The following is a 115,343-nucleotide window of genomic DNA, read 5'->3' as shown; positions in this document are numbered from 1 at the left end:
TCTCGTCGAAGCTAAGCTCCGGTGCGAGTGAATCCTTGAACCAGCTTAAGGAGTAACCTGCGGCCAGCGTGACGCCCATAGCATAGAAAGCGCCCGGATGCGCGTGATTGAAGAAATGCACTTTACCTGCAAAATCCTTGTTCTTGTCTTCTTCATAAGTCAGTACAACACCAGAGGTACCAATACTGCACATCGCATCGCCCTCGCGAACGATCCCCGCGCCAACGGCACCGCAAGCGTTATCGGCTCCGCCGCCAAATACACGCGTCTTCTCAGACAATCCGCTCAGCTTGGCGAACTCAGGCAGAATCGTGCCTGTATCCTCCGAGCTGCCAACGATCGGCGGACAGAATCTCTCCGGCAAACTGAATGCCTGAACAATCTCTTCGCTCCATTTGCCTTCTGGAACGTTAAGCATCAGTGTTCCCGCTGCATCGGAAATTTCCATCTGTACATGTCCCGTCATACGGTAGCGTAAATAATCCTTCGGCAGCACAAAGCGGGCCGCTCTTGCGAACAGCTCTGGCTCATGCTTCTGCACCCACAGAACCTTCGGAAGCGTGAAGCCTTCCAATGCTGCATTGCGTGTAATCCTCAACAGTCCATCGCCGAGCTTCTGCTCAATCTCGCGACATTCCTTCGTCGTGCGCGTATCATTCCATAGAATCGCATTGCGCAGCACGTTGTTCTGTTCATCGAGCAGTACAAGGCCGTGCATTTGCCCAGAGAAGGATACTCCTTCAATATCCTCTGGTGATATGCCGGATTCCCGCAGCAATTGCTGCAGACTAGCGATCGTTCCGTTTACCCATTCTTCCGGATTCTGCTCGCTGTAGCCGGGACGTTCGTGAATAAGCGGATAAGAGGCGGTTGCTTCGCCTTTGATTTCTCCGTCCTGATTCACCAGCAAAGTCTTGACGGAGCTCGTGCCAAGATCGACACCGATTACATACTTCATCTCGTATTTCTCCCTTCAATCATCTAGGGTCTAACTATTAAAAAGTTCGGTTTTCAGCACCGAAGCTTATGCTTCCGATGTGCGCTTTTTCAAAATGCTTCAGTTGAATGAAGCTAGGGCCTAAAGGAGCGTACGTTTTCATAAGTAGACGTCCTCGCAAGCATTTGCTTGTAGTGGGTACGTGAGCACCCTGAGATGTTTCCGCAGAAAACATGACTTTCGTAAGAATCCCCTTAGACCTGGCTGAATTCAAGATTCGATGCCGAGGTACTTCTTGATTCACTTCGTCTTAGATATAGAATTTATTCGTTATCAGCTACGCTGATGAAATTCTATATCGCAAGACAAACCTACCATTGTATCGCGGTCGCTCATCCTTGAATGGGCCTCGATTGGTTTTCTTATCAAAAGCGAACTATTAACAAAAAGGGGCGACCCAGCGCCCCTTCTTGTGTTGCTATTACATCATCTATATCACCAGACTGAACATACTTGTCAGATGTCGGCGGCTATTATTTGGTTCCGAAAATATATTCGTTCAGACGAGCCTTCAACAGCTCCAAATGGTTCGATTTGTTCACAATGTGGCTATGTTCAAGAGCATAAGCTTCCAATGTCTTGAAGTTTGCTTTGCCGGATACGATATCGGCACCGATGCCTGTCTTGAAGCTTGCATAACGATCGGCCAGCAGGTTCTCGAAGAATTTGTCGTCGATCATTTTGCCAGCAACTTTCAAGCCTTTAGCAAAGGTATCCATACCAGCGATGTGCGCATAGAACAAATCTTCAGGCTCGAAGGAAGTACGTCTTACCTTCGCGTCGAAGTTCACGCCGCCGGAGCCAATACCGCCATTTTCCAAGATTTCATACATAGCGAGCGTTACAGCATACAAATCTGTAGGGAACTCGTCAGTATCCCAGCCAAGCAGCATGTCGCCTTGGTTCGCATCGATCGAACCGAGCATATTGTTGATGCGAGCTACGCGCAGCTCATGCTCGAATGTATGACCAGCCAATGTAGCGTGGTTCGCTTCAAGGTTCAGTTTGAAGTGTTTATCCAAGCCGTATTTTTGCAAGAAAGAAATCGTTGTTGCCGCATCGAAGTCATATTGATGCTTGGTTGGCTCTTTTGGCTTAGGCTCGATCAGGAATTGACCGGTATATCCGATTTCCTTCGCATAATCAACAGCCATCTGGAAGAATCTTGCCAGGTTATCCAGTTCAAAGCCCATATCCGTGTTGAGCAAGGACTCATAGCCTTCGCGGCCGCCCCAGAATACATAGTTCTCAGCGCCCAGCTCAAGCGCAGTCTCCAGACCTTTCTTCACTTGCGCTGCTGCATAAGCGAATACGTCTGCATTGTTAGTAGTAGCAGCACCATGAACATAACGCGGATTGGAGAACATATTAGCTGTGTTCCAGAGTAATTTAACGCCTGTGGAATTCATGCCTTCTTTAAGTTTAGCGACAATTACGTCAAGATTCTCGTTAGACTCTTTCAGTGTTGCACCTTCAGGAGCCACGTCAACATCATGGAAGCAGAAGTAAGGAGCGCCTAATTTCTCGATGAATTCGAAGTTTACTTCGACGCGGGCTTTCGCCAGATCAAGACCGGATACAGTCTCCCAAGGACGAATCATGTTCGCCTGACCAAATGGATCGCTGCCGTTCATCGTCAATGTATGCCAATAAGCTACTGCAAAACGAAGATGTTCTTTCATGGATTTGCCGAGCACAACTTCATTTTCATTATAGTGTTTGAATGCCAACGGGTTGTCGGAACCTGCGCCTTCATACTGAATTTTGCTAATGTTCTTAAAATAACTCACGCTAAAATCCTCCCTAAACTAGAGTTTTTTGAAAGCATTTACATCCTATCTGCGAAAGGTATGATTGCCTTTACATCTAGATCGTATCACGTTCAACTTAGTTTGTCTAGTAAACTAACTAAGATTGCAAGAAAATATTATTAGTCATGTCTCAGTTATGACTCCACCTCGTCACAGAGGTCTCCTGGAATACTCCGTATGAATACATTCAACTGAAATATAATAGTATGTCTCGTGGGGCACCTATGGTCTGTTTGCCAAAATGTTATTTCACCACATTTTGCGAAGATTGTAGTAGAATGAAAAATGGTTTATTTGCAACTATGCTCTAGCAGAATGTGAATGGCCGTATTCAAAAGAATCCAGATAGTCAGTCGAGTATAGAAAGCCGCTTCTCAGCGGCTTCCAACGGACTCTACTATGATGGGTTGAAGGGGTAAGAAAGATATGACAACATTACGGAAGCTGTTCACCAACTACTGGAGCCCTTATGTCGCGATTGGTATCGCAGGCGTACTCAGCGCTCTGTACTTCGGCATTACCAATACGGTATGGGCCGTTACTGGCGAGTTCACTCGCTTTGGAGGACATATTCTCCAACTCTTCGGCGTCGATATTTCCGACTGGGCTTACTTCGACCTGATACAGATGAAGGGCTCAACCTTTGATCGTACGGACGGATGGATTGTCTGGGGCATGTTCATCGGCGCGCTGATCATGATTCTGTTCAGCAACAACTTCAAGATCCGCATGCCTAAGCAGAAGCGGCGCTTGGTGCAGGGCCTGATTGGCGGAATTATTGCGGGCGTGGGTGCAAGACTGGCGCTGGGCTGCAATCTGGCTGCCTTCTTCACGGGCGTACCGCAATTCTCATTTCATGCCTGGATCTTCATGGCAGCTACAGCCATCGGCACGTATGTCGGTGTGAAGATCGTCAGCACGAGGTGGTGGAAGGGCAAGCCTATTCTGCAAAAAGGAAATGCGGCACCCACCGTACGCAAGCCGAGAAAGGTTCAGCCATATATCGGTGGGCTTGTTGCGCTAGTCTACGCAGGACTCATTGTGTATTTCTTCCTTAATGGCAAGACAATGCTTGGTGTTGCGGCAATCTTCGGGGCTGCCTTCGGCATCCTGATTGAAAGAGGACAAATCTGCTTCACCTCTGCATTTCGCGATCTGTGGATTAGCGGACGCGCCACGATGACGAAGGCTATTATTCTTGGGATGGCGATCAGCTCTGTCTTGACGCTCATCGTTATTCTCGTGAACGGCGTCGATCCGATTACGAAAATAGCTGCGCCAAGCACATTCATCGGCGGCCTTTTGTTCGGCATCGGGATCGTGCTTGCCGGCGGCTGCGAGACAGGCATGATGTACCGCTTAATGGAAGGACAAGTGATCTTCCTGCCCGTATTCATCGGCAACATCATCGGAGCTACCTTCCTTGCCTATGCTTGGGATCATCTTGGCGTATTCGACCTGCTCGTAAAGAGCGGGGCGAAAATCAATCTGATCTCCGTTATGGGACCGGCTTGGGCACTGATCGTCACGCTCGTACTGCTTGCCATCGGTTATATCGTAGCGAGTTACTGGCAAAAAAATTACCGCTTCGGCGTTGGCTTCAAAAAAGGAGGTGCAAACAAATGACCATCGATTTCACATTGGATCTTAGAGGGGAACCTTGTCCATATCCTGTAATCTACTCTTTAGAAACGTTGCAGGACATGAAGAAGGGTCAGGTATTGCAAGTCATTGCAGACTGTCCGGCTGCCTTCAAGAACGTACCGGAAGAGGTCGTCAAGCATGGCTATACCCTTGTGCAAGAGCCTGTAAAGAACGGCCAGGAACTGATCTTCTATATTCAAGCGTAATTCAATACCATAAGGAGCTGACTGAATGAGTGGCTTGTCTACTCGCCTGGTCAGCTCCTTTTTTAGAGGTTGTTCAATAAGTCCGCTTTGATAAGAAAACCGATCGAAGTCATTCAAGGATGAGCTACCGCGATCCAGATGTAGGTTTTCTTGCGATATAGAATTTCATCAGCGTAGCAAGATAACGTATAAATTCTATATCTAAGACGAAGTGAATCAAGAAGTATTTCGACATCGAATCCTGAACACGCAATTTTACTGAGATTATTGTGCATGATCTAAGATTTGCGACACCTTCGTTACGGTAAATCTAAATAAGGTTAATTTGTTTATCAAACTAACTAAGTTGTTTATTTTTATTTCCCGCCTTGTGTTATTATAGTACTATGTTCAATAATTTCTGGAGGATTAATGATGAAAATTACGGGCGACCAGCAGTTAATCAAGAAGATGAACAAGACGATCGTCCTGAATACGATCAGACAGCAGCAGCCGCTATCAAGAGCGGATATCTCATCAGTGATCGGGCTGAATAAAGCTACGGTCTCTTCGCTAGTGTCCGAACTGATCGAGAGCCAGCTTGTCTCTGAGATCGGACCGGGCGAATCTAGCGGAGGCCGCAAACCTACTCTGCTCTTGTTCAATCGCAGCGCAGGTTTTGCTATCGGTGTGGATATCCGCGTTAATGATCTGCTGGCTGTCCTCGTAGATATGGAAGGCAACGTAATCCGGGAGAAGACGGTCCCACTGGAAGACTACTCTCCGGGCAAAGTGCTTGACCAAATTCGCAAGACGATTCGCGGGTTGATGAGAAGACTGCCTGCATCTCCTTACGGGGTTGTTGGCATCGGCATTGGCGTACCTGGCCTAGTCGACGAGAAGAGCCAGGTCATCTCTGCTCCTAATCTCGGCTGGGATAATGTCGATCTATATGAAGCTCTGAGCGCTGAATTCGGGTCTAATATTCATATTGATAATGAAGCAAACGCCGGAGCAATCGGTGAGAAATTGTACGGAGCAGGCCGAGACTCGAAGGACCTGATCTATCTGAGCATCGGAATCGGGATCGGATCGGGCATCATCGTAGGCGGGGATCTATACCGCGGTACCTCCAACTTCTCGGGCGAGGTCGGCCATATGACCGTTGCCGAGAATGGGCCATTATGTCGTTGCGGGAATCGAGGATGCTGGGAGACACTTGCTTCCGAGAAAGCCTTGCTTGATCAAGCAGGGACGCTGTGGAAGGATCATGCTCCGAGTCTGGAGGACATTCTGAAGGAGGCTAAGCAAGGTAATGAGAAAGTGCTTAATCTGCTTGAACAGATTGGTTCGCAGCTCGGTGTTGGCCTTGCTAATCTGGTGAATATACTTAATCCCGAGTTAATTGTGATTGGCAACCGACTCTCACTAGCCGGCGACTATTTGCGGCAAGCGATGTTAAGCACACTGGGCAAGCGCAGCCTGTCCTATCATCGCAAGCAGACCCATGTCGACTTCGCCAAATTAGGTATCCGCTCCACCGCGTTGGGAGCTGCCTCCCTGCCGATCACTGCATTTCTGGCAGACCCGGACGTAAGCATCACGGAGGCCGCATTGAATCCCTAGCAAGTAATATAAGATTCTCCGCTAAGGAATGCTCCCTTGATCTGCTATACTATTTAGAATTCCGGTCCACTGGGGCGTAATCCCCAATGGACCTTTTCGTTTGCTCCCATTATTCATACAATAGAGGCATAGCCCATTGAATACTCAATGGAAATATCTTTACAAGGAGCATGTCCACATGTCTGAACCGCTAAATATTCTGGTCACCTTAAACTCTAACTACTTGAAGCCCCTGCGAGTGATGCTCTACTCTTTATTCCTTAATAATAAGGGTGAGCGGTTTACGGTTTATGTCATGCATTCAAGCTTAAAGCGCAAGGAGATCGAGGGGCTGCGTCGATTATGCGCCGAGCAAGGGAACGGCAGTCTGCTAGAGGAGATTGAAGTCGACGACCAAAGCTTCGCCGAAGCCCCTACCCTGCTTCATTACACCAAGGAGATGTATTACCGCCTGCTCGCCTTCCGCTTCCTGCCGGACCATATGGAGCGAATCCTCTATCTGGATCCTGATATTCTGGTGCTTAACTCCGTCAGGGAGCTCTACGAGACCGATCTGGAGCATTATTTGTATGCCGCTGCTTCTCATGACCTTATCTCTATTAAAGAAATCAACAAGCTGAGGTTGAACCCTTATAAAATCGAGGCTTATTATAATTCTGGAGTACTGCTGATGAATTTGAAGCTGCAAAGAAAGCTTATTAGCGAGGAAGAAATCTACGACTTCGTTGAGAATAATCGCTCCAAACTGATTATGCCGGATCAGGATATTATCAATGCGCTGTATACCAAACGGATCAAGAGCATCGATGAGAAGCTGTACAATTATGATGCGAGATACTACCGCTATTACAAGATTACGAGCAATGGCGAGTGGGATATGGAGCATGTGATAGACCATACTGTATTCTTGCATTTCTGCGGTAAAAGAAAGCCCTGGAAGAAAGACTATAGCGGTAAGTTCCATGCACTGTTCAAATATATGGAGAAGCTATGTAATGCTGCCGACTCATAAACTGTTCCACGTGGATATAAAAAGGCCGGTGACATCACCGTCACCAGCCCTAACTTCCATTTACTACTCATCCTTCCCCTTCTCTACCGCATCCAGAAAAGGCTTGTTCACGAAATAATACATAAAGCCCATCAGCAGTACGCCGCCGATCAAATTGCCGATTGTTACAGGAACGAGGTTGTGAATGACACCATAGTAGGAGATCGTTCCTGGATGGTTCAGCACAAGTGCAATCGCAAAGGTACACATATTCGCAATACTATGCTCGTAACCGGATATGAAGAAGCAGAACACGAACAGCATCATTGCGAACATCTTGGCTCCGTCGCCCTTGAGCGACATCGGAATGAAGAAGGCCAGACAGACGAGCCAGTTACATAGAATAGCCCGGAAGAACAGCTCGATCGCCGAGGTATTCATCTTATGCTCTACCACATTCAGCAGGAAGCTATTCACTGAAGCATCCGTAAATAGACCTGTCAGAAAAATAAGCAGGGCGAACACTGCCGCTCCCATAATATTTCCTACATAACTGAATACCCATAGCTTCCCGACCTCAGACCATTGCAATTTCTTGCGCAGGGCCGCGTAGGTATAGTAGAACGTATTGCCGGTGAATAAATCTCCTCCGCCATAAGCGATCAAAATGATGGCCGCACCGAAAGTAATCGCCGCCATCGGATAAGTGAACGGGGAATTCTCCATATAGAAGAAGTTTCCGGTTTTAAAAGCAACTATTACCCCGAATCCGATGAACATGCTCGCCAGCATAGCCCTCGCAATGTAGCGCAGTTGGCTCTGCCGGAAGATCTTATACTTCTTCAAGGCCAGCTCTTCAACCTTCAATAGCGATTCTGTCTCCATAAACCCTCCAAGTATATTATTTCCCTCATTTTCCATGATTTCTGGACAAAGTCAAGACAAGTATTACGATTCTGTGAACCATTTATTCACTTTCCAGAAACAAAGGCCTCAATTGACAAAATACCCCATTTATGTGTATATTGAACGAAGCTGCAATACGAACAATCTTACGATGGAAGCACCCGTAAGCTTGGCTCTTCACGAGCCTGGCCTGCGGGTGCTTTTTGGCGTGTATGTGTAAAGATGATTATGATTCGTATTGCGGCACAATCTGATTAAGGAGAGATGCTCTATGGTAAATCATCTTAGGACTGGCATAACTGTACTGGCGTTCATCATCCTCATTGCTGCGGGAATCACCGCCTTATCCCCTCCGGGTCAGGCATCCGCTGCCGCCATCGAGTTCACCGATTCGATCAACGCTCAACTCGACGCAACTGCGGATAAGGCTGGCAAGAACGGGGCCAAGCTCCGCAAGCAATACTCAGACTTCAAGAGCAGCCGGACGCAGATATTAAGTCTGGATGACCGGACATCAGCCCTGCATTATGACAATGAGAGCAAGGCATCCGCGGCACGCAAGGCCATCAGCAATATCGATGCAAGCAAGATCAGCAAGCTGGAGGAGCAGGTCAAGACAACCAAATCGAAATACCAGCCTCTATATACCTCGTATACTTCATTCAATAAACAGGTAGCCGCCGCCAATAAATTGAAGGACAAATCTCTTTACAAGGTATTGAAGTCACAAGCCGAAGGAATGAAGTTGGTAGTCGATATCACCAAGCAGGACCTCAAATCGAAGGAGGCCGCTCTGAAGACCGCCAAATCAGAAAGAACGAAGAAACAGAAGCAAATCCGCAGTGTCCTATCGGAAATCGATGCCGTCAAGACGAAGATCAAGGCCGAGAAAAGTGCTATCTCCACCCCCAACAAACAGCTAACCACCGAATGGTCCAACTTCAAAGCTGCAGTGAAGAAGAATGACGCTGATCGGGCGACGGATACTCTGGCCAGACTGCTTACTCTATCCAGCCAAATCAATACAAAGAAGCAAAACATTTATAATCACGAGTTAAAAATATCTTCGATTATCCAGCGAGCCAACAGTATGCTGCCCTAAACCTCCACTTATTACAAAAGAGGCCTCGGAAACTTAAATTCCCGAGGCCTCTTTCCCTATCCAGTATATTTCTTCCCCCGCCTTAAGGCATAGGGTCTCTCCCTGATTCGCTGTACTGTTGTATGTTGTGAGCATGTTACCACCATATCGATTGCCAAAAAAATGAAATATATCACAAATAAAGCGGACCTTTCTTTTCACAACTTTTGTCCCTAACCGAAAAATGAGTACATCAATACGAAATCTGAAGCATTATCCTCGCTCCATTATCCAATTACAATGAAAGTATGTTCAGCGAAAGTGCTTTCAAACAAGATACTGCATAACTTGGAGGTTACTATGGAAATGCAAAAGTCTACACCGCCCACAGCCATGATAGATTCGAATATATCACCACCAACTGCAAGGCAGAAATGGCTGAAGAAACTTGTATCTCAAAGACATATTCAAATTATGGCTTTGCTCGGAATCGCATGGATGATCATTTTCAACTACATCCCTATGTATGGCGTTATTATCGCATTTAAGGACTATGACATTATCAGAACGATCTCCGAAGCCCCCTGGGTCGGACTGGAGCACTTCAAGGAGTTCTTGTCGGATGAGAACTTTGGCTACGTGATGAAGAACACTTTGGGGATCAGCTTGCTCAAATTGCTGACCTTCCCGCTTCCGATTATATTCGCGCTTTTCCTGAATGAGGTTCGGAACCTGCGATTCAAGCGGGCAATCCAGACCATTTCGTATCTTCCCCACTTCCTATCCTGGGTTGTACTCGGTGGAATCCTGGCCACTTGGCTGTCGGATGTTGGAATCATTAACGATATACTTATGGCCTTGCATTTGATAGATCAGCCAATTTCCTACCTGGCTGAACCGAAATATTTCTGGACGATTGTCATTACATCGGATATTTGGAAGGAGCTTGGTTGGTCAGCGATCATTTATCTGGCAGCGATCACAGGGATTTCGCCTGAAATGTATGAAGCGGCAACCATTGACGGTGCCGGACGCTTCCAGAAGATGTGGTATGTCACACTTCCAGCGATCAAAGGCACGATCAGTATCCTGTTTATATTAGCAGTCAGTGGTGTTCTCAACTCCAACTTTGACCAGATTCTCGTATTGCGCAACTCTCTGAATGACAGCGCAAGTAATGTTATCGATTACTATGTCTACTATACAGGGATTTCCCAAGGCCGTTACTCGTTCTCTGCGGCGATCGGATTGTTCAAATCCGTTATTGCGCTCACGCTGCTGCTGATTGCGAACCAAGTATCCAAAAAACTCAACGATACTTCGTTGTTTTAGGCCAAGGAGGAACTGCACATGTCTTTCATAAAACGTAAAACCATAGGCGAAGCCGTTTTTGATATTATTAATAATCTAGGGATGCTGCTAATCTGCTTCGTTACCCTGTATCCGATCTGGTATGTCCTGATCAATGCGTTCAACGACGGCAAGGACGCCATGCTGGGCGGCATCTACTGGTGGCCGCGGGTATTCAGCCTGGAGAACTTCAAGGCAGTATTCGACAATCCTGGTATTACGACGGCCATGCTGCTCACCGTTGCCAAGACTCTCGTAGGTGTGGGAGCTCACGTCTTCTTCACCGCCATGGTAGCTTACGCATTCTCACGCAGAGAGTTGATTTTTGGAAGGTTCTATATCTTTCTAGGAACGATCACGATGATCTTCTCCGGGGGTCTCATTCCAACTTATTTACTGATTCGCGATTTGCATATGCTTGATACATTTGCAGTCTTCATTATTCCGGTGCTGTTCAGCTTCTTTGACCTCATCATCTTTATGACCTTCTTCCGGGAAATTCCCGACGGACTGGATGAGGCAGCCCGGATCGACGGAGCCAACGATTGGACGATTCTACTGAGAATTGTACTTCCAGTATCGATGCCTGTTATCGCCACCATTGCCTTGTTCCACGGGGTATACCAATGGAATGACTATTTTGCCGGGATTATCTACATCAATAAAGAGTCGCTGCAACCGATCCAGACCTTCCTTTACCGGGTAGTCGCTCAGTCCAGCTCGAATATTATGACTACCGCCTTGCAAGGAAGCGCCGTAACCAAGACGGTCACCTCGCAATCGGTGAAGCTGGCAACCATGGTCGTAACTACGCTTCCCATCGTATTCGCTTACCCGTTCCTGCAGCGCTACTTCGTCAAGGGAATGATGATTGGCTCCATCAAGGGATAAGGCCTCACTTACAGTAACTCCTCCAGGCCGCTTAACGGCGGCTTTGGAGTTGTACAATATAGCACTAATCAAATTAAGAAAAGGGGTTAAAAAGCATGGGCATGAAAAGAAAGTCCAAAAAAGTGATAATGCTTCTAATGGCATGTATCATGGTTCTGTCCTTGGCGGCTTGTTCCGGTAAAGGAAATAATACTGCCAAAAAAGAAAACGCTAACAATACTCCAGCGAACACATCTTCAACGTCTGACAAACCAGCTCCATCCGCAGACGAGCCAGGTTGGAAGTCAGACACATCTCCGATTACGTTTGACTGGTATTTGAACTTTGCCTGGTTCCCTAATAAATGGGGGGTTGACCCAACTTCCCAATATGTCACTAAAAAGACGGGCGTTGATATTAACTTCATCGTTCCTGCTGGTAACGAGAACGAAAAGTTGAATACGCTGATCGCTTCCGGCAAGCTGCCTGATTTCATTACGCTTGGCTGGTGGGAAGATGGCGTGAAGAAGATGATCGAAGGCGGGCTCGTACTTCCGCTCAACGAATTGGCAGAACAATACGACCCTTACTTCTTCAAAGTATCCGACCCTGACAAGCTGGGCTGGTACACACAAGAAGATGGCAACGTGTACGGTTATCCGAACTCTTCCTCATCCCCTAAAGACTACCAGCAATTTGGCGATACCTATGTATCCAACCAAACCTTTGTAGTCCGCAAGGATATTTATGAAGCGATCGGCAGCCCAGACATGCGTACTCCGGAAGGGTTCCTAGCAGCTCTGAAGGCTGCTAAGGAGAAGTTCCCGGAAATCGATGGGCAACCGATGATTCCGTTAGGACTGCATGAGTTCGTTCAGACTGGAAATGACTCCCTGGAAGGCTATATTCAGAACTACCTGGCGATTCCAAGGGAAAAAGACGGACAACTCTATGAGCGCGAAAGAGATCCGGAATACATCAAATGGATGAAGGTGCTGCGCCAAGCTAACGAGGACGGCTTGCTCGCAAAAGATATCTTTATCGACAAACGCGCACAAATGGAAGAAAAAATCGCCCAAGGCCGTTACTTCGCGATGCTGTACCAGCGTACAGACTTTGCGGCCCAGCTCGGCACCTTGTTCCAGCAAGATCCTAACAAAATCTATATTGCCGTTGACGGTCCTGCGAATGCTAACCTGGACGCGCCGACTCTGAACGGCCCAAGCATTTCCGGTTGGACTTTGACCCTAATCTCCAAGGATGTAAAGGACAAAGCACGCGCCATTAGATTCCTTAGCTATCTGAACAGTGAGGAAGGCCAGAAAGACCTTTACCTTGGTGAAAAAGGCGTCAGCTATGATACAATTGACGGGAAGGACCAATTCCTGCCTGAAGCATTTGACCTGATGAACAAGGACCGTGCCGCCTTCGATAAGCAATACGGCTCCTCCTTCACCTTCTGGATGCTGCAAAATACGAATATTACCCAGCAATGGACACCTGAATCTGTTGAACCTTACAAACAATTGGAAGACTGGACTCGCGGCAAAGCGAAGAGCTTCTCTGAGTTCGATGAGCTTGACCCGCTTGCCAACTCGGAAGAAGGCATTATCAACACCAAGATTAAGGATCTGCGCGGCAAGACGCTGCCTAAGCTGTTGATGGCCTCTTCCGAAACCGAATTCGATAAAATTTGGGATGATTACATTAAAAAACAAGAAGACCTTGGATATGCCAAACTGCAAGCCTACAAACAGGCAAAATACGAAGAGAATAAGAAGAAACTTGGCATGTAAATATAGCCCTGTCCAAAACGCCCGCTTACTGCGGGCTTTTGGGTCTCTATAAAGGAGTCGCTAGCTATGATAAGGGGGAAGCGCTTGCGAGCGATTTGGGATTCATTGATGTATTGGATCGGGCGCCGCTCGCTGCAGAGCCGCCTGGTCGCCGCTTATATTTTTATCATTTTAGGGCCCTGCCTGTTGGTGTCCTTCTATTCTTATAAAGCGATCAACAACATGTATTTGCGCGATGCTCAAGACAAGAACATTTCCTTGCTGGAAATGGAGCAATTGCATATCGATACGCAAATTGAATCCATGGTTCGGGCTGCTCAGGTTGCTTATGACGATCCGGATGTAAGGGATTATCTGGCTAATACCAGCGATCCGGATCCCGATGAACTGGTCAACTTCAACAACTATAGCTTCAAGAATCTGACACGCATTCAGTATTACAATCCCAACGTGGCACATCTTCGCCTATTCTCCAGTAGTGATATTGTGGAGATTTGGCCGATCTTCTTCCGCGAATACCGTGTAGCCGATGAATTGTGGTATAAGAAGGCCTTGCAGATGAAGGGCTTGGAGTCCTGGTCTTTCCAATACAATGATCCGGATCTGATGGAACGGTACATAGGGCAAACGCCAGCACTTACACCGAAGGTGTCGCTGCTTCGTGAATTAAGCATTCCTGCGGGCCATCATGTCGGTATGGTTCAGGTTGACATGTTGCTGGAGAACTTCAGTCCGAGGACTTATTCGGTCATGCAGGACAGCAAGTCGCAGATGCTGCTTGTGGACAGCGAAGCACAGACATTCACACGGGAGAAGGACTCCTTTCTGAAAGCTAACCCGGAAATGGAAAGTATGATTAAGGAGCGCCTTCAGCGTTATAAGGATACGGGAGAATGGGATATTCGTTATAAGGAGAACGGAAAACAGTTTCTACTATTGCATCTGCGAATTGAACGAATTAATGCCAATCTGATCAATATGGTATCTATGGAGGGAGTGATCCAGGATATATCCCGTACACGCAATCTCCTCATTGGGGCCAATATCGTGTTTATCACGCTGGTCACCCTGATCACTTATATCCTGAATGCCTTTATTCTGAAAAATCTCCGTCTATTAACGGAGGAGATGAAAAAGGTCCGGCGAGGAGAGGCCTACAGTGGAATCTCTATTCGCGGCGGTGGCGAAGTCGGAGAGCTCGCACATCATTTCTCCAAGCTGATGAATACGATTAATACATTGGTGGCTCAAGCGGTATACAAGCAAGCGCTAACGAAGGAAGCGGAGCTGCGCTCGCTTCATAATCAAATTGACGCCCACTTTCTATTTAATACATTGGAAAACATAAAAATGTTAGCCGAAATTGAGAATCAACGAACGATTTCTGACTCGTTAACTTCCCTTGGGGGAATGATGCGATATAACTTTAAATGGTCTGGAGAGTATGCGAAGCTGCGCGATGAAATTCGGCATATCGAGAATTACACGAAAGTGATGAACATCCGATTTGACGAACCGATTCTTCTTAAGCTCGATATTCCTGAAGAGGCCCTGGAGCTGGAAATGCTCAAGATGTCCCTTCAGCCGATTGTCGAAAACGCCGTAAAGCATGCTTGGATCGGAGAAGGGTCCGATAAACAAATTTTGATTCAAGTGCTTGATTGGCAGAATCACGACGTGCAGATCATAGTCACGGACAATGGCATAGGAATGCACGCGGAGGATTTGTCCGTCTTAAATCAGGAATTGCAGTCTATAGGGATGAATGATAAACTTTTCCGCAGTTCCGGACCAGAGGCGAATCGTAATGGAATTGGCCTTCGAAATGTACAGGAGCGTATACGGTTATATTACGGCAACGAATACGGCCTTAGAGTATTCAGTGAACAAGGTCAGTTTACAACGGTTGTGATGTCCTTGCCAAAGGTACTGCTAACAGGGAGGGTAGGCATGAATGACAAATTTGATAATCGTCGATGATGAGAAAAATATCCGTCTGGGCCTGAAAACGATGATTGAGCGCGAATTTCCCGACCAGTTTGCATTGTTTACGGCTACTCAGGGTGCTGAGGCGCTCGAGCTATATCGGGATCATGGCGCCGAGATTATTATTACTGATATCCGGATGCCTGTTATGGATGGAATCTCTTTGATTGAGAAATTATCGAAAGAGCCTCTGCCAGCGAGTCAAGATGAACGGCCGCTAATCATTATTTTGAGCGGGTATGAGGATTTTGAGTATGCCAAAGCAGCGATCAGGTATCAAGCAATCGATTACCTGCTCAAACCGATCCACAGAGATGAATTGTTCACCGCGCTGCGCAAATGTAACGATCAACTGGCAAGACGCTCTCTCATTGCCGAGCAGATGGCCATTACTGAGGGCTATCGGCTGCAGGTTCAATTGGGACGCTTGCAGGATTTGTTGATGCAGCGGGATTTGTCGGAGGATGAGATCCGGTTGTGGAGCAAAGAGATCGACTTTGAACAGTATTCCCTGCCCTTCTCGGTCGCTGTGCTAACCTATAAATACGAAGACGGCAGCCGGATCAAGAAGGAAGGATTGAAGTCCCTCGCCGAGGATCTATTTGGAAGTGTAGAGGGCAAGCTAAACGCCTCTCTACTGGACCGTGAAGGAAGAGTTGTGCTCGTAGGAGGACCGCAGCAGAAATTTGCAGACATGTCGCTTTTGGCCAGCAGCAAAGGGCTTAATGGGTTAATGATCGGTGTCAGTGAAGAGGGAAATCGATTGGAGGATCTCGCCAAATGCTACAGACAAGCAAGCGAGTCTCTGAATTACTCCTTTATATATCCCAAGACTCGTCTGATCTGGTATACAGAGCTGCCGAAGGATCGGCATTTCTACGCTATACCTATGGAAGATATCCGCAAGCTGGGTAATATTCTGGGTACAGGCCGGGAGAAAGAGATCGGCCCCCTCTTGCATCATATTTTTCGGATTGATCAGTTGGCAGGAATTGATACTGATTATCTGGAGGCTGTCAGTAAGCAAATCAATGAACAGGTCCTTGATGAGGTATTCCGAATATACGGTGAAGCATCTGTAGAAGTGATCAAGTTGTATCGCAAGGTTGGCGATCTCTCCAATTTCGACCATTTCCACAATTATTTCAGATCGTTGGAGCAGCTTCTGTCTAGTCTGGACAAATACATCAAGGAGATCCGATCGGCTCATACCGAGCACGGGGATATGAAGGAAGCTGTGGCTTTTATAGAAGAAAATTATCATCGTCCGCTGAATATGGCGATGGTAAGCAATCACGTGTCTCTGAATTATTCCTATTTTAGCGAAGCGTTCAAAACTTTTACCGGGGAAAGCTTCGTAACTTACTTGAAGAAGGTGCGCATTCGCAAGGCGAAGGAATTAATCCGAAAAGGATCGCTGAAGATAGCAGAGATCAGTGAAGCGGTCGGATTTGAAAATACGAGGCACTTTTCACGAGTGTTTAAGGAATTAGAGGGCATATCTCCTTTTGAGTACCGAGGCAAGATGTTTGTAGAGAGTGAGCGGTTCACACCTCAGGAGCATTCGGGTAACGGAGAATAATAAGAGTGGTATGCGATTTCTTGCTGAATGCGCGAAATCGCTTCTTTGTGTTCGCCTGAGAACTAATACTTATCTACTACATTTACAAACTGTTCAGAACAATCGAACTACGTATTGCTCCGAATATGGTAATATCATCTTAGACAATACATAATTTCGCTGGGGAATGATGAGCTTTACCATTGATTCCCTTTCTGTGCAGCATGTATGATGTGGAAGAGAGGTGCTCCCAACCGAACATCGTCCGAAAGAGTCAATTTCAACACAAGCCTGATGATTTGAGCAACGCGCTTCATACTATGAAATTGGTTCTTCATACTTATTTCATTACGGTCTGTTAGGGGGTATTAGTATGGACCAAGCGTCAGATTATATGCATATTGAGTCAATTATCAATTCCTCGGCCCTGCTCCGATCCATCGATATGATGGGTGTTGGGATAGCTATTACGGACCCTAGGCTTAAGGACAATCCCTTAGTATATGTCAACCAGGGATTCGAGAAGATTACTGGATATAAGCGCGAAGAAGTACTCATGCGCAATTCCCGCTTTCTACAGGGGGAAGAGACGGACAAACGTCATCTAGGAGTGATCAGGCAAGCGATCAAGGAAGGCCGGGCGGATACGGTGACGATTAAGAATTACCGCAAAGACGGTTCCACGTTCTGGAATCAGTTCATTATTAGCCCGATCCTGAATCCCGACGGAGAATTGATCTATTTTATCGGCTTACAGTTTGATGTAACGGAAGAAATCGAAGATCGTAACGCCTCCAAACAGAGGATACGTCAACTCACGTATTTTGACTCTGTCACAGATCTGTTGACCATGAGCCGATTCAGTACAGTGATGAAAGCCAGCTTAGAGCAAACGAATGACGAGCAGAAGACAGCGGCCGTGCTTAGAGTAAACCTGAATCGCTTCCGATATATTAATGAGAGCTATGGAGAGCGTGCTGGCAATGAACTGTTGAAGGGAGTCGGAGATCGCATGCGTGCTACCTTCCCGGAAGGAACACCGATTTGCCGCAGCTTCGCCGATGAGTTCATCATTCTGTTATCCAGCCTGTCTGATCCGTTGCAAATACATAAAATGGCCTGCGAATTATGCGAGGCGCTTAGACATTCCTATCTCGTCAATGGGGAGAAAATTCATGTTGGATTCGGCATGGGAATCAGCATTTTTCCGGATGACGGAACCGATGTAACCCAGTTGTTGAAGCATGCGGAATTGGCGATGAAGGAAGCGAAGCTAGCCTCTGTACAGGAACCGCACTACTTTGATTATTACTTAATGGATAAGCTGCTGGAAAGAGTTCAAATCGAGAAGAAATTGCCGCATGCCTTGGAGAATGGTGAATTTGAGTTATATTACCAGCCCAAAGTCGATTCATCCAGCCTGGTCTTGACCGGCTATGAGGCTCTTATTCGTTGGAACGACCCCGATCACGGACGAATATTACCCTCTACCTTCATTCCTGTTGCTGAAGATACTGGATTTATTGTACAGCTTGGAGAATGGGTACTGCGTGAAGCCTGTCGGACGAATAAGGCCTGGCAGGAAGCTGGCTATCCGAAGTTGCCGATCTCTGTTAATGTCTCGGCGATTCAATTTCGGCATCCTAGATTCGTACATATCATAGAGGCGGCGCTAGAGCAGACCGGATTAGACCCGCAGTACCTCGAGCTGGAAGTTACTGAGTCCATTCTGAACGATCCGGTAATTATTAAGAATAAGCTGGACTACCTGAAGGAGCGGGGAATTTCACTATCCATCGATGACTTCGGTACAGGTTATTCTTCGATCTATTACTTAAAAGAACTTCCTCTCCAGGTGCTCAAGATCGATCGGACCTTCATCACACAGACACCAGAAGATCCAAGGGATACAGCTCTGCTCCTATCCATTATTCAGCTTGGCAAGTCACTGGGCTTAACGGTGCTCGCCGAAGGGGTTGAGACGGAAGAACAGCTCAAGTTCCTCCAGGCTCATGGCTGCGACCAAATTCAGGGATATTATTATAGTCCACCATTAAGTAAAGAGAAGATAGAAGCATTGCTATACGAAGAAACGTTGTCGCTGAAGTAGCGTCGCGCTGCACGAAGCGGCCTCTTGAAAGCAAAGTAGAGCTGAAGCTCACCCCTTCAGCTCTCTCTTTATTTATCAGACGGTTATTCACTAGCATTGTTATTGCGGATTCTCATTGCTCATCCAGCTATCTACTTGCAGCGTCTCATAATAATCCTCGCGTTCAGACAATTGATGAAGCATCTCCTCGGCCTCGGCCCGAGATGCAAAGCCACCGATCGCCAGCACAAACTTACCGCTCTTCGTCTTGATGACCGAACTGCCGTCCTGAGCATATTGTTCATCCAGCATACCAAGCGATTCACCCTGCTCCATCTCTTGGCTGCGGACATAGAAGACTTCGTGAGGCTCTGCCTGCTTGGCAGCACCGAACAGCTTCAATTGAATGTAACCAGGCTCCTTGTACTCGGACACTGAGTAATCGATATGATCCTTAAGCTCAACGACGAAGCGGATTGCAGAGTCATCCAGAATAACATTGCTGTACACGTCCTTCACATTCGAGAGAGAACGAATATCCTGCTGCAATTTCTGCAAATCCAGATCGCGTACGCCGTTGAAGCTAAAGATCAACCGGTTCGGTGCTTCCTTGTAGTCCACCGTATATGCAGGTACGCTTGCGATCTGTTCTCCATCAACGGTGAAGTGAATATCCAGCGCATTCTCTTGAACCGACGTACTTACCTTGGCCCCATCCGTACGCTCTCCCCCGCCTCCTACCTGCAGAACCTTGACGATCGATCCAACAACGGGCACATCGGATAACGCCATGGCCACTCCTGGTACATTAACGGCGATCATTAACGCAGCACATGCTGCGACAAGAGTAGAAGTTCCACGAATCATTCTTCGGTTCCGTTGGTGAGCCCGCCCGCGCTGTGTTGCCTTTTCAATAACGTCAGAGAGCTGGGAAGGAATTTCTATATTTTCATAGCGTTCTTTTCCGGTCATAGCGTATCTACCTCTTCCTTGATTAATTGTCTCTTCAGCTTATCCAGTATCCGGTAGAGTCTCGTCTTCACCGTGCTCTCCGGCATCGACAGAACTTCGGCCATATCCTTGAACCGCTGATCTTCGAAATATTTCAAAATAATAAAGGCCTTATCCTCCGGCTTGAGACGATCCAGCGCCTCATAAAGATCCCATCTGTCCTCCAGTGGAACCGGATCCTCCTTGGCGGAGAACTCCACTACACTGTCTTCCATGTAGGTGTATTTCTTGTGTCTTCTCATATGGTCCATGGCGCAGTTAATGACAATTCGGCTGATCCAGGTCTCAAAATACTGTGGATTATCCAATCTTCTGTATGCGAGATAGGCCTTATAGGTCGCCTCCGATACGATCTCCAGCGCCTCCTGCTCATTCTTCACATAACAGTAGGCAAAGCGGTACAGCTTCTCCCTGCACGCTCCGATCCGTTCGCTGAACTGCTGCTCCGTCATTTGTGCTGTTTCTTTATTCAGTTGGTTCACCCCCAATTGGATCGCAACTCCTTTGCTTATTACAAGCTTGGCTTGCTGATGTGCTCGTTAGACTGAGAAGGGACAGAAAAAGTTTCAAAACTTCTTTCATTTTTTTCTGTACCGAGCTGAAAAGATGAAAAAGCCCCCATAGGACCGAAATTACGGTCTCCGGGAGGCTCCTGCTCTTATAAGGATAGCTCTAGTGTCCTTGCTGCGTTTTCTCATATTGCTTCTTTGCTTTATGCGCGAAAGTCATATACACCAGAATGAATATCGGTAAAATCACCCAACTAAAGCCGCGTAAAAAGGCGAATGGTGTCTCGAATAGAAACGCTCTCCAGAAATGCGTCCCGCTCATCTCCCAAAGTCCCGGCGTATAATAGAGAAGCTTAGGCTTAACAAAAGCAGTGATGTTAATCGCACCCGTGGATATCAATACCGCGAACAAAGGGATGAAGCAGGCAGCCAGCGACAGCCACATTTCCGAGAGCCGCTTATAACGCGCCGCTTTGGAGTCTACGTCCGAGAATATATCTTCATCACCTTGATCCATCACTTGCTTGAAATATTGAGCTCCCGAGCTCTTCGTCCCAGCGATATGCTTCCAGCCGCTATCCTCGAATAACATCCGATAATCCTCGAAATCTTGTCTATTCTTGAAGGTCCGATAATCAATCCGATAATTTGCCTCCTCGGGTGATCCTTCAGCGAATTCATAGCTATAGGCTTTATTCACGAGCTGATGTCCTGAACGAGCCATCTCGTTCAGCCACTTCTCTTCACGGTCAAAATCGGTAAAAAATTTATATTTCTTCATATTGCTCCCCCTCTTTCCTGATCCATAAGCATCCCTGTCATCTCAATCATATGGCGCATGCGGGCATAATCCTGAAGCAGAATATCACGCCCCAATTCGGTAATAACATAAACCTTGCGGCGGCTATCCTCGCTGCGTACCGGCTGGATCAGCTTCTGCTTCAGCAGATTGTCCACCGCCCCATATAACGTCCCGGCTGCCATATGTACCTGACCAGCGCTCAGCTCCTCCACCTTCTGAATAATTAAATATCCATGGGCCGGCTCAAGCAAAGCCAGCAGTATATAATAAACCGTCTCTGTCAGCGGTAAATTTTTATCCCTTTTCATATTACGTTGCCCTCCTTTATTCAGTCTCGCTATATATCGCTGTACTGTATAGTTATACTATATACAGTTTAACTGTATAATGCAATAGTTAAATCAAATTCTCTGAAAATCTACTGTGTTCACGAAAAAAAGAGCTATCCCGTGTAGTCTTGACGACTCACAGGACAGCCCCTGCGGCTTCCCGATTTATTTCCCTTGCCTCTGCACCTTCTGCAATGCATGCCATGAGGTCCGAATGATTCCCTGCTCTTCAATCACCTGCTGCACTTCTTGGTCTCGGAACAGCTCATAATCCCATTGCCTCTTCTCCCATTCGTGATGGACCGCTTTAAGCTCCTCGCTCGCAATCGCCGGGTGAATGATAATTTCCGACACCCCAGGCTGCAAATTCTGCAGCACTTCAATCATGCTCTGTTTATAGCTATCATACGTCTCCCCCGGTAGTTTCCCGAAGGGTAGACCTATCAAATGGTCTAGAATAATGACGCCCATACGGTCGGCCAGAGCCGTCACCTGATTCACTACTTCTATTGCCTCGGGAGACACTTTCTCCATTTTGGGCAGCGCTCTTGGCATGCGGAAGGGCAGCCCGTACCAGGCGCAAATCTCAAAGACAACATCCAGGAATTGCTTGCCGGTTGCCAAGCCATATAGGCTGCCCATATGATTATCGAGATGCGTCGGATTGACTCCCATCGCCAGCGCGGCTTCTATCTGATTAACGATCTCCAGGCGCACCTGCTCAGGCTCAGCCTGCTCTTCAAATGTTTTACAGTCCGTCGGGAAGTACCCTTCCTTCGTTACCAGTGATCTTACATCGCCATTCCTTGTTACAGGTCCCCATTTATAACCGCTCCACTCGCTGGTGAAGGTCAAGTGCACGCCAACATCATATTGACTATGACTCGCGCTCCACACTGCAGCTTCCTTCGCCCATCCACAGGGCATCATAATTGTCGATGAAGAGATGATCCCTTCCTGGAACAGCCGCTGAACCGCCAGATTCTCCGAATGACACATACCGTAATCATCCGCATTTACAATTAACAATTTCGCATCATCTTCGTACCCCAAGCTGTGATTCAAACTCATCCTGCATTCTCCTCCCGCCCATAACCTCATCATCCCAAAATTATAAATTGTAGCGCTTACAAAATAAGAATCACTCTTACGGGTGATTCACCCGAGAGTGCCTACTACGTATCTCTACCCATACCCTAAAAACAGGGCTACTCTATACATATGAAATAACCTTTGCCCAATTTCCTCAATTCGGATGATTTCGCTTGTTCTTCAAATGATTTGCATTACTTGCTCAACCACTGATCAAAAAACTTCTCATATCCTTGCTTCATCACTGTAGATGAAAATTTACCAAAAGCGTAATCGCGGTTGTATGTAGATGTCTGTTGCGGTAGAGCCGCCGCCATATTAACCAGCTCAAACCAGTTCTGCTCGTTGCCAGCAAAGGCGTGCCGCGAGCTAATGTGATCGTAGCAAGGGTGCTCAGGTTTGACCACAATCTTCCCCATCGCCAGCGCCTCGGTTAACGGCATCGCAAAAGTATCGAATTTGGAACAGCTCCAGTACACCTTGGCCGAGTTCATCAGCTCAAATACTTCCGCCTGGCTCAGAGCAAATTTCAGCTTCACATTGTGAGGAATATCGTATTTCTTCATACTTTCCTTGTAGCGAATTCCGCCGAACACCATATAAACCTCTTTGTCCGGATTCTGTCTGGCATATTCCAGCACGAGATCCGGGCGACGATTCTCTTCATCACGGCCGATCCATAATATGCGATTAGCCACGACACCATTCGGGTCGTAATACCGCTGGGCTAATTCCTCACTGAAGCCGATGGGGATCACATCCACGTCACTAACGCCAAATACCGTATCCAGCTGGCGCTTCAGAAAGTCTGTCTGTACGACCGCCTTGTCTACGATGCTATAGAAGGGCTTCATCATCTCATAACCCGTTAGGGCTGGGTCAGGAAAGCTATGTGGAAACAGCACGCTATTCTTCAGGAACATCTTCAGGAAGGTGAACCCGGATACCGTATAGATCACATGCTCGATACGCTCTGCGTAAATCTGATCAAGCACAATATCATAATTGACCAGATCCCCCTTCTCATGCTCGTAGCCCGGAATCCAGTCATGGCCACTGACTTGCCGCTCAGGAGAAATAAAGACGATCTCAACTCCCAGCTCTTTGGCGATACTCCGCAGCCGTTCGGCAAATACCCTAGGACCCTGCGCCTCCGCAAATTGAATTTTACGCATCACTAAACCGACTTTCTTCATGAATCCATGTCCACCTTATCCTAAATTTTGGTGCTAAAGCTTGTCCCTATTATTGTACAACTACTTGATTACCCTATGCCAGTCTATGCCGTTCATTCATAGAAACAGCCTGAGGATAAATGCCCCTGTGCTGCGCACAACAAGAAGGGACCCCTTCTTATGGTCCATGAAGCACCATTGAGGAGTCCCTTTTGTGAAGAAATTATTTAGCCCATCTCTTAAGATTGAGGGGCAACTGCATTTGTTGTTAATGGTTGCGATAATGCTGATTTTTTAGCATTGATCCCGTTGGCTTTAGATAACACGTAAACTTTGTATTTTTTATCTGTACTCACCACAAGCTTGGCTTCCATTGAATCTTTAGACACTTTTTGAGAGTAAACAGCAGTGTCTAAGTTGTTCAAAGTCAGTTCTGAGCCATCATTAACGACAAATACTTCATACTCGGAAATATTTGCTTCTATAGCTGGTTTGTTAAACTTAACTGTAATGCCAGTAGCATCAGCATCCGCAGTTGTTATTGTGGCCGCCTCAACCGTGATATCATCTGGATTTGGCGAGATTTTTACTGCGTTAGATTCTTTTGACAACGCATAGGCTCCTGTTTTGGCTACGGTTAGTACTTTAGCAACATACGAAGTTCCAACTTCAATTGGATTCCCAGAGGCATCTTTTGGAGTCATCAAGGTTTGCACAATATCATTATTATTTGGTCTAATTATGGTGTACCAAGTGTTATCATTAATACTTTCGGCACTCTGTTGATTGAAAGTACCGGCCCACCCCTCTGGAATCATAAACACTCTATACTCTTGTACTAGATTTTGATCATCCTTAACTTTCTTAAAACTGACCTCGATATCACTATAGCTATTTTTATTTCCTTTAACATCTAGCTTTACCTGTCCTACTCCATCAACTTTTACATTATTAACCAGTTTAATAACATCGGAAGGAGCAGACAAGTTATACATTCCCTTGGAGCTTCCCGTACCTATAGACAATACGTACACACGATACTCTTTATCGTTTGCAATTAGGTTACCATCCGTATCTCTATCACCATTTCTCAAGTTCAAACTATATTGACCTTTATTTACGTCAGTATAATAAGAAGCTCTAGTGGCAGCATTTACATCAAATCCATTTGCCTTAGAGGCAGGGACAACGAGAATACGATAATTACCTATATTTGATTCATCGGAAGCCTTCGTGAACGAAACCTGTAAATCTCGGCCATCTCCATTATCACCTACATCGCTTGCTCTAACATAGCTCGCCGCTTGAACGGCTTTATTATTCTTACCAAGCGTAATTATGGATGAAGCAGAAGACAACGCATTAGCGTTCGAGGAATTTCCGTTTGCTACCGTCAGTACATAGACACGGTAGCTGGTGCCTTCCGTAATGTAATTGCCGCGTACGTCCCTGGCCTCATCTAGGGTCCGGGTTACCGATCTGTTGCCGCCTCTGCTCTCTGTGACGTAATAAGAGCTGCTATTGGCTTGCGACAGACTGAAGCTGCTGTAGCTTGCTGTAGGTACAACCAGAATCCGATAATGATCGACATTCGATTCATCGGAAGGCTTCGTGAACGTTACCTGTAAATCACGGCCATTTCCATAATCGTTCACATCAGCAACATTCAGATTGGATACGGCTTGCACATTGTAGTTCTTGCCTAGTGTAATCGTGGACGATGGCGAGGACAGCGCATTGCTGCCGGAATAATTGCCATAGCCTACGGAGAGAACATAGACGCGGTAGCTAACACCTTCCCTGATGTAATTGCCGCGCACATCCAGAGTTTTCTGCGAGAGCGCCTGCCCATAAGTGTAATTCCCCGTCTTGTTCACCTGCGTGTAATAAGAGCTGGATACGTTATTAGCATCCGACAGACTGAAGCTGCTGTAATTCGCTGTTGGAACAACCATGATACGATAGTGACTAATATTGGACTCATCTGCCGCTTTATTGAAGGAGACATAGAGATCACGGCCATCCCCATAATCATTCACATCGCTGGCATACAAATTCGATACTGTACCTACATTGTTGCTGTATAGTGTAATCGCATTGGAAGCAGACGATAACACGTTATTCCCTGAGTTCTTAGCTACGGCCATAACGAATATACGATAGCTGACCCCATTTTGAATGTTATTACCATCAGTATCCCGGGCTCCGGATGAGAGAACCTGAGTAATGTTGTAGCCCGTCTTATTCACCTGCGTGTAATAAGAGCTGGACAGACTATTCGCCTTCGTTAATGTGAAGTTTGAATAGTTGCTGGCCCTTACAACAAAGATCCGGTAAGAGCTAATGTTGGACTCGTCAGATACTTTGTTGAAGCTAACCCGCAGGTCGCGTCCATCCCCATAGTCATTGATATCATCCACTTGAGTAACAACTGGCGTAGACACGGTATTCGGACTAAGTGTGACCGACGATGAAGCTGACGACAGCTTATTAACGGCTGAGTTGGTGTTGCTTACAGACAGAACGAACGCTGTATAAGGTACGCCGTTCTTAATGTAATCACCGGAGGTATCACGTGCCGATGAAGACAGAGTTCCTGTCATCGTGCTGCCGTTGCTCCCCGATTTATATACTGTCGTATAGTAGCTGCTGGATAAATTATTCGCCGTAGTAAGACTGAAATTGTTAGCATCCTTGGTCTTGACGATAAACACACGGTAATTCGAAATATTGTTGTCATTCTGCGGACGAGTGAAGCTGACTGAGACGTCGCGTCCATCGCCGAAGTCGCTAATATCGCTAATCTTCACATTTGTTACCGCTGCAACCGAAGATACATCTGTTAGAGTAATCTTCGGAGAAGAGCTCGACAATGCGCTGGAATATGAACCTTTCCCCACAGCAAGTACATAAACCACATAAGGCTGATCATTTCTAATGTAGTCTCCGTCCACATCCCGTGAACTCTGCGATAAGGTTACCGCGCGATCCGAATTTGCAGTCGACACCGTCGTATAATTCGAAGCGGAGACATTCAGAGCTGACGACAGATTGAAGCTTCTTGAAGCCTTCACAACCAGAACCCGGTAATGATCAACGAGTGACTCCGTAGACGATTTGGAGAAGCTGACCTCCAGGTCACGCCCATCCCCTTGATTACCGATGTCTCGAGCTGATACATAGCTCACTGGAGAAATACTGGTGTTGATTGGAGTGTCAGATTTAATAGTTACGATCTGATCTCTCGAATTCCAGCCCACATCCTGACCAAGCGCTTCACTAACGAAGCGGACCGGCACCATTGTTCTGCCTCTCAATGTCTGTGCTGGTACATCAAGCGTAACTGTCTGGTCATTAATCGTTGCTACCTTCGATTTAATCTTAAGAACTACCGTTGTATCTCCCTTAATCCCAGTAACGGTTTGACTCTTTTGATTCCAATACACTCTTGCATCCAATGCCTCAAAAATGGCTCTAAGCGGCAGCATGACACGCCCTTGAACCATCACTGGTGGCACATCGGTCTTCAATTGAACCCCATCTACATAGATTGTGATGGCCTTGGCCGCTTGTGCGGTCGCTGGCTGCAGCAATAACGGTACAACAAGTATCGCTGCAAGAAGCATAGTCCATATTTTCTTCAAAAATTCCACCCTCCCTCATGCCCTTCGATTAATCTGGCATGATAATTATCATCGTCTAATTTAACGCAACAACAGGCATAAAAGTTTCTTCATTTTGCCTTGTAAAGAAAATTTAACCGAGGAGGTACAACATTGAAACCATTTGGCCTTATTTGGCGCGTTAATAGTGTCTTTTTTGCCATATAAAAAATAAATGAAACTTCCCGTCTTCCTCGACGTATTATTCATAGTACAAGAACAACCTCTAATAGTACGATTGGAGAGGATTACATTTCTATGATTATAAGACGAATTGTTATAGTAGGGACGATGGCTTGCTTCATTACATTGGGTTCAGGTCTATCGGGACAGACTGCTGCAGCGGCCAAAGCGCTGGCTCTTATCCCGGCCAAGCAGGCTGATCAGAATAATAGCAATTCCAAACAGAAGAAAAGCGACCCACTTATTGATGCAGTAGGTATAGCAAATAGCGAGGATCATACAGATGGATTATACGAAGCACTGGCAGCAGGCAACTCTCTTGCCGACATCGCCATATCCAATCAGAAGGATATAGATTCGGTCATCAGCCTGCAAGTATCTCAGCTGCAAGAACAGTTGGATCAGAGATTGGCCGATGGACATATCTCCATCGAGGCCTATCAACAGCAATCACAGGAGCTTGTCGCGATTATAAGCGAAAGCGTTGCCAAGAAGTACCATATATTCTAGTTTGATCTGTCTATAAATCAAGCCCCGCAGAAGCCTGCGGGGCTTAATATTTGGAATGTCATGCTTGTTAGAGGAGAGGTTGAACGATTATCCTCTCTTGGGCAGCAGCTTCACATACTGATCGGACAGACCCATCAGCTTCATAATGTATTCGTAGTCGCTGCGATACTTCGAGAAATCAGTGACAGGTTTAAGCGTCTTGATTGAGATAGCGGAGCCATCATCGAAGCCTTGACCCGGGACGAACATGACATCGTCATTGAAGAAAGACCCGGTTGGCAAATAATATCGCATACCGACTACATTGCGGTCGATATTAAGCAGATCTTGGCCCAGAGCTGTAAAGCCTTCATCCTGTGAAGAGATGCCTAGCAAGTTCAATGCCGTCGGCATAATGTCTACCTGACCGCCAACACGCTCTGCACGGATACCCGGCTGCTGTCCGGGAATATGCATAATGAGCGGAATATTGAAGCGGCTCACCCGGTCATCATAAGCGATGCCCAGCTTCTGCTCGATCTCGCTAACGCTCGTATCATTCGGCTGCACTCCAAAGTGGTCCCCATAGATAACGAGCATCGTGTCGTCCCACATGCCAGCCTCTTTTAACTGGTCTATCAACTGTCCTATTGCGTAATCCGTATAATTAATTGCCGTAATATAATTCCCCAGATTCGTTCCTTCGATATCTTCCGGCAGCTGTATCTGTCTCCTGTCTTCAGGGACAATAAAAGGAGAATGGCTGGAAGTCGTTACGAATTGAGCATAGAATGGCTTGCCTTCGCTGTGAATCTCCTTCAGCTTCTCTACGCCAACCCGATACATCTCCTCATCCGAAGCGCCAAAATCGTTAAAGTGGTCATTTTCGTAATAAGGCTTGTCGTAGTACTTGTCAAAATGAAGCGCCGGATATAATTTGTTCCTGTCCCAGAATGTTACGTCATTGATATGGAACGTATTCGCCACATAACCATGCTTCTGCAACAACCGAGGCAGACTTGGCAATTCACGGTTCCCGTACCCTGTAGACATCGCTACGGCTGCTGTTGGGTAAATCGATGTATTTGACATAAACTCCGCATCCGATGTATTTCCCTGTCCGATCTGTTGATAGACATAAGGGAAATAAATCCCTTCCTTAGCAAGGCCGTTCAGTACCGGCGTTACTTCCTGATCACCGATCTTCAGATGAATCGGGAAATTCTGAAAGGACTCCAGCTGAATGACAATCAGATTCTTCCCCTTGGCCGCACCAAAGTATTGGGGTGTCCCCGATGCCTTCTGATCACGATAAGGATACGTGTTCTGTAAAGCGTGAATCTCACCAGCTGTCTCCTCCAGATTCCCCTCCTGGATCATTCTCTCCTCTTTCTGATTACGTAGAGCCGCATCGATCTGATAGTTCAAGAAACCGATCTTCTTCCCACGAACCAATTCGTTATCGATGTCTTTACCGGAACGAACATATAACACCGATGCACCGACACAGAGAATTAATCCGGCAGCTACCCCAATGACCCAGCCGCGGCTTCTGCCGCCTGAATCACGACGCTCCATAGAGAAGCTGAGTCTGCGACTCCGACGATTGGAGACCATCTTGCGAACGGTATATACGATGAATAACACCACAAAATCAACAAAATACAAAAACTGCTCCGGCCGCAGCAGCGCGTTCACACTTCCCCGAATCTGCGGAACTTGATTCAATTCACCCAGTACAGCGTAGGTTGGAATCGTCCCGAAGTGGGCGAAATATAAAGTAGCTGCGAACAGCATAAGGGAAAATATGAAATTAAAACTAGTATATACGATCCCTTTTCTCTTAATAGGGAACAATAAGTCAACAAGGCAGAGAAGAGCCAATGCAGATAGCGCCTCGGCAGGCACTCCCCCCAAATGAACTCCATCGTAGAAGAAATAACGCATCAGGCCGATTTTTAGTAATATGAGCAGGAACGTAGCAGCAAATTTCCATCGGTTCATAATTCGGTAATTTTCCATCCTCATTTCATCTCTTTCTAGTATTGGTCAAGTCAACATTATAACAGCAATGAACAAGATTATCTAACTTGAACAGATTGGCAAATACCGCCTCCAAAGTCGGAGACTAAAAAAGAGGCTGAACTATTCAGCCTCTTAGATAGTTAATCCATTATCCCGCCTCGTAATTCAGAAGCCAAAGATTGAAAACTTCGGATGATACTATTTAACAAAGTCTACCATAGACCTCACTGTAACGTCGCCCGGAGCGCCCTCAACAAATGGCCTCTCTTGATTACTGCGTTGATAGAATCGTACGGTCATCGGCACCCCAGGAATCATATCGAAGAAATTGTCTGAGAATATTCCCTCTTCCTGTGCAGATAGCCATACCTGTCTAGCCAACGAATCGCTCTCCAATGTGAAGGAGGTTCCATTTGTCCCCGGAACTTCACGTATCGTAATGCGTGGCTGGGGCAGTTCAATATCCCTGAATCCGGCAAAATAAAAGATATTACTCGCCAGCAGCTCATGATCTCTCTCCAGACTAATCAACAGGACGACTTGCTGAGGATCACTCGACCGAAGCAGCGATTCTCTTGACACAGTTTTGATCTGAACTGAGGAATCCGGCTCCAATACGACAGTCTCATCCCCTTCATACAATACTTTTCCATGAAAATCGAACAACTGCAGCCGCAATCTGGCAGATACCTGCTCCCTGAGATCATTTACCGCATAGACAGTAATTTCTCCCTCTGGCGATTCCAGCACGGACAGCATAATATCGCGATAGCTTCTCTGTACCGTATATTGCAGCGCCTTCCAGCGCCCATAATAATCCATTCCCGCCCAGGAGGCGACAGGCCAGCAGTCATTCATCTGCCAATACAGCGTACCCATACAGTAAGGCTTGTTCCTGCGATGAGCTTCGATTGCTGTCTTAATCGCTTGAGCCTGTAGAACCTGACTCATGTAGAGAAAAGATTTGAAGTCCTTCGGATCTGGCAGATACTTCTCCATATACTCCTTAATGAGACGATTGCCACTACCATTCTTCTGATGGGCAAGCATAATGTCTGATTCCAGTTCAAGCTGCTCTTCCGGAGCATAACTAAGAACGGACTTAAGCTCGGGAAAAGATTGAAACCCATACTCACTCATAAATCGGCCTATATAACTGTTGTAATTGTCAAATGGTTCTACGGAATGCCACACTCCCCAATAGTGGATATCCCCTTCACCAGATAATGTATTGGCATGCTGACTCTCATCCCGACTCAAGCTGCGGAGCGGAGAGGATGGCCAATAGGCGATGTTGTGGGCTAAGCGGGATACCGTCTCTGGCAATATACGATGGAACAGCGCCTCATAGTCTGTCCAGAGCTTCTCTCGCTGGTTCCTATCGTAGTTCTGCTTCCAACCCCAACCGCTCTCTTCTATATAATGGGCCCAGGCTGAATCGATCTCATTATTACCGCACCATAGGGCAATACAAGGATGGTTGCGCAGACGCAGGATATTATATTCCGCTTCCATAGAGACATTATGCAGGAACGCTTCGTCCCCCGGATACATGCTGCAAGCGAACATGAAATCCTGCCAGACGAGCAAGCCGTATTCATCACATAGCTCATAGAAGATATCCTCTTCATAAATTCCGCCGCCCCAGACGCGCAGCATGTTCATATGGCTGGCTGCGGCAGTAGCAATCTCATGACGATATCGTTCATTCGTCACTTCCGGAATGAAGCTGTCATTGGGAATATGGTTGGCCCCCTTCGCAAACACAGGAACACCATTCAGTTCGAAATAAAAAGAGGCTCCTGCCTGATCACGTTCGCGCACAAGGCGGATCGTCCGCAGGCCCGTCTTAACCTGCTTCTCGGACACAGGATGGTCCTGCTCCAGAAGCTGCGCCTTGAAAATATACATGGATGGTTCACCAAGACCACGGCACCACCACAGCTCAGGCTTGCTGATCTGCATATCCAGCTTAATGATCTGCAAACCGGATGTGAGCTTCACCTCTCTGTCCCATACTTTACCGTCGGAGGTGATTTGCAGCCTCCCTGTCCAGTCAACGGGAGTATGAATCTCTATCTCAGCCGTTAGATCGGCCGCTTGCTCAGATATTTGATTTTGACGGATATAGATCTCGGTGATCTTCGGCGCCGACCAGCCTTCTAGCCTAGCCTCGCGCCAAATTCCACAAGTTACGAAGCGAGGCCCCCAATCCCATCCATAATGATACGGAGCCTTCCTCGCGAACACACTAAGCTTATGATCTTCCAGTCCACCTAGCTCAGATTGATCATTTGGAGCCGGCATTTCCATGCCCAGCTTATGCAATGAACCCAGATCCCTGTTTATAGGAGAATGGAATACAACTCTAATCTTGTTATCGCCCGCATGAACATAATCCTTCACATCAACCCGCCAAGCGCGGAACATATTATCAGCGGCCAATACAGGCTGTTCATTTACAAAAACATCCGCGTAAGTATCCAACCCTTCAAATACAAGCTCCAAGTGTCCCATCCCGGCCCATGACTCGGAAAGTGTTATCGTTGCTTCGTATTCCCAATCCTTCTTGTCGATCCACTGCAATTCGTGTTCATTGACTCCATAGAATGGATCGTTAATGATGCCATGCTGCAGCAAATCTGTATGCACCGATCCTGGCACTTGGGCCTGGAGCCAAACCGCTTCATCGCATGCTTTGAATTTCCAGTTGCTTAGAACAATCTGCTGGTTCATATTTCCCCTCCATGAAGTAAACGCAATTAAACCGTTTTTTAGCTACCCATAAACAATTTGTTATATATTTGTTATTATATTTATACAACAAAACAAACGAAATAACTATAATCAGCGTTCGATATATAACAAAACAGGCAAAGGTATCTACACACCTTATATCGAATATAGAAGAACGCTGATTAACTTTTGTTATTACCTATGGATAGGAGACTGCACCTAGTGAACAAGAAGAGCAGAACTTTGAAAATTGAATCGCCCAGAGTAGCTCCAGACGAACTTTCTCTATTAGAGCTCCCTGGAATCCGGTCCAATGACAATTACGAAATGGCGCTAGTTCAAGACTGTGTAATAGAGGGTCAGGAGGCAAATAAGGTAACCTTTGATAGGGTGAAATTTAAAAACGTACTATTTTCAAACACCTCATTGACCGGAATCGAACTGACGGATGTCATTTTTGAGAAATGCGATTTGTCGAATACAGATTTCAGCGGCGCCATCATCCATCGGACTGAATTCAGGGATTGCAAAATGATGGGCATGAACCTGACGGATGCTACACTGAGAAATGTCGTATTGGACCGTTGCCTGGCGGATTACGCAAATTTCAGATTCTCCAACATGAAACAGGTCATTATACAAGATAGCTTCTTACGCAAAGCTGACTTCGGCTATTCCAAATGGCTGAAAGTAGAATTTTACCAAGCTGATATCGATCAAGCTCAACTATCCGACATAGATTTGAACGGAATCGATCTAAGCGATTGCGCCTTTAACGGACTAGGCGTCAATGTAGAAAATCTGCGAGGCTGTATCATTACCCGTGAACAAGCCTATGTGTTTGCCAATTTGTTCGGACTCATTATTAAGGAGTAATTGTTAATGTAACTTGTAGACGAGCGCTTCATAAGGCCTCATCACAAAGCTATAATTCAGGCGGCTGTCATCCTGCTCATAATTGGATAGTACAATATGGCGCTTATACGCGCCCAGTTCCTGAGGTATATTGAATTCCGGGGTATTTCCGTAGAAATTAAGGACGATCAAATAAACCTCGTCTCCCAGAGAGCGGGCATATGCGAATATATCCGGATGCTTATCCATATAGCTGCCGTATTTGCCGTATAGCAGCGTCCTGCTTGATTTACGCAAAGCGATTAATTTTTTATAGTAATTCAGTATAGAATCAGGATCAGTCAACTGCTGCTCCACATTAATGCAATGGTAGTCAGGATTGACGCGAATCCAAGGTACTACGCCGGAAAATCCGCCATGCGGGGAATCCTTCCACTGCATCGGTGTTCTCGCATTATCACGAGCCCGAAATCGAATCCTGCGCATCGTCTCTTCAATATCCTGACCATCCATCAGTCGTTCTCGATAATAGTTATAAATCTCAACATCCTTATATTCGCTAAGATTATGAAAGTGGACATTGGTCATGCCTATTTCCTGCCCTTGATAAATGAAGGGGGTGCCCTGCATCAACATGTAGAATGTGGCCAGCATCTTGGCAGATTCCTTGTGGTACTTTACGGGATCACCAAACCGAGACACGCTGCGTGGTTGATCATGGTTCTCCAAATAGAGAGCATTCCAGCCGACCCCGTCCAGTCCAATTTGCCACTTCTGCATAATCTGCTTCAGCTTATCTAGGCTCCACGGTCCACAATCCCAGCGCCCCTCTGGTCCAAAATCGAGACTGACATGCTCAAATTGAAAGATCATATTGAACGCGCCATTCTTCTCGCCTATCCACTTATCCGCTTCTGAGATCGGTGTCCCGCTCGCTTCTCCAACCGTCATGATATCGTAATCAGCAAAGGCTTCTCGCTTGAATTGCTGCAGAAATTCATGAATCCCCTCAACATTACGATGACCCGTCATCGCATCAACATAACGCAAATGCTTCGGATTCGGCATGTCCGGCAGTCCCGGCAGCTTCTTGATATGTGTGATAGCATCCACTCGGAAGCCGTCAATCCCCTTATCCAGCCACCAACGAATCATAGAGATTAACTCCTGACGCACCACCGGATTTTCCATATTAAGATCAGGCTGCTTTACAGAATACAGATGCAAATAATATTGCTCCGTATGCCCATCGAATTCCCATGCAGACCCATTGAACATCGATTCCCAGTTATTCGGCTCCGCCCCATCCTTGCCGTCACGCCAAATATAATAATTCCGTTTAGGGTTATCCCGTGAGGAACGGGATTCTATGAACCAGGGATGCTCATCTGAAGTATGATTCAGAACCAGATCCATTATGAGCCTGATGCCTCTGCGATGGCACTCCTCCAGCAGCTCATCGAAATCCTCCATCGTCCCGAAATCATCCGAAATATCGTAATAATCGCTAATATCATAACCATTATCATCATTCGGAGATTTGTAAATGGGGCAGATCCAGATGACATCGATCCCGAGAGCCTCTAAATAATCGAGCTTGGAAATAACCCCTTGCAGATCGCCGATACCATCTTCATTGGAATCCATGAAGCTTCGGGGGTAGATTTGGTATGCCACAGCCTCTTTCCACCATACTTTACGCATTTTGTGCCTCCATAATTGCAAACATTAGCCGATAATATGAATGTCAGATCCTTTAGAGTCAACCTTTTCTGAACACGCACTTTAATATTCTGCCCAATGCGAAATGTATAGAAACTCCTGTAAGTTCGCATTCCTGATAAAACAAAAAAGAAGCCATTTTGCTCATGCAATCGGCTTCTTCTTCTGAGAGTCATAATACCTGACTTTATTATATTTATTTATCAATTCATCGAGCTCTATAGATTGTTCAAGCACGCGCTTGTCCAACAAACCATATTGCGCTGCCAGTCGGTTTAATTCCTCTCGTTCCTGCTCAATAATAGTTCTTATAGTCTCTCTTCTAATCACTGTCAATCACCCTATGTTATATTTTAGGGTGTGTTGCTAAATAATGCATATTGATCGTTTGTGCATACAATAAAAAATTCCATTTATGGTTAAAAAAATAAAGAATCGGCTCAAGTTGAGCCGATTCTTCTTAGGATCTAACATTAATCTTAGTAACCAGCGCCATGAGTGAAAGCTGTGATAACCCCTCCAACAACAACGCTAACGGAGAGAATGTGCATAGTCATCCATACTAAACTCTTCTTCATTGTCCCACGCCTCCTCACATAATTTAATATAAGCTTTTTGTTGCTCTTCAGTTGTATAGTCTCTGTAGAATTCATATAATATCATGCTGTTCGCCATCATGCTCTTACTGTTGATCTGAATAGAGTACTTGAGGCTATCCAGGGTATTCTTGATTCCCTCCGACAGCATCTTCTTCCGAAAACAGTAAATCGCATATTTCTGAAAAAATAAGGAACAGCGGAATGTATGAACTTGTTCTTTGTAAACAAACTCTTGTGAATTATTATCATCCTGACTCTGTTTACTAATGCGGAGATAGAACTTAATCTCATCCGAGAACTGCTGGAGATGCTCGTCCACGAAAAACTTATGCCGATTTGCTGATTCTAGTAAGGTAATCAAGCCTTCCAATACCTCGCTTGGATTCTCCTTCAAGAATTGAATGTATTCAGGAATTCTTGATACCTTCCCTTCCTTCACATCTATGGAGAGCAAATTAGCACGTGCGAACATCCTGTATCTTTCTACATCTACCGCCATATTCTGATCCGAGCTTTCGAACCAACTAAGATCAGCGTATTTAGCAATCCACTTTCTGGACTCAGTAAACATTCTTCGAAACTCATAACAGGCACCCTTATAGAGATAGCCTATACCATAATAATAGACCAATGATCGGGAAGGTTTGAAATCCGGCTTCTCCCAACGACGCTTAGTATAAAGGATCTCCGTCAGGTTACATAATTCATCCGTATACTTCTCGACTTCCTCCCAATCTTTATTCACATAGTACATTTCTACCAGCATTACTAATCCATCAAGAACCAGCGCTTCCGGTAGTCTGTGACGATAAGGGATAAATTGGGCCGCAGCAGTAAAATTCCGATGGTTATCCTTTTGATAGATTTGAAACAACCTGAAATAACTGATAGCTAGACGTTCACTATGACTTGACCTTTCACTCTCGATCACACATTGATACAGAAGAATAGCTGCCTTTTTCAGACCTTGTTCAAACATGATTTCCGCCGTTTCAAAAATGCCTGCTACCTGTTTAATATCTTCAATGAGGAGTTCAAGCACCTTTTGAATACAATCATGTCTCCGAAGCTCCGCGCAACGAAGCAGAAAGGGACGTAATCTACGCCAATGAGGAGCAGCTGATGCAAAGCTCTCATCCACATACATCTCATAAAAGCTGCCCTCCGGAAGACTCATAACATCGGTAATCAGATCCAATTGTCCAATCGATATTGGCCTGTTCCCGTTGATGATGCCGCTTAGGGTACCCACATTAATTCCGGATAGTTCAGCAAATTGATGAAGTGTTATCCCCTCCTTCTTGATGTAACTTTCTAATTCTGCGCGAATCGTGACGGTGGAAATCAAAAAGGATTCACCCCCTTATGGAAGTAATGACTAACCACAAATCCATAATATTGAAAAAAAACTATAATTTAATATTAAGGCTAATTTTGACATTGGTCAATTAAAAAAATCACGTTTTCGTCAATTTTTCCCAAATATTAAAGGTTTTTGTCTGTTTTTTATCGTCGAAGAATGCCTGCTCTCTATTAAAATAACAAAAGAATCGGTGCCACGTCATTACAACGATCACACCGATTCTTATAAATTCATGGTTCAACGAGTCGCGTCCCAGCACAAGCCACTCCTTGATTCAGTTCGGACAAACGCGGAACTATAGGAGCTGGGCTGCCGCAGCGTTGGACTCAACCTGCGCCGGATTCTTGCAGCCCGGAATTACAGCAGATACGATCGGATTCTTAAGACACCATGCCAATGCCCATTGGGCCATATCAACGCCCTGAGGAACCTCATTGCGACGAATTTCTTCTACCTCTTCCAGCTTGCGGCGAGTGTTCTCCGGATCATGGCGATGGCGTACGTCCGTATTATCGAACACAGCACCTGGCTTATACTTACCGCTCAAATATCCGCTAGCCAACGGTACACGTGCAAGCACGCCCAAATTCTGCTTCTCGCAGGACGGGAATACACGCTCTTCTGGCTTGCGATCCAATCGGTTATATACGACCTGAATCACTTGCGAATTCACTTTAGTGGATTGTTCAGTCTGATGCAGATTGTCATTGCTGCCGATCGAGGTGCCCAAATGACGCACTTTACCAGCCTGTACTTGCTTATCCAGCATCGTCCATAGATCATCATTATCGAACACCTGATCCGGACCCGAATGGAACTGATACAAGTCTACATAGTCTGTATTTAATGCTTTTAGAGAAGCATCCAGTTGCTTGAGAACATCGGCAGCATTGAATACATCTGTACGAGTAAAGCGCTCATGGAAATGATGTCCAAACTTCGTAGCAATCACCCAATCCTCGCGCCTACGGCGTCCGATATAATTGCCAATGAAGGATTCCGACAAATGGTCGCCATAGCACTCCGCTGTATCAATCAGATTGATACCGAGCTCCTGGCCTTTATCGAGAATAGCATCCACCTCATCCTGAGTAAATTGAATTCCCCATTCTCCACCGAACTGCCAGGTTCCGATGCCGATCACGGATACGTCCAACCCTGTCTTACCAAGTGTACGATATTTCATATTACCCCTCCTGAGTGAATACTGATTTACAAGAACATATTGACTCTACTGGATCATACTCCAAAAAACCTTATTTTTCTATATCCGTAGTTTAGAAAATCACGTCTTTTTCTATGCATTTAGGCAGGATAACCCACACAAATGAAAAAGGATTGCCTGATGGCAATCCCGCTGTTTATATTGTCCCACTCTAACGAAATTAGGTATCGCTATTGAAGACAAACGATCTGTAGTTTCGTTAGCTGCGACCCGACTGCGTTTCACTCGCTGCGATATGAACTTCAATCTGGCGTTCCCCGCATTCAGGCATGCTCCATCCCTCTGGCAACCGATTTGTAATGATCCCTGTAACTTGGCAGAGCTGAACAATCGTGAACAAAGCCGATTTCTGCAGCTTGCTGTCATCGAACACAGCGAAAACCTGACTGGAGCGTTCAATAAGCTGTTGGGCGATCCGCGACTCCAGCTCGGAATGCATCGTAAATCCATGCTCCTGAGACACCCCGTCCACACCAAGGAACATCTTCGTAATGTTGATCCTGCCAACTACACTCTCAGCCAGCGGCCCGATTAATTCATAGCTCTTCGTACGCATGACTCCGCCTGTCACAACTACTTGAATCTCTTCCGCATCGACCAGTTCGGCAGCGATATTAACCGCATTGGTAACAATCGTAATATTGCGATGCTTCCTCAGCTCCTTGGCGATTAAGAACGTCGTCGTGCCACCAGTAAGACCGATCACATCGCCTTCCTCAACTAATGAAGCCGCCATACGGGCAATCCGTTCCTTATCCTGAAGATGGGAGAAGCGCTTATCAGCAAAGGACACCTCGGAAGTCATCGAACGATCTCCATCATAGATGGCACCGCCAATCGTACGGATAATCTCTCCCGATTTCTCCAGAGAGTCAAGATCGCGTCTGGCCGTCGCTTCCGAGCAGCCTGTGGCTTCGATGATTTCCTGGATCGATATTTTACCGCTCACTTTGATCAGTTCCAGAATCTTCGCTCTGCGAAGTCCGGTCTTAGAAATTTCCATAGCCTTCTCCTCTAATACACTTATGGTCCGTCAACAATTCTAACATAATTTTGGAGGATGAAGGACAAGAATGCAAGCGGCAACTTACAGCGGCACAACCTTCACTTGATGAAGATACTGCTTAAACACATCATCCTCAAAATGCCCTGCTCTCTCCGACATTGCGTTGGCCGCAGCCGCAGTCGTTGCGATACGCAGCCTGTCCACCGGCGCATCCCCACGCGCCTCCGAGAATGCCATGCCAGCTACAAAGGAATCTCCACAGCCTACTGTATTCACCGCCTGAATCGAAGGCGGAGTAATACGGAACACTTGTCCGTCGATAACAGCAATCGTTCCTCGCTCGCCCAATGTGACACATACCTGTGAAATACCTTCGTCGAACAGTTTCTTAGCCGCTTCGATGGATTCATTCTCGGTTAAACTCACTTTACCAAGCCAAACGGCCAATTCATGCTCATTCGGCTTCACAAAATGCGGCTTCGCCTCGATTCCCGCACTGAGTGCAATCCCGCTTGTATCCAGGTATGCCCGTGCTCCTGCTTCCTTCACAATACCGATCAATTCTGCATACAGTTCAGCCGGGGCTCCCGGGAGCAAGCTTCCGGACAAGACGACAATGCTTGAATTCCTCGCCAGTTCAAGCAAATCCTGCTTGAGCTGTACGAGTTGCGCCCGTCCAACTACCGGACCTTGTTCCAGCAGCTCTGTAGACATCCCATTGGCCTCATCCATGATATTTAGACATACGCGTGATTCCCCGGTGGCGGGAATGAATGCCGTATGAATTCCTCGAGCTTGCATCCCAGTCTCAATGAATGCCCCATTGTTGCCAGCGATAAAGCCTGATGCTGTCACCTCACCGCCTAATAACCGTATCACCTTAGCCACATTGTTCCCCTTACCACCCGGTTCAGCAACTTGCCGAGCGACCCGGTGCACTTCACCAGGAATGAACGAGGGAACATAATAGGTTTTATCAATCGCCGCATTCAAGGTGACAGTGGTGATCATTTTAAAGTTCCCGCCTTACCGATGCATCCGCATAATTCCATCTTCTCAATCGCCAGACGTTTCACGGCTTCTTTTGCCGGAACCATATATTTGCGCGGATCGTTCTCTTCAGGGGACTTAGCGAAGACTTCTTTGATCGCATCAGAGAATGCAATTCTCAGTTCTGTCGCTACGTTCATCTTGGACATACCGAGTGAGACCGCCTTGCGTACCTGCTCAGCCGGAATACCCGATCCGCCATGAAGAACGAGAGGTACCTCTACCTTCTCTGCAATCTTGGCAATTCTCTCAAAATCGATGTTAGGCTCCCCTTTGTAAATACCATGCGCTGTACCGATCGCTGGTGCCAATGTCAGTACCTTCGTCCGTTCAATGAATAATTGGCAATCATCCGGATCAGCCAGCATTGCATCGCGTTCATCTACGACGATATCATCTTCTACACCGCCAACCTTGCCGAGCTCAGCCTCCACATTCACACCTGCCGCGGCAGCAACCTCCATGACACTAAGCGTACGCTGTATATTCTCTTCAAAAGGAAGCATCGAAGCATCGATCATGACAGAGGTATAACCCGCCCGGATACATTGAATAATCGTGGCGAAATCTGTGCAGTGATCGAGATGCAGAGCGATAGGCAGGCCAGTCTGGTCCGCTGCAACCTTAGCTGCAGCTGCAATATATTCAGGTCCTAAATGCTTAACAGTCCCCACAGTTGATTGAATAATCAGCGGGGAACTGGTCTCGCTGGCAGCCTCGACAACAGCCTGCAGCATCTCCAAAGTATGAACATTAAAAGCGGTAATCGCATAACCATTCTCTCTTGCTTGCTGAAGCATGGAAGTAGACGAAATAAGTGGCATAATAAGTCCTCCTAAATTTATGATTGAATTGGTTTGTATTGATATGATTAGGTCTAGATGTCACTACGTTTAAGTGCCCATAGAGCACTTCCGATAATGCCGGCATGGTCATTCAGTTCAGCCGGCTTAATGACGAACTGGCCGATATAATCCTGAAGCAGCAGGCGATCGAGCTCCTGTCTTATCGGGGTAAATAGCGCTTCCCCGGCCAGTGCTCCGCCTCCGCCAATCACGATGGCATCCGGCGAGAGCAACGGCACAGCCCAGGCCAGTGCTCTGGCGAATGTCTTTCCTGTCTGGGCCAGAACATCCTGAGCCAGTGCATCACCAGCATCACTGGCTTTGGATACGGCGCTCGCCGAAATATCCGCTGGATCGGGAAGCCAATCCTGAAGCAGGCTCGATTCTCCCTTTGCAATCCGGTCTCGCGCTTGTCTGGCAATGCCAGTTGCCGATACAACCGTCTCCAGGCAGCCTATCCGGCCGCAGTTGCACAGGAAATCCACATGCTCTACAGGAACATGCCCGATCTCCCCGGAGATATAACGATGCCCATAATGCAAGCTGCCGTGCTGTACAAACGCCGAAGCCAATCCTGTACCGATCGTAACGCCGTATACATAGTCATAACCTCTGCCTGCTCCAGCTACCGCTTCTCCATAGACATACATGCGCACATCATTATCGATATAGACCGGCTTGCCGGTAAGCTCGCTTAACTTGGAAGCGACTGGAATGTCGCGCCAGTTCAGATTGACTGCTCTCATACTGACGCCTTGCACCGGGTCTACCAGTCCGGGGATTCCCATCCCCACCGAGATACATTGCTCCTTGGGTATGCCAGTCTCTTCTATTAGTTGTTCAATCGTCTTGCCGATCTTCACCAGAATGGCCTGGGGGCCCTCGTGCGCGGCGGTAGGGTACTTCCGCTGGGCGACGATGCTCCCGTCCTCAGCAACTAATCCACAGACGATATTGGTACCCCCCACATCGACTCCGATGGCATATCTCATAGATGAACTTCGCTCCCTTCAACGATTCATTTGCTAGGTTCTAACGGCTTGTTGCATCGTAGACCCGATGCCCCTGAACATAGGTCTGATATACTTGAAACTCCTCATCGATGATGACGATGTCCGCATCCTTGCCCAGTTCGATCGTTCCCTTCCGATCCTGTACGCCAATCTGGGTAGCTGGATGAATGGTCAGCGCAGGAACAATGTCAGCAATCTCCTTGCCGGTAAATGCTACAGTTCTGGATAAGGCATCAATCATAGTTAGCGAGCTTCCTGCCAAGCTTCCTAAAGATCCGTCAGCCAGCTTCAAATGAACCTGACCGTTATGCATCAGAACCGGGAGCTTGCCGAGCAAGTACTCTCCATTCGGACAGCCGGCAGCGCACATGCTATCCGTAATCATGATCACCTTACCCTCTGGCTTGATGTCAAACACCCATTTGACCAAATCAGGATGAACATGATAGCCATCGCAAATTAGTTCCACCGCTAATTCATCCAGCATAAGCGCTGCGCCGGCAACGCCAGGTTCCCGATGATGCAGCGGACGCATGCCATTGAACAGATGGGTAACCTGCGTTGCTCCCCACTCCACGGCCTTCTTCATCGTCGCGTAATCCGCATCCGTATGAGCCAATGAGACCGTAACCCCTCTACTAACTGCGTGTATGATCACTTCTTCTGCAGAACGAAGCTCAGGGGCAATAGCCATCAGCTTGATCGTCCCTTGGGAAGCGGACCAAAAGCTCTCAAATTCCTCTATGGACGGTTCACGAAGATCGTCAGGATTCTGTGCTCCACACCTTGTCTGATTTAGAAATGGCCCTTCCAAATGGATCCCCAGAAGATGAGCGCCGTCCGGCTCACGATCAGAGTCTTGAACCGTACCGCCCGCCGCCTCCAGTGCAGAGATGATCTCCTCATGCGATGCGGTCAACGTCGTCGCCAATAATGAAGTAGTGCCTCTAGAAGCATGGAAACGACACATCCCATACAGCTCATCAGCGCTCCCCTTCATAACGTCGTATCCTCCGCCGCCATGAACATGCAAGTCGATGAAACCAGGCAGCAGCATCCTTCCTCCCGCATCAAGCTGAATCCACGGCTCTTCGGCGATGACCATTTGTCCGCTGCTCTCTACTCCACTTCCATCACCGCGATCTATGCCGACAATCTCTCCATCCTTGATGAATAGGCTTCCGTTGTTAATCCAGCCGCGGGGCGTAAGGATCCGAGCGTGATGAATTTGAATCGAGCTGGACTTCATAGATGCACCCTCCCCATATCATTGATGTGTATTTTGATTGATTCGATCATTTTATGATTATAATATTCTTGTTTATGGAGTAAATCAATATATTTTTGATTATAAATTGATTTTATATTGAATATTATGATAAAAAATTAACTTTTATGATTTATATTTATATTATTTTGATTGAAATAATCATTCCATTGATATAAACTGTCCTCATAAGCTATGAATGATCATTCGAATTAATTTATAGGAGGTTTAAGCGTCTATGAGCTTGACTTATAGTGAAATCAAGCAGCAATACGCTGCCCTGCAACAAACCTATGATTACATGATGGGCCAAAGACAAAGTATTATTGACTTCATTCAAGCCCAGGCTATCACTTCAATCACCTTCGTCGGTTGTGGTTCAAGCTATTGTCTTAGCCGCTCCGCTGCGATGTCCGTCACCTTGCGGACTGGCTTGCCTGCTTATGCGCTGGCCGGGGGCGATCTCATGCTGAATTATGAGCAATACCGCCCTATGCTGAGAAATACACTTCTCGTCGCCCCTTCACGCTCCGGTAGCACCAGCGAAGTCGTCGAAGCTGTTCGTCTGCTCCGCGAGGGTAATGACAGCAATCTTCCGGTATTATCCCTGTCCTGCGTCAGCGACTCACCGCTCTCGAAGCAGTCCAATTTTGCCTTGGAACTACCTTGGGCATTCGACCATAGTGTCTGCCAGACCCGGACAGTGACTAATCTGTATATGGCCAATCTGCTGCTTGGCGCATTCTTAGGCGAGGATGATAAGCTGATCGCAGATCTTCAGACCGCAATTCATCAGGGAGAAGCCTATATGAATACCGTAGAGAACAGCATACGCAGCGCAGCTGATTTCAACTGGTCCAACGCGGTTCTGTTGGCGGATGGAGAACTGCAAGGTCTCGCTTCTGAAGGGGCTATCGCTTTGACGGAGATCGCCAAGATTCAGGCTCATTCCTTCCATCTGCTCGATGTACGACACGGTCCAATGGTCACTATAGGCGAAGATACTTTGGTGATCGCCGCACTCTCCGAGCATGGAACGGAGCACCAAAGCAAGCTCATGCGCGATATTAAGAACAGAGGGGCACAAATTATCGCCTTCGCGGACCAGGCAGAAGTCATCCCCTCTGAATACGTTGACCTTGCCGTCGTTTCCAAGAACAAGCTCGACCCAGCGGCACGCGGTATTCCATTCATTTTCATTCCGCAGATCGTTGCCCTGAGTAAAGCTGAGCAATTAGGTATCGATCCGGATCAGCCAGATGGACTGGTTGCCTGGGTTAAGCTATAATCCATCGAACTTTGAGAAAAATATGATATGCAAAAAAGCAGGCCGGGAATTGAAACTCCTTGGGCCTGCTTTTTATTTTGTCGGACGAACGATCGCCCTTGGACTATAGTTTATCGCTCACTCTCATTGGCAATAATGATTGCTAATATAACGTAAGAGGGTGAACACCATGCGCATGCGTAAAAGAAAAAGCCTTCATCAAATAAAAGCATCCTCCGATTCTGCCGACCAAAAGTCTGAAAAAACGCCGGAAATGCGGGAGAATGATAGATCTTCTGAGAACCAAGCGGATCAAAGTAATAACCAAACGGCGAATGCGCAAGAAAATAATTCAAACCAGGAAAGCCAAGATAGCCAGAAAAATCAGCTAATTCAGGATAGCCAGAGCAATCAGGAGACACTGGACATTCTTGAACTCGGGAATGCGCAAAATGCACAAGGGGCTCAAACCGATCAAGGTTCACAGAAACGTGAAAATGAGCAGCAAACAACGCAACAAAATGAAAACTATAAAAATAGTCAGAACAACTTAACAAATAATGATAGCAATATTCAAAATAACGATGGTAATAGTGGAAGCAATAACAGCAATAGCGATAGCGATAGTACCGCCGCCAACAACAGCAACAACAACGGTAATAGCAACAGCAGTAATAGTAAAAGCGATAGTTCCACTAACAGCAACAGCAATAGTCACTCCAACAGTAACAATGGTAATAGCAGTAGCAACGGTAATAGCAGTAGCAACGGTAATAAAAGCAACACCACTGAAGGCGGTAAGAGCAACAATAACAACAGCAGTTCTAGCAGTAACGGAACCCTGCAGACAAAGAACCAGCAGAACCAACAGAACCAACAGAACAATCAAAATTCCCAGCAAACACAGCAAATAGAAACAGACCTTGATTCCAAGCTTCCGCCAATCGATAAAAGTCTGGATAAAAATGTTAAGTTCATTGAAAACACACTCGGCAGCAGCACTGATCTGATTATAAGAAAATTTCCTTTCAGCCCGGCAAATGACCAGCTCATCGCAGTGCTATTCATCGATGGGCTGTGCGACGGTTCAGTCGTTAATGATTATATTATGGAACCGATAATGCAGCCTGAAGGGAAGGCTCTGGCTCAGCTCGATAAGGAGAAGATTGACACTTCTAACGTACTCCAACTGATTAAGGATCGTGCTCTCACCTTCGGCGACATTCATGATCTGCATGATTACAACACGCTGTTCCATTCCCTGATGTCCGGCGATGCCATCCTGTTTGTAGATGGGGAGGCTGCTGCTATTGCGGCCAGTGTCCGGGGGTGGAGAGATCGCGGTGTCTCCGAGACCTCATCCGAGAACGTCGTCCGCGGTTCGCGCGAAAGTTTCTCCGAATCTCTCCGCACGAATACGGCATTGGTACGGCGCAGGATTAAGGACCCCACCTTATGGATGGAATCACGGCAGATTGGCCATGTCTCGCGGACAGATGTTGCGATTATGTACATTAAAGGTCTCGTTAACGATCAGATCGTTCAAGAAGTGAATGCCCGACTGGACCAAATCGATATCGATTCGATTTTGGAGACTGGGTATATCGAGGAATTGATTCAGGATGAGACAATGACTCCTTTTCCAACGGTTTATAATTCGGAGAGGCCAGACGTCATCGCCGCCGAATTGTTGGAGGGGAAAATCGCCATTTTCGTCGACGGCACTCCCATTGTGCTGGCCGTACCGGCCCCCTTCGTCTCCTTCATGCATGCGGCGGAGGATTATTACCAGCGTGCCGATATCAGCAGCTTTATCCGAATGCTAAGGTATTTAGGTCTCGTCATCTCTCTGCTAAGCCCCTCCTTCTACATTGCGGTGACGACGTTTCATCAGGAGATGATTCCGACCTCCTTATTGATGAGCCTAGCTTCGCAACGTGAAGCAGTGCCTTTTCCAGCCTTCATCGAAGCGCTTTTGATGGAGCTGACCTTCGAGATCTTGCGCGAGGCCGGCGTACGGATGCCCAAATATATCGGAGCAGCAGTCTCCATTGTAGGCACTCTGGTCATAGGCCAAGCCGCCGTTCAAGCCGGGTTCATCTCAGCTGCTATGGTTATCGTTGTGTCTCTTACGGCGATCTCCAGCTTCGTGCTGCCTTCCTACAATATGTCTATCGCTTTCCGTATGCTACGATTCCCTCTCATGGGATTGGCCGCTTCATTCGGGTTGGTAGGCATTTTTGTCGGATGTACGACGATTATTTTGCACCTTTGCAGTCTACGCACATTCAGTGTTCCGTATATGACTCCGTTCGGTCCGTTCGTTCCAAGCGATAATAAGGATACCCTCCTGCGGCTCCCGCATCGCTTCATGATTACGCGTCCACGGCTTATCAATCAGAAGAATATCCGGCGACAATCTCGAAACTCGGGACAGAAGCCTCCTAAGCCAAGATAGAAAGGTGGCCTACCAAGGCTATGAAGAGATCTACAGCTTGCCTGCTTCTACTTCTTATAGCGTCTACACTCTTGACAGGATGCTGGAATCGCCGCGAATTGAATGAAATTGCCATTGCCGTCGGACTGGGTCTGGATACGGACGGGGATGGATATCTGGTATCTGTTCAAGTTGTCAACCCCGGTGAGGTAGCCAACGGCAAGGGAGGGGGCCAATCCCCAGCCACCTTATATAAGGCCACAGGCCACACGGTCTCCGAGGCTCTCCGTAGAATCAGCAATATCAGTCCGCGTAAAATATATGTCGCCCAATTAAGAATGGTACTGATTGGACAATCCTTAGCTGATAGCGGTGTTAGCGAAGCACTTGATTTCCTGCTGCGGGATCACGAGATGAGGACCGACTTTTATCTGGCGGTTGTAAGAGATGCATCCGCGGAAGACGCACTCAAGATCATGACTCCGCTGCAGAAGATCCCGGCCAATAAATTGTTCGCCTCGCTGGAGACCTCGGAGAAGACCTGGGCCCCCAGCTTGACGGAAACTCTGAATGAGATGGTCAGCGATCTTCTTAGTGACGGTAAACAGCCTGTACTTCCCGGAATTCGTATATTGGGGGACCCTGAGACTGGTGCGAAGAAGAAGAATGTCGAGGGAATCGATACACTAACACAGCTTAAATTTACAGGAATCGCAGCATTTAAGCGAGATAAGGTCGCTGGCTGGCTCAATGAAGACGAGAGCAAAGGTTACAATTTCATCCGCGATAATATTAAAACTACGATGGAACATGCCGAATGCCCAGATGGAGGCAAGCTCTCCTTCGAGGTTATCCGTTCCAAGACCAAATCGCGCGGCAAGGTTATCGAAGGCAAGCCGCAAATAGATATTAACGTTCAAGTTAACGGTAATATCGCTGATGTTGAATGTAAAGATCTGAACCTGTTAAATGTCAAAACGATCGAGATGATCGAAAAACTGCTGAATAAGCGAATCAAATCAATTATGGAAGACTCTATCCGTACCGTTCAACAGAAGTATGGCGTAGATATTTTCGGCTTCGGCGAGGTCATCCACCGCTCTAATCCGCGTGCATGGAAGGAACTAAGACATGATTGGGATGAGCGCTACTTCCGCAATCTGCCTGTAAACATCAGTGTATCTGTCAAGATACAACGACTTGGTACGATTAAGGATTCTTTTCTGAAAAATATGAAGGAGTAGTCTACTATGCTCTACAGTTTGATGATTCTGGGGGTAACCGCGCTGATTATACGTTTCGATGTCCCCTACCTAATCAAGAGCAAATATACCAAAGATCTATGGGTATTCTCTATCCTCTTGCTCATTGGCATCACGATGAACGTGATCGTAAATATATTCCAGAATATCCCTACACCGCTTAATGCGTTGACAACCTTGCTCGCTCCGCTCAATCATCTGTTGGAACATATTGGGCTAATCCAGTCTCAGAGGTGAAATAGATGAACAAATATAGCCAATCCAACATATCGGCACGACAGCTGACGACCTTGACCGTCTTCTTCACCATCGGCAGCGGTATACTCATCGTTCCATCCAGTGTGACTGCGATAGCGAGGCAGGACGCGTGGATCGCTTGTCTTGTAGGGATAGCTATCGGAATTTTGATACTGTGCATGTTCAACCTGCTAACTAAGCTTTATCCCCAGTTAAACCTAGTGCAGATGATGGAGGCGATCTTCGGCAAATGGTTAGGCAAATTGGTCGCTTTATCAGTCGTAGTGAGCCTATTTCTAACCGGTCCAGCCCCGGCGCTCTATTACACCGGTAATTTTATAACGACGCAGATCATGCCAGAGACTCCAACGCAGGCTATCAACATTCTATTTATCGTTGTGATTATCATGGGTGCAAGGCTTGGACTTGAGACCATCGCCCGTTCCTCCGAGCTAATGTTCTTCCCATTTGTTATCCTGTTCATCTCATTTGTCATCCTTATCCTGAACCAGACGCAGACAGAAAATATACTTCCGTTGATGGAGGATGGGATGAGGCCGATTTGGTCCGGCTCGCTGGATTTCATGGCGACCGTCTTGCTGCCGCATATCACCTTGCTTATATTCCATTCCTCCGCGGTAAATAAGCCTAAGGAAGCACGGAGAGCTCTGCTCATAGGGAGTGCTATGGGAGGGCTGGCCATCACTCTGATCGTTGCTCTATCTATATTAGTCTTCGGGCCAGACATTATTACCAGCAGCATGTACCCGAGCTATCTATTAGCACAAAAAATAAATATCGGCAATTTCCTGCAGCGGATTGAAGTCATTATGGGAATTATGTGGTATACCACGTTATTCATCAGAGTCGCGATATATATTTTTTTTACAGCTATCAGCTTAACTTATATATTCAATCTGCGTAACTATCGTCCTTTGGTTATGCCCCTTGGTATGATCCTGGTGAGCCTGTCAGAGATTGCCTACCCTAATGTCTCATTCCAGCAAAGCTGGGATAGCACAACATGGATATCCTATACCATGGTACTGTCTGTATTCTTGCCAATTGTCATGCTGCTCACTTATATGATCCGTAACATGGCAACTAACGGAGCCATTGCATCTAACTCATCGAATTCGTCGAACTCACAAAACTCCTCGAGCTCTTCAGAATCGTCCAGTTCATCAGGGCCATCAGACTCATCGAGTTCGTCGAATTCATCAATGGCATCGAGTTCTTCAAACTCGGCAGGGAAATCCGACTCTTCGGGTTCATCGGGTTCATCAAACTCTGCAGATTCGTCGGACTCTTCGAGTTCATCAGATTCGTCAGGTTCACCCTAGTGGATCGGCTTCTTAATTCGAAAACATTTCTTACACTGTAAACATCAAAATGGCCGCTTGCCTGATCTCATTCAGACAAACGGCCACTGTTGTTACTTCAGAAACCTCTTCACAAGTCCTAATTTCTTGTCATTGTAAGGTGGGAACAGGAAGCTCGGATTAATTCGTGTCGGCCTGTTCAGCACACTCTTCTTATGCGAGAAGGCATCGAAGCTGTGCCGCCCATGATAGGCTCCAATTCCTGAAGAGCCAACTCCACCGAATGGGAGATAGGGACTGACTAAGTGCATAATCGTATCGTTCACACATCCTCCTCCAAAAGATACTGTACTCATTATCTGCTGTTCAATCTGTTTATCATTCGTAAATAAGTACAGCGCCAACGGCTTCGGTCTGGAGTTCACCGCCTCAATCACCTGATCCAGATTATGATATTCCAACACCGGCAGGATTGGACCGAATATCTCATCCTCCATCACCTTGTCGCTCCAACTCACATCATCAAGCAACGTAGGCGCAATATATAGATCCTCCCGGTCTGTCTGCCCTCCTGCTGCTACAACAGCCCCTTCCAATAGTCCGTTTAGACGTTCCCAATGCGCTTGATTGACGATGCGACCATAGTCCGGGCTTAACTGTGGATCCGTTCCGTAGAAGGAAATGATATATTCCTTCATCTTCGCAATTAATGGTGCACGGATGTCCTTATGAACAAGCACATAGTCAGGGGCCACACAGGTTTGCCCTGTATTCAAGTATTTCCCCCATACAATTCTCTGTGCTGCTACATCCAGATTTACGTTCTTATCGACGATACATGGACTCTTGCCTCCAAGCTCCAATACGACCGGGGTGAGATGCTCGGCAGCGGCCTTCATCACAATCTTGCCGACCCGCACGCTCCCCGTGAAGAAGACCATATCAAATGGAGCCTGCAGTAATGTAGAGGTAGTCTCCTGACCTCCCTGAATGACCCGTACATAAGACTCATCGAAGCATTCGCTAATTAATTTGGAGATGACCGTTGAGACATGCGGCGTATATTCTGAAGGCTTGATTACCGCACAATTTCCAGCCGCAATCGCCCCAACCAACGGGTCCATCACGAGCATGAATGGGTAATTGAATGGCCCAATGATTAAGGTCGAGCCGTAAGGCTCCGAATATATATAGCTTCTAGATCCAAAGTGAACGAGCGGGTTACGAACGCGCTGCGGCTTCATCCACTTATGCAGGTTCTTCATCACATAACCAATACTGTCGTACAAATACCCAATCTCTGTCGAATAAGCCTCAAACTCTGACTTGCGTAAATCCTGATGCAAAGCTTGAATAATCTCACGCTCATGCTGCTGGACAGACCGCTTCAATGCTTGCAGCTGCTGCAGCCTGAACTCCAGTGATCCGGTCTTTCCCCTGTTAATGATGCTCTTCTGCTGGTTAAGAAGTTGTATAACCGTCTCAGGATTTAACTCCGCCATTTTACTCACTGCCCTTCTTAGCGTATAATCCACTATCTTCATATTACATTTCCCGATTCAGGAAATCATCAGTCAGCATGATATCTATTTAATTTAACCATACACCGATTGACGCCATAGGAGCAATCCTCGGATGGGAGTTGATTACTGCTAATCACTGAGCCTAACATGGTGATAGATTAATTACCTATCGATTAAATCTGCTTTGGACATACGGACATGCGCTTGTTAGAATGGAGGAAGCATTGATTAGAGGTGCAGGGAGAGAGATGGGAATGAAGGTAATTATCGTAGACGATGAAAGCCTTGCTATATTTAAAATGGAGAAGTTGCTGAAGGAACAGACCGTGGTCAAGGATATAGAAATCATCGGTTCCTATATGAATCCCCAGGAAGCTCTTGAATTGGCCCAACGACAATTTCTACAGTTGGCTTTCCTGGATATTGAGATGCCGGAGATCAATGGCTTTGAATTGGCCAATCAACTGCTGAATATCCAGCCGCATATTCAAATCGTATTCACCACCGCCTTTCAGGAATATGCCTTGAAGGCCTTTGAGATCAACGCGCTCGACTATTTATTGAAGCCCGTAAGTCAGGATAGATTAATCATCACCCTACAACGCATAGCATCTTCCTTACAAGTCTCTGCCGGCACGAAGACCGCCGGGTCGATCCAGCTTAACTGCCTACAGAGTATCCATTACATTGACGCTAATGGAGCAACGCAGTATTTTGCCTGGAGAACACTGAAAGCACCGGAGTTATTCGCTTATTTGCTCTATCACCATGATAAGATCGTGTCCAAGCAAGACTTGATCGACTTGTTATGGCCGGAATACGATATTGAGAAGTCAACCGCGCAATTACATACAGCAATATATCAGATTCGCAAGGTGCTCAAGGAAGCAAAGATTGAGCTCGAGATTAAGTATAAGGATAGCGGGTACAGTCTGTTGTTAGGGGACCAGCGATTAGATGTTGAGGCCTGGGAATCCCAGGTGAATCAAGCTCCGCCAGTCTCAACCGAGACTATAGAACAGCATTTATTAATTCTGGGGCTGTACCAAGGAGATTATCTCGCAGACCATCGCTATGCATGGGCTGAATACGAGCAGGAACGTCTTCGCTTAGTCTGGCTGGCCCATATTAAGCAGATCGCTGAGTTCTATTTACATAGGGCAATGTATACTGAGGCGATATCACTATACCAGAGAATCGTAGATAAATTACCCCATATGGAGGATGGCTATTTCGGATTAATGCAAATCTATTCGACATTAAATCATCAAGTTGAAGTCAGGAAGATGTTTCAGATCCTCACTGACAAGCTGCGGGAGGAATTCGATGTTGCCCCGAGCAAAGAGTTAATAGATTGGTATTCGAAATATAGTAGATCAATATAGTATCTTAACCTTAATTTGAGCGATGTGGTTCCCACCAAGGGGAATGACATCGCTTTTGTTTTTTTATAAGACAAATATTTAGAAAATATTCAGTGACCTATTTTATAGTAATTTAGATAAGCATCGACCTGAATCGACATCGTTTTTGGGGTACCCGCACTTCCTGTAGGCGTAATCCACGAAGTAATATCTGCCGCTTATTAGGATACAGGTCCAGCAAGGGAGGTAGATTGTGAGTTTATCGAGATACTTAGCCTTAGCGTGATTCAGAACCATACAAATTAAGAAGAGGTGAAATCACTTAACTATGAAGAAGTTCAGAAGACCATTATTTTTATTTCTAGCTATAATTCTAATGCTGAATATCGTACTCCCTTCTTCAATCACTCGTGCTGAGGGTGAGACCGAAGATGCTATAGTCACTCAAGAGAGTGTGACAGATGATGTATATGGCAAGACCGCGCTCCTTGGCACTGGAATTGAGATTACAGAGAATCTGATTACAGGTGTTAAAATTTATAACCAGCAGCCCATTGTTGAAGATGACGGAACGATTATTGTACAGGGTAAAGAAATCCAGGATGTTCGGCCTAAACCTTCTGATGAAGTAGCCATTATCTATGACTGGTCTTTACCGGATGATCGGCATGCATACGACGATGGATCAACCTACACTTTTTCTCTTCCCGGGGAGTTCGCCATACCGTATGAACTAAAAGGCGACTTGACTGGCGGCGTTGGAAAATATGTCGTTTCTGAAAACAAACAAGTTATCTTTACATTTAACGATCAAATTCGTGGAAATCAACTACACGGGCAATTCTTCGTATGGCTGTCATTTGATCAATCCAAGCTTGGAGAAAGTCTGCAGCATAAGATTGACTTCAGTTCTGTTGGTCAGCAGGATATCACGGTGAATTTTGCCAACACTGCCGATAATAAGCTTAAGAAATCAGGTGTCGCCAACAAAAATAAATTCAACTCCGATGAAATCGAGTGGACGATCGAGTTCAACCAACGAGAGCAAGAGATCAAAGGTGCCAAGCTCACGGATAAACTTGGAGATGGCTTGGAGATCAAAGGTGACATTACGATCACTGAGATGGAAGTTCTCTTAAATGGAACCTTAAAGGAAACTAATAATGTAAGAACTGAGACTGCATTCCCTATTGATCTAGGGGATATTAATAAAGCCTATAGAGTAACTTACAAGACAAGCGTTGAAGCTCCAACAGTAGAACCGTTTGAAAAAAGACCTTTCACGAACACCGCTACACTCACCGGAGATAACGGATACTCGGAAAGTATACCAAGCAGCATAGAAATAAGTTTCAATGAACCTCTGAACAAAAGGGCTGGGGAACCTGCTCCTATTGGCTCCAAGTGGATCGTCGATTGGTCTATCGAATATAACTATAACCAGCAAAAGATAAGCAAGCCTATTATTGAGGACACGTTTGGACCGTCAAACGGGGTCCATCTCAAACTAGTTAATGACAAAGTGAATGTATACAAAGTTGACATTGATGATAATGGCAACGCTACTCGTGATGCTCTAATCAACGAGAGCGAATACGATTTGAAAATCTTAAAAGATGCCTCTGGATTCGAAACAGGTTTCACTTTAGAGTTTAATAACGAGATCACCGAGGCTTATGTCATCGAATATCAGACGGAAATAACGGAGCGTATTTACAGCGGTCAATATGTTAACAACTCCGTGACTTTCGGAACAATAACAAAATCAGATCATAAATGGCTTAATGAACGGATCTTCAAAAAGAATGTAATACGTGAGGATTTTAATAAAAAGGAGATTGAATGGGAGCTTGTTCTTAATGAAGATAAGTTCGAAATGTCCAAAATTGAAATCCAAGACGATTACGCGGGCAGACATATGGCGCTGCTCGAAGATAGTATCAGAGTTGATGGACAGGAATTAAATCATTCTCCTTTTAAGCTGGTGCAGTCGAATGATTATAGCCAAGGATTCACACTTGAACTCAAGAGTGGAGAAACAATCAAAGATACAGTAACCATCACTTATGTAACATCATTTGATCCTAAAGCGGGCAAACCGGAAGAAGGGCTATATAAAAACATAGCAACAATGACATGGACAGATATAAATGGCCAGAAAAGTCTTGCAAAAGAAGCCACTGTAACACCTCAGGACTATACCAATAACAACGGTAGAAAAACGGGCGAATATCGCGCTAAAGACAAGGCGATTACGTGGACGATTATTGCCAATTACAATCTATTTGATGTGAAGGATGCGATCATCACCGACTCCTTAAAGGGAAATCAGACTTATATAGCAGATTCCTTCGAAATTAATAAGCTTATTCTAAATACTTCGAATAATCAAGTATCTCTAGGCGATTCTGTTACAGATTATCAGCTCGACCTAGCTACTGATGGCAAAAGCTTCGAATTGAAGCTAGGCAACATTGGCGAAGTGGCCTATCAAATCAAATATAAAACGAGCCTTAATGGCGACTTCAAGGTTGAAGGTGAGTATTCCAATAGTGCAGCGCTATTTGATGGAAATACGGAGCGCTTTAGTCAAGAAGCTACAGTGACACCTGAACACGGCGGCAAACTGCTCTATAAAACAGGAGCCCAGGTCAACAAAACCGATAGAGCCTTGTGGACAGTTACTATGAATCCTAGCCAATCTTATATTCCAGCGGGTTCCGAATTAACAGATACCTTATCTGACAATCAGATTTTATTAGCCGATTCTTTGAAGCTGTATGAAACGAATCTTCCTGCCAACAACTCTGGAAATATTCAGAAAGGAGCTCAGCTTAATAAAGATGGCAATAATGACAATGACTTCTTTAAGCTGGAGGCTGAAGGGAATACCATCACTCTCACATTCAAGAAGGAATTAAAGACAGCATATATTCTTGAATATGAATCATTTATTAATACGGATACTGGCCAAAGACTCAAGAATAAAGCCGAATTTTCCGGTATATCAATCTCGTTCATCGGTGAAGGCAATGAGGAAGGCATTAAAGTTTCCCTCGCCGGAGCAGGTGGAGGAGCCTCTACCGGTACAGGAAAACTGAAAGTTCTGAAGGTAGATGATTTGAACCATCCAATTAAAGATGTTGTATTCGAGCTATGGAACGCATCGAGCACTACTTTACTTGAGACACTTATAACTGACGAGAATGGCGAAGCCGAGACAGCTAGAAATTACCGACTCAACAGTACCGATGGCTTGCCCTATATTTTAAAAGAAGTTTCTACCCCTAGCGGTTATATTAAAGACCCTGAATATGCTATCGGAAAAACGATCTACTTCAAAGATTCTGACGAGCCATTTAAGGTTGTTAATGAGATTATTCGCCAAGGGTTCGAATTAACGAAGGTGGACTCTGTCGATTCCACCAAGACCTTAAAAGGGGCAAAATTCGTATTAAATCAAATCACTAGCAGTTTTCCAAATGGTACTCCTATCGATGTTCTAGAAACAGATGATAGCGGCAAAATTGCAAAAGGTGATTTAGAGCCAGGGAAATATCAACTGGTTGAAATCAAGGCTCCGGAATTTTATGAATTAGATTCGACACCTATCACCTTCGACATTGTCGAAAATCAAACCGTAATCGAAGCATTAACTAAATCTAACGTATGGGGTTCCAACGCAAAACTAATCGTAACCAAAGTGAATGCCAAAGATCAGTCGGCTATTGAAGGCGTTGAATTCGAGCTTCGCGACAGCTCCGATACGCTTGTCGGTCAAGGCGTTACCGATAAGGACGGCCTAATCGTGTTTGAGAATCTGAAATACGGCAACTATACGCTGGTTGAGACCAAGGCCGATGGCTTCGTCATTGAGCAGGCTGAGACCGCGGTATCCATTATTCAGCCGGAGACAAACCAGACGATTGAGAATAAGGAGAACGACCGCTCCGTTAAGTTAACCAAATACGACTCTGGTAAAAATCTAAAGCTCCAGGGCGCCGTTTTCGAGTTATGGGAGCAATCGATTCTCTTTGATCAGGAAGGAAACTATCTATATCAAAAAGTTGCGGATATCGATGAGTCCAAACTGACAACAGATAAATATGGAGAGCTTTTCTTAGATAACCTGAAGCCGAACAAATATCAGCTCATCGAAGTCAAAGCACCTGCAGGGTTCTTATTGGATAAGACACCGGTACCATTTGAAATTACGGATAAACAGACAGAAACTGTGTTCGTAGAGAAGATAAACAATAGAATACCAACCACCGGTGGTGGGAATGGCGGCGGCGGTGGCGGGGGTACTCCTCCAGTGGATCCGAATCCGACTCCTAAGCCTCCAGTAGATCCGGACAAGGAAGTTGGTCCTGGTGAGAATCCGGATCCGACTGATCCGACTCAGCCTGTGGATCCAACACCGGGAGTTCCAGATCCTAAGCCTGAACCGGAGAAGACAACTAAGCCAACGGATAAGGTGCCAGCCACAAATAAGACACCGATCAAAGGCAAGGTTGAAGTTCCTAAGAACAGCACGCCGAAAATTAGCGAGAAACCTAAGAACGGCAAAGTTACGGTAGACTCCAAAGGAAATTGGGTATACACGCCGGATAAAGGCTACGTAGGCCCAGATTCTTTTAAGATCAAGGTTACAGATGCGCTAGGGAACGAGGTTGAATATACAGTAGACGTTGATGTCCTGCCAAGTGAAGAGGGCGCGTCAACGAAAGGGAACTCCGGGAAGATGCTCCCTAAGACGGGCGAGTCCAGCCTTCTCCCTATCCAATTGACGGGTCTGGCACTGATTGCCCTTGGTATCTTCCTCTATTTCTTGAGAAGGAAGCAATTGCAGCATAAATAGAAATCTGCATTGAACGTTCTAAATAGCAAAGAACCAGCAGCCTCTGGGCTCTGGTTCTTTGCTATTTTTCTATGATATCGTATCATCCTGGAATGCTACGCGATTGTGACAACTTCGTATTTTTCAGCAAGTTCCATGAAATATCCCATACTCGACACTTTCCCGGCCACTAGCTTATCGTGAATTTTATAGTAGTCAACGCAGGTTCCACAAGCAAGTACAGGAACCCCCTTATCCTCAAGCTCCTTCAAATGCAGGGATGCAAAGGATTGCTCCGTTAATGCCAGCACCCCCCGATTCACGCAAAATACCGCTGCAGGCAGAGCCTCGCGCTGCTTCAACAGATTTACATAAGTCTCTAGCAGCTGCGCTCCAAGCTCCTTATCTCCATCCCCAAGACTATCCGTCGTCAGAAAAATAACTTTATTGTTCATGCTTTTCATCCTTTCATGAATCGGTCATCTATTAGATAATTGTACTATATCTATATAACCACAGTCCGTGCACATTTATACTGCACTACAAATATTGAAGTATACATAATATGAATCCGCTTGTCTCCAACTTGCCACCTATTCAAGCGGATGGTATATTACGACCATATTAATAGAGAGAATTCAGAAGATGGGAGAAACGAATGAATGGACTATAAAATCGCCTTTTTTGATATTGACGGTACGCTAGTGAACGACGAGAAGAAGATCCCGCAGGATACCATCGAGGCGATCGCCGAGGTCAAACGACGTGGGGTTGAACCGGTTATCGCTACAGGCAGAGCGCCATATTTCTTTGAAAAGCTGGCCCAGCAGTTGGCTATCGATTCCTATGTTAGTCTGAACGGTGGATATGTGGTATACCGAGGAAAGCCTATCTTCCAACACCCGATACCACGTACCGATGTAGAAGCACTGGTTAAGCTTTCGGCAGAGAATCGCCATTCCCTTGTATTTGAGGGAAGTTCCGCCTTCTATGCGAATAGTGATATTGATTCTTCTGTTCAGGCTGCTGTTCAGTCGCTCAAAGTGGATCCTCCAGGTTACGACCCAGACTTCTGGACCAAAGAAGACATCTATCAAGTATTCCTCCACTGCGAGGAGTCTGACGAACACTTATATCAAGAGCATATTCCCGGACTGCGTTATATCCGTTGGCATAAATCTGCTATGGACGTCCTGCCCGCCGATTCCTCTAAAGCCAAGGGAATCAACGCAATGCTACGTCTTCTGAATCTTACACTGGAAGAGTCAATCGCCTTCGGCGATGGCCTGAATGATATAGAGATGCTGGCCACAGTAGGTCTTGGCATCGCGATGGGAAATGCCCATCAGGACCTGATCCCATATGCGAACTATGTAACTACCCATGTTGATGATCGTGGTATCCTCAACGGCCTAAAGTACGCACAAATTTTATAACGAAATTACGAGTCAAAAAACTGCATTTTTGCAGGAATTTTGTCTGTCGAGTGAGTATCTCGTAAAAAAGAGGCTGCCTCCCGATGTGAACTGTACGATCTAGGAAAGGCAACCTCTTATATAAATTTTATTTCTTCAAGCTGTCCCAAGTTTGCTGTAGACCTTCAAGCATTTGATCCTTGTTGGACTTGCCAGCAATATACGCCTGAATTTGGCTGCCGAACTCGTTCATCGCACCGTCCGGATACTTGTTGAATTCCCAGCTAAGTGTCTTGCCTGCCTGGCTATAGCTCATAATATCGTTACCGAGTTGACCGAGCGAATCGCCAGCAGGAATGCTCTTGAATGCAGGGATGAATTTGAAATCATCGGTGATATATTTTCTGCCCTTCTCAGAGGTTACGAGCCAGTTCAGGAACTCCTTCGCTTCATCTTTAACAGCAGAGTTCTTGTTCACAACCCAGTTGTTAGGTACGCCGACGGGAAGCTTGTCATTCTTCTCCGCATCATCATTGATTGGCATCGGCAAGAAACCGATGTTCAGATCAGGATTGATGCCGTCAATCTGAACTTGAGTCCAGTTGCCTTGCTGCGTCATAGCTGCTTCGCCGTTGGCAAATGCAGTAACTTCGGTATTATAATCTGTCGTTAACGGATTCTTCATGCCGTATTTCACCGTCAGGTCGAGTAATTTTACCCATTCATCAAACACTTTATTGCCAGGGATTTTAGCTGTACCATCATTCAATCCTGTAATGAATGTGTTAGGATCGTCCTGTTGGGCAAAGGCGATGTTCAGAGCATGGTTGCCAAGCACCCAGCCTTCCATGTAGCCATTCACGAACGGAGTAATGCCGGCTTCCTGCAATTTCTGGCACGCTGCTTCCAATTCAGACAATGTCTTTGGTGTTTCTGTGATTCCAGCTTTAGCGAACAAGTCCTTGTTATAAATGAAACCGTAGCCTTCAACGTTCATCGGTTGACCATAGAGCTTGCCATCCTTGGTCATCGGTTCCTTCGCTACATCAGTAACATCAGATACCCACGGCTGGTCAGACAGATCTTCCAGATTATTGAACCAGGTGTCCAAATCCTGATAGCCGCCAACATTAAAGATATCAGGCTCATCATTTCCTGCAAATTTTGCCTTCAGAGCAGCCCCATAGTCAGAACCCCCGCCTACCGTTTGAATATCCAGCTTGATACCTGGATGATCTGCTTCATAATCCGCTTTCAATTTATTTAGGGCTTCAGCAATCTCTACTTTGAACTGGAATATTTTAATCGTCTTTGTACCACTACCTGCTGCCGTATTGCTTCCCTTATCTGCGGCACTATTCTCTTCTTTCTTACCGCAGCCAGCCATAATGACCGAGAAAGCAAGCAATGTGATTAACGCTAACTTACCGTATCTTTTCATTTTGAATCCTCCCTTTTTATGCTTGTCCTTCATTTATGAAAACTCTTACTTGTTTAGTATAAAAAGTATCTTTAAACAATTATAGGTACTATATTGATGCAACAGGGAGATGAAATTGACCACCTTATTATCCCTTAACCGCACCTGCTGTAATTCCCTCCACGATATATTTCTGCATGGCCAGAAAAAATACAATAATGGGCAAGATGCCTAGAACGAGTGCCGGAAGCGCCAGGTCCCATTGCTTCGTGTACTGTCCAAAGAACGCAAACGTAGCAATCGGGATCGTACGCAGTTGCGGTGATTGGAGAATCAGCGATGGCAAAAGATAGTCATTCCAGATCCAAAGTGTATTCAGAATAATAACGGTTACGAACATCGGCTTCAACAATGGAAGAACTATACGGATGAACACTCCATATACGTTTGAACCGTCCACCGTGGCTGCTTCTTCAATTTCTAACGGAATCGATTTAATAAATCCATGGAATAAGAACACAGACAACGGAATCCCAAAGCCCAGATAACAAACAATTAATCCGGGAATGCTGTCACTAAGGCCAATCGAAGAGGTTACCTTCACCAGCGGAATCATAATCGATTGAAATGGAATAACCATTGCCGCAACATAAAGAGTAAACAGGATACGGTTGAACTTGATATCACGGCGTACCATTTGGTAAGCAGCCATGGCGCTGAATAGAGCCAGGAGCACATTACTGAATACAGTAATGATCAGTGAATTGGTGAAGGCAGCTGGAAATTTCGTAATGTTCCAAGCGCGTGTATAGTTGCTCCACTCAAAGGTAGCAGGCCAGCTCGCCGCATTGGTCAATAGATCACCAAAGGTTTTAAGCGAGTTCACGAACAGGAAATAAAAAGGAACTAGGAAGATCAAGGCGATGATAATCAAGACCAGCTCGAGCAGGTAGTTGCTAAAATGTCTTCTGGCAGCCGTCTTCATTAAGCCTCGACCTCCTTGCTCTTTGTAAATTTAACTTGCAGACTGGTAATAACCGCTACAACAATGAAGAATATAACTGCCTTGGCGGTACCGAGACCAAGTCGGTTATTCGCGAACGCCTCATTATAAATATTCATCGCCACCGATTCTGTTGAGCCAAACGGTCCGCCCTTGGTGAGCGAGAGGTTCAAATCGAACATCTTGAACGACCAGGAAATAGCCAGGAACAGACAGACAGTAATAGCCGGCATAACGAGCGGTATGATGATATTCTTTAGTACCTGTCCCCGGCTGGCGCCATCAATCTCAGCAGCTTCAAGAATATCCTTCGGCACGTTATTGAAGGATGAAATATAAATAACCATCAAATAACCTGCTGTCTGCCAGACAAATACAATAACGATAGCCCAGAAGGCTGTATTCTCTGTACCAAGCCACGGAAGTGTAAAAAGATTGAACTGGGTTGCATCGCCGATCGACGCAAATCCTTTGATGAAGATAAATTGCCAGATAAAGCCAAGCAGCAGCCCGCCAATTACGTTAGGCATGAAAAATATGGTGCGCAGCGCATTGCGTGTCTTGAGTGGCTTGGTCAACAAGTAGCCAAGAAGGAATCCAAGCAGATTGGTTAGCACTACGCCAAGTATGGTGAACTTGGTTGTAAACCAGAAAGCCGCTTTAAATTTCGAGTCATCCATAAATATTTGTCTATAATTATTAAACCCTACGAATTCAATATGGCTTGCTCCGACCCCGTTCCAATTGGTAAAAGAATAATATATTCCGAGGATAAACGGAACAAGCATAATAAGGATGAAGAAGAAAGCCGACGGCCCGACAAAGATGATTTGTTGGAGCAATCGCGAACCCTTGGTGCGATTCATCCTTGTTTCCCCCTTTTCTAGAGATCCTATAGTACGTGTACAAAAAGGCCGGTTTTCAGCACCGAAGCTTATGCTTCCGATGTGCGTTTTTTTAAAACGCTGCTGTTGGATGAAGCCAGGGACAGAGGAGCGGAGCTACAAGTTCTCATAGAAAACGACTTCGTAAGCATTTGCTAGGCCCGGCTGAATTCAAGATTCGATGTCGAGTTACTTCTTGATTGACTTCGTGATCAAAAGTGGACTTTTTGAACAACCTCAATTAGTGTGTAAAGTTAGTATGCGATAGATGACAAATAAAAGTAATGGAGAATCCTGAACCGTTTGGAGTAAAATATTGACCATCGTTCCTGCCAGATGTTTATATTAACTGACCTGAGGTGAGCATATTGAAGTTCCGCAGTATCCGAACGCGATTGATTCAGTTCATGCTGTTCGCGACGATTATTCCACTAACTCTATCGTTGGTTATTACACTGCTGCATACCCGAGAGTCGGTCAAAGAGCAGACCGTTAACGAGAATATTCGCTTGATTTATCAAGGCAAGACCAATCTCGACAATTATTTAAGCGGCATTAACCGGGCTTCTCTCTCGGTATATTCAGATCAGCACTTTCTAAGGAACCTTGCGCTCCGACCTAACGACTATATGGTGTTATCGGAAATCTACACGACTCTTCAGTCCATTCAAGTGACCACACCAGATATTCATCAAGTATATCTGCATAACAATTTGACTAATCAGTCCACCCTGATTACCAGCAGTTCGCCGCAAAGAGCATACCGTTCTGAAGCCTATCGGAACATCGAGCAATTTGGACAAGGCGTCACAGCGATTGAATCCGTTCATCCGCTTCATTCCTACGGATTCCCTACATCGCCATCCAACTATACCGACCGTAAAGTTATTACGTTATATCGTTCGATCGTCAATGTCCCAGACACCAAGCAACTCGCTCTATTGGCCATCGATATAAAGCTGGACGGGATCGACGCGATTTGCGACCAACTCTATGAGAACAGCTCGGAGAATCTGTATCTGATCGATGATAGAGGAAATGTCATCTATAGCCAAAATGAAGAAGAAATCGGCGGCCCCATGCCTAACTCCAAGATCATAAGCATGATAAAACAACATGGGGAGCAAGGATATTTCGATGATACGGATGCCATGAATATTTTTGAAAGATTAGATACCAGCTTTGCATCCTGGATTCTGGTCAAACAGATACCACATACAACGCTGTATCAGCAATCCAATCAATTAGTAAGCATTAACGCTATAATAGCCGTTTTGGCACTGTTCACAGTAATTATTGGAACTCTGTTCATATCGATTCGCATTACACGCCCGATCAAGCAGCTTACGAACTATATAAATGTCGTGCAAGCCGGTAATCTTGACGTAGATATCCAGGTGACTAGCACCGATGAAATCGGTATTCTCTCACGACGCTTCCGGCAAATGATGGACACCATTAACAACCTGATTCTGAAGGAATATCGACTGGAATTGGCTAACAAGACCAATCAATTGAAGGCGCTGCAGGCTCAGATTGACCCGCATTTCCTGTATAATTCATTGCAATCCATAGGTACCTTGGCGCTGCATCACAAAGTGCCCCGAATTTATAAACTGTTATCCTCACTAGCCAGCATCATGCGCTACAACATGAGAACTGGTGAAGCGATGGTTACACTTGGAGACGAAGTCAAGCATCTAGAACTGTACCTTGACTTACAGAAGGAGAGATTTGGGGATCAGTTGGAGGTTGAGTGGAACATTGACCCAGATAGTCTGTCGTGCCGGGTACCGAAGATGATTCTGCAGCCGATTGCCGAGAACTATTTCAAGCATGGAATGGAGCTATATCAGGAAGCCGGGAAGCTGTCTATAGCAACCCATAGAGTGGATGACCAGAGGGTCACAATTGTCATTAAAAATAATGGAGCCTCCATTGAACTTGCCAGATTGTCGGAATTGCAGAGCATGTTACAGCAGACAGGTGAGAATAGTGATCTAGAGGATGGTGAATCGATCGGCTTGAGAAATGTGCTGATGCGACTGCAGCTATACTCGGACAATCGGTCATCGCTGTCTATTGGGAATTTACAGCCACACGGAATTATCGTCACCTTAGAAATTATTACTTTGGGGAGAGATACACATGAAGGCACTGATCGTTGATGACGAACTGCATGTTAGAGACGCAATTAATCTGCTTGCTAATTGGCAAAAACATGGTATAACCGAAGTACTTCAGGCTTCTAACGGGGAGGAGGCCATGGACATCATCGAGCGATATTCGCCACAAATCGTTATGACGGATATGCGGATGCCCCGCAAGGATGGTTGTGAACTGCTCTCATGGCTTCAAGCCCACCGTCCCGATATCAAAGCACTAGTCATAAGCGGGTATGATGACTTCCAATTGGTACGCCATGCTATCCGCCATGGGGGATTGGACTATATTCTGAAGCCGGTGGAACCCGGGGCACTAGATGAAGCGTTAAATAAGGCGGTATCCGCCTGGCGCAATGAGGAGCAGAGCCGACAGCAAGTAACCCGCCTCAATATTGAAATGAATCAAATGAAGCCTTTATATGATGATCAACTTCTGACCGATCTGGTAACGGGTCATAACACTGGCAAGCACTTACTGGTTGAGCTTCAGGAGCGTTCCTTGATCCCGGCCTCGATAACTTATTGTACAGCCGCTGTCCTCAGCAATGCCCATTTTGACGAGCAGCTGCAGCAGAAGTTCCGCAACCGCCGCCATTTACTGGATTTTGCGCTGATTAATATATGCAGCGAGTTGTTGAAGAATACAGGCATTGCCTTCCGTAACCTGGATAAACCTGGTGAGATTGTTATTTTATATTGGGGGCAATCAAGACCGTTGAATGCGGTCCTAGAGGACATTAACTCTGGGATGAACAATACACTCCATCGCCGAGCGCACTTTGGGATAAGCAAACGCGAGGTGATTATCACTGAGATTCCGCGTGCATACGCCGAAGCAACCGATGCTCTATGGAGTCGCGATCTGCTTAACAGCGAATCATATATTCATGAAGAGGCCCCCCGTGACCATGCCGGGATTCATTCTTTAAGAAATACACCGCAAGAGGAGAAGTTCCGTCTTGCCGCATTCAGCGGAGCAGCCGAACAAATGGAATCAGCAGCACAGCAATGGATTGATGAAATATTTACATCCCGATCACTCTCTCTGAAGCAGCTCCTGGAATGGATTAAAGAATGGGACTCCATGCCAAGGCATTGGTCTGAGCAGGATACCGCCAGCAACCACAAGGCGATTGACAACAGTGAAGTCGAGCTTCCTTCTATCTCTTTGCCGCTAAATGAATACGGTCTTCTGGACCGGGAGTACTGGAGAAGACAGATCGTCAGCAGACTCTTGGCCGCTTCCAGAATGCTGATTCATGCACATTCCAAAGATATTCATATTATTCATGATATCGCTAAGTACTTGGAGCAGCATTACAGTGAGGAAATCTCGCTGCAGGACATCTCCTCTCGCTTCTTCCTTAGTCGAGAATACATTTCCCGCAAATTCAAGCAGGAGTTCGGCGTTACAGTACTCGACTACCTGAGCAGCATCCGCATTGAGAAGGCCAAGCTACTGCTCATGAATCCTCACCTGCGTATTATTCAGGTGGCTGAGATGGTTGGCTATCACGATGAGAAATACTTCAGCAAAGTATTCAAGAAGCTCGAAGGTCGCACTCCAAATGATTATAGGAAAGAGTATATTTTGTAGTATGTAAGCCTTTGGGCAAAATAAGGGAGTGGCAGCGGCCACTCCCTTTAACTGACTACTCTATTATTTACGTCTTTCCCCTACTTCGTTACACGAACCACAATGGTCTCGCTGGAGGTGACACCTGCGGCGTTCACCAGTTCAGCGCGGTATTCGTAGGTTCCGATTGCTTTATTAGTTACCTTGGTAACACCCCGTTGCGCGGAAGGTGTGTTGATCGATAAAGTCTGCGTATCGACCAATACCCCATTCTCGTAGAGGTGATACTCCGAACCATTCGTTCCCCACCACATGTTCATCGATACCATATAGTTGCCATCTCCATCCCAATTGTCGTGTGACAGAACCGGCTTGCCAGGGGAGGCATCGGTAACTACTACGGTCAGCGGCTGGGACTTCGTGATACCTTGTGAATTAATCAGCTCTGCCGTGTAGACGTAAGTTCCGTTCGGCCTGCCAGTAATATCTACACTTATAGACTGAGCTGATGGGGAGGCATCCTTTAATTCTTTTGTGCTAATCAGTACGCCATTCTCATATAGCTTGAACTCCGTGCCGTTATTGCCCCACCATAAATTCATTGTGATCTTATAATTTCCATCCCGCAATCCATTTGCACGGCCACTCGTGTCAGACAATACAGGAGTACCTGGAGCACCGTTCGCAAGCGGCTTACCTACTTGGAAAGTAATACTCTTCTCCGTTACATTTCCCGCCAAGTCTGCTACCGCATATTTCACAGTATGAGCGCCCACACCAAGGTCCTTCGCGTATACTGTTTGTCCACTTTGAATTTCTTTTCCATCTACCCACAACTGCTGCGTAGCTACCCCGGAACCTGTATCCGAGCTAACCAGCTCAAATTTCAGCACATCCTGTTCCAGTACGTCGCCTACGGCTTTCCCCGATTGGGTTAGAACAGCCAAAGGCGCGGTCAAATCCACTTTGACTTCAATCGACTTGGCTTCTTCTACAAGACCATCCGTACCAACTGAATAATAACGAACCGTGTTGATTCCTTCGGTAGTGATAGACACAGGCCCTGTATAGACAGCTTCTGTCCCACCATTAATTGCATATTTTGTAGTTACTTCGCTGGATCCCTGATTATCAGCAGTCAGAGTAAGAACAACACTCCGATTGAACCAGCCATGATCGTTAGGTGATTCGGACAGTGAAGCTGTAGTCACCGGTGGTACAGCGACTTCAGCTAGCGAGATATCACTCGCTCCCCGGAGCTTCAATTGATATACACCTTTAAAAATAGAGGAAATCCCCCGCATATCCACAGTCTGGCCTTCCTTATAAGGGAAATCCGCTAGCTGTAAGCCTGTTCTTGCATCAACACGGACATGATTGCTGATGCCGTCGCTTACCGCATCAAATTCAAAGGACCCTGCCGGTGAAGCAGTGATAATGTTGCGAATCGTAGCCTTTTTCAATTCGACCAGTTGACCTTGATTATCGGCATTTACGGAAGCGGCCTGCTTCGGCACAGGCAGTTCTGCCGTTCCAACCTTCTCGATCGCAATTGGATCGGACAACTCTAGCTCCGTATTGTACAGCGCAAGAGGCGCGGTAATCTTAATAACATCTCCCTGATGGAAGCCGCTGGTGCTCTGAAATACGTAAATACCTCCGGTCGCATCTTGCATGTAGAAGGCTTGTCCGCCATACACGCCCGGTTCAGTCGTAATCGTACCTTGCAGCGTAACAAGGCTTCCTTCCGACTTGCTCCTTCCTTCCGCGATCGTACTCAATGCCGGAATCTGGTTAGGGTCTCCTTCCTCCGGAAGCGGTTCGGCAGGTACATCTGCCAATGATACCGACGTAGTCAACAAATTATTTCCATTCTGTCTTAGACGAAGATTGGCGGCCCCTGCTGTACCTGGCTTAATGCGAACCGTCATATCCTTATATCCACGGCCTTGACTGTTCGAAGTCACACTAAACGTCTCGCTATATCCATAAGCTGATGGCCAGCTTCCATTTGCATTCTGAACCTTGGCCACCTGTGTACCGCCAGTCAGATAAATCCCGACACTCAAGCCTGACACTGTGGAGTTAGCCGGCAGATGATCTACCGCAACGCGGACCTGGAAGTCCTGTGCGTTCGGAAGAACCGCTTGATGTACGAACGAATAGGTTGCATTCGCCGTCGCCGCTGGTCCACCATACGAACCTGGTTTGAATGTCGATGAATCCCACCACTTATAGCCAGCAGCTGGAGCAGACCATGGTTCAGCCTGTGGCTCGGTTGAAGCGGCAGGTGTCTCGAACGGAAGCAATTCTGTCTTCGTATCAAGCTGCAAATTGTCCACTTGATCAAGACTCGTATAGCTCTCCTGCTTCGACAGCCAATCCACCAAGTTCAAGAGCAGCGTTGCATCATCTTGCTCCTTGAAGCCGTCATAAGTCGTCTTCTTGGTTCCTGTCTCTTCACGCAGATATTTCGGCGAGGCATCCTCTACAGGCGAGGAATCCCCAATGAATGCTGCCTTGCCCGTGCCGAGCTTGGATACGGCAACATACGGGCCTTCAGCCTTGCCCCCGCCATTATAGACACCTTGATCCACCGCACTAGCCCAGGCATCCTTCGTCTTCGGCAGGTAGACAATCCCTTTTGCCTTATTCGGATCGATGATCGCCAATGTTGAACCGGCATGCATTGCTACCGTGGATACTCCTTGCGTAATGCCAAAGGCTTGGTTCGGCGCAACAATATCATTAGCCGTAATATCGCCAAGTGCATTATAGCGGAAGCGTACGCCAAAGTTGTCCGCGAGCCAGTCAGAGCTAACGACTCCTTGCATCGCTGCTGAATTTTTCTCCTCTGCGCTCATTCCCTTCGCAGGATCTTCCCAAGCTCCACGGCGATACCCGTTGATAGACTCCGATCCGTCCCAACGATTCTTATTACGGTCTGCATTATAATGGTCGCCGATGAAGAAGATACTGCCTCCTGCTTCAACGTATTGCTTCATCGCCTGCTGCTCGCTCTGCTTAAATGGAATGTTAGGCTCGGCAACGACGAACACCGAGTAATTGCTCAGATCGCTATAAGTCAATGAAGTAGACTTGCGAAGCTCCATCACATCATAGCCACGATTAGCCAACGCATTACCGAAATCCGAGAAGCCGCCATCGATGACCCAATCCGCAGCACCTGACGTTTGACCGTGTGTGTTGTCGAAGAGCACTTTTTTTCCGACATTCTCATTAATGACCTTGGCCGCAATAAACGGCGCAGGATCGCTCGGTCCTTCTGCATGAGCAGACGGAACCTCTTGACCTAATCCCAATTGAATCGATAGTGCTAATGATAGAGCAATCCCTGACTTTACCCATTTGGAGATGACTCCATATAATTTGTTCATCATCTTCCTCCCCATTGTTAATGACTTGTACAACATATTCATTCTAACATTGGAATATTATAGGAAGGCAAGATAATGTTTGTATTTATGTAAAATAGATAGATTATAGATCTGAGAGAACCACAAAAAAACCGAGAGAGACAGGCATTGGGCCAGTTCCCTCCGGTTTCACTTATAAGATAGGGATGTATATTATTTTACAATAAATGATCTCGCAAAAATTGCAGTTCCTTGTCCAAAACTTGCCGAACACTCTCTTTATCCTTTTGCAAATCAAATAAATGATCCTCACCAGGCAGCGTAATCAGCGTATGAGCGACTCCCGCATGTTCCAAACGCTCTGCCATCCGGACCGACTCCGTATAAGGCACATCATTGTCCTGGTCCCCATGCAATAGCAGCGTTGGCGGATATTGTGCAGTTACAGCTTCCACTGGACAGAGTGCTTCCAGTTCTGCTTGATCCCATTCAGGGTCCAACCCTGTGACCTCTTGAACCCAAGTTCCTTGTTGACGGCAATATAAATAAAGACCGAATCTTTGCTGAACAGAAGCTTCCGTAAGCACTTCCCCTGCGATCAATTGATCAGCCAGCTTACGGGGAACAATCGGCTTCTGCAGATAATGCGAGCTTGCCCCAGTGGCCCAGACTGCCCGGATATCGCCATAGCCATAGAAGGAAACAACTGCCCTCAGCTTCGGTTCCCTTGCTCCAGCGAGAAGCGCCAGGTATCCGCCTGCCGAATGGCCCACTACACCGATGGAGGATGGCTCAATTCCAAGCTCTGCAGAAGCATCGCTCTGCAGCCAGTGAATGGCATCAAGAATATCCTCAGCAATAGCCGTGAGTCTCGTCTCTGGCGCTAGCCGATAGTCCATGGAGAATACGTGGAATCCGGCCGTATTATACCGCTCTATCTGATCCTTTGGAATCTCTCCCCTTGAACCAAAGATGAAGCCGCCCCCGTGAATATAGACGACAACAGGCGAACTTGCTGGACCAGCACTATAGAAATCTCCTAATAAACGCACATCCCCAACTGTTTTGTAGCAAACCGTTTTCACCCTTTTTCCCCTTTCCCGCTTGGAATTTCATGATGATACATTTAGCCGCCCTTAAGACTTCCGGATTCGTATCTTTATATTACTGGCTTTATATGTCACGTTCAACAGCTTATCCAACCGGCAGGAGTTCGAACCGTACATGTCGAAAATCAGAGAGTTAGAAAAAGCTTGGCTATGCATCCCCCGATATGAGCATCATAAATTAAGATTGATAATTCCCCAGATTAGATCCCCGTCTTCTACTAAGATGGGGATTATTTAATGCTTTAAATTCAAGATAACTAATTTTACATAATTCGCTTCAGAAGGAGACGTGAATATGGAATTTAGAGTCGAGCATGTATTGAGAATGAAAGGATTGCATAATGCCGAGGTCCTTGGAGGCAAAGCTGGTCTGTCCAATGTAATCCGAGGCATCACAATTATGGAAGCCCCCGACATCGCCGACTGGCTGAAGGGAGGAGAAATGCTGCTGACCAGCCTCTATCCGATTCTCAATTATACAGAGGAAGAGCAGCGTGTATTCATACAGCGCTTGGCTGATAAGGGAGTCAGTGCTCTCATGATCAAGAATCACCGCTTTGTCAAGAATATTCCCGATGTCATCGTAAAGACGGGTGAAAAGACAGCTCTGCCCATTATTCAAATTCCCGAGAGCATTCCTTATGTTGATGTCCTCTACCCGGTGATGGAGGAACTATTCAATACCCAGGTCATGAAGCTTAAATATTTCAAAGATGTGCATGACCGCTTCACGACACTATCCTTAACCGACGCAGGGCTGGAACCTATCATTGCGACACTGCAATCGTTGATCGGCAATCCCGTTGCCCTCTATGATCGCAATTTCGCCTGCATGATCTCCGATTCTCTCTCCGCAGTCCCTATTGAGAATGAAGTGGCAGATACCGAGAGAGAGAAGATCTTCGAGACTAAATTTCCTTATTTCTGGAGAAAGACGCAAATATTAGAGCCGGCAGTCAAGACGGTCGATCAAGTCGTCGTTCCGATTCGAACCGTGAATCGCATCAAGGTGCATCTGGTCGTTACTGAAGCCTTGAAGCCGCTGGAAGAACTCGATTTTATCGCGATAGAAAATGCAGCTACGGCCTTGTCCCTCGAGTTAGTTAAGCAGTTCGCCGTTGCGGAAGTAGAGCGAGAATACAAGAACGATATCATCGACGACCTGCTTGCCGGTAAAGCTCAAATGCTGGAGACAGTCTATCATCGAGCTAACCTGATTGGTTGGGATCTGGAGCGTTCTTATTCGGTCCTGTTATTTCATGTAAAAGAAGAGTTCTCCTCGCTAGGCGATAAAGAGATGGAAAAGCCCAAAAAGTCTCGCATGCTGAAGAGCAAAGCCTTCACTTATTTGCATGATGCGATTCGCTCCACCTTCTTTGACGGCATCATGCGCAGTCGCAGCGATATGATTATCCTGCTTCTACCGGTGGAATCACTGAAGTCCAAGAGCAAGGACTGGCTAATGTCGACCAAGAAAAAGGCACACAAGATTCAAGAAACCATCCACATGAAGACGACAGATATTATTGTTCAGGTCGGTATTGGTAGCGTGGCGGAAACGGCGATGGATATCTCGGGGAGCTATCAGGAGGCACAGGAGGCCCTGGAACTCGGGGCCATGCTCTTCGGTGACGAAGCGGTTACTGCCTTCTCCGAGCTTGGCCTGTTCCGGCTGCTCTGCCAATTCCCGGACCCGTCCTTACTCACCTCCTTCATTCCCGCTCCGCTGTGTAAATTAATGGAGAGCAAAAATGCGATCAAGAGCGATCTGATTCATACACTCGATGTGTTCCTGCAGCATAATCAAAACGCGGCCAAAGCCGCCCAGGATCTGTTCGTCCATTACAAGACCGTTATGTACAGGCTGGAACGAATCAAAGAAATCACCGACATGGATTTCGAAGATCCAGAGGAAATGTTGGAAACCAGAGTCGGCCTGAAAATTTTAAATTTGTTAAAAAAAGAAGGTTTCAACTAAAAAATTAAATAGGCGCATGCCTGTTTTTTACCCAAAGTGGATAAAACGTCCGTCGGACTTTTATCCACTTCTGTTAATGATCTCATTTTAGTAAGCGTTTACAATTTTAATGTAAGAAATAATCTTCACTGATTTAAGCTCAGTAAACACTTTTCATCAACTAGAAAGGAACGATGGGCATGACAGAATTAAGCAATGATATCACGCAGCTGCTGGAATGGCTCGGATATTTCGGTAATGACCCTGAAGGGGGAGTAACCCGGCTGCTCTACACCAAAGAGTGGTTAGAAGCCCAAAAGGCTCTGGAACATTGGATGAATACCGAAGGCTTCGACGTTCACTTCGATGAGGTCGGCAATTTGTTCGGAGGCCTGAAAGGAACGAAGTATCCGAATGAGACGATCATGACCGGCTCGCACGTGGATACAGTGTGCAATGGCGGCTTATACGACGGACAATTTGGGATTGTCGCCGGCCTGCTCGCCCTGAAGTATTTGAAAGAAACCTACGGGCAGCCATTGCGCAATTTGCAGCTCGTATCGATGGCTGAGGAAGAAGGAAGCCGATTCCCTTATGCCTTCTGGGGCTCCAAAAATATAGTGGGAACAGCAAGGCGCGAAGACGTAGAGAATATCTCCGATTTTGACGGTATTGCATTCGTGGACGCGATGAGAGACTGCGGCTTTCATTTCCGTAATGATTCAGCCCCTATTCGCCAGGATCTGAAAGCGTTTGTAGAGATTCATATCGAGCAAGGCAGCGTGCTGGAGAAGGAAGGCAAGTCGGTTGGAGTTGTCAACAACATTGTAGGGCAGCGCAGGTTCACGGTGGAAGTGACCGGTGAAGCCAACCATGCGGGTACGACACCGATGGGATACCGCAAGGATGCTGTCCAGGCTGCCAGCGCCATGATCTGTGACGTCATGAATCGGGCCCGTGTGCACGGAGACCCTTTAGTAGCTACAGTAGGCAAAATCGAGGTTAAACCAAATGTAGTCAACGTCGTTCCCGGACATGCCCTTTTCACATTGGATATCCGCCATACCGAGAAAAGCATGCTGGTTCAATTCACTGAAGAGATAACTGCTGCCTTGAATCAGATCGCGAAGGACATGAACGTAGGACTCAACATCGATATGTGGATGGACGCGGACCCCGTACCGATGGATACACGCATCGTAGAAGTCATTGAACAGCAATGTAAGGAGCTCGGCTTGAACTACAAGCTGATGCATAGCGGAGCAGGACATGATTCGCAAATCTTAGCCGGTCTGGCCCCGACAGCAATGATCTTCGTGCCAAGCAAAGACGGAATTAGCCACAATCCGGCGGAATATACCGATCCACACGATTTGGCTGAGGGGGTTAAGGCTCTGATCGGCACCTTATATAAGCTGGCATACGAAGAATAGAACACTACTCAGGCAAGCAGCAGCATCCCGAGCCCTTCACTATTAAGGAGGATACAAGAGATGAACAAACAAGCCTCAACGAATCCAAAAGGCGGAATGGAGTATTGGAAGAAGATTGTTATCCTATTCTGTCTTGGATGGACGGTCATCTGGATTTACAGAACTGTGCTGAATCCCATCTTACCTGAAATCAAAGTACAACTCGGAATCGAATCCGATGCAAGCATGGGTCTTATCTCCAGTCTATTCTTCCTGGCCTATACCTCCATGCAGATTCCTTCCGGCTTCCTGGCTGATAAATTCGGCAGAAAAATCATGCTGATCCCAGGATTTTTAATCTTCGCATTCGGGGCCTTCACGGTCGGAGTTGCCCCTTCCCTGTTGTTCCTGCTTGTCGGCAGCTTCCTCGCAGGCCTTGGACAAGGAACCTATTACGGACCAGCATACTCGATCTCCTCATCCTCTATACCGGATGAGAAACGGAGCTTCTCCACAGCTATCATCAACAGTGGCTCAGCCCTGGGAATGGCGATCGGATATATCGGTTCCTCGTATTTGGTCAAAGGGCTGGGTTGGGACTGGAGACCGCTTCTCTTTGTCACAACTGCCCTGATTATTGTCGTTGCCATCGCATTCGGCAAAGTAATTAAGGATAAAAAGCCGGAGTCTGTAGCGAAAGCCAGCAAGGAGACAGATGCTGGAGACAAGGCAACACTCAAGACACTATTTGGCGACATTCGAATGATCTCGGCTTATGTGATCTACTTCGCCATCTGTTACGGCTATTACATGATTGTGACCTGGCTGCCGAGCTATCTGCAGATGGAGAGAGGCTTCCAAGGCGCCGCTATTGGCTTCGCCTCGGCACTGGTCGCGTTTGCCTCTGTCCCTGGCGCCCTGCTGTTCAGCAAGCTGTCCGACAAATTCAAGAACAGAAAGATTATGGTCGTCATTATTTTACAGATCATTGCCGCATTAACCCTATATCTGACGGTTGCCATTCAAAATAATAATTTGCTAATCCTATTCCTAATTATGTACGGATTCTTCGGCAAGCTGGCCGTGGATCCGATCATGATCTCCTATGTAGCAGACATTGCGCCTAAGCAAGGCTACAGTACTACATTTGGCGTATTCAACTTCTTCGGCATGATGTCCTCTGTCATTGCTCCGTTCGTCACGGGAGTGATCTCCGACGCTACGGGAAGCAAGATTCTGGGCTTCTACCTGGCCATTGCCATCATTATCGTCGGAACCGCGTTCCTGTTCATGGCCAATATGATCAAGCGCACCAAAGCGCAAACCAGGCACTAATTCATCACTATACTCGATAAATAAAGGAGAGAATCTCAATGGGATACCCAACTGATCTATTATCTAGCCGCTCTATCATTAAACATGGCAAGTATGCCTTAATTGCTTCCGAAGGTCTTGTCAATAACGTAGTTCCCGGCTTTGAGAACTGCTCTATATCCATTTTGGCTACACCGAAGCTTGGAGCAAGCTTTGTAGATTATATAGTAACCATGCATCAAGGGGGCGTGAACAAGGACGGCTTCGGCGGACAAGAGCATATCGAGACTTTCGTCTATGTGCTAGAAGGTGAAGTCAAGGCCTCTGCTGATAACGAGACTTATACACTGACTAGCGGCGGCTTCCTCTACTGCCCTCCTGGAATAACGATGTTTCTTGAGAACCTGAAAGATGGCGACAGCAGATTGTTCCTGTACAAGCAGAAACATAAACCGCTGAAGGATCTGAAGCCATGGGTCGTAACTGGCAACTCGAATGATATTCCCGAAGTCGATTATGACGGCATGACTGATATGCGGATTCAGGATTTGCTGCCGAAAGAGCTTGCTTTTGATATGAACTTCCATATCCTTACCTTTGATCCCGGCGCCTGCCATCCATTCATCGAGACGCATGTACAGGAACACGGAGCTTATCTGCTCTCCGGAGAAGGAATCTACAATCTGGACAATGAGTGGATCCCTGTCAAGAAAGGCGACTATATCTTCATGGGCCCTTATGTACAGCAAGCCTGCTATGCCGTCGGCCGCGAGAAGCTCGCTTACGTCTATTCCAAAGACTGCAACCGGGATGCAGACCTCTAGCTTGCCGCATACCGCGGATGACCTATCGTATATAACCTAACTGAACAGAGGTGTTGAAGTTGAGAATAAGCCGATCCGAATTAAATCAACTGATTGCTGTGAAGCTGCACAAAGCGGGCCTGTCGAAGGAGCATGCCGACGGAGTAGCAGACGTCCTGGTCCATGCCGATATTAGAGGCATTCATTCCCATGGCGCCATGAGAGTGGAATATTATGCGGAACGAATCGCCAAAGGCGGAATAAATACAGCGCCTAATTTCAAATATGAAGTTACCGGTCCCAGCACAGCTGTATTTGATGGGGACAACGGGGTAGGCCATGTGGCTGCCAAGCAAGCGATGGATGAAGCGATCCAAATGGCAAAGACCAGTGGTATAGCAGCCGTTGGTGTCCGTAGAATCGGTCATAGCGGTGCCCTGTCCTATTTTGTACGACAGGCTGCCAAAGCCGGAATGGTTGGCATCTCCGTATGTCAATCCGATCCGATGGTCGTTCCCTTCGGTGGTTCAGAGCCTTATTACGGGACGAACCCGATTGCATTCGCTGCTCCAAGCAGTGATGATCGTCTTCTTACCTTGGATATGGCCACAACCGTGCAGGCGTGGGGTAAAATTCTGCACGCCAGATCCCGAAATGAATCGATTCCTGATTCATGGGCCGTGGATAAGGAAGGACATCCGACGACGGATCCCTTCAAAGTGAATGCCTTGCTTCCCATCGCCGGTCCTAAGGGATATGGGCTGATGATGATGGTAGATGTGCTGTCAGGTATTCTGCTTGGCCTTCCCTTCGGGAATAAGGTGTCATCGATGTACCATAATCTGACCGAATACCGTAATCTGGGACAGTTCCATCTCGTCATCAATCCTGCATTTTTTACAGACCCTGTTGTATTTAGACAGCATATTTCGCAGACCATGGATGAATTGAACCAGATTAAGCCGGCTCCGGGCTTCGAGCAAGTGCTATTCCCGGGACAGAATAATGATCTGATTCAAGAAGAGTACGAACGAAATGGCATCGAGATTGTTGATGAGATTTATGAATATCTAGTATCCGATACGGTCCATCGCAATCAATACGACCACAAAGATCCGTTTGCCAAATGATCTAGATGGCAATCTGAAATATGAAAACTCTATCTGAACGAGAGAGGTGCGCAGCTTCATGTTATATTCCATCATTCAAGAGAATTCCTATCAAGATTCCGTTAACCTGATGCTTCTTACGAACAAGATTTCTGCAATGGAAGGTGTAGACCAAGCTTCGATTATGATGGGCACACCGGCGAACAAAGAAATCTTCCAGAATACCGGCATGTATACAGACGAACTGGAAGCCGCCGGCCCTAATGATATGTGTATTGTGATCCGCACGGATCATGAGGAGAAAGTAGCCGAGGTACTTGCTGCCATTGCGGAAGAGTTGAAGAACCAGGCGGTGAGCAGCAGCAAACAGGCATTCGAATCGGTACGCACCTGGGATAAAGCTCTGCAGGCGTTGCCAAATGCCAATCTTGCCCTGATCTCCGTTCCAGGCCAATATGCTGCCGAGGAAGCTGACAAGGCCTTGGACCATGGCCTTCATGCCTTTATATTTAGCGACAATATGGATATCCAGGACGAACTGCGCCTGAAGCAGAAAGCCCGTGACAAAGGACTTCTGGTTATGGGACCAGACTGTGGGACCGGAATTATCTCCAATATTCCAATCGCCTTCGCCAACGTCATTAATGAAGGCAATATCGGCGTTGTTGGTGCTTCTGGCACAGGTATTCAAGAAGTCACTAGCCTGATTGACCGCTTGGGCGGAGGCATCAGCCATGCGATCGGAACCGGAGGACGCGACCTGTCGGATACGATCGGCGCAACAACAATGCTGAGTGCGATTCAAGGTCTTGAGAAGCATAAAGGCACCGAGGTTATCGTAGTCATATCCAAACCGCCGGCAAAGGAAGTGCGGGATCAGGTCGTCCAGCTGCTGCAGCGTCTGTCTAAGCCAGCGGTGGCTATCTTCGTCGGTGAAGAACCGACGGCTCACGAAGGCAATGTATATTATGCTTCTACATTAGAGGAGACAGCTATGATTGCCGTAGATCTATCCAAAGACAGAGTCATCCTAACGAATTACAACATGTCGAATGGAAAAATTCCGAAGGTGGCACTGAAACCGGAGCAAACCTCGATTAAAGGGCTCTACTCTGGCGGTACCCTCGCCTATGAAGCCGCTGTCCTTCTATCCAAAGGTCTGAATCTTGGGCAGCTAATTCATGACGACGGCTACTTGCTGAGGGCGAACGGTCATGAAGTGATCGACTTGGGAGACGACAAGTATACCCAAGGTAAGCCTCACCCGATGATCGACCCGGAGACGAGAATTCAATATATTAAGCAGGCTGCCCTGGATGAATCCACGGCCATCATCCTTCTTGATATCGTACTGGGTTATGGCTCCCATGATGATATGGCCGGAGCCTTGCTTCCTGTCATTGAGAGCACACGAAGCGAAGCCATGGCAAAAGGCAAGAATCTGTATTTCGTAGCGGCTGTATGCGGAACGGCGCAAGACCCGCAGAATTATCAGGAGCAAAAATCCAAGCTGGAGCAAGCCGGGGTTATTGTTAAGGACAGCAACAATCGAGCAGTCCGAACCGCTCTGGCAATGATGGGTATCTGGCTCCAGGACAATAACAAAACGTCCTTACCAGCAGACGGAACCAAGCCAGCCCAGTTCCAGGTTTCAGAAGCCATTACTGAATTGCTCAGCAGTAAACCGAGAGTCGTCAATATCGGACTTAAGAAATTCGCCAATACGATAAATAGCTACGGTGGACAGACTGTGCAGTACGATTGGCGTCCAATCGCCGGCGGTAATGAAAGAATGCGCAAAATATTGAGCCTTCTCAAATAAAGTTCAAATACAAATTTCGAAATACAACATTAGGAGGATGCAGCATGTACGGACCCTATAAAACAATCGATGAAGCGAATCAGGCGGTTATTCAAAAAATTGTAGCTGGTGCGCCCTTCCTGGTAGACGTAGTCCCGGCTAAATCTGTAGTGGAGCAGCTGAATGGACGAGTACTTCTACATGCAGGCCCACCGATTCAATTCGAAGATATGACCGGCCCAATGCAAGGAGCATGTGTCGGAGCTTGCCTATTCGAAGGCTGGGCAGAAGATGAGGAGAAGGCTATGGCTCTTCTGAAGCAGGGGGAGATCAGCTTCATTCCGTGTCATCATGTAAAGGCTGTGGGACCTATGGGAGGAATCACCTCTGCGAATATGCCAGTGCTGGTCGTCGAGAATCGCACGGATGGCAATCGCGCCTACTGTACGATGAATGAAGGAATCGGTAAAGTATTGCGCTTCGGTGCTTATTCTGATGAGGTCATCAATCGCCTGAAATGGATGCGGGATGTGCTCGCCCCTGCCCTCTCCAAGGCGTTGTCCCTTACCGACAATGGATTGAACATCAATGTGATGATCGCTAAGGCCATCACGATGGGCGATGAATTCCATCAAAGGAATATTGCCGCTTCGCTCGTATTTTTGAAGGAGATCACTCCTTTTATTCTACGAACGAACTTGTCCGAACAAGATAAATCGGCTGTCGTGGAATTCCTGGCTGATACCGATCAGTTCTTCCTGAATATCGCCATGGCTACATCCAAAGCCGTACTCGATGCCGCTAGAACGATTGAATATGGTACCGTAGTCACCGCAATGTCCCGAAATGGCCAGAACTTCGGCATCCGGATCAGCGGAATGGGCGACGAATGGTTCACCGCGCCTGTAAATACACCGCAAGGCTTATTCTTCACAGGCTACTCCCAGGAGATGGCTAACCCGGATATCGGCGACAGCGCCATTACTGAAGCATTTGGCGTTGGCGGTATGGCCATGGTAGCCGCACCGGGTGTTACCCGATTTGTGGGTGCCGGAGGATTTGATGATGCTCTGGCAACCAGCAATGAAATGACGGAAATCTGTATCGATCGCAACCCGAACTTTGCGATTCCAACCTGGAACTTCCAGGGGACTTGTCTCGGGATTGATGCCAGGAAAGTAGTAGAGACCGGGATCACTCCAGTAATTAATACCGGAATCGCTCACAAAGAGCCCGGGGTAGGTCAGATCGGGGCAGGGACCGTCCGCGCACCTCTGGCCTGCTTCGAGAAAGCACTCGAGGCTTATGCCCAGAAGCTAGGGCTCATCTAAGGGAGTAACAACTAGGAGGAGAGCAGAATGGAACATCTCATACAAGCGAGCGGGGCGTACAGTGTGACTGTCCCCCCTCTCCTTCAAACGGACGAGCCGGGCTATGTACACAGCATTTTTAATAATGGCTGGAATATTCGATGTGGGAACGGGCTGATCTTTATCGGCAGCAGGAAGAACGGAGAGCTTCCCTTTGGCATCCATCTGGAGGACGATCTGCTACCTCGGCTCATTCCCTTACTTAGTATGGGAGAGACATTCCTCTATGATAGAGAGGCATCCGCTCTCCTCTTCTCCTCATTTGCTATTAAGCTGAACCCTCTTCGGGCTTATGACTCGAAGATGAGACCCATTGAAGCACTGTCCTTGTTATCTGGTCTAAATGCATTTGCATCCGAAATATGTAATCATAACCAGCATACCGGCACAGGTATTCTGGTAAGCCATTTCCTTGAACGTTTGATCAGCAAATCTGGATCATCCTGGTCAGAACATGAACAGAAGGTTATACAGCTCATGGATGCAGCCCAGAGCGAAAGCTTGCCTCAAATTGATAACATCCTCAGATACTGGATCGGCCGCGGCAACGGGCTGACTCCAGCTGGAGATGACATGCTGGCGGGGATGCTCGCGGTAGACACGATAACAGGAGTATTTACAGATCACTTCCGTCTCCATTTATCTACATTAGTAGAGAAGGAGGCTCTGACTACAGATATTAGCCGGGAATACTTGAAATATGCGCTGCAGGGACAATTCAGTTCCGTAATATCCAACGTATTGAGTACCCTTGCCCTAGAAGATGGCAAGGAATTAATGAAGCGGACCCGAGAGCTTCTGTGCGTCGGTCATAGCTCGGGTCTGGATACATCATTCGGCATACTGATTGGTATGTTGATCCTAAGGAGGAATCCCACTTGGCACAGAAAGTCGTGATAGCGCTTGGCGGTAACGCTATTCTTCAGCCCAAGCAGCAAGCTACCTATGAGAATCAATTAGAGAATGTACGTCAATGCTGTGAGATTATTGCCCGAATTGTACAGCAGGGCTATGAAGTGATTATCACCCACGGCAACGGCCCGCAGGTGGGCAATATATTACGTCAGCAGGAGGAAGCCAAGGAATTGGTTCCACCATTCCCGCTCGATGTATGCAGTGCAGAATCCCAAGGCTTTATCGGATATATGATGGATCAATCGTTAAGGAATGAACTGAAGAAGCTTGGTCTTAAGAATACGGTAGTCAGCATGCTGACGCAAACCGAAGTCTCATTAGATGATCCGGCATTCCTGAATCCAGTTAAACCTATCGGAGTTTTCTACCAAGAAGAAGAGGCCAAACAGCTCGCAGGTCAACAGGGATGGGTGGTTAAAGAGGACGCGGGCAGAGGATGGCGCCGTGTCGTTCCCTCTCCTATGCCGAAGTCGATTATTGGAGCAAATAGCATCAAATCTCTGACCGATCAAGGAACTATTGTCATTGCCGCCGGTGGCGGAGGCATCCCCGTATATCGGCAAACGGATGGAACACTTGCTGGCGTGGAAGCCGTTATCGATAAGGATCGCAGCGGCTACCAGATGGCCCGGGATGTCAATGCTGATGTGTTCATGATTCTTACTGATGTTCAAAATGTGTATGTGAACTATGGAAAAGCGGATCAAAAATCTCTAGGAGCTATATCGTTCCAAGAAGCCAAGCGGTATGCAGACGAGGGCCAGTTTAGCGCCGGAAGCATGGGACCGAAAATGGAATCGGCCATTAGCTTTGCCGAAACAGGAGGAACGGCCATTATCTGCTCCCTGGACCAGGCGGATCTGGCTCTGGCAGGAAAGGCAGGAACCCGTATCACCCAGGAAAACCTGGTTCACTGTAATTAATAACCCTTAATAACAAACCCCCATCGGCGAATTCAATCCGATGGGGGCTTGTTATTAAGGAGTTGATTTGCGAATCTCTAACCAAAGGGATATTTGTCCAATCTGGGGGGAAATCTACAATGTAGCCGTTACTGCCAGGGGAGGTCAGGTTATGCATTATATCAAAAGAATATTTAATAAAAATCGGAAAAAGAATAGACCTGCTTACATAAAGCCTTCCTCGATACATCAGCCGGTATTTCCCACCGTACAGGAAAATATCGAATATATGAAAGATGCATTGTTTCATACAGACGATTTAGTCAGTCAAACTGTAGCTATTCCAGGATATACTAGCCAATTTCTCTTTATGTACACCATGTGCGACCAGCAAAAAATCCGCGATGAAATATTAAAGCCGATTTCAGAAAATAAAGGCGCAGACTTGAAAGAGCTTCTGATCACGATGCGAGCTAACAAACATAATGATCTTGAGAAAACCATCGACTTGTTAATTAGCGGAAATGCAGTGCTGTTTATTGAGGGGTTAGAAGAATGCTATGTCATCGAGGTGAAATCGAGCCATGTTCGCAGCATCAGTGAACCGGCCAATGAGCGGATTGTTGAGGGCTCTCATGAAGGATTCGTGGAAAATGTAAGTATAAATCTACAGCTCGTTCGCAAGCATATCGCAAACCGGAACCTGGTTGTAAGGCGCTATCAGCTTGGAAATGAAACAAAAATTGAAGCGGTCATTATCTATTTACGGAATATAGCCAATCCCGCGATCATCGAAAAAATCGACCACAGAATCCGCAGTATTGAAGCGGATTCGATTACTTCTGCGGAATTTGTCGAGGAATATATCGAAGAGAGCTCCTTATCGCCCTTTCCTCAATTGCTGCATACAGAGCGACCGGATCGTGTCATAGGAAACCTGCTGGAAGGCAGGGTAGCGCTATTAGCAGAAGGCAGTCCTACAGCGTTAATTATGCCTGTTACCTTCTTCTCCTTCTATCAATCTCCAGACGATTATGGTTATCGTTCACTACAGGCGTCATTCATCCGCTTCATCCGGGTATTCAGTTTCGTCATAGCCGTTGCTCTTCCTGCTTATTACATTGCGGTGGTTTCTTTTCATTTCGAAGTCATCCCGCAGGATTTACTGCTACCCATTAAGAGCAGCATTGAGCATATTCCCTTTCCGCCGATTCTTGAGGCGCTGTTCATGGAACTGACGATCGAGCTGCTTCGAGAAGCCGGTATGCGCCTCCCCGGGCCTGTAGGACAGACGATCGGAATTGTCGGCGGTCTCGTCATCGGGGATGCGGTGGTCAAGGCCGGTCTGGTATCGAATGCGATGATCATTGTCGTCGCTTTAACGGCGATTGCTTCTTTCGTGGTCCCTTCCCACGAGATGAGCGGGTCGGTCCGAATACTGCGCTTTCCTGTCATGATCGCTGCAGCTTTGTTCGGATTTATCGGGATTGTCTACAGCCTAATGATTATTCTGATCCATTTATGTTTATTGGAGTCGTTCGGCAGGCCTTATTTCGCTCCTGTTGCTCCATTCCGTTGGAAAGATTGGAAGGATACCTTTATTCGGATGCCACAGCAGAAATTAAAACGCCGCCCGCATGATCCAGCTCCGCAACAATCAAATCTGCAGCCCCAATCAGAAAAGGAAGAGAAACGCGATGGTCAATCTGAAGGAGCAACAAATTAAACCGCATCAGCTCGCCTTTTTGGTTACTCAAACTCAAATCGGCGGCGGGCTATTAATGCTGCCTGCCAAGGTACACACCATAGCCCAGGGAGATGCATGGATATCCGTCCTTCTAGGCGGATTGATGTCGCAACTATTTATTGTGATCATTTGGTGCTTAAACAAGCGATTCCCTTCGCATTCACTGTATGATTTTTTGCCAGTTCTATTAGGAAGGTTTATGGGGAAACTTGTCCAGCTTGTATATGTCGCTTTTTTCACACTCGTGACAAGCTTCATCATTATAAGGTTCGCCAGAACGATTCAAAATTGGGTGTTAATTGATACCCCAAGATGGGTCTTTATAGCCATGCTGATCAGTTTATGCATCTATTTAGGGCGAGAGAGCCTGCGAACGGTTTCCCGCTTTTTTAATGTGGTGTTTGCTTGCAATATCCTGGTGATCATCATCATAGCGTTTGCGTATTTCAATGTTAACTTTCTATATGTATTGCCGGTGGGACAATCAGGATTATGGAATATTTCAAAGGGCGCGTTCGGTACTGTGGACTCATTAGCAGGGTATGAGATTCTGTTGATTTGTTATCCCTTTGTAGAGGGGGGGAGTGCCGGGAAACTAAAGGCAGTGACCCTGGCAAATACCTTCACTACTTTGTTTTATGCCTATGCCGTCTTTACAAGTCTTATCGTATTCAGTCCGCCGGAGCTGGATCTGCTGCCCCAGCCTCTGCTGTATATGGTTAAGGCATTGTCTTTTAGTGTGGTCGAGCGGCCGGACCTCTATTTTCTTTCCCTAATGATGGTTGTGGTAACGACTACATCGATCGGGTATTTTATTATGGCATCCAGGGGAGCTGCACATCTTTTGCGTCAACAAGGCAATCATCGCAAGATCGTGCCTTTTACGGCAGCAGTTGTATTCATCATTGCGCTGATCATCAAGGATCCGTTCCAAATCGATGCAATAGAGAAAATCTTGTCCTTCGCCGTTTATTCGTTGATATTCGTGATCCCATTGGTCTTATTAATCATTTCCATTCTGTTTAAGATCACAGAGGCTAGGAGGGGAACAAGTTGAGAATAACAGGAATTCTGCTTGCAACCTGTTTAATGGCCATGCTTCTGTCGGGCTGTTGGGATCAGCAATTGTTAAAAGACGTCAGAATCATAGATATCAGCGGCCTGGATCTGGAGCCGGATGGTAAGCTTCGGAATACCTCCTCAGTGATGGATGTCAGCGGCTCGCAATCCACCCAGAAGGAATCGAACGAAGTCCATTCGGGAAAGGGAGATACGACCAGGGATTTGCGGGATATTCTTGACCGGGAGATTTCCGGCATATACTCCAGTTCCAAGCTCCGTGTCATTCTAATCGGCGAGGCTTTGGCCAAAGAGGGTATATATCCGTATTTAGACGTATTATACCGCGATCCTACAAGCGCCTTGAACGCCAAGATTGCTGTCGTTGAAGGTTCAGCACGCGAGGCCATCAATATCAAAAAAGTGGGAACAAAACTCATTGGCGAGCATTTTAACAAACTAATTCAAAGCATGGAGCGTAAAACAGTTGTACCGGATGTTAACCTGCAGCTGGCATGTCCATCGATGCTGACTCAAGGCAATGATTTTGCAGCTCCCTATATTACCAAAACCGAGACGAGCCCGACCATTTCCGGGATAGCCTTATTTTATAACGATAAAATGACAGGGACGTTATCCGCGGAGGACTCGCTGCTGTATCTGCTGATGGCCGATAAATTAGCCAAAGACGCGAACCTGACGCTCAAAGTAGAGAACGCTGAAAATCAGCGCCCAGAAAACTATATAGCGATAGACATCCAAAGCCTAAAACGAAGGCTGAAAATAAACGTCCAGGACGGCCGGAACATCAAAGTAAAGCTGGATTTAAAATTAAAAGTAACGGCTATCGAATACCCTAGGGATCATCTAAATGAAAAGAAACATGTGACTTCTTTAGATAATACGATAGGGGAGGAACTGACCCGAAGAGCCCTAGCAATAACGAAAAAAATACAGCAGGCCAACCATGACGGGTTCGGAATCGGCCAGAGAATCCAGGCCTATTATCCGAATACCTGGAAAAGACTGCACTGGCCGGATGATTACGCAAAGGTGGAATTCGATCCTAAAGTAACGGTTCATGTTGTTAACCATGGAATTATGAATTAAAACATAGTCAATATTTGCTTCTTACAGCGCATTCCAAACTTAATATGAACGCCTTCATCGTCGATCTTCTCTTCTGATAACAGAGGAATCCAGACAACTGCCCGGTTCGCTTGAGCCGGGTTGCTGTATTCGACTAGGCCGTTCTCCCGCAGGCCTTCTATCGTGATCTGGCGCTTGGATCTAATCCAATCATTGATTTGCTGACCGGTCCAGAAGACGAATCCTTGCTTCTTAGCCTCCACGATAACTTCACGGAATGCTTCACGAACAGGCGGTTGCTTCAAAATATGCAGTGGATGAAATAAGAAATGAGCAACTCCACGTACTCTGCTTACTCCATCCAGGAACGGAGCGAGCACACTGACATCAGCCAGAGCATCATGATTCAGATCCTGAGTCATAAAGGCGGTCTGCAGCACATTGTAAATTCGGTTCCCCTGGTCTGACCAGGCTATCGGGAAGTACGGATGGCAGGTTCCGAACGGAAAGCCGATATTGCCCTTCTTGCTTGGTCCTCGGGATTGATCCGCGGCAATCTGATGCTCTTCGCACCAATCGAACAATTCCCCCCACCCCTCGAAACAGGTATAGTGATTCTTATTGGATACGGCATGTTCCATGCCCGATATCCCTTTGAACCACTCATGCTGTCTGCCGAACTCATCCCTCTCCCAGCATCCGTTATCCTTAGGTAATGCATTGTAGTGCAAAGCAAGCTCGTGACCCTCCTTCTTGATCAGCTCCTGGAGGTGCGGAGAATAGCCTGGCTCGATCATGCACCAGGTGCTCTGAACATCATGCTCCCGCAAAAGAGATAAGGTGATCTCTGCCGATTCATCTATATTAAAGTCGCTATCATGAGAGATCATGGCGATCTGTTCAATCCCGTCCGGCCAATAATCCACAAAAGGCAGAACAAGCCCCTGCTCAGCGGCAACATGCAGCAAATGCCCCGCAAATGCCTGCTTCCATAAATCCGCATATGGATGGGCAAAATACTTCATCCCTGTCTTCGTTATCAGCCGGTCATACTCCCAGTCCTGCTGTACATCATCATCTGCCTTAAGAATCCATTCATCTACAGCGCCGGTACCGTCAGGTGCCGGAAGGCCATCAGTAACAATCGGTGATTTGCCCTGCTGCAGGCGAACAATCGTCGCTGGAATATCCAGTGCCCAACGCTCCAATCGGCCTGCTCCAACGTGGAAGCTCTGGATAACCTCACCACAGACTGAGCCATCAGGACTTCCATGGCGAATTGATCCGCAGCTTTTACTTACAGGGCCGGACTCTTCTACATCTCTTCGAACCCAAGGACGATAATCAAAACCTCGCAGCATAACATCTGCATACCACGGAGTCTTCAAATCCGCGTAACCTACCGGAATTTCTCTAATCGTCGTATACCCTAATTTGGAAGATAATTCCGTAGCCCCGGCAAAAGAAACAACAATCCCGCCTGCCTCCATAAAACTCCAGAGTATATTATGATCCGTTTGCCGCTCACTAGCCACGGCTACGATAACAATATCAACCGCTTCAAGCTGAATCCGGTCCGCATGATCCAGTATTATGTACGTGAAGCCGCAATGAGCCATGATCTCGGTAATGTATTTTTGGAATACATTTACTCCATACCGATATCTGCGCTCCATTCCCTCATGATCCAGCCATACACCGATTCGCGCCATACTCAAATTCTCTCTTACAGCCTTAGTTCTATTATCCATTGGTTAATTTCCTGCCTCCTCTTAGCAATTTGACATCATGATCTATGACTTCATCCTCACTTCGCCAGTTCAGCATCTGAGGCCGATGTTAACGATTACAAAAAACTCAATTCCCTTGCTGTTCCTGCAGTCTCGCCATGTTGGAACAAAATCTACTGCTTTCTATTCACGGTAACTATACAATTTCAGCATGTCAATGGCCTATTTAATGCTTACCGCTATTTTCCGACGTATAGGAAAAATTTCAAAATTTATTGTATAATATTGGTACCCCGATTGACGATTTTGTCGATTAGAGATAGGGGACCTTTTGAACTACCTTTTTAGAAAGTGGAGGTGTCATTGTTTTCGAACCGCTGTTAGCCCCTATTTAGAACGTTTCAAAATAAACCTCGAGGTGATCGAAGCTATGGCTAAACAGACAACCGACATCATTGAGAAATCCTTACATAACCTGCTGAATGAGCCCAATTTCCTGCCTGAGCTCAAAAATGATGCAAGAGATAAAGCGATTCACTCGCTCATCACTATTCTATCAACCCCTAACCATATTCATAAATCTTACCTTAGAATAGCCCGGGAGAACGGCGTCATTGAACGTATCCCGGCTTTCCGTATGCAGCATAATGACACGCTAGGACCCTATAAAGGCGGCATCCGCTTCCATGAATCCGTGAACGAAGCCGAGGTAATTAATCTCGCAGCTCTCATGACGTTGAAGAACGCTCTGCATGAGGTTCCCTTCGGCGGCGGAAAAGGCGGGGTTGCCATCAATCCTAGAGATTATTCTACTAAGGAACTCTATCAAATCTGTACGAAATACGTTCAATATTTCAACGAAATCCTCGGCCCGGACAAGGATATCCCTGCTCCTGACGTTGGAACCAGCGCGCGGGAAATGGATTGGATGATGAGCGAATATAAGAGTATTCATTACGGGAAGCCATATTTAGGCAGCTTTACAGGCAAGAGCGTACTGAATGGAGGCTCCCTGGGCCGCAAAGAAGCGACCGGCAAAGGAGTCTACTACACTCTTCGGTATTTGCTTCATGATTACCTGCAGGAGAATCATCAACATCTGGCTCAGTCCCAGACTCAACAGGCCGCAGCTGCCCTGGACTGTCGGAATCGGCCGATCACTCTGGCTGTGCAAGGCTTCGGTAATGTAGGTTCAGTAACGGCAACTGAAGCTTATCATTGTCAGTACATAAATAATACCATCGTTGCCGTTAGCGATCGCAATGTAACTCTGTATAATCCGGATGGGCTGGACATCCCGGCGCTCGCCAAATACGCAGCAGCCAACCGCGGAGATCTCCCTTACACCAAAGAGCAAATTGTTGAGGCCGGCATCCAGGCTGAAATTCTGGATCGGGAAGCCGTTCTATATTTGAATGTGGATGTACTTATATTAGCCGCCTTGGAAGATCAGATCCGGGCAGACAATGTCGAGCAGGTACAAGCACCGATTATTGTCGAAGGGGCAAATGCCCCCATCGCCGGTGAGGCCGATGATATACTGACAGCAAAAGGCATCCTGGTCATTCCGGATATCCTGGCTAATGCCGGCGGAGTAATCGTATCCTATTTCGAATGGCTGCAAGGCCGCGAGACTCAATACTATAGCGAATCAGAGGTATTTGAGCAGCTTCACTGTAAAATGGGTAAGACGATGAATAAGGTTTACCCTCTCTATTTCAGTTCGAACAAATCGCTGCGGCAGACCTGCTTTGACCATGCCATTATGCGGATATCGTCAATTCTCTATGCTCAAGGGAAGCTGTTCTAGACTCTATAAAGTTTATATTTATCAAAAAGATCGAGCTCGGGGCAGTACTTCACACCCTGAACTCGACCTTTCCTTCATCTAAAATATCCGGTTATTTCTGCCCCTGAGCTTCCACTAGATGCATCACAACAACCAACGCCTCAGCGCGGGTAGCCACATCTTGAGGAGCAAAGCGATTGTTGCCGCGGCCTTGAATCAGGCCTTCGTTCACAGCTAGTGCGATCCAGCCCTGTGCCCATGGCGGAATGCTTCCCGCATCGGAGAATGTTAACTCTGTCTGTAGCGGTGCGTCCTTGTTCAATGCCTTGGCAGCCATCACGGCAAGCTCAGTACGCGTAATCGCTTGATCTGCCCGGAACGTATGATCCGGGAATCCACTAATGAAGCCTCTCTTGATTCCCTTGGCAATATCAGACTTCGCCCATTCCGGAAGCCCATCCGCATCCTTGAACGTAAGCTCATCTTCTTCCTTCAGATTCAAGCCTCTAACTAATAATGCTGTAAACTCAGCACGATTAATCGGCTTATTCGGCCGGAAGGTCTCATCCGGATAACCCTGAACCAAACCATCTTCTATGGCTTTACGAATCATATTCTCAGCCCAATGACCCGCCATATCCTTCAAAGGCACTTCCTTACCTGGCCCGTTGCCGTTACTGTTGCCATTACCATTACCGTTTCCGTTTCCGTTCCCGTTTCCATTTCCGTTGCCATTTCCGTTTCCGTTCCCGTTCCCGTTTCCGTTACCGTTACCGTTCCAGTTTCCGTTCCCGTTACCGTTACCGTTTCCGTTCCCGTTTCCGTTTCCGTTGCCATTTCCGTTCCCGTTACCGTTACCGTTGCCGTTTCCGTTTCCGTTTCCATTCCCGTTCCCGTTTCCGTTCCCGTTGCCGTTTCCGTTTCCATTCCCGTTGCCGTTTCCGTTTCCGTTGCCATCACCAGGACCCGGGGCTTTCTTGTCCTTCAACGTGAAAATTAGAGAAGCCGGGGCCGCATCAATCTCATCTCCAGACAGATTGCCCAATACGGACTTGGTCACATTAAGTTTGCCTTCGGTTGGCGATGTGACCTTTGTCGTGTTGAAGGTGAGCTTCAACATATCCTCCTTGCCTTGAATCGGCCCTCCTTCTCCTGCAATCACAAGCTGAACTTGTCCCTCTTCTTTACGTGTATCCAGGATAGTAATCCCTTGCTGCAAGGATTCAGCAGATACGAACTGCAACAGGTTCTCATCATAGGTAAGTACAATATGATTCGCGTAGAAGTCCTTCATCGAAGTATTTACTCCATACTTCACGACCAACTGATCTCCTGCTATGATCTCATTCGGTCCCTTCAAATCAACGGTTGGACGCGTAACAGATACGGCAATTTGCTGTGCCTGTTCCATATTGCCCGCTTTATCGATTGAACGATACTCAACGATGTGATCACCTTCTCCTTGAACGATCAGTTTGCCGTCCTTGACTGTCTGCCACTTGCCGCCATCGATACGGGCTTCAGTCCGTAGAACGCCCCAGCCCTTCAGGTTATCTTGAGCAGAGAAGAGAAGATTTACATCTTTAGAATGTTCCTCTCCGGCTTCCGCTCCGCCTTCAATCTGAACCTTCGTTGTTGGTGCGATGGTATCTTTGAGAAGCACCTCCAGATAAGACTGATAGACTCCATTCTCGCTCTTACGACTGCGAACCTCAGCGCTTAAGTCCTTGCCGACTTGCTGCAGGGTCAAGCTAACGATTTTGTTGTCCTGCAGCTTCTCCTTGGCGAATGGCGTCACATCGAATTGCCACCATTGGTCGGGAGATGCGACTGTTCGAAGATCCAAGCGAGCGCCTGGCGCAGGCTTATTGTTATATGTGAGCTCTTTTTCCTTCCAGCTATCATCGCGAATCTCGAATACACCGATGTCAGACTGGGTGCCGTTACTGTCATTGGTCTTACCATATACATTCAGTGTAACCCGTTCGATGTCATCTATAATTTGCGAAAGATCGTACTTCAGGAACACTCTGCGGTCATAATCTCCGCTGCCGTTACGAACTAATAAATACCCATTAGTTCCATAATTTAGAGCAGCGTTCTTCCCGCCATTAACAAATGCATCTTCAGATACATCGATCCGGATCTTGGCTGCAGCATCTGGTTCCAGCGCCCCTTCCTCTGGCAGTTCTGTGTCGGCATCGGGATCGATCTTCAGCTTGATCACATGACTCTTCCCTTTGCTGCCTTGGGTGTTAACTTCAAGCAGAACCGTAGGTGCCGTCTGCAGTACTGTGACCGCTTCGTCCTTGCTGATCTCCTGCAACAAAGTTGCGGCGATCTCCACCTTGACCTTCGATTGCGTCTGTGTAGGATCGGATACGGATATCGTCAATTCGTCGCCTTGTTCCTTAACCATGACGGAAGTCGGTTGATATACACGAACATCGTTCATTTCCCCTGGCTGCCAGAAATTAATCCCGGTAATTCCGAGCTTCTTCTCCTGTACAGCTTGAATCAGCGCGGTATTGCTTAGTACTTGAACATCCGGGTTATCATTATATGCCTTCGTAGCCGCCGCATCGAATGATGGTAGTATCACATAAGAATAGCCAGCATCTGTTGGCTTAACACCATGCTCTACAACCATACTAACGTAATTGCGCGTAATTGGGTCGGCCGGGCCTGTGGAGTTAATATCCTTCCAGGAACCGGTTCTCGCCTCACGTAAAGCCCCAATGTCGGTAGGATTCGGGAAGTAATAGCCAATGTCGGCCCCCTTCGCTGTCCCTTCCAGATGCGCCCACTTCACATTTTTCAATGTATCGGACCAGCCCAGGTTTGTTGGCGTTACTTGTCCATCCACGGTTAATTGGTTCGTGCCCGCTGTATTGATCATCCGGTTCTCAACGATTGTCTCAACCTGACGTCCATCCTTGCGCTCATCAGGGGTCGTGATGCCGGCCCCGAGAGCTACGATCTCATCATCGAACATGAACCAGGATTTCTTCCCGGTTAGATTACTTCCAGGAGGAGCCAGATCCATCCCGGCAATTCCGAACTGATTGTCCATCGATGAACCGCCGACCCAATTCTTGCCGGTTGTCTTAATCATCGTTCTTGGCAAACCGTCAGAGGTCGTTCCCGGCATCCGGTAAGAATCAACCGTTGGCCAGAACGCATTGCGGAACTGGTCGGTATCCGCGTTGTACAGATAGGTCATGCCATCACCGGTATACCATCCTCGTGTATGCTCACCGTTCATCCCGCCCTCGAAATTGGCAATTCGGGAAGAAGACATGCTGATTCCCAGCGTATATCCCGGTCTTGAATGGACAATCCGATCCATGACCGAGAACTGATGATGCGTAATCAGATCGCCACGCAGCTTAATACTGGAATCGTTCAGCAACTGCTTGAAGTTTACAATATCCCTGATCTGCATGCCCACAAATGGATTCGTCATGCTCGTATCCGAGACGACCCATTCCTTCACCATGCTCTTGTAATAGGCAGCCTGCTCAGGTGGAGCGAACTGTGCAAGACGAAGAATCGTCCACACCGCGCCGCGCGTATTGTTGTTATAGCGGGACACTGCCCGGCCGCTGACCATTTCCATAATATGTCCGTCATAGATGACAGGCTCGAAGGAATCGGTCACCCATTTCCACACATTGCCGAAATCGGCAACCTCTATCGGCCACGAAGAGCGGTCCAGGATCGTCAGCAGCTTCGATATATCTCCAAGCAGAACACTGCCGTAGCTACCTGTATAAGCGATGTTCCCATGCTGGATAAATGAACCGTCTTCATAGAAGCCATCTCCGCTCGTCACATACGGGAAGGCTGAGCTAATGGCGGTCCGTGCCTTCACGATGGACTGCTCGTCCTTGCCTAGTACCCCGCGTAACAGCACCGCTAATGATTTATCCAGCAGATTGGCACCTGTCTCCTTCAAACCTGGCGAACCGATCAGCCGCTTCGTTGGATCAGGTATGAACCGATCAATCGTACTCGTATAGTCCGCAATTTGTTGTGCAGACAGGTCCTGATACATCAGTGTAATGATATCCGCAACTGACAGAGGGGCGCCGATCTCCCAGTCCCACCAGTTGTTATAAGTAGCCTTCTGTGGGTTATAGCGATTGACATACATCCAATCCAGACCGGCGATAATATCATTCTTCAATTCTACATTTTGATATAAGCTCGTGCCTGGGGTCGCATAGGCCATCGCCATATCTTTCAACCGGTTATATGAATTCGTGATATGACTTGAATCCGTAGTACTCTTATAATCGGACCATAGATAAGTCCTGCCAGGGTCTTTAACAAGCGTATCCCAAGCCCCGTTCTTAGCGTCATTGGTAACCTTCTGGGCATTGGCTTGAATTGCGCTGCTAATATCTGGATCGTTCAGATCTAGTTCGGTGCCACCAGTCAAATAATTGAACCATTTGATTCGCAGCGCCCCGAACTCATCTGCCTGTCCAGCTGGCCCAGCTGAAGCTGGCGCGGCCGGAAAAGACGCAAAAATAAGTGAAGAAATCATTAACACAAGGACGATAGGCTTCATTCTATGTTTCCACACGATGACATAACACCCTCCCTCGATAAGTTATGCGGGGGACCTCTTGTCCCCCACTTTAAATAGTTATTGCAGTATCTGATCGGCGAACCATTTCAAATCAGCGGAATCAATGATTCCATCCCCATTTGTATCCGCTGCCTCTACTGCTTCCCAATCCGGGCTTGCGCTGTTCTTACCGAAGTTCGCAGCGGCTATTCCCAGATCACCAACCGTAACTTTCCCGTCTCCGTTCAAATCGCCAGTGATCTTCGATAGAACCACCTGAACCTCACAGACTGCGGACAGCTTGCCATCAGCCGTTGTCACCGTGACCTTGGCTCTGCCCGGCTTCAATGCCGTGATCGTTGCCTCGGATTCATTCGTCTCCAGCTTCAACACATCGCTGCGATCAACACTCCAAGTAAGCTCCGTATTCGTAGCATTAAGCGGGACAAGCGCTGCTTTAAGATTCATCGAATCACCTGCTACTAGTACAGCCTTTTCACTACTTAAGCTAATGCCTGCCACCGGAACATTCGGCTTGAAAGTAATCTCCAAGTAAGATTTATAAATTCCGCCATCGCTTTCCTTACTTTTAAATGTAATCGTCAGATCCGTATCTCCCTGCAGAGCCAGGCTCATTTGTCCGTCCAGTTTCAGCCGATCCTTAGCAACGGACGTAATATCAAACTGCCGCCATTGGTACTCCTTATTTACCGAGATCTTCTCAATAGAGGCACCGATCTCCGGCATGTTATTCCATGTCAGTGCGGACTCGCTCCAATTGTTGCTGCCTACTTCATGAACGCTTACTCCAGCATTCTGTGTACGGCTGTCATTAACCCCGCCATATACAAACAACTTGGCAGATTCAATCTCGCGGTCGGCAGGAATTCCGTTCAGATCGAACTTCAGGAAGGCTTTGCGCAGATAATTACCCGTACCATTCTTAATGTCCATATAGCTGCGAGCGCCAAAATTCGTATTAACGTCTGAACCCGCATTTACAAAAGTATCCTCACTGACATATACTGTAGATTTCTCACCCTGCTCCGGACCCTCAGGCTCCCCCTCCAGTTCCGGGGCTTGCTGAGGATCATACTCGAATTGAATCTGATGGCTTCTGCCAAGAGAGCCGGCCGTATTGATCTCCAGCTTAAGATAAGGCTCCGTCTGTACAACGTTTACGGACTCGTCCTTCATCAACTCCTTCAGTACTACCTTACCCAGATCGACGGTGACTTTGTTCTGAGTCTGTGTCGGATCTGACACGGATACGGTCAGTTTATTTCCTTCTTCCTTCACCATCACAGAGGCTGGATTAGATGCCCGGACGAACTCGGATATGCCTGCCTCCCAGAAATTAAAGGCGCTTATACCCAGTTTCTTATCCTGGACAGCATGAACCTGACTTGTCTGACTTAAAATTTCGATATCAGGATTAAAGCTGTATTGCTCGGTCTCCTCTACTCCTTTATTAGGCAGCAGTACATAGGCATAAGACCCGTTCTTCGGTGCGCTGCCGTGCTCGAATGCCAGACTTAAGTAATTTCTAGTGATCTGATCTGTAGAGCCGCCATCATTAATATTTTTCCAAGATCCGGTTCTCGCTTCGCGCTTCCCGTCAATATCCGTTTTCTCTGGGAAATAATAACCGATGTCAGCGCCTGGAACATTACCTTGCAAATGAGCCCAGCTAATTCCCTTCAGCGTCTCCTCCCAGCCGAGCGCGGCAGGCTTCACCTGACCATCAACAACCAGATTGTTGGAACCGCTGTCATTTATTTGCCGATTCTCTACAATCGTCTCTACCTTACGGTTAGCCGACCCTGAAATATCGGAACCTATCGCTACAATCTCATCGTCAAACATGAACCAGGACTTCTTGCCCTGCAAATCACTTCCCGTGCTGTCCTTAAGTGAGTAATTCATACCGCTTGCTCCGAATTGGCCATCGAGCGTCGAACCACCGACCCAAGCCCGCGGATTGTAATATGACGCCCAGTCTTTGGGAACTGGTGCATAGCCGTCCGTTGTCGTTCCCGGCAAGCGGAGCATATCTACCGTCGGCCAGTATTGATTGCTGTACTGCGACAGATCATTATTGTACAAGCTGGTCATGCCGATACCGGTATACCAGCCTTGCTTGTTCTCCCCATTGCCGTATTCAAAGGCCGAGATCCGCTGCGAGAACATGCTAAGCGCAAATCCGTAGTCTGGACGCAGATGGACAACCCGATCCATCGCCGCGAAATTCTGGTGCTTAACCAGCTCTCCACGCGCTGCAACTGAAGAATCATTGACAATCGCTTTGATCAGATTCATCTCGTAAATTGGCATATTTTCATAATAGTTAGAGAATGTAGTATCAGACTGTACCCACTCCTTAATCATGCTCTTGATCTTGGTGGACTGTTCCGCCGGAGCGCCCTCAGCCAACCTCGCTAGCGTACGGATAATCGCACGTCCAGTCAGATGATCGGAGTCGCTCTGCCGTGAGATGCTGCGTCCCCTGACGTTATCCATCATCGCTCCTTTATAAATCAACGCCTCGAATGAATCCTCGACCCAGCGATATACATTACTTGCTCTCGGATCGTTAATCTCCCAAGGAGATGCGTTGAACAGATATAATAAATCGGCCATTCTACCGATCAAGACGCCCCCATAAGATCCTGTGTAAGCAATGTTCGTATGCTGGATCAAAGAGCCATCCTCATAGATTCCATCGCCTTTTTTAGCATATTGAAGTTCGCTATATATCGCATTTTTACCCTGTTCAATCTTGAAGCTCTGCTTGCCGACAACACCGCGCAATACAACCACCAACGCCTTGTCGAGCAAATTCGCACCGGTCTCGGTTACACTCCCATTCTGCACCCGCTTGGTTGGGTCCGGTACAAATGTATCAATGACCTTCAGATATTTGGCGATCTGCTCCTCGCTTAAATCGTCATACATAAGTACGAGAATATCCATTAGGGCCTGTGGAGTTCCAATTTCCCAGTCCCACCAGTTGCCAACAATCTTCTTGCTCTCGTTATATTGATAGGTATGCATCCAATCGAGAGCCGAGATAATATCATCCTTCAGAGCGGGATTCCTATACTGTGATGTCCCCTCTGTCGAATATGCTGTTGCCATATCCTTGATCATTGTATAAGCCTTCGTGATTGCAGCTGAATCGGTATTACCCTGGGAAATTCCCCCGGTCCATAAATTTTGCGCCCCTGGCGTCTTATTCATCAAGTCCCAGATGCCTGTCGCCTGAGCATTCGAAATCCGGTTCGACAAATTGTCGATGTAATTCCTTATATCCGAATCGCTCATATCCATCCATTCTCCACCGATCAGCTTGGCATGCCATCTCTGCCTAAGTTCATCATAACCGTCCAGCATTTCAGTAGATTCTACCGTTATAAAAGCCTCCGCCCGGAAGAGTCCATCCAGTGTAGAGACAGTAATCGTCGTTGTTCCATAGTCATTAGCCGTAACATTGCCCTCATCTACGCTTGCTACGATCGGGTCGGATGATGTCCAAATCAGCGCCTGTCCTCCCGCATCGTGTGGCGTAATGACCGGTGTCAGTATGGCGCTATCCCCTGTGTGCAGCGAGATTGACTTTGGCTGTAGGTCCAATCCTGTAATTCCTCCCCAGCGTTCAAGCTTCACATCATCGAACCATACCGTTCCCGTACCTGTCTCGAAGAACGGCTCTAATCTAACATACCGAGCTCCAGCCGGAACAGGTACCACGACCTCCTGTAGAGTCCAATCATTTGTACCTGCCATTTTTGTCGTTATGGGGCCGACGATATCATTAATCTTATCATCACCAGTGCTGCCATCCATCCCATTTACACTCCGGTAGAAATTAGTTCTGACAAATACTCCACCGCTGGATACGACATCCTGAGTCCTGATCCAGGCACTTAGCTTGTAATTGCCCTCTGCCGATACAGGCACATTAATAGAGAGCCCCGTTCTATCACTGCCGGTATGCTCGATCTGTACAGAATAAGCACCTGTGTGGTAAACCGCATCTGTGACTGACACCTTGCCATTCTTACTGGCCAGCCAGGCTCCCCAACCATTTGGCTTCAAGCCGCCAATCCAGGATGCATCCGTTGTCTGAACCACATCTTCAAAGCCTCCATTAGGAACGAGATTATCCCCGGTTCCCTCATCCGCAGACACTTTGGTCACAAGCAGCCCGGTGGGAATCAGCACCTGAAGCAGCATTCCGACAATCAACACCATCGACACCCTCTTATAAAGCGCTTTCAACAAAAACCTCCCCCTTTCACCTTGCAAGCTAAGATTTCAATACTGTACATCATCATAGTGTCAATGATCTGCCTTGAGACAGGTCTGATTTTTACCCATTCACGGACAATTTTGACTTCAACCTATTGTATAGTTCGGGAAAATGTGGAAAAAACCAAAAAAACCACAGCTAATGACATTATTCATCCGCTGTAGGTTTGCTTGGTTCTGATCCTTTAGAACTATAGATTATCAAGTAAACTTAACTTCCGATTCAACAGTGAGAATACGGTCTTGATCTGCTCCGATGACAGCTCCGCATATTTATCTCCAACACTGATCTCTGTATAACATGAGTTCTCATCCATTGCCCGGAGATTTGAAGTGATGCCGATCCCTGTCTCCTCATACAGATCGATCAGAGCCTGTTCAACTTGCGCTTGGGGTGCCGCAAAATGAATATGGAACATGTTTGAAACCGGGACCTCCGGTACCGTCGCAGTTCTCGGGCAACGATTGAACGATTCAGCCAGCTGTCTGGCTCCCTCATAGTACTGCTCCATCTTGCCGATCCTTTGCTCGAAATAGTAATCTGAACTGATAATATAAGGATATAAGCTGATTAAATCGCCGCCATGCCGTCTTTTCCAAGGCTTCGACTCCTCTGTAAACTCCGAATCCCCGGCCAGAATGGCTCCAGCCACACCACCGATCCCTTTATAGAAAGAAACATATACACTATCGAAAAGGGAACAAATCTCCGCAGCAGTCTTCCCGTAGTACGGAAGAATTTCGAACAATCTGGCACCATCAAGATGCAGCTTAATTCCCTGCTCATGACAATATGCTGAAATGGCCTCAAGCTCCGCATAGTCCGGCAACTGTCCGCCGATTTCTCGTTGCGGCAATTCTAGAAGCAGACAAGAAATGTCCTCGCTCATATTTTTAACATCGTCCAAAGTGATTAAGCGGCTTCGATCAGCCAGCAGGACCGGTTCTATTCCATGCAGCTTCTTGAGACCGTCTTCCTCATGAATTTCCAGATGGCAGAGAGGATGGTACGCGACCTTTCGCAGTCCCTGCCGGTCACACCAGATCCGCAATGCGATTTGCTGTGCCATCGTCCCGCTGGGGAAGAACACAGCGCTCTCCTTGCCCAAAAATTCAGCCATTTTCTCCTGGAACTGTTCAATAAGCTTTCCCTTGCCGTACATATCGCTGTCTGTATTCTCATCCATATCGTGAAATGTTGTCATAAGCATTCCTATATTTCTTGGGCCATGACCCGAGAGCCGATATGTAGTCTTGTTGAACGCAGATCCGATCGTTTGATTCATTGTCATATGTGATGCCTCCTTGTCGATATGGCTGTCCTGTCCCTTTAAACCAGATGTTCTATGTTTCAGAGTATCACATGTAAGGGCGCTGTAAAACAGCATTCCTAACGCTCTCCACTGTCCACCCACTTATGAAAATTTTCACTTTATCTGCAACATTTCTTAATGACCTCCGTCTATAAAGACGAAAACAGCAAACAAGGACACGCCATATTGGCAATTTTCTAGCTGTAAGTACTACCTACACATAGAACTAGGAGGAAATACTGATGAACAAACCATTCAAAGTTTTAGCAACCGCAACGATCCTGGCTATGGCCGCTCTGCCTACAGCAGCTTTTGCTCAACAAGGAGTAGCAACGCCAGTTAATGAGACTGCTATCACTCAAGCCAAGGTTGTACCTGGAACAATGGGGAAAATCACCGATTTCGTTAATGATAATACAGGCAAATTCATTACTGTCACCGGCCGCGGCCTGGCTGCAACCGATCAAAGTGAGATCATTCTCTCGATTACCAAAGATACCAAGATCGTCGATGCAAAAGGCCAAACCGTTGCCTTGAAGTCAATTATCGATGACAAGAAAGTAGTCAAAGCTTTCTACGGACCGAACATCACCAAGAGCCTGCCAGCCCGCGGAACTGCCTTGACACTGGTCGTTCAAGATCGTGACTTCAGTGCTATTCAAGGTACTGTCTCCGAAGTGACTGAAGATGGAAGCATCTTCGTGAAGGGAACAGATCTATACGGCGGTTATAACGATGAGATCATTCTCCATCTTGATCCTAAAGCAACCATCCTCGATCAGAACCACAAGGCTATCGAAGCTGGCGGGATTAAGGCCGGTATGAGTGTGGAAGCATTCTATGGCCCTGCCGTGACGATGAGCTTACCTGCACAGTCAACCACCAACTATCTCGTTGTAAATACAGACGAGATTGCTGATCTTACTCCGGGTACAAGCGGAATTATCACGAGTAAGAATGAAAAAACGATCACCGTAATCGGTAACCCAATGGAGCATGGTGGCACCAATTATGTCATGCTGCATGTGGATAAAGATACAGTAATCGTCGATGAGAATGGGGCTTTATTAACTGCCGATGCATTGAAAGAAAATAGCTATATCGATGCCTTCTATGGCAATGTAATGGCAATGAGCTATCCTGGTCAAACCCATGCCGACAAGATTGTTGTCAAAGAAGCTCAAGCGGTCAAAGCAGAAGGCACGATCACGAATTCGGAACGGGCAGGCGAAGGCCGTGTCTATCTCAACGTTGGCTCTGACGACAAGACAGAGAATGACATCATTCTGAACATCTCCGACAAGACTGTTATCCTCCCGTTAGCAGGAGATGACACGGAATTGAAGGACGGCATGAAGGTGGTAGTATACCATTCGCCAATCATGACGAAATCTCTCCCAGGTATTACGAACGCGGAAATCGTTATTGTTACTCCAGATAACAATACGGTAGCTGCTCAATAATATCCCGATGGGGTTAGCAGAATCCATCCTGAGAATATACAGCGAGGGGCTTTCCATAATGGAAAGCCCCTCGCATCAATATATCTAGAATTCTCTCGGATACTCTTACTCAAATAAGTATTAAGCAATGCGTTATTTAGCAGCCCACAGCGACTCGATCTCCTCCAGTGACTTCCCCTTGGTCTCAGGAACCTTACGCCAAGTGAATACTACCGTAATCAGCGCCATAAGACCAAAGATCCAGAAGGTCAGCGCCGGGCCTGCAGAGTTAAGCATCGGCGGAAAGGCCTGGGATACGATATAATCAGCCGTCCAGAGAGCCATCGACGCAATCGCCGTAGCCTTGCCGCGAATCCGGTTCGGGAAGATCTCGGAGATAACGACCCATACCACCGGCCCAAGAGATAGGGCGAAGGCCGCTACATAGACCAGAATAAAGATCAGCACGAGCGGACCGGAAGTATGACCTGTCTGGAATGCAGCGCCTATGACGATCAGACAGATCAGCATCGCTGAAGATCCGATCAGCAGCAGCATTTTACGGCCTACTTTATCGATCAGCCAGATTGCCAAAATGGTGAACAAGAGATTTATGATTCCGACAAAGATCGTCTGAATTAGGGCTGCATTTGTTCCTGCGCCCGTCTGCTTAAATATCTCCGGTGCATAGTACAGCACCGCATTGATTCCCGTCACTTGCTGGAGCACGGCCAGTCCGACACCTACAATCAGAGCCAGTCTCAGAGCTGGACTGAACAATTGGCGGATCGAACCGTTCTCAATTTTGAACGACTCCTTGATGTCCAGCACTTCCTGCTTCGCCAATGTCTCGCCATGAATCTTGACCAGAATCGGAAGAGATTCGGCTGCCCGGCCTTGCTTGATCAACCATCTTGGGCTCTCAGGCACGAAGAACAGCAGGACCAAGAATAACAGACCAGGGATAATACCGAAGGCGAACATCCAGCGCCAAGCGGTGGATATGCCCCAGGCTTCATTCCCGAAGCCAGCAATCCATAAGTTAACGAAATACACTAAGGATATTCCTGTAACCGTTGCCAGTTGATTCAATGCTACAAGGCGGCCGCGATATTTGGCTGGGGCGATCTCCGCATTGTACAAGGGGCACAGGGTTGACGTAATCCCGATCCCGATTCCACCGATCATTCGAGCAATGATGAACTCGTTGAACGTATTCGGTACTGCTGAGAAGACAGATCCGATAATGAACAGGATCGCCGCCGTGATCAGTACTCTCTTGCGGCCAAATTTCTCACTTAATACTCCGGAGGACAAGGCTCCGACGATACAACCGATAATCAAGCTGGATACAGCCCAGCCTACCTGGAAGTCATTCAGGTCAAAATGCTGCTGCATGAAACCGATTGCACCAGACACTACAGCTGTATCAAAACCAAATAACACCCCGCCAAGAGCAGCGACTATAGACACCAAGGTCACGAATCTCATACTGACTCGATCGCCTTGTTCTGGTATATTAGAGCTCATCATTTGACGTCCCTTCTGTGTTGTACTTTCTCTCGATTTCACATACTCTCTGAAATCCAAAGTTATTGTAACACGGGGACTATTCTAATCTGCGCTCGAATCCCTTCACTAATTTGTGCAATGCCAGCATAAAATTAATCCCCGTCCATTCTTGTTCCGCCAAGGGACATTACGCTAGCACAAATTAAGCACTTATGACAAAAAAGTCCACGTTAAAACACATGGACCTCTCTCATCGTAGCTGCTGTCGGTATTCCGACGGTGTAACTCCGGTGACTTTTTTGAACACTCTGCTAAAATAATTGGGATCCTTGTATCCGACGGCATAACACACTTCCTTCAGGCTTAGATGGCTATCCTTCATCATCTCCTTAGCCTTCTCGATGCGCAGTCTCGTAACATAGTCGATGAAGGTCTCCCCTGTCTGCTGCTTAAACAGCTTGCTGAAGTAATAAGGATTCAGGTGAACATGCTCTGCTGCATCTTCAAGCGAGAGATCCTCCTGATATTTACGGTGGATATAAGCCACAGCTTGGTCTAGCATATTGTGCGTACTCTGCTCCCGCTCCTCGCGGATTTGGCGGATAGCCAAATCAACATATGAACTCTCTCCGACGGAACGTAAGGTGGAGGGCAGCTTGTCTTCATTCTTGCCAGGACGCTCTGTTCCAGTAATATTCAAGTCCTCAAAGCGATTGATATCTCCCCATTGATCATATTTGGACGCAAATACAGCCTCATAGTACGATTGCTTGATACCTGGGATGCCCGTTTGCACTGAACCAATGCCAACCGATATCATAATGCCGCATTGTTGACGAAGCCCTTCGGCCAACTTACCAGCCAGAAGCGCAGCTTCTTCCCGTAATGAAGCGTTACCACCCTGCGTATCTCCAAGCAGGAAGATCGCCATATGCTGGTATACCAACGAGCTGATCGTCACAGTAAAGGGCTCTTTTATTGATTCATGGGCCAAATTCTTGACCTCTTCATATACCCGCTTCTTCTCATCACCAAGCTCGGGAAAGGCAAGCACCAATGCACACCCTCTCTCGATAGATAGACTTAAAATATCGGCTAGCTGTTCCACCTCGGTCTCATTTACCTGATCGGCCATCAAATGCAGTGCAATTTCCGTCTCTGCGAGCGGCAGCAGCTGATAGAACTTATCTCTGACCGCAAGCTGTTCATTTCGCTTATTCCGCTCCGCTTCGATCTCCTGGACGAGCCTTTCCAATACAGCCGCTACTTCGGCCCGCTTAGCCGGCTTCACCAAATATTCCCGGACTCCCAGGGATATCGCCTGCTTCGCGTAATCGAAATATTCATAAGCCGTGATCATCACCATTTTTACATCCGGATTCTGCGCTTTAATCTCCTTCAGAGCATCAAATCCTTGAATCCCCGGCATTCTCACATCCATCATCACAATATGAGGGTGGAATTCGGCCGCCTTCTGGATGGCCATCCTCCCATTCTCCGCATGAGCGACCTCGAACGTGCCTGGCATCATCCGCGTCGCGATCCACTCAATTCCCTCCCGTTCCAAAGCTTCATCATCTGTTATCAGTAGGCGGTACATGGCTCTCCTCCTTTCCTGTAGCTGGAATCCGGATAATCACTGTCGTTCCTTTTCCCGGTGCGCTCTCAATTTCGATCATATCTTTCTTGTTATAAAATAACTCCAAACGTTTGAACACGTTATGGGTGCCAAGCCCTGTGGAATGCCCCTTCTCGGGAACCTCGCGCGCTCCTAGACGATTCGAATCATAATTAAGTAGCGAGTCGCGAACCTCTTTGCTCATACCGGCCCCATTATCAGAAATGGCTACCCTTGTCTCGCTAGGCTCACACGAGATTGTCAGCTTGACTACCGCTCCTTCTTCCATTCCTTCGATGCCGTGTACGAACCCGTTCTCAAGAATAGGCTGTAGAGTCAGCACAGGCACCAATACATCAAGACCTGCCTCGTCAATCTCGGTCTCGAAGCGAATGCGCTCGCGGAAGCGGGCCTGCTGAATGAAGAAATATTCCTTGGCATGCTCCACCTCTTCCCTTAACGTCACTGGACGATCCAGCTTCCGCAGATTGTACCGGAGCAGATTGGACATCGACACTGTCAGATCACTCGTCTGCTCCGCCCCCTCCAGCAGCGCAAGCTTGGACATCACATTCAGCGAATTGAATAGAAAGTGCGGGTTAATCTGATTCTGCAGCACTTCCAGTTCCAGCTCCTTCACGAGTCGATCCTTCTCCAACCCTTCCTTTTCTTTCTCAATCAGCAGTTGAAGATTATTCTGCATTTGCCCGAACGCCTCGGAGAGCACGCTAAATTCATTATGCGCATCGATGGAGGGAGGGCGCACCTGCAGATTTCCTTCGGATATTTGCTCGGCCGTCTCCACCAATTCCTGTATCGGTCTTGTGATGCGTAATGAAATCCAATAAGCCAACATGACGCTGATGATCGTATTCAGAACAAAGACAGCAATCCCCCAATGGTTCATCACTTCGGTCTGAACGAGAATCTTCTTGTAAAACGGCTGATAATAGCTTAACTCTAAATCAATGAGCTGATAAGCTTCTTCCTGGATAAACTCCGCAGTTGTCTCAGCCTCCGTATAAGCCGCAGCATAGGCAAGGGGAGCCGTGCTCTCGAGAGAATTAAGGATGCTCTGTTCTTGCGAGATAAAGGTCGACAGTAAATGGCGAAAGCCCCTCATATTTAACCCGGCCGATTCAATGGCTTCTTGTCTCGATAAGCTGGATTGCAGCTTCTTCAGCTCTTCGTTCCTCTCCTTGTACAATTCCAGGCTGCTATCACTGCGGTCCATGAGATATACATTGATCGCGCTTAAGTTTATCCGCGTCTGTTGATCAATTTGCTTGTATAGTAGTACCCGGTCGAGCATCATATTATAGCTTTGCTGCACCGTACGCCCACTCTGAAAGATAAAGAAGGATACCGCATTATTCAGAATTAACATGGCCGGAATAACGATGAACAGCATTCTGCGCATATTCATGGGCTAATTCCTCCGCCCTGCAGTTGAGCTTGATCTAAGACATAGGTAGGAATGAAGTACTCCCCAGTAAGCTTGTCTCCCTGAAAAAAGCTGCTTAGCAAAGCCATCGACTTAGCACCAATCTCCTGCGGCTGCTGTACTATAGATGCCATAATCTCACCCCGCGCGATACCTTGTCGTGTTATTTCTAGATCATCGAACCCATATATACGAACACCCTCTTGACCAATCGCCTTCACTCCTTCCAGAATGCCTCCGGCATCCAGGGAACTGAATCCGACGATCGTTCTAATATCTCTATATTGGCTGAGCATATCTCGTGTCTGCTTGGCAGCTCCAATATGTGAAATATTCGAAGAACGGACGTCTACGATTTCCATACCGGTAGCCGAGGTAATAACCGAGCGGAACCCCTCCAGCCTTAAACGCTGACTGTCTGCTAATTCGCTGCCGATAATGACACCAATCTTGCCGTTGCCTGCATGATCCTTCAGCACAAGCTCGCCCATCTGTCTGCCAGCAGCCCGATTATCCGTCCCTATGTAAGCCAGCCTTTTGCTCGACGGTTCATCCGCATCCACCGTAATCACGGGGATTCCTTGAGCTACCGCCTGATTAATCAGCCGTTCATAGCCCGGGTCAGCCATGCCCTGGATCATAATTGCATCCGGTCTCAGAGCAATCGACTTCTCTAGCAGTCGGATCTGCTCTGTCGGATTGCTGCGAATCGGTCCCATGTAGACTAACTTTATTCCCTGCTTCCCCGCTTCATCCTTGGCTCCCTTCTCCATTTCCCGCCAGAATGGATTGTCTTGCTCCTGAGATATCAGTACAACATACTTCAGCGAAGCTTCCTCCGCCTTATTCGGGCTTATTTGTCGTACCAGATCATTGATTTTCAACGTCGAGAAGAAGAATTGAGACAATATATAGCCAAAAATAACGACGAGGGCGATCAGTCCAAGCAGCCATTTGCGATTTGACATTGAGCGCACACATCCTTCATCCATTTCATAAGCTCTCATAAAAACTGTGCTGTTAGTATAACACTAATGAATCATGCAGACTCTTTACAGTTCTTTTACAACACCTATTAGGTATTATTGCTTCGCTGTATCGTTTAATTAGCTAAAATAAAATGGCTATAGGTTACTTTATGTAAGTAGATATATTTCTACAATTTATCCGCTAGTGATAATATTGGTTACGAAAAGTTATCTTGTTAATTTTATTTAGCGGATGTATAATGCTTAACAAGAGGTGATAGCGATGGAAATGCCGCAGCTTTGCCCCCGATTTGAACGAGCTATTGAACTATTAAGCAAACGTTGGTCTACATTAATCGTATACCGACTGCTGGACGGACCGCAGCGATTTGTGGATATCGAGAACTCTTTACCCAATCTGAGCGGTAAAGTTCTGTCCGACCGACTGCGAGAGCTTGAGACAGAAGGAGTCATCCAGCGTACTGTATATCCGGAGAAGCCTGTACGCATAGAATACTCATTAACTGATAAAGGCCGCGATCTTGCTCCCTTGATGGACGATATCCAACAGTGGGCGACGCGCTGGGTTGAACTGGACTGATCGCTCAGCCGTTTATTTTATCAGCCTAGTAGAACACACAAGAGCAATCCATTCCAGTCTCCCGAAGGAGATTAGGAGGATTGCTCTTCTTATTATCCGCCAATATAGGACATATTTATTTTTTTGCGGGTCTGGGCCGTCTGTTCGGTGCGTTCATCGGAATAGCGGTCATGCCGCGACTCCCATACATCGCGTATCGCATGGGTAAGCTGAGACCTAGAAGCCCCACTGCGCAGCATTTGTCGCAGATCGAAACCCTCCGAAGCGAAGAGACAAGTGTAGATTTTACCTTCTGACGAGAGACGGGCGCGGGTACAGGTGGAACAGAATGATTCCGATACCGATGTGATGAAGCCAATTTCGGCCGAGCCATCCTTATACTGATATCGCTGGGCAACCTCCCCTAAGTAATTACTCTCCAGCGGCTCCAGTTCATATCGCGAAGACAACATCTGATAAATCTCCCGTTTGGTCACGACCTTCTTCATACTCCAGCCATTATCGTTCCCAACGTCCATGAATTCAATGAAGCAGAGCTTGATCCCACGTTCTTTGAAGTAGGCCGCCATAGGCAGAATCTCCTGCTCATTCAAGCCCTTCTCCACCACCATATTGACCTTCACCTGCAGGCCGGTCTGTCTTGCATATTCAATATTGTCCAGAATGTGTGAGGGCTCGATTCCTCGTCCGTTAATATGTCCGAACAGCTTAGGATCGAGCGCATCCAGGCTCACATTCACACGGCGCAGCCCTGCATTCATCAGGGAGTCTGCATATCGTCCCAGCAACAGTCCGTTCGTTGTCAGTCCGATATCTTCGATCCCGTCAATCTGCCACAGCCTCTCAATCAACGATGGCAAATTGCTGCGCAACAGTGGCTCTCCGCCTGTCAGACGGAGCTTACGGACACCGAGAGAGGCAAAAATCTCTGCAACTAAGACGATCTCTTCAAAGGCAAGCAGTTCTTCGCTGGGCAGGAACCTGTAATCATCGCCAAAGATTTCTTTAGGCATACAATAGGTACAGCGAAAATTACAACGGTCGGTCACAGATATCCGCAAATCCCTAATCGGCCTTTGCAGTTGGTCCTGCATCGGCTCTATTTTCATAGCTGCTTCACCTTCTTTGTATAGCTAAACTTCAGATGATCAAGGAGTTTCATTCGGCTCCGGATTCCTCCGCTGATCACCGATCCATTCCTCGCCATTCTCCCAAATTTCCTTCTTCCAGATCGGTACCATTTCCTTAATACGCTCAATTGCATATTCATTCGCCTCATATGCTGCCTTACGATGAGGAGAAGAGACCGCGATGACTACAGCGATGTCGGAGATTTGCAATTCACCGGTACGATGCGCAATCGCGACTCTTGTGCCAGGCCACTTCTCGTCGATCTCTTCGCCAATTCGGGCCAGCATCTTCTCGGCCATTGGAATATACGCCTCATAAGCAAGATATAGCGTTCTAACCCCTTGTGTCCATTCGCGGACATGTCCTGTAAATACCGTTATCGCACCTGCTCCAGGATGAAGCACGTAATCGATATAAGGCTGAACCTCTATGGGCTGTTCGACAATTTCATATTGCTTCATATAAATCCTCACTTGATATATTCGTTACGTCGATATTAACCACTATATCATTATGAATCCAAATTCCCGATTAGGGCAAGTGTATCAGCTCATCAGCAAGCGGCTCATTATCCGAGAATAAATCCGGATTCTCACGCAGCATCTTCGTCAGTATATCCGTCATCTGCACGGTATGACAGATCCAGGTATCGGCATCACCGAGCTTGACCTTGCGGATCGCCCCTTCCCGTTCAAGAATCTTCTCTACCTTCCAGAAATGCTCGGACCATGACAGTCCATAATGGCGCCGTGAAGGTACCGGAATCTCCGTTCCATCACCAAGCACAACGAATAACTGCTCATGACTATCCGTAACTCTGCCGGGAATGTCCACCCATTCCTCGATCCCATGGATGAAGGTATTACGTCTTAGATCAACACCCACAAGCATAATCGTCGCTTGGCGATCCAACAGCTTGCCCCACGGGGACTCTCTATGGCAAGGCGTATCGCATAATTCCGCCCCGGCTACGAATTCGGCCGCATCCTCGCCCAGAGCCGCCACCGAATGTGTCGGGTGATAAGAACGAATCACGCCCTCGCGCCCCCGGAACAATTCCGGCAAAATACCGACGCAGGATGGGGAGGTCTCCACATAGAACTTTGGATTATCCGCATTAATGTAAGACCAGGTATGGGTCGGAAGAACAAGCAGCCCCTCCTGCATATATTCACTTAGTGCATCCAGCACCGTATCGGCTCCTCCATCTACTTCACCAATGCTCTTCATGGATGAATGCACGAGCAGAGTGCCCTGGCGATCGATATTGGCCGCCGCTAGTTGATTGAATAGACTATGGCTTGTATGCATTATCATTAGCCTCCCATTATAGTGATGCAAGACCATTATGGCCCATTATACCCTAGACATCTGTAATGACAAGCCATAAGTTCTCAGTAGATCATCCTAACAAATAAAGGAGTGTGCAAATAACAAAAAACTGACACCGGCATTGTACCGAGCGTCAGTTCATATAGAGAAATTCATCATATAGTTTTCTACCCCATGTTTCTTAGCTTACTTCATTCAATCGTGATGATTGAAGCTGGTATTGGTCAATACTGCGAGCATCCGCTCATCTTCCGCCATGGTAGACCCACATTGAGGACAAGTAGGGTGATTCAAAAAAGCAAAGTTGCGTCTCATCCAACCGTTGCAATCATCATTCGTGCAAGACCAAATGGCCGTGACTTCCTCTGGAATTTCTTCCGCCTGCTTTTTTCTCGAGTTGTACACGAAGCATCCCTCTCTTTCTCATCTGGAATGATTAGCTGATAAAATAAAATGCCCCAAACTGGTACGTCTGGGGCATATTATCTTTAGATAAGCTTACAGCTTAACAACGTTCTCGGCTTGTGGACCACGGTTGCCTTGAACTACGTTGAACTCAACGCGTTGGCCTTCGTCCAAAGATTTGAAGCCATCGCCAACGATCGCGCTGAAATGCACGAATACGTCATTGCCGCCTTCAACCTCGATAAAACCAAAGCCTTTCTCTGCGTTGAACCATTTAACTGTTCCTGTTTCCATGAATATTACCTCCAAAAATTTAATTATATGACCTCTATATTCGTTTAAATAATAAAAATCACATATTGCACAAGGCTATGCACTTAAAATCATAACCCTCTACAATATGTGAGTTCAGGCCAAAATTCCAATTACTCTCATTATAGTTCAATTCGCTTAAATAAGCAACTGTACTAATTTGGATTTATTACCTGTTCCCTGTAAAGAATGATTCAAGTCATTATGTTTAGCACCTGTAACAACAATATGAACCGTTTTGAGGTCATTTCAAAGCTTGCAACTTGTGTGCTTGAAACACACTCTTATAATATAGTCGGGAACCAGCGGAAATATACCTGATTCTGTAAAACGGTAATGTAAATATAATCCGATAATCGTCGTTATATATTCCATAGTAATATACTGTGATTCGACAAAATCGTGAGTTTTGTCATCACTTCTTTTGTCATGTGACAGAATCATACCCTATCAATGCCTGTCTTCTTCAATGACACCAAGCGCACGATTCTTCTCTTTGAAGCGGCTGTTGTGCGATGACACATAGGCAACCTTCTCCGCTCCTGGATCTATGAACAGTTTAGCATTATTTACAGCCAGCACGGCATCCGTAAATGCCCCGGCGATAAGTCTTACCTTGTTGTCATAATCAACGAAATCTCCGGCTGCAAAAATGCCCGGTGTATTCGTCTCCATCCGAGTATTTACGTTCACCGTCCATTTTCCAATATTCAAGCCCCAATCGCGAACAGGCCCGAAGTCGCTCCTCATTCCATGATTTACGATCACGTCATCCACGTCAAGAATTTCAGATCGACCGCTCTCCACATGGGTAATGCTTACCTGATTAATCAGGTTCCCGTCCCGACTGTGCAGCTTATCTACTATATAGGGAGTACGGACATTTACAGTTGACTCCCGCATGCGGGTCACATTTCGTTCATGTCCTCCAAATTCATTCCTCCGGTGCACTATCGTTACAGATGCAGCGACCAACTGAAGCTCGTTAGCCCAATCGACCGCGGAATCTCCTCCGCCCGAGATGACGATATGTTTGCCTCGGAATGCATCCAGCTCCTGTACCGTATAATGCAGGTTAGTTACCTCAAACCGATCCGCTCCCTCGATCTCTAGCTTGGCCATCTTACGAATTCCATAGCCGATAGCCATGATGACAGTACGCGTCCAATGAACCCGGCCCGATGCTGTTCTTAATAGGAAGGTGCCATCCTCCTGGCGCTCACACTCGCTTACCTGCTCACCGAGGATGATCGCAGGGTCAAAGGTTTGCGCCTGCTGAGCCAACTGCTTAGTTAGCGTTCCGCATAAAGTTGGAGTTACTCCGCCGACATCCCAGATCATTTTCTCTGGATACAACAGCATTCTTCCACCCAACTCCTGATTCGCGTCAATCAGCTTCGTCTTCATATCGCGCATGCCGCTGTAGAAAGCAGCATACATGCCTGCAGGCCCTCCGCCAATGATCGTAACATCATACAACTCCAATGGGTTCCCCATCTGATTACTTCCTCCTCTATATTTTAATGGTCGGGAGATTCGATCAGCTCCAAGATTCACTTATGGCATTACCATATTTTATAATTCAAATTCATTATTATTGAAAATGATTATCATTGTCAATGAACAAAAAGATAATTGTCTTATATTTATTCAACTTTTCATTGTTTACATTCTGTTTAAAAAGCGGTGATATGATCCGATTACGATAACAATTAAGGGTTCAAAAAGTCCGGTTTTCAACACCGGGAAGCAAACTTTTTTGAATCTATATGTTGTGGATTGGAGGAAATAAAATTGGGACAGAAATACAAAGAAACTAATAGCAACTGGGCCGTGGAGGCAAGCGGTCTGGTCAAAGTATTTGGAGATAATCGTGCGGTGGATGGTGTGGATTTAAATGTACGCGCAGGTTCGATCTATGGTGTGCTTGGACCTAACGGAGCGGGCAAGACAACAACGATTCGTATGCTGGCCACACTGCTGCGTCCGGATGCCGGAACAGCGAAGATCTTCGGCCATGATGTAGTCAAGGAATCGCAGATTGTACGTCAGTTGATCGGTGTAACGGGGCAATATGCTTCTGTCGACGAGTCGCTCAGCGCTACCGAGAACTTGATCATCTTCTCGCGCTTGCTCGGCCTCTCGCGTAAAGAGGCAAAGAGCAAGGCTGTGGAACTGCTTGAGGAATTCGGCTTGTCCGAGGCGGCTAAGCGTCCGCTCAAAAATTTCTCTGGCGGCATGCGGCGCAGACTGGACCTGGCTGCCAGCCTGATCGCCCAGCCACCACTCATCTTCCTCGATGAACCAACTACCGGGCTCGACCCGCGCACGCGTTCCCAGATGTGGGATACGATTCGCCGGTTAGTGGATACGGGATCAACCGTGCTACTTACAACGCAGTATCTGGAAGAGGCCGATCAACTGGCTGACCGGATCGCCGTAATTGATTATGGACGGGTCATCGCCGAAGGCACTGCCGATGAGCTGAAGATGTCCGTCGGCACTTCCTCCCTGCATATGCGGGTGCAGCATGCGCAGGACATTGAGAAGACTCGCCGCATGATCGAGCAGGTGCTGAAGGTGCCGTCGAGCATATCTTCGGAGGCCGGTGAGATCACGGCGCCGATGGCAAGTGCTGATCTCGTCACCGATCTGCTGATCGCACTCCGTGGCGAAGGAATTGCTCTATCCGAGATGAGCGTGCAGAAGCCGACTCTCGACGAGGTATTCCTGACGATCACCGGCCAACGGGCAACGGATACGGGGAAGGATGCCACTGCACCAGCCTATGAATCCAAAACCATGGAGGGAACGACAGTATGAGAACTTCCATTCAAGCTGTATCTGAACGCAAATTAAAAAACAATACCAGCTTCATGCAATCGCTGCGCAATTCGCTTACGATGGCCTACCGCGGACTGCTCAAAATCCGCCGTACGCCTGAGCAATTATTCGACGTCACGTTGCAGCCAATCCTGTTCACATTAATGTTCACGTATATTTTCGGTGGGGCGATCTCTGGCGATGTAGCTAGCTACTTGCCGGTCATTATCCCTGGCATTCTCGTTCAGACCGTGATCACGACCTCTGTCGTGACCGGCGTCCAGCTGCGCGAGGATATGGACAAAGGCGTGTTCGACCGCTTCAAGTCACTGCCGATCGCACGGATTGCTCCGCTCGCAGGAGCGCTGCTCGCTGATACGATCCGTTATACAATTGCGACCGTGCTGACCTTTGTGATGGGCTATATTATGGGCTACCGTCCAGACGGAGGCCTGGAGCATGTCGCCCTTGCCGGTATTATCGTCATTGTCTCCTCCTGGGCAATCAGCTGGATCTTCGCATTCTTTGGCGTCATTGCTCGCACAGCCTCAAGCGTACAGGGAATCTCGATGATCGTGTTGTTCCCGCTCACATTCCTCTCCAACGCCTTTGTACCGGTGGAGACGATGCCGAACTGGCTGCAGTGGTTCGTGAAGTTCAATCCGATCTCCCATCTGGTAACGGCCGTACGTGATCTGGCCAACTCTGGCACTGTCGGCTGGGACTTGGGAATTTCCTTGATCGGCGCTGCGGTGATCGTCCTGATCTTTGCGCCGTTAACCGTGCGTGCCTATATGCGCCGGACTTAATGCATTAATTTTGCCGAGCCGCTCTATGTAGTGTGTGCTTCTTCCACTTTCTAATTTTAGAACGGAAGCTCTGGAATGGGGCCGCCGAGTTAATATGAATCCAACGGACCATCGGCCAGTTCTCTTTGTCTCCCGTCCAATTTCGAACACCTTGCGTGAAGAGTTCCTGATCGGTCAGAGTCTCAATCCATTCCAACCATTGCTGTTCCTTCTCAAGGAATAAGGATCTGAGCTCTGGCAGGGACTTAGAGGAGTGCTCATCGTAAAAAGACTGATACAGTCCGCCAAGTTGATTCCATTTATAACCCGGCGCGGGCATCCGTACTTCCCGGCCTTCTCGTTCATCCTTGTCCCAGCCCATGACGAGGGATAGCCAGCCCAGCTGGTAAGCGATGATCTCCGCAGGCGTCTTGTCCACTTCAGGAATGCGCCTATCCTTTTGGCTGTTCTCGATTTCATCAAATTCAGCGTCAAGCTGTATGTAGCGGGAATGAATCGTATCAATAAGGTCCTGTTTGGATGCATACTCGTAACTTGCCATGGCTAACACTCCTTTGTTTTATTGATGTAGTTAGTTATACCATATTGCAAGTGACAGCTGTCTGTCTTATTTTACAATATGATCATCACATACTAGAGAGCAAGCATCGATCATTTATGAAATACCAAAGAACCCCTGCGGTTAAAGTATCCTGAA

Annotated in this window: 83 protein-coding genes (1 of these 83 cut by a window edge); 40 read left to right on the top strand and 43 right to left on the bottom strand. The window is 47.0% G+C overall.

Annotated features, from left to right (window positions below; translation table 11 throughout):
- Both xylB and xylA read right to left on the bottom strand, forming a co-directional pair.
- Window positions 1-958 carry the 5' portion of a xylulokinase gene (gene xylB / locus ABD014_RS20555; RefSeq protein ID WP_343864347.1) on the bottom strand. It extends 539 nt beyond the left edge of the window, so the window shows 958 of its 1,497 coding nt (coding positions 1-958); the start codon lies at window positions 956-958; its stop codon lies beyond the left edge, outside the window.
- Window positions 959-1,470: 512 nt separating this feature from the next.
- Entirely contained in the window at window positions 1,471-2,787 is a 1,317-nt protein-coding gene (gene xylA / locus ABD014_RS20550) for a xylose isomerase (protein ID WP_343864345.1), read from the bottom strand.
- Window positions 2,788-3,234: 447 nt separating this feature from the next.
- On the opposite strand from xylA, the gene yedE reads away from it, so the two are divergent.
- The 4 genes from yedE to ABD014_RS20530 all read left to right on the top strand — a co-directional run bounded on the left by yedE (window position 3,235) and on the right by ABD014_RS20530 (window position 7,275).
- Window positions 3,235-4,434, top strand: coding sequence for a selenium metabolism membrane protein YedE/FdhT (gene yedE / locus ABD014_RS20545; RefSeq protein ID WP_343864343.1), 1,200 nt, complete (start codon window positions 3,235-3,237; stop codon window positions 4,432-4,434).
- Window positions 4,431-4,658, top strand: a complete 228-nt coding sequence (gene yedF, locus ABD014_RS20540; RefSeq protein ID WP_068779406.1) for a sulfurtransferase-like selenium metabolism protein YedF — start codon at window positions 4,431-4,433, stop codon at window positions 4,656-4,658. Before yedE ends, yedF begins: the two co-directional genes overlap by 4 nt.
- A 414-nt stretch (window positions 4,659-5,072) precedes the next feature.
- Window positions 5,073-6,263: an ROK family protein gene (locus ABD014_RS20535; protein ID WP_343864541.1), complete on the top strand. Its 1,191-nt coding sequence runs from the start codon at window positions 5,073-5,075 to the stop codon at window positions 6,261-6,263.
- 178 nt (window positions 6,264-6,441) lie between these two features.
- Complete coding sequence (locus ABD014_RS20530) at window positions 6,442-7,275, top strand: glycosyltransferase family 8 protein (RefSeq protein WP_343864339.1); 834 nt, start codon at window positions 6,442-6,444, stop codon at window positions 7,273-7,275.
- Window positions 7,276-7,338: 63 nt separating this feature from the next.
- Here the strand turns inward: ABD014_RS20530 and ABD014_RS20525 are convergent, their stop codons facing one another.
- The gene (locus ABD014_RS20525) at window positions 7,339-8,139 is read right to left on the bottom strand and encodes a formate/nitrite transporter family protein (protein ID WP_343864337.1); all 801 of its coding nucleotides are present in this window, start codon (window positions 8,137-8,139) and stop codon (window positions 7,339-7,341) included.
- Between the two features lie 292 nt (window positions 8,140-8,431).
- Between ABD014_RS20525 and ABD014_RS20520 the strand changes: the two genes are divergently transcribed.
- The 7 genes from ABD014_RS20520 (at window position 8,432) to ABD014_RS20490 (ending at window position 18,914) form a co-directional block, all read left to right on the top strand.
- A complete protein-coding gene (locus ABD014_RS20520) occupies window positions 8,432-9,262 on the top strand; it encodes a hypothetical protein (protein ID WP_343864335.1) in 831 nt (276 codons plus the stop codon).
- 372 nt (window positions 9,263-9,634) lie between these two features.
- Complete coding sequence (locus tag ABD014_RS20515) at window positions 9,635-10,573, top strand: ABC transporter permease (RefSeq protein ID WP_343864539.1); 939 nt, start codon at window positions 9,635-9,637, stop codon at window positions 10,571-10,573.
- A gap of 18 nt (window positions 10,574-10,591) precedes the next feature.
- Window positions 10,592-11,482, top strand: coding sequence for a carbohydrate ABC transporter permease (locus ABD014_RS20510; protein ID WP_343864333.1), 891 nt, complete (start codon window positions 10,592-10,594; stop codon window positions 11,480-11,482).
- A 95-nt stretch (window positions 11,483-11,577) separates the two neighbouring features.
- The gene (locus ABD014_RS20505; RefSeq protein WP_343864331.1) at window positions 11,578-13,257 is read left to right on the top strand and encodes a type 2 periplasmic-binding domain-containing protein; all 1,680 of its coding nucleotides are present in this window, start codon (window positions 11,578-11,580) and stop codon (window positions 13,255-13,257) included.
- Window positions 13,258-13,323: 66 nt separating this feature from the next.
- Window positions 13,324-15,237, top strand: a complete 1,914-nt coding sequence (locus ABD014_RS20500; RefSeq protein ID WP_343864329.1) for a cache domain-containing sensor histidine kinase — start codon at window positions 13,324-13,326, stop codon at window positions 15,235-15,237.
- Window positions 15,212-16,825, top strand: a complete 1,614-nt coding sequence (locus ABD014_RS20495) for a response regulator (RefSeq protein WP_343864327.1) — start codon at window positions 15,212-15,214, stop codon at window positions 16,823-16,825. The genes ABD014_RS20500 and ABD014_RS20495 overlap by 26 nt, the downstream gene beginning before the upstream one ends.
- Window positions 16,826-17,177: 352 nt before the next feature.
- The gene (locus ABD014_RS20490) at window positions 17,178-18,914 is read left to right on the top strand and encodes a putative bifunctional diguanylate cyclase/phosphodiesterase (RefSeq protein WP_343864325.1); all 1,737 of its coding nucleotides are present in this window, start codon (window positions 17,178-17,180) and stop codon (window positions 18,912-18,914) included.
- Window positions 18,915-19,013: 99 nt separating this feature from the next.
- Here ABD014_RS20490 and ABD014_RS20485 read toward each other — a convergent pair whose 3' ends face one another.
- From ABD014_RS20485 to ABD014_RS20455, 7 genes are all read right to left on the bottom strand, one after another.
- Window positions 19,014-19,865: a hypothetical protein gene (locus ABD014_RS20485; protein ID WP_343864323.1), complete on the bottom strand. Its 852-nt coding sequence runs from the start codon at window positions 19,863-19,865 to the stop codon at window positions 19,014-19,016.
- On the bottom strand, window positions 19,862-20,356 hold the full coding sequence (locus tag ABD014_RS20480) for a sigma-70 family RNA polymerase sigma factor (RefSeq protein ID WP_379338686.1): 495 nt from the start codon (window positions 20,354-20,356) through the stop codon (window positions 19,862-19,864). The genes ABD014_RS20485 and ABD014_RS20480 overlap by 4 nt, the downstream gene beginning before the upstream one ends.
- A gap of 220 nt (window positions 20,357-20,576) precedes the next feature.
- On the bottom strand, window positions 20,577-21,194 hold the full coding sequence (locus tag ABD014_RS20475) for a DUF2812 domain-containing protein (RefSeq protein ID WP_343864321.1): 618 nt from the start codon (window positions 21,192-21,194) through the stop codon (window positions 20,577-20,579).
- Entirely contained in the window at window positions 21,191-21,523 is a 333-nt protein-coding gene (locus ABD014_RS20470) for a PadR family transcriptional regulator (RefSeq protein ID WP_126995122.1), read from the bottom strand. The genes ABD014_RS20475 and ABD014_RS20470 overlap by 4 nt, the downstream gene beginning before the upstream one ends.
- 186 nt (window positions 21,524-21,709) lie before the next feature.
- Window positions 21,710-22,615, bottom strand: a complete 906-nt coding sequence (locus tag ABD014_RS20465; protein ID WP_343864318.1) for a polysaccharide deacetylase family protein — start codon at window positions 22,613-22,615, stop codon at window positions 21,710-21,712.
- Between the two features lie 215 nt (window positions 22,616-22,830).
- Window positions 22,831-23,832 (bottom strand): glycosyltransferase, encoded by a 1,002-nt coding sequence (locus tag ABD014_RS20460; protein WP_343864316.1) that lies wholly within the window; start codon window positions 23,830-23,832, stop codon window positions 22,831-22,833.
- 218 nt (window positions 23,833-24,050) lie between these two features.
- Window positions 24,051-27,455, bottom strand: coding sequence for a stalk domain-containing protein (locus ABD014_RS20455; RefSeq protein WP_379338495.1), 3,405 nt, complete (start codon window positions 27,453-27,455; stop codon window positions 24,051-24,053).
- A gap of 276 nt (window positions 27,456-27,731) precedes the next feature.
- Here ABD014_RS20455 and ABD014_RS20450 point away from each other — a divergent pair, with 276 nt between their 5' ends.
- Window positions 27,732-28,166: a hypothetical protein gene (locus ABD014_RS20450; protein WP_343864312.1), complete on the top strand. Its 435-nt coding sequence runs from the start codon at window positions 27,732-27,734 to the stop codon at window positions 28,164-28,166.
- A gap of 87 nt (window positions 28,167-28,253) precedes the next feature.
- Here ABD014_RS20450 and ABD014_RS20445 read toward each other — a convergent pair whose 3' ends face one another.
- Both ABD014_RS20445 and ABD014_RS20440 read right to left on the bottom strand, forming a co-directional pair.
- Entirely contained in the window at window positions 28,254-30,167 is a 1,914-nt protein-coding gene (locus ABD014_RS20445; protein ID WP_343864310.1) for an LTA synthase family protein, read from the bottom strand.
- A gap of 201 nt (window positions 30,168-30,368) precedes the next feature.
- Window positions 30,369-32,906, bottom strand: a complete 2,538-nt coding sequence (locus ABD014_RS20440; RefSeq protein ID WP_343864308.1) for a beta-mannosidase — start codon at window positions 32,904-32,906, stop codon at window positions 30,369-30,371.
- Window positions 32,907-33,128: 222 nt separating this feature from the next.
- On the opposite strand from ABD014_RS20440, the gene ABD014_RS20435 reads away from it, so the two are divergent.
- On the top strand, window positions 33,129-33,782 hold the full coding sequence (locus tag ABD014_RS20435) for a pentapeptide repeat-containing protein (RefSeq protein ID WP_343864306.1): 654 nt from the start codon (window positions 33,129-33,131) through the stop codon (window positions 33,780-33,782).
- 3 nt (window positions 33,783-33,785) lie between these two features.
- Here the strand turns inward: ABD014_RS20435 and ABD014_RS20430 are convergent, their stop codons facing one another.
- The 9 genes from ABD014_RS20430 to nagA all read right to left on the bottom strand — a co-directional run bounded on the left by ABD014_RS20430 (window position 33,786) and on the right by nagA (window position 43,833).
- Window positions 33,786-35,465 (bottom strand): glycoside hydrolase family 13 protein, encoded by a 1,680-nt coding sequence (locus ABD014_RS20430; RefSeq protein ID WP_343864303.1) that lies wholly within the window; start codon window positions 35,463-35,465, stop codon window positions 33,786-33,788.
- Window positions 35,466-35,627: 162 nt separating this feature from the next.
- Complete coding sequence (locus ABD014_RS20425) at window positions 35,628-35,813, bottom strand: Spo0E family sporulation regulatory protein-aspartic acid phosphatase (RefSeq protein WP_343864301.1); 186 nt, start codon at window positions 35,811-35,813, stop codon at window positions 35,628-35,630.
- A 201-nt stretch (window positions 35,814-36,014) separates the two neighbouring features.
- Window positions 36,015-37,430, bottom strand: a complete 1,416-nt coding sequence (locus tag ABD014_RS20420; RefSeq protein ID WP_343864299.1) for a helix-turn-helix domain-containing protein — start codon at window positions 37,428-37,430, stop codon at window positions 36,015-36,017.
- A gap of 310 nt (window positions 37,431-37,740) precedes the next feature.
- On the bottom strand, window positions 37,741-38,631 hold the full coding sequence (locus ABD014_RS20415) for an aldo/keto reductase (RefSeq protein WP_343864297.1): 891 nt from the start codon (window positions 38,629-38,631) through the stop codon (window positions 37,741-37,743).
- A 238-nt stretch (window positions 38,632-38,869) separates the two neighbouring features.
- A complete protein-coding gene (locus tag ABD014_RS20410; protein WP_343864295.1) occupies window positions 38,870-39,673 on the bottom strand; it encodes a DeoR/GlpR family DNA-binding transcription regulator in 804 nt (267 codons plus the stop codon).
- Window positions 39,674-39,757: 84 nt separating this feature from the next.
- Entirely contained in the window at window positions 39,758-40,687 is a 930-nt protein-coding gene (locus ABD014_RS20405) for a 1-phosphofructokinase family hexose kinase (protein WP_343864293.1), read from the bottom strand.
- Window positions 40,684-41,550 carry a class II fructose-1,6-bisphosphate aldolase gene (gene fba, locus ABD014_RS20400; protein ID WP_343864291.1) on the bottom strand — a complete coding sequence of 289 codons (867 nt, stop codon included), beginning with the start codon at window positions 41,548-41,550 and terminating at the stop codon, window positions 40,684-40,686. Before fba ends, ABD014_RS20405 begins: the two co-directional genes overlap by 4 nt.
- Window positions 41,551-41,603: 53 nt before the next feature.
- The gene (locus ABD014_RS20395; protein WP_343864289.1) at window positions 41,604-42,563 is read right to left on the bottom strand and encodes an ROK family protein; all 960 of its coding nucleotides are present in this window, start codon (window positions 42,561-42,563) and stop codon (window positions 41,604-41,606) included.
- 40 nt (window positions 42,564-42,603) lie between these two features.
- On the bottom strand, window positions 42,604-43,833 hold the full coding sequence (nagA, locus tag ABD014_RS20390) for an N-acetylglucosamine-6-phosphate deacetylase (RefSeq protein ID WP_343864287.1): 1,230 nt from the start codon (window positions 43,831-43,833) through the stop codon (window positions 42,604-42,606).
- Between the two features lie 256 nt (window positions 43,834-44,089).
- On the opposite strand from nagA, the gene ABD014_RS20385 reads away from it, so the two are divergent.
- The 5 genes from ABD014_RS20385 (at window position 44,090) to ABD014_RS20365 (ending at window position 50,397) form a co-directional block, all read left to right on the top strand.
- Entirely contained in the window at window positions 44,090-45,139 is a 1,050-nt protein-coding gene (locus ABD014_RS20385) for an SIS domain-containing protein (RefSeq protein WP_343864285.1), read from the top strand.
- Window positions 45,140-46,028: 889 nt separating this feature from the next.
- On the top strand, window positions 46,029-47,576 hold the full coding sequence (locus tag ABD014_RS20380) for a spore germination protein (RefSeq protein ID WP_379338689.1): 1,548 nt from the start codon (window positions 46,029-46,031) through the stop codon (window positions 47,574-47,576).
- Between the two features lie 20 nt (window positions 47,577-47,596).
- Window positions 47,597-48,799, top strand: a complete 1,203-nt coding sequence (locus ABD014_RS20375; RefSeq protein WP_343864283.1) for a Ger(x)C family spore germination protein — start codon at window positions 47,597-47,599, stop codon at window positions 48,797-48,799.
- Window positions 48,800-48,805: 6 nt separating this feature from the next.
- Window positions 48,806-49,054, top strand: coding sequence for a hypothetical protein (locus ABD014_RS20370; protein WP_343864281.1), 249 nt, complete (start codon window positions 48,806-48,808; stop codon window positions 49,052-49,054).
- Window positions 49,055-49,059: 5 nt separating this feature from the next.
- On the top strand, window positions 49,060-50,397 hold the full coding sequence (locus tag ABD014_RS20365; protein ID WP_343864279.1) for a GerAB/ArcD/ProY family transporter: 1,338 nt from the start codon (window positions 49,060-49,062) through the stop codon (window positions 50,395-50,397).
- Between the two features lie 92 nt (window positions 50,398-50,489).
- Here the strand turns inward: ABD014_RS20365 and ABD014_RS20360 are convergent, their stop codons facing one another.
- Window positions 50,490-51,920 (bottom strand): aldehyde dehydrogenase, encoded by a 1,431-nt coding sequence (locus tag ABD014_RS20360; protein ID WP_343864277.1) that lies wholly within the window; start codon window positions 51,918-51,920, stop codon window positions 50,490-50,492.
- Window positions 51,921-52,153: 233 nt separating this feature from the next.
- Here ABD014_RS20360 and ABD014_RS20355 point away from each other — a divergent pair, with 233 nt between their 5' ends.
- Together ABD014_RS20355 and ABD014_RS20350 are read left to right on the top strand one after the other, a co-directional pair.
- Entirely contained in the window at window positions 52,154-53,284 is a 1,131-nt protein-coding gene (locus tag ABD014_RS20355; protein ID WP_343864275.1) for a response regulator, read from the top strand.
- A gap of 307 nt (window positions 53,285-53,591) precedes the next feature.
- On the top strand, window positions 53,592-58,124 hold the full coding sequence (locus tag ABD014_RS20350; RefSeq protein WP_343864273.1) for a collagen binding domain-containing protein: 4,533 nt from the start codon (window positions 53,592-53,594) through the stop codon (window positions 58,122-58,124).
- A gap of 95 nt (window positions 58,125-58,219) precedes the next feature.
- On the opposite strand, the gene ABD014_RS20345 is transcribed toward ABD014_RS20350, so the two are convergent.
- Window positions 58,220-58,558, bottom strand: a complete 339-nt coding sequence (locus tag ABD014_RS20345) for a DsrE family protein (protein ID WP_343864271.1) — start codon at window positions 58,556-58,558, stop codon at window positions 58,220-58,222.
- A gap of 207 nt (window positions 58,559-58,765) precedes the next feature.
- Here ABD014_RS20345 and ABD014_RS20340 point away from each other — a divergent pair, with 207 nt between their 5' ends.
- The gene (locus ABD014_RS20340) at window positions 58,766-59,539 is read left to right on the top strand and encodes a Cof-type HAD-IIB family hydrolase (RefSeq protein ID WP_343864269.1); all 774 of its coding nucleotides are present in this window, start codon (window positions 58,766-58,768) and stop codon (window positions 59,537-59,539) included.
- 127 nt (window positions 59,540-59,666) lie between these two features.
- On the opposite strand, the gene ABD014_RS20335 is transcribed toward ABD014_RS20340, so the two are convergent.
- The 3 genes from ABD014_RS20335 to ABD014_RS20325 form a co-directional block, all read right to left on the bottom strand.
- The gene (locus tag ABD014_RS20335) at window positions 59,667-60,959 is read right to left on the bottom strand and encodes an ABC transporter substrate-binding protein (RefSeq protein ID WP_343864267.1); all 1,293 of its coding nucleotides are present in this window, start codon (window positions 60,957-60,959) and stop codon (window positions 59,667-59,669) included.
- 127 nt (window positions 60,960-61,086) lie between these two features.
- Window positions 61,087-61,923 carry a carbohydrate ABC transporter permease gene (locus tag ABD014_RS20330; protein ID WP_343864265.1) on the bottom strand — a complete coding sequence of 279 codons (837 nt, stop codon included), beginning with the start codon at window positions 61,921-61,923 and terminating at the stop codon, window positions 61,087-61,089.
- Window positions 61,923-62,807, bottom strand: coding sequence for a carbohydrate ABC transporter permease (locus tag ABD014_RS20325; protein WP_343864263.1), 885 nt, complete (start codon window positions 62,805-62,807; stop codon window positions 61,923-61,925). Before ABD014_RS20325 ends, ABD014_RS20330 begins: the two co-directional genes overlap by 1 nt.
- A 386-nt stretch (window positions 62,808-63,193) precedes the next feature.
- On the opposite strand from ABD014_RS20325, the gene ABD014_RS20320 reads away from it, so the two are divergent.
- Together ABD014_RS20320 and ABD014_RS20315 are read left to right on the top strand one after the other, a co-directional pair.
- Window positions 63,194-64,993 (top strand): cache domain-containing sensor histidine kinase, encoded by a 1,800-nt coding sequence (locus ABD014_RS20320; protein WP_343864261.1) that lies wholly within the window; start codon window positions 63,194-63,196, stop codon window positions 64,991-64,993.
- Window positions 64,974-66,587: a response regulator gene (locus tag ABD014_RS20315; RefSeq protein ID WP_343864259.1), complete on the top strand. Its 1,614-nt coding sequence runs from the start codon at window positions 64,974-64,976 to the stop codon at window positions 66,585-66,587. The genes ABD014_RS20320 and ABD014_RS20315 overlap by 20 nt, the downstream gene beginning before the upstream one ends.
- 80 nt (window positions 66,588-66,667) lie before the next feature.
- Here the strand turns inward: ABD014_RS20315 and ABD014_RS20310 are convergent, their stop codons facing one another.
- Window positions 66,668-69,964 carry a chitinase N-terminal domain-containing protein gene (locus ABD014_RS20310; protein WP_343864533.1) on the bottom strand — a complete coding sequence of 1,099 codons (3,297 nt, stop codon included), beginning with the start codon at window positions 69,962-69,964 and terminating at the stop codon, window positions 66,668-66,670.
- Window positions 69,965-70,161: 197 nt separating this feature from the next.
- A complete protein-coding gene (locus ABD014_RS20305; protein WP_343864257.1) occupies window positions 70,162-71,028 on the bottom strand; it encodes an alpha/beta hydrolase in 867 nt (288 codons plus the stop codon).
- A 319-nt stretch (window positions 71,029-71,347) separates the two neighbouring features.
- Between ABD014_RS20305 and ABD014_RS20300 the strand changes: the two genes are divergently transcribed.
- The 12 genes from ABD014_RS20300 (at window position 71,348) to ABD014_RS20245 (ending at window position 86,551) form a co-directional block, all read left to right on the top strand.
- Window positions 71,348-73,030, top strand: coding sequence for a PucR family transcriptional regulator (locus tag ABD014_RS20300; protein WP_343864255.1), 1,683 nt, complete (start codon window positions 71,348-71,350; stop codon window positions 73,028-73,030).
- A gap of 179 nt (window positions 73,031-73,209) precedes the next feature.
- Window positions 73,210-74,442: an allantoate deiminase gene (allC, locus tag ABD014_RS20295; protein WP_343864253.1), complete on the top strand. Its 1,233-nt coding sequence runs from the start codon at window positions 73,210-73,212 to the stop codon at window positions 74,440-74,442.
- Window positions 74,443-74,502: 60 nt separating this feature from the next.
- Complete coding sequence (locus tag ABD014_RS20290) at window positions 74,503-75,756, top strand: MFS transporter (RefSeq protein WP_343864251.1); 1,254 nt, start codon at window positions 74,503-74,505, stop codon at window positions 75,754-75,756.
- A gap of 38 nt (window positions 75,757-75,794) precedes the next feature.
- Window positions 75,795-76,559 (top strand): (S)-ureidoglycine aminohydrolase, encoded by a 765-nt coding sequence (gene allE / locus ABD014_RS20285; RefSeq protein WP_343864249.1) that lies wholly within the window; start codon window positions 75,795-75,797, stop codon window positions 76,557-76,559.
- 59 nt (window positions 76,560-76,618) lie between these two features.
- Window positions 76,619-77,668: an ureidoglycolate dehydrogenase gene (allD, locus tag ABD014_RS20280; RefSeq protein ID WP_343864247.1), complete on the top strand. Its 1,050-nt coding sequence runs from the start codon at window positions 76,619-76,621 to the stop codon at window positions 77,666-77,668.
- A 58-nt stretch (window positions 77,669-77,726) separates the two neighbouring features.
- Window positions 77,727-79,469 (top strand): acyl-CoA synthetase FdrA, encoded by a 1,743-nt coding sequence (fdrA, locus tag ABD014_RS20275; RefSeq protein ID WP_343864245.1) that lies wholly within the window; start codon window positions 77,727-77,729, stop codon window positions 79,467-79,469.
- Window positions 79,470-79,513: 44 nt separating this feature from the next.
- Window positions 79,514-80,779 carry a YlbE family protein gene (locus ABD014_RS20270; RefSeq protein ID WP_343864243.1) on the top strand — a complete coding sequence of 422 codons (1,266 nt, stop codon included), beginning with the start codon at window positions 79,514-79,516 and terminating at the stop codon, window positions 80,777-80,779.
- A gap of 27 nt (window positions 80,780-80,806) precedes the next feature.
- Window positions 80,807-81,715, top strand: coding sequence for an oxamate carbamoyltransferase subunit AllH family protein (locus ABD014_RS20265; RefSeq protein ID WP_343864241.1), 909 nt, complete (start codon window positions 80,807-80,809; stop codon window positions 81,713-81,715).
- The gene (gene arcC / locus ABD014_RS20260) at window positions 81,697-82,656 is read left to right on the top strand and encodes a carbamate kinase (protein ID WP_343864239.1); all 960 of its coding nucleotides are present in this window, start codon (window positions 81,697-81,699) and stop codon (window positions 82,654-82,656) included. Before ABD014_RS20265 ends, arcC begins: the two co-directional genes overlap by 19 nt.
- Before the next feature lie 268 nt (window positions 82,657-82,924).
- A complete protein-coding gene (locus ABD014_RS20255) occupies window positions 82,925-84,361 on the top strand; it encodes a spore germination protein (protein WP_343864237.1) in 1,437 nt (478 codons plus the stop codon).
- Window positions 84,333-85,439, top strand: a complete 1,107-nt coding sequence (locus ABD014_RS20250) for a GerAB/ArcD/ProY family transporter (RefSeq protein ID WP_343864235.1) — start codon at window positions 84,333-84,335, stop codon at window positions 85,437-85,439. Before ABD014_RS20255 ends, ABD014_RS20250 begins: the two co-directional genes overlap by 29 nt.
- The gene (locus ABD014_RS20245) at window positions 85,436-86,551 is read left to right on the top strand and encodes a Ger(x)C family spore germination protein (RefSeq protein ID WP_343864233.1); all 1,116 of its coding nucleotides are present in this window, start codon (window positions 85,436-85,438) and stop codon (window positions 86,549-86,551) included. Before ABD014_RS20250 ends, ABD014_RS20245 begins: the two co-directional genes overlap by 4 nt.
- On the opposite strand, the gene ABD014_RS20240 is transcribed toward ABD014_RS20245, so the two are convergent.
- Complete coding sequence (locus tag ABD014_RS20240) at window positions 86,548-88,281, bottom strand: polysaccharide deacetylase family protein (protein ID WP_343864231.1); 1,734 nt, start codon at window positions 88,279-88,281, stop codon at window positions 86,548-86,550. The genes ABD014_RS20245 and ABD014_RS20240 overlap by 4 nt on opposite strands.
- Before the next feature lie 409 nt (window positions 88,282-88,690).
- Between ABD014_RS20240 and ABD014_RS20235 the strand changes: the two genes are divergently transcribed.
- A complete protein-coding gene (locus tag ABD014_RS20235) occupies window positions 88,691-90,070 on the top strand; it encodes a Glu/Leu/Phe/Val family dehydrogenase (RefSeq protein ID WP_343864229.1) in 1,380 nt (459 codons plus the stop codon).
- 91 nt (window positions 90,071-90,161) lie between these two features.
- On the opposite strand, the gene ABD014_RS20230 is transcribed toward ABD014_RS20235, so the two are convergent.
- The 3 genes from ABD014_RS20230 to ABD014_RS20220 form a co-directional block, all read right to left on the bottom strand.
- Window positions 90,162-94,640, bottom strand: a complete 4,479-nt coding sequence (locus ABD014_RS20230) for a polysaccharide lyase family 8 super-sandwich domain-containing protein (RefSeq protein ID WP_343864227.1) — start codon at window positions 94,638-94,640, stop codon at window positions 90,162-90,164.
- Window positions 94,641-94,703: 63 nt separating this feature from the next.
- A complete protein-coding gene (locus ABD014_RS20225) occupies window positions 94,704-98,906 on the bottom strand; it encodes a polysaccharide lyase family 8 super-sandwich domain-containing protein (protein ID WP_343864225.1) in 4,203 nt (1,400 codons plus the stop codon).
- A 221-nt stretch (window positions 98,907-99,127) separates the two neighbouring features.
- The gene (locus ABD014_RS20220; RefSeq protein ID WP_343864223.1) at window positions 99,128-100,228 is read right to left on the bottom strand and encodes a threonine aldolase family protein; all 1,101 of its coding nucleotides are present in this window, start codon (window positions 100,226-100,228) and stop codon (window positions 99,128-99,130) included.
- Between the two features lie 263 nt (window positions 100,229-100,491).
- Here ABD014_RS20220 and ABD014_RS20215 point away from each other — a divergent pair, with 263 nt between their 5' ends.
- A complete protein-coding gene (locus ABD014_RS20215) occupies window positions 100,492-101,712 on the top strand; it encodes a peptidase (protein ID WP_343864221.1) in 1,221 nt (406 codons plus the stop codon).
- Between the two features lie 132 nt (window positions 101,713-101,844).
- On the opposite strand, the gene ABD014_RS20210 is transcribed toward ABD014_RS20215, so the two are convergent.
- From ABD014_RS20210 to ABD014_RS20195, 4 genes are all read right to left on the bottom strand, one after another.
- Window positions 101,845-103,224 (bottom strand): sugar porter family MFS transporter, encoded by a 1,380-nt coding sequence (locus ABD014_RS20210; RefSeq protein ID WP_379338558.1) that lies wholly within the window; start codon window positions 103,222-103,224, stop codon window positions 101,845-101,847.
- 229 nt (window positions 103,225-103,453) lie between these two features.
- Window positions 103,454-104,803, bottom strand: coding sequence for an AraC family transcriptional regulator (locus ABD014_RS20205; protein ID WP_343864219.1), 1,350 nt, complete (start codon window positions 104,801-104,803; stop codon window positions 103,454-103,456).
- Window positions 104,778-106,247, bottom strand: a complete 1,470-nt coding sequence (locus ABD014_RS20200; protein ID WP_343864217.1) for a sensor histidine kinase — start codon at window positions 106,245-106,247, stop codon at window positions 104,778-104,780. Before ABD014_RS20200 ends, ABD014_RS20205 begins: the two co-directional genes overlap by 26 nt.
- Window positions 106,244-107,233 carry a substrate-binding domain-containing protein gene (locus ABD014_RS20195; protein WP_343864215.1) on the bottom strand — a complete coding sequence of 330 codons (990 nt, stop codon included), beginning with the start codon at window positions 107,231-107,233 and terminating at the stop codon, window positions 106,244-106,246. Before ABD014_RS20195 ends, ABD014_RS20200 begins: the two co-directional genes overlap by 4 nt.
- 283 nt (window positions 107,234-107,516) lie before the next feature.
- On the opposite strand from ABD014_RS20195, the gene ABD014_RS20190 reads away from it, so the two are divergent.
- Window positions 107,517-107,834 carry a winged helix-turn-helix transcriptional regulator gene (locus ABD014_RS20190; protein ID WP_251414878.1) on the top strand — a complete coding sequence of 106 codons (318 nt, stop codon included), beginning with the start codon at window positions 107,517-107,519 and terminating at the stop codon, window positions 107,832-107,834.
- 92 nt (window positions 107,835-107,926) lie between these two features.
- On the opposite strand, the gene moaA is transcribed toward ABD014_RS20190, so the two are convergent.
- From moaA to ABD014_RS20160, 6 genes are all read right to left on the bottom strand, one after another.
- The gene (gene moaA / locus ABD014_RS20185; protein ID WP_343864211.1) at window positions 107,927-108,943 is read right to left on the bottom strand and encodes a GTP 3',8-cyclase MoaA; all 1,017 of its coding nucleotides are present in this window, start codon (window positions 108,941-108,943) and stop codon (window positions 107,927-107,929) included.
- A 39-nt stretch (window positions 108,944-108,982) separates the two neighbouring features.
- On the bottom strand, window positions 108,983-109,426 hold the full coding sequence (locus ABD014_RS20180) for a molybdenum cofactor biosynthesis protein MoaE (RefSeq protein WP_343864209.1): 444 nt from the start codon (window positions 109,424-109,426) through the stop codon (window positions 108,983-108,985).
- A gap of 70 nt (window positions 109,427-109,496) precedes the next feature.
- Entirely contained in the window at window positions 109,497-110,276 is a 780-nt protein-coding gene (locus tag ABD014_RS20175; RefSeq protein ID WP_343864207.1) for an AAC(3) family N-acetyltransferase, read from the bottom strand.
- Window positions 110,277-110,492: 216 nt separating this feature from the next.
- Window positions 110,493-110,702, bottom strand: a complete 210-nt coding sequence (locus tag ABD014_RS20170) for a cold-shock protein (protein ID WP_343864205.1) — start codon at window positions 110,700-110,702, stop codon at window positions 110,493-110,495.
- 93 nt (window positions 110,703-110,795) lie between these two features.
- Window positions 110,796-110,996 (bottom strand): cold-shock protein, encoded by a 201-nt coding sequence (locus ABD014_RS20165; RefSeq protein WP_068779348.1) that lies wholly within the window; start codon window positions 110,994-110,996, stop codon window positions 110,796-110,798.
- Between the two features lie 468 nt (window positions 110,997-111,464).
- Window positions 111,465-112,511 (bottom strand): NAD(P)/FAD-dependent oxidoreductase, encoded by a 1,047-nt coding sequence (locus ABD014_RS20160; protein WP_343864200.1) that lies wholly within the window; start codon window positions 112,509-112,511, stop codon window positions 111,465-111,467.
- 297 nt (window positions 112,512-112,808) lie between these two features.
- On the opposite strand from ABD014_RS20160, the gene ABD014_RS20155 reads away from it, so the two are divergent.
- Both ABD014_RS20155 and ABD014_RS20150 read left to right on the top strand, forming a co-directional pair.
- Window positions 112,809-113,837: an ATP-binding cassette domain-containing protein gene (locus tag ABD014_RS20155; protein WP_343864198.1), complete on the top strand. Its 1,029-nt coding sequence runs from the start codon at window positions 112,809-112,811 to the stop codon at window positions 113,835-113,837.
- Window positions 113,834-114,646 carry an ABC transporter permease gene (locus ABD014_RS20150; RefSeq protein ID WP_343864196.1) on the top strand — a complete coding sequence of 271 codons (813 nt, stop codon included), beginning with the start codon at window positions 113,834-113,836 and terminating at the stop codon, window positions 114,644-114,646. Before ABD014_RS20155 ends, ABD014_RS20150 begins: the two co-directional genes overlap by 4 nt.
- Window positions 114,647-114,650: 4 nt before the next feature.
- On the opposite strand, the gene ABD014_RS20145 is transcribed toward ABD014_RS20150, so the two are convergent.
- Window positions 114,651-115,187, bottom strand: coding sequence for a ClbS/DfsB family four-helix bundle protein (locus ABD014_RS20145; RefSeq protein WP_343864194.1), 537 nt, complete (start codon window positions 115,185-115,187; stop codon window positions 114,651-114,653).
- Window positions 115,188-115,343 lie beyond the last annotated feature (156 nt).

Origin of the sequence: Paenibacillus motobuensis (assembly GCF_039521865.1) — a bacterium.
GTDB lineage: Bacteria > Bacillota > Bacilli > Paenibacillales > Paenibacillaceae > Fontibacillus > Fontibacillus motobuensis.
Note: the sequence above shows the minus strand (reverse complement) of the source record. Positions and strands in the feature narration are given on the sequence as shown.

Bases quoted from the DNA above. Each gene is read 5' to 3' on its own strand.
- ABD014_RS20410 (WP_343864295.1), bottom strand. From the start codon at position 39,673: ATGGAAATTTCTAAGACCGGACTTCGCAGAGCGAAGATTCTGGAACTG.
- ABD014_RS20175 (WP_343864207.1), bottom strand. From the start codon at position 110,276: ATGCATACAAGCCATAGTCTATTCAATCAACTAGCGGCGGCCAATATC.
- ABD014_RS20310 (WP_343864533.1), bottom strand. From the start codon at position 69,964: ATGAACAAATTATATGGAGTCATCTCCAAATGGGTAAAGTCAGGGATT.
- ABD014_RS20190 (WP_251414878.1), top strand. From the start codon at position 107,517: ATGGAAATGCCGCAGCTTTGCCCCCGATTTGAACGAGCTATTGAACTA.
- ABD014_RS20480 (WP_379338686.1), bottom strand. From the start codon at position 20,356: ATGACGGAGCAGCAGTTCAGCGAACGGATCGGAGCGTGCAGGGAGAAG.
- ABD014_RS20475 (WP_343864321.1), bottom strand. From the start codon at position 21,194: ATGAAGAAATATAAATTTTTTACCGATTTTGACCGTGAAGAGAAGTGG.
- allC (WP_343864253.1), top strand. From the start codon at position 73,210: ATGACAGAATTAAGCAATGATATCACGCAGCTGCTGGAATGGCTCGGA.
- ABD014_RS20240 (WP_343864231.1), bottom strand. From the start codon at position 88,281: ATGGATAATAGAACTAAGGCTGTAAGAGAGAATTTGAGTATGGCGCGA.
- ABD014_RS20160 (WP_343864200.1), bottom strand. From the start codon at position 112,511: ATGGGGAACCCATTGGAGTTGTATGATGTTACGATCATTGGCGGAGGG.
- fba (WP_343864291.1), bottom strand. From the start codon at position 41,550: ATGCCACTTATTTCGTCTACTTCCATGCTTCAGCAAGCAAGAGAGAAT.
- ABD014_RS20345 (WP_343864271.1), bottom strand. From the start codon at position 58,558: ATGAACAATAAAGTTATTTTTCTGACGACGGATAGTCTTGGGGATGGA.
- ABD014_RS20210 (WP_379338558.1), bottom strand. From the start codon at position 103,224: ATGATGAGCTCTAATATACCAGAACAAGGCGATCGAGTCAGTATGAGA.
- ABD014_RS20365 (WP_343864279.1), top strand. From the start codon at position 49,060: ATGAACAAATATAGCCAATCCAACATATCGGCACGACAGCTGACGACC.
- ABD014_RS20460 (WP_343864316.1), bottom strand. From the start codon at position 23,832: ATGAAGAAAGTCGGTTTAGTGATGCGTAAAATTCAATTTGCGGAGGCG.
- ABD014_RS20165 (WP_068779348.1), bottom strand. From the start codon at position 110,996: ATGGAAACAGGAACAGTTAAATGGTTCAACGCAGAGAAAGGCTTTGGT.
- ABD014_RS20505 (WP_343864331.1), top strand. From the start codon at position 11,578: ATGGGCATGAAAAGAAAGTCCAAAAAAGTGATAATGCTTCTAATGGCA.
- ABD014_RS20220 (WP_343864223.1), bottom strand. From the start codon at position 100,228: ATGACAATGAATCAAACGATCGGATCTGCGTTCAACAAGACTACATAT.
- ABD014_RS20515 (WP_343864539.1), top strand. From the start codon at position 9,635: ATGATAGATTCGAATATATCACCACCAACTGCAAGGCAGAAATGGCTG.
- ABD014_RS20525 (WP_343864337.1), bottom strand. From the start codon at position 8,139: ATGGAGACAGAATCGCTATTGAAGGTTGAAGAGCTGGCCTTGAAGAAG.
- ABD014_RS20470 (WP_126995122.1), bottom strand. From the start codon at position 21,523: ATGAAAAGGGATAAAAATTTACCGCTGACAGAGACGGTTTATTATATA.
- ABD014_RS20405 (WP_343864293.1), bottom strand. From the start codon at position 40,687: ATGATCACCACTGTCACCTTGAATGCGGCGATTGATAAAACCTATTAT.
- nagA (WP_343864287.1), bottom strand. From the start codon at position 43,833: ATGAAGTCCAGCTCGATTCAAATTCATCACGCTCGGATCCTTACGCCC.
- ABD014_RS20510 (WP_343864333.1), top strand. From the start codon at position 10,592: ATGTCTTTCATAAAACGTAAAACCATAGGCGAAGCCGTTTTTGATATT.
- ABD014_RS20395 (WP_343864289.1), bottom strand. From the start codon at position 42,563: ATGAGATATGCCATCGGAGTCGATGTGGGGGGTACCAATATCGTCTGT.
- allE (WP_343864249.1), top strand. From the start codon at position 75,795: ATGGGATACCCAACTGATCTATTATCTAGCCGCTCTATCATTAAACAT.
- yedF (WP_068779406.1), top strand. From the start codon at position 4,431: ATGACCATCGATTTCACATTGGATCTTAGAGGGGAACCTTGTCCATAT.
- ABD014_RS20205 (WP_343864219.1), bottom strand. From the start codon at position 104,803: ATGTACCGCCTACTGATAACAGATGATGAAGCTTTGGAACGGGAGGGA.
- moaA (WP_343864211.1), bottom strand. From the start codon at position 108,943: ATGAAAATAGAGCCGATGCAGGACCAACTGCAAAGGCCGATTAGGGAT.
- ABD014_RS20290 (WP_343864251.1), top strand. From the start codon at position 74,503: ATGAACAAACAAGCCTCAACGAATCCAAAAGGCGGAATGGAGTATTGG.
- ABD014_RS20485 (WP_343864323.1), bottom strand. From the start codon at position 19,865: ATGACCGGAAAAGAACGCTATGAAAATATAGAAATTCCTTCCCAGCTC.
- ABD014_RS20315 (WP_343864259.1), top strand. From the start codon at position 64,974: ATGAAGGCACTGATCGTTGATGACGAACTGCATGTTAGAGACGCAATT.
- ABD014_RS20530 (WP_343864339.1), top strand. From the start codon at position 6,442: ATGTCTGAACCGCTAAATATTCTGGTCACCTTAAACTCTAACTACTTG.
- ABD014_RS20200 (WP_343864217.1), bottom strand. From the start codon at position 106,247: ATGAATATGCGCAGAATGCTGTTCATCGTTATTCCGGCCATGTTAATT.
- ABD014_RS20445 (WP_343864310.1), bottom strand. From the start codon at position 30,167: ATGGAAAATTACCGAATTATGAACCGATGGAAATTTGCTGCTACGTTC.
- ABD014_RS20270 (WP_343864243.1), top strand. From the start codon at position 79,514: ATGTACGGACCCTATAAAACAATCGATGAAGCGAATCAGGCGGTTATT.
- ABD014_RS20145 (WP_343864194.1), bottom strand. From the start codon at position 115,187: ATGGCAAGTTACGAGTATGCATCCAAACAGGACCTTATTGATACGATT.
- ABD014_RS20520 (WP_343864335.1), top strand. From the start codon at position 8,432: ATGGTAAATCATCTTAGGACTGGCATAACTGTACTGGCGTTCATCATC.
- yedE (WP_343864343.1), top strand. From the start codon at position 3,235: ATGACAACATTACGGAAGCTGTTCACCAACTACTGGAGCCCTTATGTC.
- ABD014_RS20415 (WP_343864297.1), bottom strand. From the start codon at position 38,631: ATGAAATATCGTACACTTGGTAAGACAGGGTTGGACGTATCCGTGATC.
- ABD014_RS20375 (WP_343864283.1), top strand. From the start codon at position 47,597: ATGAAGAGATCTACAGCTTGCCTGCTTCTACTTCTTATAGCGTCTACA.
- ABD014_RS20370 (WP_343864281.1), top strand. From the start codon at position 48,806: ATGCTCTACAGTTTGATGATTCTGGGGGTAACCGCGCTGATTATACGT.
- fdrA (WP_343864245.1), top strand. From the start codon at position 77,727: ATGTTATATTCCATCATTCAAGAGAATTCCTATCAAGATTCCGTTAAC.
- ABD014_RS20300 (WP_343864255.1), top strand. From the start codon at position 71,348: ATGGAATTTAGAGTCGAGCATGTATTGAGAATGAAAGGATTGCATAAT.
- ABD014_RS20340 (WP_343864269.1), top strand. From the start codon at position 58,766: ATGGACTATAAAATCGCCTTTTTTGATATTGACGGTACGCTAGTGAAC.
- ABD014_RS20335 (WP_343864267.1), bottom strand. From the start codon at position 60,959: ATGAAAAGATACGGTAAGTTAGCGTTAATCACATTGCTTGCTTTCTCG.
- ABD014_RS20330 (WP_343864265.1), bottom strand. From the start codon at position 61,923: ATGAAGACGGCTGCCAGAAGACATTTTAGCAACTACCTGCTCGAGCTG.
- ABD014_RS20255 (WP_343864237.1), top strand. From the start codon at position 82,925: ATGAAAGATGCATTGTTTCATACAGACGATTTAGTCAGTCAAACTGTA.
- ABD014_RS20500 (WP_343864329.1), top strand. From the start codon at position 13,324: ATGATAAGGGGGAAGCGCTTGCGAGCGATTTGGGATTCATTGATGTAT.
- ABD014_RS20385 (WP_343864285.1), top strand. From the start codon at position 44,090: ATGAGCTTGACTTATAGTGAAATCAAGCAGCAATACGCTGCCCTGCAA.
- ABD014_RS20250 (WP_343864235.1), top strand. From the start codon at position 84,333: ATGGTCAATCTGAAGGAGCAACAAATTAAACCGCATCAGCTCGCCTTT.
- ABD014_RS20180 (WP_343864209.1), bottom strand. From the start codon at position 109,426: ATGAAGCAATATGAAATTGTCGAACAGCCCATAGAGGTTCAGCCTTAT.
- ABD014_RS20465 (WP_343864318.1), bottom strand. From the start codon at position 22,615: ATGAGTTTGAATCACAGCTTGGGGTACGAAGATGATGCGAAATTGTTA.
- ABD014_RS20150 (WP_343864196.1), top strand. From the start codon at position 113,834: ATGAGAACTTCCATTCAAGCTGTATCTGAACGCAAATTAAAAAACAAT.
- ABD014_RS20235 (WP_343864229.1), top strand. From the start codon at position 88,691: ATGGCTAAACAGACAACCGACATCATTGAGAAATCCTTACATAACCTG.
- ABD014_RS20355 (WP_343864275.1), top strand. From the start codon at position 52,154: ATGAAGGTAATTATCGTAGACGATGAAAGCCTTGCTATATTTAAAATG.
- ABD014_RS20350 (WP_343864273.1), top strand. From the start codon at position 53,592: ATGAAGAAGTTCAGAAGACCATTATTTTTATTTCTAGCTATAATTCTA.
- ABD014_RS20215 (WP_343864221.1), top strand. From the start codon at position 100,492: ATGAACAAACCATTCAAAGTTTTAGCAACCGCAACGATCCTGGCTATG.
- ABD014_RS20450 (WP_343864312.1), top strand. From the start codon at position 27,732: ATGATTATAAGACGAATTGTTATAGTAGGGACGATGGCTTGCTTCATT.
- ABD014_RS20535 (WP_343864541.1), top strand. From the start codon at position 5,073: ATGAAAATTACGGGCGACCAGCAGTTAATCAAGAAGATGAACAAGACG.
- ABD014_RS20430 (WP_343864303.1), bottom strand. From the start codon at position 35,465: ATGCGTAAAGTATGGTGGAAAGAGGCTGTGGCATACCAAATCTACCCC.
- ABD014_RS20360 (WP_343864277.1), bottom strand. From the start codon at position 51,920: ATGAAGATAGTGGATTATACGCTAAGAAGGGCAGTGAGTAAAATGGCG.
- ABD014_RS20440 (WP_343864308.1), bottom strand. From the start codon at position 32,906: ATGAACCAGCAGATTGTTCTAAGCAACTGGAAATTCAAAGCATGCGAT.
- ABD014_RS20265 (WP_343864241.1), top strand. From the start codon at position 80,807: ATGGAACATCTCATACAAGCGAGCGGGGCGTACAGTGTGACTGTCCCC.
- ABD014_RS20325 (WP_343864263.1), bottom strand. From the start codon at position 62,807: ATGAATCGCACCAAGGGTTCGCGATTGCTCCAACAAATCATCTTTGTC.
- ABD014_RS20490 (WP_343864325.1), top strand. From the start codon at position 17,178: ATGGACCAAGCGTCAGATTATATGCATATTGAGTCAATTATCAATTCC.
- ABD014_RS20195 (WP_343864215.1), bottom strand. From the start codon at position 107,233: ATGTCAAATCGCAAATGGCTGCTTGGACTGATCGCCCTCGTCGTTATT.
- ABD014_RS20495 (WP_343864327.1), top strand. From the start codon at position 15,212: ATGACAAATTTGATAATCGTCGATGATGAGAAAAATATCCGTCTGGGC.